Here is a 114,776-nt window from a genome sequence, read left to right as displayed (position 1 = left end):
GGGCCTGGGGCTCGCCCTTCAGACCCAGGTCGCGGACCGCATGGCAGGAGCTGTGCCAGGTGACCTTCACGGGCTCGCCGAGATCCTGCAGCTTCACATCGAGTACATCCACGAGGAACTGGGTCAGCTCGTAGACCCGGGCGCTGAAGGCTCTGACCTTGGCCTCGTCCGGCTGGCCGTGGAACAACTCGGGATAGTGGACTTTCATCATGCCTGCGCAGCTGCCGGAGGGCAGGATCACGGGCAGGTCCTCGGGGAAGAGGGCCACCTGGGTACGGGCCACGTCCCGGGCCTCTTCCCAGTAGCCGCAGTTGAAGGCGGGCTGGCCGCAGCAGGTCTGGCCCTCCGGGAAGACCACCTCCACGCCGGCCCGGCGCAGGAGCTGGATGCCGGCCATGCCGGCGTCGGGGAAGAACAGATCCACCAGGCAGGTGCCGTAGAAGTAGACCTTCTTGGGTTTGGTGCCGTTCACTTGGAGGCCTCCGGTCGGGTCGCGGATTCGAGCAAGTATAGGAAGCTTCGGTAGACCTGGCCCGTGGAACGGGTCATGCCGACCTCGCAGGTGCGGCTGCTGGCGTAATAGCCATCGAAAGTCCCGGCCTTCACCTCTCTGGCCTCGTGCTTGGTGGCCGAGGCGGTCAGCTCGGCGTGGGTGAAGCCCCGATCACCGGCGAAGCCGCAACAACCGGCGTCCCGCGGCACCACGACCTTGTCCGCGCAGGCCTTGGCCACTCCCTCGAGCTGGGGCAGGAGGTTCATCTTCGTGACCGAACAGACGGGATGGAGGACCACGGAGCCCACCTTGTACGTCACCTTCAGACGGGGCAGCAGCACGTCGTTGGCGAAGGCCGTACTGTCGATGATCTTCAGCTTGTCGAACTTCGCCTGGTTCTCGGGTGTGAGGTAGCCGCGGCTGGTGAGCACGCCATAGGTGCAGGGGCTGGTGTCCATGACGATGGCCAGGCGGCCCTGCTGGCTCCACTCCCAGAACTTCTCGATGGCGTGGTTCACCGTGTAGTGGTGGGCCTCGTCGTAGCCCTTGGAGGAGAAGGGCACGCCGCAGCACGTGCCTTCCACGTCGAAGGGGATGTGGACCGGGTAGCCGGCTCGCGCGGAGACCTTCACCAACGCCTCCACCAGACTCAGGTCCTCGGGCTCGCCGGGCAGGTGGCCCATCATGCGCGAGATGCAGGCCGGGAAGTAGATGGCCTGGGCGCCCTCCAGGGAGGTCGCGGGGAGCGGTGCCTTCGCCGCCTTTGGCATCTCCGGGCTCCACTGATGGGAGGCACCGAAGGCCTTCATGATCCGGGTGATGAACGGCATGGCCCTGGGGCCGAAGAGACCCTGGACGATGTGGCCGGTCCGGAGAGCCAGGCGCATGGCCGGCTCCACCGTGGCGAAGTTGCGCGCCACCGTAAGGGCGATCTTCTGCGCGCGACGGCTGTGGCTGGCACGGCGGAACCGTTTGGTGAGCTGGCCGGTATCGATGCTCACGGGGCAGGCGGTGGCGCAAAGGCCGTCTACCGCGCAGGTATCCAGCGCCATGTAGGGGAAGGCCTCACGCAGGGAGGAGAGCAGGGCGGGGTTCTCGCGATTGGATTCGAGGCGGGCCATCTCGCGGCGTACGACGATGCGCTGACGGGGCGTGAGGGTCAGCTCGCGGCTGGGGCACTTGGGCTCGCAGTAGCCGCATTCGATGCACTTATCGACCTCTTCCTCTACGCCGGGCATGGGCTTCAGGTCCGACAGATGGCACTTGGGGTCGGCGTTGAGGATCACACCGGGGTTCAGCAGCCGCTGGGGGTCGACCAGGTTCTTGAGCTGCTCCATGACGGCCTTGGCCTCGGGCCCCCACTCGGCCTCGACGAAGGGCGCCATGTTGCGGCCCGTGCCGTGCTCGGCCTTCAGGGCACCGTCGTATTTCTTGACCACCAGCTCGACCACATCGTCGATGAGCGCGGAATAGCGATCCACGGCAGCCTTGTCGTTGAAGGACTGGGTGATGACGAAGTGCAGGTTGCCGTCTTTGGCATGGCCGAAGAGGATGGCCTCGTCGTAGCGGTGCTTGGCGAAGAGCTTCGTGAGGTCCACGGCGGCATCGGCGAGCTTCTCGATGGGGAAGGCCACATCCTCGATGAGGACCGTGGTACCCCGCTGGCGGACCGCGCCCACGGAGGGGAAGGTGCCGGAGCGGATCTTCCACATGAGGGCCTGCTCTACAGGATCGTGGGTGAAGCGGGCGGGCTCCAGCAGCGTCAGGTGGGCGGCAGCGTCCAGGGCCAGGCGCTCGAGTTCGGCGCGGGCGGATTCGTCCTTGCCCTGGAACTCGACCAGGAGGGCGGCGGCGCCCTCGGGCAGGGTCTTGATGGTGGGGGGCACGCCGGCCTGGTTCTCCACGGAGCGGAGCGAGGCACGGTCCAGCAGCTCCAGAGCGGCGGCACCGGCGTCGCGCAGGGGGACGATGGCCGCGCAGGCGGCATGGAGATCGGGGAAGATCAGGAAGCCCGTCACCTTGACCGGAAGATCGGGAACGGTGTTCAGTACCGCCTCGGCGATGAAGGCCAGGGTGCCCTCGGAGCCCACCAGCACGTTCCGGAAGATATCCACGGGCCGGTCGAAGTCGATGAGGGCATTGAGCGAGTAGCCCGTGGTGTTCTTCATCCGGTACTTGGCACGGATGCGCTCAGCCAGGGGCCGGTTGGATTCGAGGTCGTTCTTGAGCCTCAACAACCCCTCTGCCAGGGCCGGCTCGGCTTCGCGGAATCGGGCGTCGGCATCCGGCGCGGCTGTGTCGATCACCGTGCCCGAGGGCAGGACGAAGGTCAGGGATTCCAGCGTGTGGTAGGCGTTCTGGGTGACGCCGCAGCACATGCCGCTGGAGTTGTTGGAAAGAATGCCGCCGACCGTGCAGGTGTTGATGGAGGCGGGATCGGGGCCCATCTTGGCGCGATAGGGGCGCAGGGCGTGGTTCACATGGGCACCGATGACGCCGGGTTGCACCTTCACCTTGGCGCCACCCTCCAGCACCTGGATGCCTCGCCAGTTGCGGGCCACTTCCACCAGGATGCCGTCGGACACGGACTGTCCCGAGAGGCTGGTGCCCGCGGCTCGGAAGGTCATGGGAACCCCGAGCTCCTGGCTGAGCCGAAACAGGGCCCGGACATCGTCCACGCTGCTCGCGAAGACCACGGCCTTGGGGATGAGCCGGTAGAAGCTCGCATCGGACGCGAAGGCGATCAGATCCACCGGCCGGTCGAGGACACGGTCGGGGCCGACGATGGACACGAGGGATTCCCTCAGGGAAGTGGCGGTGGCGGTGCTCATGAGAAACATCCTCTGGATCAGGCGATCGCGAAAAAGGTCCCGCCGGCCTGCAGAGGCGCGGCGGGACCCGGGTCTTACGTCAGGAAGCCGCCCGGCCTACTTGGCAGGGGCGGGGGCGGGCAGGGTGGCAGGAGCCGCTGGGGCTGCGGGGGCTGGAGCCGTCACAGCAGCGGGAGCCGGGGGCAGCTGCGGCATGAAGTTGGCAGGCAGGACCTTCGCATAGAGGAAGATCACGACACCGACCATGGCGGCCAGGGCCAGGCTGTGGAAGAACACATAACGGAGGATGGTGCCTTCCTCGCCTTGCTGGTTGGTGGCGACTGAGGCCACCACGAGGCTCTGGGCGTCGATCATCTTGCCCATGACGCCGCCGGTGGTGTTGGCTGCGGCGGTGAGGATCGGGTTGAGACCCAGCTGCTGGGCGGTGATCTTCTGGAGGCCGCCGAACAGCACGTTGGAGGACGTATCGCTGCCCGTGAGGGCCACGCCCAGCCAGCCCAGCATGGCGCTGAAGAAGGGGAAGAGGACGCCGGTGCTGGCGAAGGCCAGACCCATGGTGGCATCCAGGCCGGCGGACTTGGAGGTGAAGCCCAGGGCCAGCATGGCGGCGATGGTGAGCAGGGACATCTTCACGCGGTTGATGGTCTTGCCGAAGATCTTGAGCAGCTCCAGGGGGCCGAACCCGGCCAGCAGGCCGCTGCAGATGCCGGCCAGCAGCAGGCTGGTGCCCGTGAGGGAGAGCCAGTTCAGGGTCCAGGTGGCGGGTTCAGGCGAGGCCTTGGCGACCACGGGAGGAGCCTTGATGACCATCTTGTGGAGGAGCGGCATCTCGTAGGTCTTCGTGGTGTAGCCGGCGAGGAAGTTGGGCTTGTCCTTGGTGCCGCCATTCAGGAAGGTCTTGACCTGGGGGGTGCCCCAGGCGAACACGAACAGGGAGAGGAACACCCAGGGCATCCAGGCCTTCACGACCTTGCCGGTGCTGTGGTCGGGAGCGACCTCGTGCGCATCCTCACGCTCGTGCTCGTAGCGCCAGATGGTCTTGGGCTGCCAGATCTTGAGGAACAGGACCAGAGCGATCATGGAGACGATGGCGCCGATGATGTCCACCAGCCAGGGGCCGTGGAAATTGCTCACGAGGAACTGGGTGATGGCGAAACTGCCACCCGCCACGAGGCAGGCCGGCCAGACTTCCAGCATCGCCTTGCGCCCGGCCATGGTCCAAATGATCCAGAACGGCACGATCAGGGAGAAGATCGGCAGGATGCGGCCCGCGGCGGCGCTCAGCATCTCGAGAGGAAGGCCGGTCACGCCGGCGAGGGCGATGAGCGGGCTGCCCAGGGCGCCATAGGCCACGGGAGCCGTGTTGCCGATGAGGGCGATGCCGGCGGCCTGAAGAGGACGGAAGCCCAGGCCGATCAGCATGGCTGCGGAAATCGCCACAGGCGTGCCGAAACCGGCGGCGCCCTCGATGAAGGCACCGAAGCTGAAGGCGATCAGCAGGGCCTGGATGCGGCGATCCGCGGCCAGACCGGCGATGGAGTGCTTCACCACTTCAAAATCACCGGATTTCACCGTGATGTCGTAGATGAAGATGGCGTTCAGCACGATCCAGCCGATGGGAGCCAGGCCGAACAGCGCGCCATTGACGGCGGCCATGCCGGCCATGCCCGTGGGCATCTTGTAGACGAGGATGGCGACCGCCATGCAGGTGATGAGGCCCAGAATGGCTGAGTAGTGGGCCTTCACATGTTTAGCCAGAAAGCCCAGCAATACGAAAACTGGCAACGCAGCCACCAGGGCTGAGAGGAAGATATTCCCCGCGACGGGGGAATAGACTTGGGTCCAGGGGGTCATGCAGCCTCCAAGATGGGGGTAAGGGGATGAAGAGGTAGAGTTTTTGGAAAGATCCTGGTGGAAGCCTACAATGGGTCTAGTGGTCAGACCATAGGCAAGACGGCTGCTTTTGATCACATTTCGCATCTATTTACCTTTTCATCATTTAGGATGTTTGGATATGGAACTCACGCCCATCAAGTCCAGGAGGCTCTACGAGGAGATCGTGGAGCAGATCAAGCACCTCATCGCTGACGGGAAGCTGAAGCCCGGCGACAAGCTCCTCGCCGAACGCGATCTGGCCGACCGGTTCCAGGTCAGCCGGGCTTCGGTGCGGGAAGCCATCCGGACGCTGGAGATGCTCGGCATCATCGACATCCGGCCCGGCGAGGGCACGTTTGTGAGGGGCACGGAAACCGACGACATCATCCGGCCCCTGGCCATGTTCCTGGCGGTGGAGCGCAACTCGCTCCTCGACATGTTCGAGATGCGCCGGATCTTCGAGACCGCCACCGCCAGTCTGGCGGCTCAGCGGGCCACCTTCGAGGAGCTCGACCAGATTGAATCCATGCTGGCGAACATGCGGGAGCGGCTCAACCTGAATGACTCAGAGAAGGGTGAGGAGTTCGATGCCGCCTTCCACTACGCGGTCGCCGAAGCCACCCACAACAGCCTGCTGACCAAGCTCTTCAAGACCGTGTCCGAAGAGTTCGCCAAGGCCAATTCCGTGGCCCGGCGGCAGCTGTACCATGACAACGTCCAGAACCCTCAGCGGATCATCGATCAGCACTCCGAGATCCTCCAGGCCATTCGCTCGGGATCGCCCCAGCGGGCCTCCGAAGCCATGCTGGCGCACCTGAGCTTCGCGGAGGGCGAGCTGAGGAAGTGGATCGTCTAAAGCGCATCTGTTCTCGTCGCGACCGGAAACAGGGGCACCCGCACACCTTGTGCTGGTGCCCCACGGTTGGTGGCCCCGGTGGGGTTCGAACCCACGACCAAGCGGTTATGAGCCGCCAGCTCTGACCGCTGAGCTACAGGGCCGGGGCCAGTGTAGCAAACGCAGATGCGGTTCTCCGGCCTCAAGCCACAGAGTGCGTGGTCTCTCTGCAGGAAGCAGAGGCCACGATCTTCAGGAATGGCAGGGCCTGGGGCAGGGGGAGGAGATGGAGAATGGCTGGTAGCATGAATCCTTTGCTCATCACCCCATCGGAGTCGGAACCGTGACGGACGAGAACCAGGTCGCAGGGGATGCAGAAGCTGGAAAGGCCGTGCTGGACGCGGCGCTGGCCGCCCTCGGGGACCTGCGCGAAAGCTGGGATCCGGCGCAAGTAGAGGATTGGTGCGGCAGCGTTTTGTCCCGTTCCGGCCGGGTGGTGCTCACCGGCATGGGCAAGTCCGGGCTCGTCGCCCAGAAGATTGCGGCCACTCTGGCCTCCACGGGCTGCCCCAGCCTGTTTCTCCATCCGGCGGAGGCCCTGCACGGCGACCTCGGGATGGTGACTCGGGAGGATTCCGTGCTCGCCCTGTCCAACAGCGGGGAAAGCGAAGAATTGGTCCGATTGCTTCCGAGTCTGGTCCGCTTGGGGATTCCCATGGCGGCGATCACCGCCCGGCCCGACAGCAGCCTGGGGCAGGCCGCCCATTGGACTTTCACCTACCGGTTGCCCCAGGGCGAGGGTTGCCCCCTGGATCTGGCGCCCATGGCCAGCACCACGCTCCAGCTGATCTGGGGGGACCTGCTAGCCGCCAGCCTCATGTCCCGTCGAGGTTTCACCCGGGATCATTTCGCCCTCAATCACCCCGCTGGAAGTCTTGGTGCGAAGCTGATGAAGGTGAAGGCTTTGATGCACAAATCTTGGCCCGCGGTCTCGGCCGCCTCAGGACTGACTGACGTGCTGAGGAGCATGACGGGGGGGCGGCTGGGCATGACCAGCGTCATGGACGGGCCCAGACTCCTGGGTGTCATCACGGACGGCGACATCCGGCGCGCCCTGGAAACGGCCGAGCGCGAGGGACGGAATCCCCTCGATCTCCAGGCGGAGCAGATGATGACCCGCACCCCGGCGATGATCAGCGAAGACGCCTTGGCCCTGGAAGCAGCCGGCGACATGGAAGCCCGCAAGATCACCTTCCTGATGGTTGGGCAGGCGGACCATCCCAAAGGCCTCATCCACATCCACGATCTACTCACAGCAAAGGTTTTGTAAGTTCAAGGCTGAGGCATTGGCGTTGATTCAAGGTTACATAATATACATTATCGAAAATTAAATCTGGACTCCAAAGTGCCTTCCGTTCTGACCCGATACATCCTCCGTCGCTGGACGGCCCCTCTCCTCGGGGCGCTGTTCTTCTACGGCTTCCTTCTGGTCTCCTGGGAAATGGTGGCCATCTCGAAGGAGATCTTTTCGCAGGGAGCCCCCCTGCGCTGGATGTTCCCCCTCCTTCTCCTATCGCTCCCCGAAACCTTCTCCATGGTCCTGCCCATGGCCGCAGTGCTCGGAGGGCTGCTGGGCACCCAGCAGATGATGGAGGGCTCCGAGTTGGTGGCGGCCCAGGGGCTTGGCGCAGGACGTCGGACATGGTTCACGCCCTGGTCGATCATGGCTTGCGGACTGCTGCTGCTGGCTTCCGTCAATGCCCATTTCCTGGTGCCAGCTTCCGCCAACCTGCAGCAGACCCTTCGGCGCAAGATGTCTGAGGCCGCCAAGGCTCGGTTCCTCCGCCCGGGCAGCCCCCCCTGGCACCCACCAGGCTCCCCCGACACCGCCTTCTGGGTATCGGAGGGTGGGCAAATCCACCTCATGGAGTCCACCCCCCAGGGCACTCAGCACATGACCGCCTCCAAGATGACCTACGCCTTGGAGAACACGTCGTTCGGAAATTCTGAAATCCGACTCCATCTCTCAGACCTTCAAGGCGTGCTCTATCAGCCTTCCGGGGATGGCAGCGTCATCCATCTGAAGCAGGAACAGCAGATCCTGCGATTTGCCATTCCAGCTGGCCCACGCCTGCTCACCCCTGTCCCACTAAGGTACGAGTCCTCCAGGGCCTTGTTTCAAACCTATGGAGATGTCCGGCTTCCCATCCCTCAGCGACAGCTCTCGGCCATCGAGCTCAGCAGGAGGATCACCCTGCCCCTCGCCGGCCTCTCCCTGCTGCTCATGGGGATCGCGCTGGGCTTCGGGCACCCACGGTTCTACCGGGGAGGGGCTGTCCTCAAGAGCCTGGGAGTGATCCTGGTCTACTACTTGTTGATGAAATACCTTGAAAACATGCTGTTGGGCGGAAAAGTTAAATCGATCTATCCGACACTCATACTTCCCTTCCTCTTCCTTGTCGCCGGCTGGTTCATTCTCAGCCATCGACTTTCGCCCCACCGGACGCGCCCAGGCCTTGGCGGGCTTGCTATGCGCGCACTGAGACACGCACTGCATCTCGGTCCCCTCCACGCCCGACTGGCTGCCGCCAAGGCTTCGATTCTTCAATGGGTTCACGGTCAGGGAACCCGGCATGGCATATTCCGCCACTGGTCCACGCTCGCCTGGTGGCGCAATTGGGGTCTGACCCTGGGCAGCCTCCTGGCCTTGGACCTCCTCATCGAGTTCTCCAACCTCGCCGGAGACCTGTCGAAGAACAATATTCATCTAATTGTATTCATTAGATATTGGATCTGGAATCTCCCTCCATTTCTGGAAGTGGCCTTCCCCATCTCCTTTCTTCTCGGAAGCATGCTCACCCTGTCTGAAGCCGCCCTCAACCGGGAGTGGTTGGCCATCCGTGCCGGCGGTGTCAGCCTGCTTCAGTGGGTCTGGGCCAGCCGCTTCGCCTGGGGCGCTGTGGCTCTGGCCACCTTCCTCCTCCAGGCCGGCCTGGCCCCCCTGGCCAGAACCCAGGCCCGGGTGCTGTACTATCAGATCCTTCAGCGCCCTCAGGGATCGGCCTCCACAGCGCCCTGGATGTACCTCGGCTCCACTGGCGTCCTGTGGCACCTCTCTCCCGATGTCCGCTGGGGTTTCCCACTGAAAAGCCCCGGCGAGGCTCCGATTCTGCTCCGTTGGCAACCCGGCACCGGGCGCTCAGAAGCCCTTGCCTGGGGCGGGGCCCACTTGGTGGCGGGGCCGGCCACCGAGGTGCTTTTCCCCGATCGGGCCCTTCGGGCAGCCCCCTCCGCTTCCGAAGCCAAGACCCTGGACCTGATCGAGTGGCAGCGCTGGGCTCCAGATCCTGAGCGCTCCTACCTCCTGTGGAGTCGCCTCCTGGGTTGGCTGGCTGGTCCTCTTCTCGTTCTGGCCATGCTCTCGTATGCCTTCCCGGGCCCTCGTCAGGGGAGAGGCCAGGCCATCGGGTTCGGTCTGGTCGGCGGGCTCGTGTTCCTGGGGCTCCAGACCCTGTTCGGAGGAGCGGCCCGAGCCTCTGAGATTCCAGCCTATTGGGGCATCCTCGCCCCCTTTCTTCTCCTGGGCGGGAGTGCCCTGGTTCGCGTATCGAAGCTGCGGACCTAAGATCGCCTTTCCCGGTGTGCCGAACCCCTGGACCCGCCTGCCGGAGATGAGACAATGGACATGCAGGGTTCCCGTCCTTTTCCCAGGGCGGGACTTCTTTTTGTCTTTTGAAAGGACGTTCTTGGCCATTTCCCGGAATTCTGACCAGACCATTCCCTCCCCGACTCCCCAGGTCCTGGTGGACCGGTATCGCCCCATCCTGCAGTTCACTGCGGGGTACCTCGTCCTCGGCCTGCTGCTTCGATTGGTGTTGTGGGTGGGGTTCGGCCGGGAAGCGCATGTAGCGATCACGTCACTGCTCTGGGTCCTCCCGGCCGGCATGATCTCCGATACCGTGCAGTCTCTCTACTTCCTGCTGCCCTTGGCTCTTTACCTGTGGTTGAAAGGTTCCAGCAAGGGAGCTTTGGTTCCTCCCGCCTTCACCTTCCTGTACGCCCTCGGGTGGCTCTTCCTGGCGGCTTGCGAGTTCTTCTTCTTCGAGGAATTCAACTCCAGGTTCAATCTGGTGTCAGTGAATTACCTCATCTATCCCACAGAAGTTGCAGGAGATATCTGGTCCGAGTACCCCGTGGTCAAGATCCTGCTTGCCTGCGTCGTGGTCGCCGGCCTTGCCACCTGGAAACTCCGCACCCAATGGACGAAGGCCCTGACCTCGCCCGTGAGCTTCAAGATGCGCAGTCTGGTCATGGCCGTCTATTGCGGGCTGCTGGCCTTGGCCATTGTCTGGGTTCCCACCAACCTCTTCGGGGTTTCGGCCAACCGGGTCACCAACGAACTTGAGGCCAATGGCCCTTCCAGCTTCTTCCGGGCCCTTCGCACGAGCGAAATCGACTACCACGCCTACTTCGCATCCCGCGCTCCCGCCGAGAACCTGAAGCGCCTGACGACCCAGCTATCCACCGGAACCGGGACCTTCACCCGGCTATCGGAAGGTCGCCTGGATCGCCAATTCCCGGCCCGACCCGATGGGTTGGGCAAGATGAATGTCGTTCTCATTTCGAGCGAGTCTTTCGGGGCTGAGTTCAGTCAGCTCTATGGTTCGACACGGAATTGGACCCCCGAATTTGACCACTTTGCCCAGCAGGGGCTTTGGTTCAGGCATGTGTACGCCACGGGAACCCGCACAGTCCGGGGCCTGGAAGCCATTACCGCCTCCATCCCTCCGGTTCCCACCGAAGCGATCCTGAGGCGGCCCGGGCATGAGTCGCTGGCCACCCTCGGCTCAGTCCTCCGAAGCCAGGGCTACCAGACGGCTTTCCTCTATGGTGGCTATGGTTATTTCGACAATATGAATGAATTCTTCCAGAGCAATGGCTATGAGGTGCTCGACCGGACCAACCTGAAGACCAAACCCCGCTTCGAGAACATCTGGGGGGTTTCGGACGAGGATCTCTTCGACATGGCCCTGTCTTACGCGGATCAACAATCGGCCAAAGGCGGGCCTTTCTTCATCCACATCATGAACACCTCGAATCACAAGCCCTACACCTTCCGACCCGGCCTGGAATCCATCGGGGTGAAATCCAAGGGCGGAGGCCGGGAATCCGGCGTGCGCTACGCCGATTTCGCCCAGGGGCGCTTTTTGCGGGATGCCGAACACCGTGCCTGGTTCAAGAACACCCTCTTCATCGTGGTGGCGGACCATGGCGCCAGAGTCTACGGACGGCAGGAAATCCCCCTGAAGACTTACGAGATCCCCTTGATGTTCTATGCCCCTGGCCGCCTGGCTCCCCGGCGATCAGATGGCCTCATGTCCCAGATCGATCTGGCCCCTACCCTCATGGGTCTCCTCGGCCTGCCCTACACCGCGCCGTGGTTCGGTCAGGATGCGCTAAACACACCGGAATCCGGGCGGGTCCTGCTGTTCAATCACAACGATCATGTGGCTCTGATGAAAGATGGAGTCCTCACCATCCTTGGCCTCCATGGCACTCGGGTATCCAAGGTGTATGACGCTGAAAAGGATGCATATCACCTGCTTCCGGAAGGCACCGTTCACGATGATCTGGCCATAGCCTATTACCAGACGGCCTATGAACTCTTCAAAGCAAAGAGATACAACTGACCGCCTTCCCCTGCCTCCTCAGGAAAGTTGAATCGTGAGTTCATTACTCTCCCGCGCTCAAAAGGCCCTGTCGGAGCATCCGCTGCTCAAGCCAGGAGACAGGGTTCTGGCCGCCATGTCTGGGGGGGTGGACAGCTCCGTGATGGCCGCCCTGCTCCACCGGGCCGGATACGAGGTCATCGGCATTTCCATGCAGCTCTTCGACAAGAAGACGACCCGAACTTCAGATGGGAAGTGCTGCACCCTTGATGACTTCCAGGACGCCCGAAGGGTGGCGCATGAGATGGGGTTCGCCCATTACGTGATGGATTTTGAGACCCGCTTCCGTGACACCGTCATCGAAGGCTTCATCCAGGGATACTTGGCCGGTGAAACTCCCAGTCCATGCATTCGTTGCAATCAACACCTCAAGTTCTCGGCACTGATGGAGCGGGCCGAATCCCTGGGGGCCCCCTTCCTGGCCACAGGCCACTACGCAACCATCACGCAGGAGGGCGGACGCTGGCACCTCCGGAAGGCCTCCGATCCGGCCAAGGACCAGAGCTACTTCCTCTTCCACCACACGCAGGCCACCTTGGCGCGAACCTTGTTCCCTCTGGCTGAGTTCACCAAGCCCGAGGTCCGGTGTCTGGGCGCCGAACTGGGCCTGCATCTGGCCGAGAAGCCCGAGAGTCAGGAAATCTGCTTCGTCACCCAGGACCGCTACGACGCCTTCCTGGAGGCCGAGGGCCGCGACCCTGGTCAAGGAGATGGGGACATCCGCCACCTGGATGGTCGGATCCTGGGCCGGCACCATGGCTACTGGCGACATACGGTGGGCCAGCGCCGGGGTTTGGGCGTGGCCTATGCCGAACCCCTGTACGTGGTGCGGGTCGAACCCGCCACCAACACGGTCTGGGTCGGCGGCGAGACCGAACTCCTGGGCCACGACCTGGTGGCCCGGGAACTGAGCTGGGTGGACGTCCCTCCCCGGGGACCTCTGGCCTGTCAGGCTCGCATCCGCAGCCGCTCCCCAGAGGCCGAGGCCCTGGTGATCCCCCTGCCCGATGGCCGGTTCAAGGTCGCTTTCGCGGAGCCCCAGCGGGCCATCGCGGCAGGTCAGGCCGTGGTCTTCTACCGGGACGGCGAGGTGCTGGGTGGGGGCTGGATCGACACCCGGCCCGCATGAAGCCGGAGGGTCATTTCCCGCCCGGAGCGAAAGCGACTCCCGGGTAGCTCACGAAATGGTACAGGTTGGCCTCTGCAGTCGCACCCAGGCCCAGGTCCCGGACCGGGAGCTGGGGGAAGCTGATGGAGGTGCCGAAAGCCACCGGGTACCCGACCGGGGTGGGCCGTCCCAGGTTCCGAGCGGTTTCCTCGAGGAGCAGGAGACCGAAGGGAATGGAGAACCGGCCGCACCAGGGCATGCGGTACTGGTCGGGATCCTGCGGGTTCACCACCGCTGTGTAGAAAGCCTGCGCCTTCGCCGGGGCCAGGGGCCCAGCCAGAGGCCCCTTCAGCAGCTGGCGGTCCTGCTCAATGGCCGCAGTGTAGGCGGTCACGCCCCCGCTTCCGTATGGCGTGTATTTGAAGTCCTCGCCGTAATGGATGCCATCGGAGGAGATGACGATGGCCACCTCCGGGCCGAGTGCCCAGCCACGCACCTTCAGGCTTTCCGCCAGGGCCTTCCCCAAGTGGGCCGCCAGCTCCTGGAACCGTTCGAACGAGGCGGAAGGGACAAGGATGGGCACGATCTCGACCTGTGGATCCTGGTGCTTCAGCCAGTAGGCGATGGCCTCGACGGAATGTTCGCTGTCCTGCATGGCTGCATCCCGGATGACGTCCGCGGCCGGGATCCGGGCCAGAAGGTCCTCGCGCAGGCTGGAGACCTTGATCTCCCCGTCCGGAGAGCGCCACGCGCGATAGGAATCGAACACCAGGGCGTTCTTGGCGCCGAAGCGGCGGTACTTGTGGAAGACCCCCGCCAGCACGATGGTCTTTGCCTTTACCAGTGGCAGCAGCTGGCGATAGACGCGCCCCGCGTAGAGGTAGTCGTCATGGGGGCAGATGAGACCGGCTACACCGGGGGCAGGCATGGATCCGAAGGCTTCAGGGGTCGGTGGAAGGGCGGACTGCTCCCACACTTTCGCCATCTGCTCCGGCCTCGAAGCGAAACCCACGGCATCTTGCTGGCCGCGAAGGTCCCCCTGGGACGGGATGCCCATGGTCTTTCGGACCTCTTCCAATGTGGGTCGCTGGGGTGGCACGGGAAGCGTGGAAAGCGAGGCCTGGGCGAATCCCGGAAGACTGGTCAGGAGGCAGGAGCAGATGGCCGTCGCGCTTCTTCTCATGGCGGGATCTCCGGAATCACCGTAGCAGACCACCTGCGCACCATCCGCGATTTCGATTCCCATCGGCGCATGAAAAGCCCCCTTGCGGGGGCTGATTGGAGGCGCCGATCGGAATCCGGTTCCCGCCGCGCGGCTGGCTGCGCACGGCCCTGATCGTCGGAGACGCCACATCAAGTGGCGTCTCCGACGGGGCCCACCTTCGCACCATCCGCGATTTCGATTCCCATCGGCGCATGAAAAAGCCCCCTTGCGGGGGCTGATTGGAGGCGCCGATCGGAATCGAACCGATGGATACAGGATTTGCAGTCCCGGGCCTTACCACTTGGCTACGGCGCCTTGCGTTGGTGCAGTGTGGCTTTCATATGATACGGGCCGCTTGCGCGGCCCGGGAAGTGGAGCGGGTGATGGGATTTGAACCCACGACTTCAACCTTGGCAAGGTTGCACTCTACCACTGAGTTACACCCGCGTGAGACATCAAGACTAGCAATGGCGCGCGATACGGTCAACGGTCTTTTTCGGACCGGCAGGTGGGGCAGAGACCGAAGAGCATCAGCTGGTGCCGGGTGATGCGGAATCCCGAAAGGGTCTCGAGTTCGATGAGCGATTCGTCGAGTCCGCAGGCATCCACTTCCACGGTGCGGCCACAGCGCTCGCACTGGAGGTGGTGGTGATGCCGGCGCGAATCACAGCGGACGAAGCGCATCACCTGGTCCGGCCCCATGATGCTTTCCGCCCAACCCTCCTGCACGAAGCGCTCAAGATTGCGATAGACCGTGGGCAGGCCCGAGCGCCGCTCCGGCATGCGCTCCCAGATCTCCTCCACGGTCAGCGGGCGGTCTGAGTCCTTGAGCACCTGGAGGATCCCTTCACGCTGCGGTGTCTGCCGCATGCCTGCGGCGCGCAGGGAGGGCGAGGAGGCGGGGACAGGGTCGGGCATGGTCCTAGAATGCCAGATTCGGGCATGCTGGATCCTATGCTCCAGCGCACATTGGGCCGGCTCGGCGCACGGGATGCCAGCCAGCCGTTCCTTCCCCTCGCCTTCCGGCTCTACGCCAGCTTCGGTTTGCTGGTGCTGCACCTCGCGCTGCCGGCCGAGGGCCGGGTCGTGGGGCCGGGCGAGGACCTGTACCTGGTCGTCCTGGGGCTCCTCCTCGTCGAGGCGGTATGGGAGGCGGGTCTGGGCCTCCGGGGCCGGGACCAGATCTTCCCCACCCCGCCCTTGCCCTGGATCTGGTGGAACCTCGGGCTGGATTTGGCCCTGGTCACCGTGGTCATCGCCTACCAGGGCGTGGTTCAGGAGCGCTTCTCCACCCTCTACATCTTTCCCGTGCTGGCCTCCGCCTTCTATCTGGGAACCACTGAGATCGTCTGGGTGGGGGTGGCCTGTTCCATTTCGCACATCCTGCTGGTGCTGGGCTTCACGCTCGAAGTGATCCCGCCTTTCGGACTCTCCGGCGAAGGCCTGGATCTGGGAGGCAGTCGCCTGCCCTTCCTCCTGGGCATCGCCTCGCTCCAGATCTTCGCCACCACCCTGGTGGTGGTGCTCATCCGCCGGAACCTTGAGCGGCTGAGCACAGATTTGAGCGCCAGCGAAGCCACCGTGGACGAGTTGTCGGCCCTGCACCGCCGAGTGGTGGATTCCATGTCTTCGGGTCTCATCACCCTGGATCTTGCCGGTCGGATCACCTCCGCCAACCCGGCGGCGGTGGCGATTCTCGGGCGGCCCGTGCCCATGGGAGTCCCCATCCAGGACCTCCTCCCCCTGAGCCACCCCCTTCCCGCCCAGCATCGGTTCGAGTTCGCGCTCCCCCTGGAGGGCCGGAACACCCAGATCCTGGGTGGGCACTTGGCTTCGCTTCGGGGTGCCGGCGGCCAGGAGACCGGTCAATTGCTGCTCTTCCAGGATCTGACCGAGCTCAAGGCACTGGAGGAACGCACCCGGATCAGCGAGCGGTTGGCCGCCATCGGGCAGCTGGCGGCGGGCCTTGCCCACGAACTTCGGAACCCCCTGGCCTCCATCAGCGGATGTGTGCAGCTGCTGAGCCGCCAGACGGCCCCCGAGGAGGTCAAGACCCGCGTGCTGGGCATCCTGGAGCGCGAAACCCAGCGAGTGGGTGCCATCGTTTCCGATTTTCTCGATTTCGCGCGACCGGAGGCCGCGCCGGGGCAGGTGCTGCCCCTCGCCCGCGTCCTGGAGGAGGCCCGCGCGAGCTGGGAGATGGACCCGCGGACCGAGGGCCTTTCCCTCCGCCTGTGGGAGCCGCCCCGTGCCTTCCTCCATGCGGATCCAGTCGGCCTGCACCGGATGCTGATGAATCTCCTGAGCAACGCCCGGAAAGCCGTGAAGGGCACTCCCGCCCCGATGGTCAGTCTGTCCGCCAGTGTGTCGGGAGGGCAGATCCGATTGGTGGTGGAGGACAACGGCTGCGGCATGGCCCCCAGCCAGTTGGATCGCCTGTTCGTGCCGTTCTCGGGCAGTTTCGAGGAGGGTTCGGGCCTGGGCATGAGCCTGGTCTACAAGTTCACCGAAGCCATGGGATGGCGCATCGAGGTCCAGAGCCGCCTCGGAGCGGGTACCCGCGTCCAGATTTTCCTACCTGAATATCTGCAGGAAGAGCTATTGGCGCGGCCTAACGAACCGGCGTAAACTTCCGGCAGCTTTCCGTCATCTAAATCAGGACACACCCTTGCAGGGTCCACTTGGCACCTGCCACAGTGGTTCATCCCTTCCACTGCTTCCGGCCCCTGCCCACCCAGCAGGCCCCGCCCAGGCATGAAAGGGGGTGGCCACCCGCCAATGCCTTTGACATTCTCCGCACTGCCCGCCGGGCCAGGATCTGCCATGAACCGCAAGCTCATCCGACCGAACCTCACCGAACTCAAGGATAAGCTGGGTATTTCCGCCAAGGGTGGCGGCGGTGAAGCCATGACTCCGGTCCCTCCGGCCCTGACAGCAGCTGGAGAACCCAACCCGGCGGTCAATCCTTCAGCGGCCACTGCGCCACAGGGACTCGGAAGTCCCCGGCGCAAGATCGCTCCGCCCGAGCAGACCAACGCCGAAAGCTTCTACTACCTCAAACAGATGCAGTCCAAGACGCCGATGGTGATCGTGCTCCAGGACGACGAGAAAGTGCGCGGTGTCATCGAGTGGTACGACAAACACTGCCTGAAGATCAACCGGGTGAAGGAACCCAACGTCCTCGTGCCCAAGCACAACATCAAGTACATCTATAAGCAGGAGGAGGAGCCCCGGATCCGCCGCAGCCGCCCGACCAAGAAGGAGGAAGCGCTGTCCGCGGAAGTGGAGATCGCCGCCTACGACTGAACGAGAGCGCCCTCCGGGATCACCATGAGCCGCCCACCGCGCATCGCCATCACCCTGGGGGACCCCTGCGGCATCGGGCCCGAGCTGTTGCTGCGGTCTCTGCCCACGCTCCGATCCTGGGCGGATGTGATCGTGATCGGTTCCCGGGCGGGTGTGGATCTGCTTGGAAACACGGAGGGAAGGCTCTCCAACTGGCGCTGGACGGATGCCCCGGCGCCGGCGCCGGAGGGTTTCCACGGAACGGCCTGCGGTCTCCAGGTGGAAAGCCCGGGCCGGTCCGCCATCGCCCTCTGGCTGGATCCCACGCCCGAGATCCACACCGATCGTCTGACGCTGGGCCATGGTTCGGCCGCCTCGGGCCGAGCCACGGTGGAGGCCATCCGGCTGGCCGCCAGCCTCGCCCTGTCTGGCGCCGTGGACGCGCTCACCACCCTGCCCATGGCCAAGTCCGCGGCCCACCTCGCCGGGTACCCCATCCCGGGCCACACCGAGTATCTCCAAACCCTCGCGGGCGCACCGCTCACCCGCATGGCCTTCGTGAGCCCCCGTCTGTCCGTGGTGCTGCACACGGTCCACCAGAGCCTGCGCTCGGTGGTGGAGGATCTGGATGCGGCAGCCGTGGCCGAAACCCTGGCCTTTTCCGCCAGCCGGTTCATCCAGCTCACGGGGAATCCGGATCTCCGGGTGGCGCTCTGTGCCCTCAACCCTCACGCTGGCGAGGCTGGCGCCTTCGGGGACGAGGAGAGGCTACTGGTCGAGGCCCGCGACCAGGCTGAAGCCCTGTACCGTGACTCCGGCGCCGCAGGGCCCTATGCGGCCCTGCCCTCCCCCTTTCCGCCGGAACCCGCACCGGCCGGGTGGGCCCTCCATCCTGGCGGGGTCCAGCCTCCCAGGAGCAGCTCCGGACCCCACGGACCGCGTTTCTCGGGCCCCCTTCCCTCGGACAGCCTGTTCCATCGCGCCGTGTCTGGCGAGTTCGACCTGGTGGTTGCCCTCTACCATGACCAGGGGCTCATCCCCATCAAGCTGCTGGAACCTCATCGGGCCGTGAACCTCACGTTGGGCCTGCCCTTCATCCGCACCAGCCCGGACCATGGCACCGCCTTCGACAAGGCCGGCCAGTGGATCGCGGATCCCCGGAACTTCCTGGAAGCCGCGGCACTGGCCGTACGGCTCGCAGGGCGAGCCCACCAGGAACCCTGGACCGCCCAGGTGGCCGCGCCTTGACCCCGGCCCTCCGAGCCGCCTTCGGGCCAGGCGCCACGCTGCCTGCGGTGGACCCCCGGGCCGGCGCAATTCCCCGCACCGCCCTTCCCGTGCGCCAGGGCGTGCCCCGGCACCTGGAGGCCCACCTGGAGCGCCTTCATGCCGGTGCCAGCGCGCTGGGGCGCTCCCCCACCTGGCTGACCGAGGCCGCCGATGAGCTGCGCTATTGGCTGGGGCGGCATGCCACCCTGGATGCTGCGTTGCGCCTGGAACTCCACCTGGATCTCAAGCTCCTGGATGCGCGGCTGGAGCCCCTCCCCCAGGCCGCCACGCCCTACCGCCTGACCCCCTTGCCTCACCCCATGGGCGACCTGCGTCCGGACCCCCTGGCCCCCCACAAGGGCCTCTCGGGCCCCTGGCGGCCCCAGGTCCTTTCGGATGCCTGGCGGAACGGCGCCGAGGATGCGCTGCTGCTGTGGCCGGACGGCACCCTCGCGGAGTGCGCCATCGCCACAGTAGGCCTAGAGCGGAAGGGCTCGCTGACTTTGCCTCCGGCCGAAGGCCGCGTGGCCAGTGTGGCGGAGCGGCTGGATCTCCCTGCCTGGGCCGAGGCTCGGGGGTGGGTCCTGCGCCGCACCCCCCTCACGCTGGAGGATTGCGCCGGTGGACAGCTCTGGTGCCTGAACGCCCTTCGCGGCCTCTGGCCGGCCGCCCTTCTGTGAGAGGCTAGGACCCAGGATCCCCACCATGGCTTTCGCAGACCTGATCTCGGCCCTGCTGCTGCCCCTCCCGCCTTGGCTGGGGTTCTGGATCTTCCGCCGCAAAGGCCGTGTGGGGCTCAGCTACGGCTACTTCCTGGGAGGGATCCTCGCGGTGCTGGCCCTGCCCTGGGGGCATCTCACGGGGCTCCCCCTGCCAGCCGCCCAGCTCGGCGGCGCCCTGCTCGGGTTCACGATCTTCCTCCAGGCCCAGCGGGAGGGCGTCCAGGGCGTGCGCAGGCTGATCGTGGGGGTCGGCGGCGCCAGCCTCTTCCTGGCGCTGCTGCTGGTCCGCCTTCGCCTGCCCTGGGAGGCGTTGCTGCACTTCTGGGTCGGCGCGGCGCTCGAGGCCATGCTCTGGCTGGTCCTCTCGGACCTGGCCTACCGGTGGACCCACGGGCGTCAGCTGGAGTTGCGGATGCCCCTCGTGGGCGCCGTCACCCTCGGCGCAGGGGCCCTGGCCCAGCAGCTGCTGCCGCCCGGTGCACCCCACCTATCCTGGCTTGCCGCCATTCTCGCGGGCCTGCTTCTGGGCCTGGTGGCCCTCCAGCAGCTGAAGTGGCTGCGGGAGCAGGGTGCCTGGGTGGAAGGTCGCGGCCAGGGCCTCCGCATGGCCCTGGCCTTGTTGGAGAAGGCGGCGCCGGCAGAACTCCCGGGGCTGGCCTTGGGCCTTGATCCCCGCCAGCCCATGTGGCTGGTGGATGACCAGGGCCGCGTCCTCGAATCCAACGGCCCCTTCAGCCAGCTCGTGGGTCTGCCACGGTCCGGACTGAGGGGCTACCCGATGGATGCCCTCTTCCAGGGCGGCGAATTGCCAGTCTGGCAGGCCATCAGAAGCCAACTCCTCCAGTTCGGCAGCGCCTCTGTGGCGGCCACCCAGGTCAGCGAGGACGGAACCTTCAGCGAAGTCGTGCTCGAGGCCTCGGCCTTCGACCGCGGCATGGGCCTGGTGTGGATCGCCAACACCGCGGCTGGCGCCCTGACTCTGCAGGCTGGTGCTTCGCCCCATTCCGGCGGCGATGAGGAGCGGCGCCGGCTCGGTGCCAACGCGCTGTTGACCCTCGCCGCCGCGTCGGACCGGCTGCTGTCGGATGCCCCTGCCGGGCCCCTCCGGCGGGCCGCCGAGCGCGTGAGGGAGGCCGCCACCAGGTTGTCGCCGCCTGCTCCGGACCGCGGACCTGTGGAGGGCCGGAGTGCGCTGGAGGCGCTGCTTCCCGGCCTGCGGAGGATCCTGCCACCGGGCCGGACCCTGGACCTTCAGGCGGTGGCTCTGTCCCTGGCCGTCCAACCGGAGGCCCTGAAGCGCATCGCCACCCAGCTGCTGCTCCATGCCCGGGAACGCACGGGCCGGGAAGATCTGATCCTGACCTTGGAGGCCGCGGATCTGGGCGGCCATGGCTTCGGGCTGCTCCACGCGAAAACGACGGGAGGGCCCGGCGGCTGGACCCGGGAGTTGTTCGGCCTCGGGTGGCTGCGGCAGTCCGTGCTGGAGGCCGGAGGCATGCTGGAGTTGGAGCAGGATCCCCTGACCGGGGTGCGGCCTCGGGTCTACCTCCCCACCGCGGCCCCGGCCCGCCCGCTCGATGGGCCGCTGCTGTCCGGACGGACCGTCTGGATCGTAGATCGCGATCTGCTGGCGCGGGCCGCCCTGGCGGATCTTGTGCAGCAACTGGGCGGCCAGTCTGAAACCTTCGAGGATCTGCCCCAGCTCCTGCGGACCAGCCGAGGGCAAGCCCAGCCGGACGTGCTGGTGCTGGAGCGGACGCCGAAGCTGGAGCGCTTCCACCGCGCCCTCCGGGCCTTCCAGAAGGAGCCCATCCCCACCCTGGTGATCGGCATGGGCCAGCCCCTGCCGCTGGACACGGGTTTCCTAGGCCTGCGCCGGATCAGCTTCCTGGAAAAGCCCTTCGAGTCGGCGACCTTTGCCAAGTCCGTGCTGGCCCTGCTGCGGGGCCAGGCGGAGTGACCCAAGGGGCTGTTGTAGGCTGGAGGCCTGGAGGCAGCATGTCGACGGTGGCGGTGATCCTGGCGGCGGGGCTTGGCACCCGCATGAAATCGCGGCTTCCCAAGGTTCTGCACCCGATCCTGGGCGATCCCTCGTTGCTCTGGGCCTTGAGGGCCCTTCCTCCGGACCTCGGCGGTGCCGTGGTGGTGGTGCACCACGGCAAGGATCTGGTCATGGCTGCCCTGGAGAGCTGGCAGAAGGCCGGGCTGCTGCCCTGTCCTGTCACCGCGGTGGACCAGGGCGAACCCCTGGGAACCGGCCACGCCCTCCAGGTCTGCATCCCCGAACTGGACCGCCTGGGCACCACGCAGGTGGCCATCCTCTGCGGCGATGTGCCCCTTACCTCGCCGGCCACCGTGGTGAGGCTCTGCTCTGCGAAAGCCCTGCTTCTGGCCATGGACCTGCAGGCGCCCGGATCGTACGGCCGGGTGATCCAGCGCGCGGACGGACACCTCGCGGGCCTGGTGGAGGCCAAGGATGCCACCCCGGAACAACTCGCCGTCCAGCGTGTGAATGGAGGCGCCTACGCGTTGCCCTGGCCTGCCCTGCGCCGCGCCCTGCAGAATCTGAAGAACGACAACGCACAGAAGGAGTATTACCTCACAGATGCGGTGGCGGCCGTGGCCCAGGAGGTTCCCGTGGCCGTGGAGGTCTGTGACCCCGAGGAGCTGGCCGGCATGAACTCCAGGCACGACCAAGCCACCCTCCAGGCCGCGGCCCAGCGACGGATCCAGCGCCACTGGATGGCCGAGGGTGTGACCTTCCTCCATCCCGACAGCACGCTGGTCGGTCCGCGGGTCGTCCTCGCGCGAGATGTGCTTCTGGAACCTGGCGTTCGGCTGGAGGGTTCAGTCCGAGTCGGGGAAGGCAGTCGCATCGGGCAGGGGACGATCATCTCGGATTCCACGCTGGGCGAGGCTGTGGAGGTCCGCCCCTATTGCGTCATCGGGCAGGCCGTGGTGGGCGCGGGCGCCAAAGTCGGTCCCTTCGCGCGGCTCCGCGAGGGCACGGAACTGGCCGAAGGCGTCCACATCGGAAACTTCGTGGAGACCAAGAAGGCTAGGCTCCACCGCGGCGCCAAGGCCAATCACCTCGCCTATCTCGGCGACACGGAGATCGGCGAGGGCACCAACATCGGTGCCGGGGTCATCACCTGCAACTACGACGGGGTGAACAAGCACCGCACGATCATCGGGCGCCAGGTCTTCGTGGGCTCGGATACCCAACTGGTCGCTCCTGTATCCATCGGCGATGGCGCGCTCATCGGCGCGGGAAGCACCATCACCCAGGATGTCCCGGCTGATGCCTTGGCCCTGAGCCGGACCTCCCAGACCCTGCGGGAAGGCGGAGCTTCTCGACTGCGAAACCGGCAGAAGAATCAGACTCGGTTAAGCTAGTCTTTTGCCTCCGGAGCCCCATGGTTCTGACCTTCATCGACAAGACCGGCGCCAGTGTGCTCTCGGCCCTCGACACCGCGGGTGACTTCGCCACGCTGGCAGGTCGGACCTTCGCCGCCATCTTCAAGCGGCCCTTCGACGGTAAGAACCTCCTGAACCAGTTCCAGGCCGTGGGTGTCCATTCCCTGCCGGTGGTGATCCTCACGAGTGTCGCCGTCAGCATGGTGTTCGCCGTGCAGCTGGCCTTCGGCTTCCGCCAGTTCCAGGCGGAGGGACTGGCCTCCCAGGTGGAGGGCCTGGCCATCGTCCGCGAGCTGGGGCCGGTGATCACGGGCCTCATGCTTTCGGGCCGCATCGGTTCGGCCATGGCCGCAGAGCTGGGCACCATGCAGGTGACCGAGCAGATCGATGCGCTGGAATGCCTGGCCACGGACCCCATCCACTACCTCTTCGTGCCACGCTTCCTGGCCGCCATCGTAGTGGTTCCACTCCTCACAGTGGTGTCCATCTACGTGGGCTTCTGGGGCGGCTACATGATCCTGGTGGGCGTGGAAGGTCAGAGCGCCTACGTCTACGGCCACGAGTTCTACAAGCTGCTGGCCTTCCGCGACCTCCGCATCGCGCTCTACAAGGCCTTCGTCTTCGGGATGATCATCTCCCTGGTGGGCTGCTGGAGGGGCTACCGCACCCAGGGCGGCGCCGAGGGCGTGGGCAATGCCCCCACCAGCAGCGTGGTAACCAGCTCGCTGTGGATCCTCATCTCCGACTTCTTCCTCACCAAGCTCCTGCTGGTGTGACGGCATGGCGCTGATCGATGTCGTCAACCTCTCCAAGGCCTTCGGTCCGAAGGTCGTGCTGTCCAACGTGAACCTTCAGGTCCAGGAGGGCGAGAGCCTGGTGGTGCTGGGAGGTTCCGGCACCGGCAAGACCGTGCTTCTCCGCAACATCATGGGTCTGCTCACGCCCGACTCGGGACACGTGGCCATCGAGGGCAAGATCATCGCCCAGCTGAGCCGGAAGGAACTGTTCAAGGTCCGGCAGAGCATCGGCATGTGCTTCCAGATGGCGGCGCTCTTCGACTCCATGACCGTCTTCGAGAACGTGGCCTTCGGACTCCGTCGGCACCTTGAGATCACCGAAGATGAGGTCCAGGCCCGGGTGGAGGAATGCCTCTCCCTGGTGGGCATGAAGGGGACCGATAAGCTGAAGCCCGCGGAGCTCTCCGGCGGCATGAAACGGCGCGTGGGCTTCGCCCGGGCCATCGCCCTCAAGCCCAAGATCCTCCTCTTCGACGAGCCCACGACGGGCCTGGATCCCGTGATGACCGACGTCATCGGCCGCGTGATCCTGGACCTCAAGCACGAGCTGGGCGTCACAACCATCACCATCACCCATGATCTCAAGTCCGCCTTCGAGATCGCCGACCGCATCGCCCTGCTCTTCCGCGGCGAGTGCATCGCCTGTGAACCGCCTGCGGCCTTCAAGGTCAATCCCCATCCCGTCATCCAGCAGTTCCTGAGGGGTGACGCGGATGGTCCCTTCCTTCAGGATCCGCCCCCGCCCAAGCGAAGAACCCAGGAGGCCCACCCATGAAGCCCGAAACCAAGGTAGGTCTCTTCTTCACCGGAGCCATCCTGTTGCTGGCCGTGCTGGTTTTCCGCTCCGAGAAGCTGGAGATCGGCGGCAAGAAGAACCAGTCTGAAAAGTTCACCTACTTCGACTCAGTGGCGGGCCTCAACGTCCAGAGCGCCGTGCGCATCGCCGGTGTGAAGGTGGGCGACGTCCGCACCATCACCCTTGAGAACGGGAAGGCCCGCGTGGTGGTGGGACTGAGCCAGGAGGTGCCCGTCTACGCGGATGCCTTCGTGTCGCTGGGCTCTATCGGCATTCTGGGCGAGAAGTTCATCGACCTGGATGCGGGTCACAGCGCCAAGGGCCCCTTCCCCGAGGGCCAGCCTCTGCCCAGCAAGGCCGGCGTCAGCCTCGACAACCTCATGGAGACCCTGGCCGACATCGGCAAGAACGTGAAGGGCGTCACCCAGGCCCTCAACGAGTCCATCGGCGGCGAGCAGGGCCGCCAGAAGCTCGACGAGATTGTGGACAACATCCGCGTGCTGACCGCCGAGTTCAGGTCCATGGCCCAGGAGAACCACAGCGCCATCAACAACACCATGGGCAACGTCGAGGCCATCACGGCCGATCTGCGGGACAAGCTGCCCAAGCTGGCCCAGCAGTTCGAATCCGTGGGCAAGAACCTCAACGCCATGCTGGAGGAGAACCGGCCCGAGCTGAAGGGCGTCGTGAGCGATGTCAGGAAGCTGGCTCAGAGCTTCCAGGGCACGGCGGACAACCTGAAGGTGCTCACCACCCGGATCAACAATGGCGAAGGCACCATCGGCAAGCTGCTCAACGACGAGACCACCATCAAGAAGATCAACGAAGCCGTGGACAACGTGAACAACATGCTGGGCGGCTTCAACAAGATGGACTTCCGTCTCGACATGGACGCGGCCCAGTGGGACAAGCGCAAGGACAGCCGCGTGGGCCTCGGCCTCGAAATCGCCCCCCGACCGGACTACTGGTACGCGCTGGGCTTCGCCTCGACGCCGGACGGCAAGCTGAGCGAAAGCACCCGCACCGTCACCCAGCTCGATCCTGTGACTGGCCAGCCCATCACCGTGCTGGAGAAGAACCAGTTCGTCACCACGGACCGGAGCTTCACGGCGTCCGCCCAGTTCGCCAAGCGTATCGGCGCCGCGGTCTTCTCCGCGGGCATCGTCGAGGGCAAGGGCGGCGGCGGCGTGGAGCTGCGCACCCTGGAGAACGATCGCCTGCGCCTCGGCCTGCTGGCCTACGATTTCACGAAGCGCGCTGACAAGCCGAACCCCCGCTACCGCTTCACCAGCAGCTACCAGTTCTGGAAGGGCGCGTATGTCCAGGCTGGCGTCCAGGACATCGGCAACAAGGACCTCCGCACGATCTTCTTCGGCGGCGGCCTGCGCTGGAAGGACGATGACCTCAAGAAGATCATCGGCCTGGCTGGGGCCTCCAAGTGACGCCGCGCTGCCTGGTGGCGGCCGTACGCCGACCCATGCGGCCTTCGCCTGCCCTGCTGGCGAAGAAGAAGATCATCGGCCTGGCCGGAGCCTCCAAGTGAAGGAAACCCGCGCCCTGCCCCTGCCCGGCTCCTTGCCGGACGAGCGGGGCGCTCTCTTCCTGTGGGTCCGCCGGGGCCTGCCCTTGGCGGCGGCGATTTTCGGCTTTGCGGGAGCGGCTCTCCACACCGCCGGGCGCGGGTGGTGGCTGCTGGGCGGCGTAGGCGCCCTCGCTGCCGTCTGGCCCAGCTTCCTGCGGGGGGAGGCCTTCCTCCGAAATCGGACCGCGGTCCGACGGCAGGACAGCATCTGGGCGCATGCCTTCCGACCCCTCGCCCGCTGGCTGGGCCACGAGGACACCTGGATCCTCTCCTACTGCGGCGACAACAATCGGCGCATCCGCGAAGCCTTCAGCGGCCGCCGCGCCAAGCGGGCCCTGATCCTATTGCCCCACTGCATCCAGATGGCCCGCTGCAAGGCCGGAGTCCTCGACGACCTCCAGGCTTGCTATGACTGCGGCCTTTGTCCCGTGGGCGACTACATGAACCTGGTGCTGACGAACCGCTGGGAGGGCCGCATCACCAACCGCAGCCACAAGGCCTACCGCGAAGCCCGGGAATACCGCCCCGACCTGGTGGTGGCCGTGAGCTGCTCGGATCGACTGCTCAAGGGGCTCACCAAGATGCCGGAAATCCCTTGTTACGTGATTCCGCTGGGCCTGCCCCATGGCATGTGCGTGGATACTGATTTCAGCGTGCCCCATCTGCTGGCCGCCATGGAGGCCCTGGTGGAACCCCGCCGGCCTTCCGGCGAGGTCCAGGCCCTGCGGCATGAAGGCATCGCGTGACCGGGGAAATCCCGAGCTACCCCATCCGGGCTTTCTTCCAGCGCCTCCTCGGGCCCAGAGTCCTGGCCTACCTGCTCCACCTGCGCCCGTTGGAGTGGCCCATCATGACGGCCCACTTCCTCCTGGGCACGCTCCTGGCCACCGGATGGGCCCTGCGGACCCGGCCCACGCTGCTGGGGTGGCTGGTCTTCGTCGTCCTGCTCAATGGCGGAACCCTCGCCATCAACAGCGCCTTCGACAAGGATGAGGGGGACATCGGCTACCTGAAGGCGCCGCCCAGGCCGCCCGATCATCTGGCGGCCTTCTCCTCCGTGCTGTTGGTCGCCTCCGCGCTCCTGGGTTTCCTGCTGCCCCGGCCGTTCGGGCTGCTCAACCTCGCCTGCGTGGTCATGAGCGTGCTGTATTCCGTGCCTCCGGTGCGCCTCAAGGCCCGGGCCGGCTGGGACCTGCTCATCAACTGCCTCGGCTTCGGCCTGTTCACCCCCCTGGCGGGCTGGGCCCTCACCGGCCGACCCTTCGACGGGGGCATCCTGTGGGCTTCGTGGGGCTTCGCCTTCCTCTTCGCCGCCCTCTACCCCATGACCCAGATCTACCAGGTGGCCGAGGATAGCCGCCGGGGCGATCGCACCCTGGTGATCAGGGTGGGCGTGGGTCGCAGTCTGGCCCTGGCCTTGATGGCCGCCCTGGTGGCCCATCTGCTGTTCGGCGTAGCGGTTCTGACCCTGCGTCGGAATCCACTGTTCCTGGGCCCCTCCCTGGCAGCCTGGTTGGGCGTTTTGTTGCCGTGGATGGCGGGTTGGCATAACTGGACCGACCGGCGGCACGAAACTGGCATGTATTGGGGCCTGGGTGCTTGGGCCGTCACCGACCTTAGCCTGTTGGTTCTACTCTGGCCGCCAACATTTTGAATGAACGCATCGACCATCCGATCCAGTAGACTAGGAACGGGTGACGACAATCGTTATCTTCATGGAGCAGGCATGGGGTTCAACCGGGGAATCCGAAGGCTGGGATTTTTGTGCTGCGTGGGCATCACCGTCCTGCAGGCGGCACCCCGCCCCCCGGCGAAGCTCCTGCTCAAATCGGCCTCCGCCCTGGTGCTGGACCAGGCCACTGGCCAGGCCCTGCTCGAAAAGCAGGCCGGAGCCGTCCAACCCATTGCCTCGCTCACCAAGCTCATGACGGCCATGGTCCTGCTGGATGCCCACCTGGATCCCCAGGAAATTCTCACCATCACCAATGATGACAAGGACATACTGCGGCACAGCAAGTCCCGCCTCCCCGTCGGCACCCGCCTGCCCCGGGAGCAGGCCCTCCTGCTGGCCCTGCTGGCCTCGGAGAACCGTGCCGCCCATGCCCTGGGCCGCACCTTCCCAGGCGGGCTGGCCACCTTCGTCCAGGCCATGAACGCCAAGGCCAGAGAACTTGGCCTGGAGGAGACCAAGTTCGAAGATCCCTCCGGCCTTTCCGCCGGCAACGTGGCCTCCGCCCACGACCTGGCCCGCATCATGGAAGCCGCCTATCGCTACCCCGAGATCCGGGACTTCACCACCCGGCCCGAGACCAGCATCCAGGCCGGCCGACGCAGCATCCAGTTCCCCAACACCAACGCCCTGGTACGCAGCCCCCGGTGGACCATCGGCCTCTCCAAGACCGGCTACATCGAGGAGGCCGGCCGGTGTCTGGTCATGCAGGCCATGCTGGCCAACCGGCCCGTGCTCATCATCTTGCTGGATTCCTGGGGCAAGTACTCGCGGCTGGGCGACGCCAACCGCATCAAGCAATGGCTGGAAGCCCGCGTCGGACCCAAGGGCTGAGAATCCCCCATTGCTCACCCCTGAGGTTCAGCCCCCCTTCCCCCTGAAGTGGGGGTTCTCCACCCGGCTGGACTCACCGGAGCACCTGCCTGAGCGGCGCCTGAACCAGGTGCATCGCTGCGGTATCGTCGAGGCCTCAGAGGCGGTGGTGGAGGGCGATGGCCTCTGGACCTCGCGCCCGGGCGCCCGCATCGGCGTGCGTGTGGCCGATTGCGTGCCCATCCTGCTCGCCGGCCCGCTGGCGAACGGCAGGCCCTGGGTTGCGGCCCTGCACGCCGGCTGGCGCGGTGCGACTGGGCACGGCGATGACAGCCCCTTCGCAGGGCCGGGCCGCGGCATCCTGCGCCGTGGCGTGGCCCGCTTCCGCGCCCTGGGTGGAAACCCGGCAGAGCTGGTCTGGGCCTTCGGTCCCGCCATCCTGGCCTGCCACTTCGAAGTGGGTGAGGAAGTCATCGCCGCCGCCAGGCACGATCCTGCCTGGCGTCAGGAACTGCGTAGCGAAGGCCCCTCCGGGAAGGCCCATCTCGATCTGCACGGCTTCCTGCGGGCCCAGGCCCTGGACCTGGGGCTGGATCCCACCAAGGACGGCAGCGTGGCGCTCTGCACCCTGTGCCGCCCCGACCTGCTCTTCTCCTATCGCCGCGGCGAAACCACCGACCGCCAGTGGGGCTGGATCGAGATCGGCTAGTCTTGAAGATAGGCGCTGTCCCTGAAGCCTGAGGACTGAAGCCGGAAGACCGAGGATTGCCATGCTCAACATCACCGACATCCGCATCACCAAGGTGGAAGGTGACGACAAACTGCGGGCCTTCGCGGCCCTGGTCATCGACGACTGCTTCCTGGTGGGCGACCTCCGGGTGGTCGAGGGCGAGGATGGCTACTTCGTCGCCATGCCCAGCCGCCGCAAGCGCGACGGCAGCTTCAAGGACATCGCGTACCCCCTCAACAACAACCTCCGCGAGGAGATCGAGGAGAAGGTGCTGCTGGCCTACGAGACCGCCACCGGCCACCGCGCCCTCAGCCGCATCGAACGCGGCGAGGCCGCCCAGGTGCGCCCCGACCTGCTGGGCGTCGAGGAGTTCGGCTTCACCCCCAAGATCAATCCCTGAACGGGGCCCTGAAGCCGGGTCCGGAGTCGGAACCTCGGGCTTGGGCAAGACGCGAACCCGCGCTATGCTTGCCTTTCCGCCTGGGGAGTAGCCAAGTGGTAAGGCAGCAGGTTTTGATCCTGCGTACCGAGGGTTCGAATCCTTCCTCCCCAACCAAGGCTGTCCGGGGGTTCCGTGCTTCGCGCATACCCCCGGGCCCCCGCGCGAAAGGCCCGGCGAAGCCGGGCTTTCGCTTATACCTCTACCAAAGCCACCTGAGGCGGTCGGTTTCGTTAGGGCGCCTGAAAGATACGAAATCAGGAATGACCGGCGCAACCGGAGGCTCGTGCGCAGCCAGCCCTGCGGCCGGAGCGTCACCCGCAGGGTGCTGCGGAGGGAATCCATCTAATCAGGCTGTCCGGAATACCACGCTTCGCGCGTACGACACCACAGGTCGGCCGAACTGGTCAGGCGGCACCGATGGAGCCGGCGGGACGACTCGGTGATCGGCCAGCCTTCCAGACTTGGATGAGATGGGGCTTGGCGTGCTGGTACCAGTAGCGGATCAGATCGATCCGGCGTCGATCGGCTTCGCCGGCCAGGAAAGACCCGTCGGCGAATGCGAAAGAGGCGTCGACGCCCGGTCCCAGGATGTGGAAGCGTGCAGGAACTTGAGCTTCCGGGCCGAGCACGATGCGCAGGCCGCTCAAGATGCCGTCCGGCGCCCTCCCGGACAGCAACAGTGCCTCGGCCTCATCGAAATACACGCAAACCCCGCTGTTCAACGCGGCGGCGAGGTGTTCTTCGAAAGCTTCGATGCGGGAGAAGCCCGGCAGCAGATCCAATCGAAGAGCCTGCTGGGGGCCGCGGGCCATGGGTTTGGCCTCTGGGGCCGGCCGGGCCGGGCCCCTCCGCCTGGTCCACGTGGACAGGGCTGACAGATAGGCCGGTGCGGCTTGATGCTGGAGGTCACTGGAGGGGAGTGGCATACAGGATGAAGTCCTCGAGGGAATCACCCATGAAACGCACCCTCAGGCACCCAAGGGCAGCAGAACCAGCCGAACGGTCATTTTTCAGGTCCCAACGGTAGGGATCACCCCGTTCCCGATCAGGTTCGCCTTGCCGAACGGAATCCGGCCGAAGTCAGGCAAGCAGTCCAGGCGCGTGTGCCAGGGCCCGCTTGAACGAAGGGTCAAGCCGGAATAGAAGCAATGGCAAGATCCTTCATGAGTCGGATATGCAGGATCTTTTCTCTGAAGTCTTGTTTCACCGCTTCTTGCCGCTCGGGAGTATTGGTAGCCGTGTAGCCACCCACAAAGTTGTCAAAAATATTGGCAACCGTAGAGATATAACTTTGTTCGATCGCAGCCTTTTCCATTTCCTGACTGGTCATGGAACCTCCGGAAAATATTGTTGATCTAGTGAATGAAACAGACTGGCACTGCCAGGCCGTGGCGATGTGAAACCGAGGAAGCGCGCAGCTGAGAGAGCACGGAAGGTCATACAGGCGCCGTGGGAGCTGGGCGGAGGGCTTGGCTGCTCATGGCTCTCGCCGATATACACCTGTGCCATTGCAAGTTTTACAGCTCGCTACAACCTTAAGACTTCCGTGGCATTTCTTGCATGGAAGATGTACGGAACCACTGCCGGAGCACTTGGCGCAGGCGGAGGAGAATGCCTTCTGGGTTTTGATGCCCTTGCAGCGGGGGCAGTTGGTTCCATCACGGAGTACCCCTTTCGCTTCGCAACGAGAGCACGGTCCTGCTTCCTGTGAATAGGTACCAGTCCCAGAACATTTTCGACAACTAAGGACCACTACGCCTTTCCCACTGCAAAGATCGCAATCAATGGACAGGCGGCCGGTACCTTCGCATCTCAGGCATTGGACGCCAAGGCCGGCAGGAGAAAAGCTCTTGGGAGAACGTTTGGGATTATTCGTTCCTGATGAATGGTTCAATTCCTCTCCCGGCGGAAGGTCTTATGGATTTGAAGTGAGGCCTGACAAGGGAAGCTGACCAGCTTCATCTGCCCCGAGGCGCGGAGCGAAGTCGAGGAAACGAGAAGCGGAGAGAGAGAAAGACAATCCAGGCGGGGGCCGAGTTGAGCCGAGGGCCAGGCAGCAGTTTACGGCTGTACCTGCCAGAGCCCATGCTGGATGCCGCCGAATTCATAGGTTGAGATCTTGCCCCAACCTGCCAGGTCCATTGACTCGAGAAGGATTGTTGCTCCAATGCGATTCGCCTCTTTCTCGGCCGCATTCGGGTCGGGCACCCGGATGTAGGTACGCACCACCGGCACTTCCCCGGCATGAAGCGGAGCACGAATGCCAACCAATGAACCGCCCGGGATGGTGGCTACGGACGCATTCCCGAGTTCAGACACAGACGTCCGGAAGGTCCAGCCAAACGCCGTGGAGTAAAGCTGACGCGCAGCCTCAACATCAGGGGTGACAATCTCCAGGTAATGGATCGCGTGGATGGTTGTTTCCATGCGATGGACTCCTTCGATCTTGCCCTGGCGATTCTCGAACCATTCACCGCTGTTTGACCGTATTTGGGCGGTCCATCCAGCCAATGTGCAAGCCGCCTGGGTTGGTTCGCGAAGAAATGCAAATGTTGAGCTATCAGTGAAGGCAGGCAACAGGTTTGATGACGCAGGCAGGCTCGATCACCTGAATGGGCGCGGATTGCTGCGAGTAGGAATGACGACAACGGTTGAAGAAACCCGCGAAGCGCCGAAACCCACCCTCTGGACCTCGGCTCACAACGGGAACTTCAAGCCCTTGTCCCCCTTCACCTCCACGGTCTCGTTCCGGCTGCCCTTGGGGCCGCGGACGGTGATGGTGTGGCGGCCTTCGGCGACTTTGACGCTGCTGCCGTCGCTTTCGATGCCGGTATCCTGGCCATCCACGAGGACTTTGCCGGTGCCGGGGAAGGTCTCGACGGTGAGGGTGGCGAGGGCAGGCAGGTTCAGAGGTGCGGTCTGGCCTGCGGTCACGCTCAGGTTCCGGCTGTCCTTGTAGTAATGCTTCCCGCTGGCCAGGTCGACCTTGTGGGGCCCAGGGGGCAGCGACAACTTGGCGCCGGGGGCCAAGTCGCCCATGTCCTTCCCGTCCACCTTCACGCGCACGCCGAAGGCACCGGCCAGCTTGAGGGTTCCGGGGGCGTTGGGATCCAGCGGCGGTTCCTGCCGTGACTCCGCAGTGGTGGCCTCCTTCAGCTCGAAGGCACGCCCGCCTGGGATCTCGCCGGGGGCGAAGTCCGAGGCGTATCCCAGCTTCTCCTTGGTGAGGGTGAGACGGTGGGCCTGGCCTTGGTTCCAGCGCACCTTGAGCGGCGTCTCGCCCTCCAGGAGCTTCTCGTCCAGCACCACGGCGGCGCCAGGTGGAACGGAGTCAATGGTCTCCTCGGTGATGATGGGGTCCAGCGGGAAGATCGGCGGTGCTTCGCCGGGTTTGAAGGCGTAGACCAGGGGCCGGAACCCCTTGAGTTCCAAGCGCAGGGCATCCCCCGCCTGCAGGGGCTGGTTCATGGGGGTGGTGCCCACGGCCAGATCGTTCACGAACACCTTCGCGCCCGCCGGCTGGGAATCAATCTGGAGGCGGGCGGCCTTCGGGCCGCGCAACAGGAACCAGCCGCCCACTGCCAGGGCCGCAACGACGGCTGCGGCGACCCAGATCCGGCCGGACCCACGGGGCTCGGGACGGGCCACCACCATGGTTTCATCGAAGGAAGTCGAACGGATCTCCGGGATGGGAGAGTCGCCATTCGCCTTCAAGAGGCCGAGCAGCTCGCGGCGATCGTCCTTGCTGAGATCCACCACGACATCCAGCAGCTCGCGCACGAAGGCGGTGCAAGTGGCGTGGCGATCCTCCGGGCGCTTGGCCAGCACCTTGTCGAAGACCCGCCGCCAACCTTCAGGGAGCATGCCGAGCACCGGCGGCTGCACTTCGATGGGCGGCTCATTGACGATGCGGTAGAGGATGGTGTTGATGGAGGTGCCCGGGAACGGCGACTGGCTGCTCATCAGCTCGAAGACCAGGACGCCGAAGCTGAAGATGTCCGAGCGGCTGTCCACCGTGCCTTCCCGGATCTGCTCGGGGCTGGCATAGCTGGGCGTGCCCAGGAAGGTGCCGGTCTGCGTGAGGCTGGCGTCCTCGCGCTTGGCGATGCCGAAATCCATGAGCTTGGTGCGGCCGTCCTCGCCCACCATCGCGTTCCCGGGCTTCACGTCCCGGTGGACGATGCCCTTGGCGTGGGCGTGGTCCAGCGCCTCGGCCAGGCCCGCGGCGATGCGCAGCTTCTCCTTGTTGGGGAGGACCGCACCTTCTTTCATCAGGCCGTCCAGGGGCTTACCCGGCACGTACTCCATGGCCAGGAAGGGCCCGTAGCCCTCCTCCTCGCCCACATCGTAGATGGCAACGATGCCCGGGTGGTTCAGCAGACCCGAGACTTCGGCCTCCCGCTGGAAGCGCATCAGGTGTTCGTGCCGATCCGCGTCAGTCGTGACTGTATCCAGCTTCATCAGCTTGATGGCCACCTTGCGCTTGATCCGAGGATCCTCGGCCAGCACGACGCTGCCCATGGCCCCGGAGCCCAGGAGGCGAAGCACCTGGTACCGGCCGATGGTCTTGGGGAGATTCAAGTTGTCGAGATCAGCCATGCCAGCATCCTACCGGACGCATCGGAGATGGAGTGGTAGATTGTCATGTTTTTCGTGGTTTTTACGAGCACCCGTGGCACAATTACGGCAGGCCCGCTGACCCGGGCTGTGGGAGGTTTATTCCGTGATGGAAGTCGTCAAGACCATCGTGCTCGGCACCTACTTCACGCTGCTCACCATCCTGAGCATCTACGGGGCCCATCGCCTCTGGATGCTGCTGCTCTACTACCGTCACAAGAAGGATGTGCCGCAGCCCATGGGCGACGCGACCTACCTGCCGGTGGTCACGGTGCAGCTGGCGGTGTTCAACGAGATGAACGTCATCGAGCGCCTCATGGACCACGTCGTGAAGATGGACTGGCCCAAGGAGAAGCTCGAGATCCAGGTGCTGGACGACTCCACGGATGAGACGGTCAAGGTGGCCAGTGCCGTCGTGGACCGGTACAAGGCCCTGGGCTTCGACATCCACTACCTGCACCGGACGGACCGCACCGGTTTCAAGGCCGGCGCGCTGGCCGAGGGCCTGAAGGTCGCCAAGGGCGAGCTGGTGGCCATGTTCGACGCGGACTTCCTGCCCACCGAAGACTTCCTCCGCAAGGCTGTGCCCCACTTCGCCGACAAGAAGGTGGCTTTCGTGCAGGGCTGCTGGGCCCACCTGAACCGTGAATTCTCCCTGCTGACCCAGGTGCAGGCCATCCTGCTCGACGGCCACTTCGTCTTCGAACACACGGCCCGCCACCGGTCCCACGCCTTCTTCAACTTCAGCGGCACTGCCGGCATGTGGCGCGTGGCCGCCATCGCCGATGCGGGCGGCTGGGAGCACGACACCATCACCGAGGACGCGGACCTGTCCTACCGCGCCCAGCTCAAGGGCTGGACGGGTGTCTACCTCAAGGATCTGGTCGTTCCCGCCGAGCTGCCCGTGGAGGTCAACGCCTTCAAGAGCCAGCAGCACCGCTGGGCCAAGGGCAATGCCCAGGTCATCCGCAAGCTCATGAAGATCATCTGGAAGTCCGACGAGAGCCTGCACACCAAGCTGGAGTGCTGGTTCCACCTCACGGCCAACTGCAACTATGTCCTCATGGTGATCCTCAGCATCATCATGGTGCCGAGCATGATCTTCCGGGCCGGCACCCCCATGCACGTCCTCCTGCTCACGGACGGCCCCTTCTTCCTGCTGAACGCGGTGAGCGTGGGCCTCTACTTCGGCCTCTCCCAGAAAGAGCTGACCGACAACACCGGCTGGCAGAAGCGTCTGAAGTACATTCCCGGCCTCATGGGCCTGGGCATCGGCCTCGCCCTGAACCAGGCCAAGGCCGTGCTGGAGGGCTTCTTCACCGACGACAAGGAGTTTAAGCGCACTCCCAAGTACGGCGTGGATGCCAACGGCCAGTCCGCCACCAAGCGGGCCTACAAGGTGCCCAAGAGCCTGCTGACGTTCCTGGAGCTGGGTTTCGCGATCTACTACTTCGCCGCCCTGTTCGTGGCCATCTACATCCGCAAGTGGGCCTCCGTGCCCTTCCTCTGGCTCTTCTTCAGCGGGTTCGCCTACATGAGCCTCCTCTCCCTGGCCGACGTGAAGCTCTTCCGCCGCCTGGCCATGGATGAACCCGTCGACGAGGCCCAGAGCGCCTCGAACTTCGTCCAGTAGCACGACCTTCCCGGCAAGGGCCTCTGGCCCGCCCTGGTCCTTCTACAGCAACCCGGGTGTCGGTCGCCAGGGATTCCGACCTGCTGGTCGCTCTCCTGCAGGCCAATCCTCCCTTCGCTCTGCTACGGTCGGATTGTGATAGACCTGCACTGCCATACCCTGCACTCGGACGGCACCGATACGCCGGAACGCCTGGCCCTGCTCGGAGAAGAAGCGGGGCTGGCAGCCCTCTGCCTCACGGACCACGACACCCTGGGCGGCATCCCTGCCTTCCTAGCCATGCAGCCGCAAGTGAAGGTCCGCCTCCTGGTGGGCACGGAGCTGAGTTGCCGCTTCCTGGGCCGATCCCTGCACGTGCTCGGCCTCCTGGTGGATCCTGCCGACGTCCGCTTCCAAACCCGTCTGGACGAATTGCGCCCGCGCCGGGAGGATCGGAACCTCCGCATGATCAAACGCCTGGCGGAACTGGGCTGCCCGGTCACCTACGAGGATGTGCGGGCCCAGGCGGAAACCCCGCTGATCTCCCGCGTCCACTTCGCCAAGGCCCTCGCGGCCCGCGGGTTCGTGCGGCGGGCGCCGGAGGCCTTCGAACGGCTCATTGGAGATGACTGCCCAGGCTTCGTGCCGCGGGAAGAGCTGAGCCCTGCCGAAGCCACCCGTTGGATCCGCGAGGCCGGGGGCGTGCCGGTCGTGGCCCACCCGGGCCGCTTTGCAGGGGGCTCCTTCCGCTGGGATGAGGCCATGAAGGACCTCCAGCGCGAGGGGATGGAGGGCCTGGAGGGTTACTACGGCGAGTACCGGGCCGCGGAACAGAAATACTTCGTGGCCCTGGGCGCGCGCCTCGGCATGGTCGTCACCGGCGGCAGCGATTATCACGGCGCCAACAAGCCCGGCCTGTGCCTGGGTACCGGGCGGGGCGGCCTCAAGGTGCCAGACGACCTCCTGGCAGACCTCGAAAGGCAGCAAAAGGGCGGCACTTACTGTTGATTGCCGATAGGCTGGTACCAAAGAGGCGGCTATGACAGACCGAATTCTCCTGGTGGAGGACGACCCCATCAATGTGAAGTTCATCCAGACCGTGCTGGTAAAAAAGGGCGGCTACGAGGTGCTGGTTTCGGAGGAAGTCGATGAGATCCTCCGTCTGGCGCGCGAAGCCGGCCTGAAGGCCATCATCATGGACGTGAGCCTGTCCCGGTCGAGCTACCAGGGCCAGAAGGTGGACGGCATCTTCATCACCAAGCTGCTCAAGCAGGACGAGGCCACCCGCCGCATCCCGGTGCTGCTGGCCACCGCGCACGCCATGTTCGGGGACCGGGAGAAGTACCTGGAACTGACCGGCGCGGAGGGCTACATCTCCAAGCCGATCCACGACCCCGCGGCGCTCATCGATGCGGTGAAATCCGTTACTGGGGGTTGAAGGTGGCCGCGAAACCCGTGCCCTACGCCGCGTTCCGCCTGCTGGTGGAGTACGACGGCAGCCGCTTCCAGGGTTGGCAGAAACAAGGCCCGAAGCAGTCCCGCGAAGGCGTCCGCACGGTGGCGGGCAGCCTGGAGCACGCCATCCACGAGGCCGGCCTGCACCTTGTCTACCTGGGCGGCGCCGGCCGCACGGATGCCGGGGTGCACGCCCTGGGCCAGGTCGCCCACCTGCACCTCGAGGCCAAGGGCGCGCCGCGGCCCGGCGAGCTGCGTCGCATCCTCGACGCCACCCTCCCCCAGGACATCGCCATCCGCGATGTGCGGGCCTGCGCGCCACGCTTCCATGCCCGCCATGATGCCGTGGACCGCACCTACCTGTACCAGATCAGCCGCCGGCGCAGCGCCTTCGGCAAACCCTGGATCTGGTGGGTGAAGCGCAGCCTGGATCTCAACCGGTTGCAGAAAGCCTGGACCGCCTTCGAGGGCAACCAGGACCTGGGCTCCTTCGCAGACCTGGACGCCGAGGAGGATGGACTGAGCCGGATCATCCAGTGCGAGGTCGTCGAGGCCGGCTCGCTGGTGCTGCTGCGGGTCCGCGCCTCCCATTTCTTCCGCCGCCTGGTCCGGCGCATGGTCGGAGCTTCCGTGGCCTGCGCTCTGGGTGAGGAAGAACCTCGCCGCATCGTGGAGGACCTGCACGCCCCCACCGAGGCCGCGAACCTGTACTGGGCCGCCAAGGCCGCCCCCGCTTCCGGCTTGTTCCTGGAGGCCGTGCGCTATCCCGGCGACCCTGAGCCCGGGCCGCCGCGTTCCACCATCATCATCCCCTGAGGACATGCGATGCTCGCCCGTGCTGAAGCCTGGACCCTGCTCTGCCAGTGGACGCCCTCCGAGAAGCTGCGGACGCATGCCCGGGCCGTGGAACTGGTCATGCGCGACCTCGCAGCCAAACTGCAGGAGGATGTGGAGCTGTTCGGCCTGGCTGGGTTGCTGCACGACGCGGACTACGACTCCTGGCCCGAGGAACACCCGAAGCGCATCGTGGCCTGGCTCCGTGAGCGTGGCGAGGCGGACCTCGCCCATGCCATCAGCGCCCACTACACCCGCTGGAACGTGCCCTACGACCACCTGCTGGACAAGGCCCTGCTGGCTTCGGATGAGATCACGGGGTTCATCATGGCGTGCGCCCTGGTGCGCCCCACCCGAACCGAGGGCCTGGAACCGAAGAGCGTGAAGAAGAAGCTCAAGGACAAGGCCTTCGCCGCCGGCGTGGACCGCTTCGAGGTGGCCGAGGGTTTCCGCATGCTCCTCGAGGCCGCGGGCGGCACCGAGGACGAGCACCTCGCCCGCATCATCGCCGTGCTGCATGAGAACCGCGCGGACCTGGGCCTGGCCTAGCTCCTAGCGGACAAACGGCTCGCCCAGGGTCTCTGCGATGCGCCGCCGCCGGAGGATGAGCGTGCGGAGGTACTCCTGCTTCGCGAGGAGCGCGGTCCGATGGCCTGGGGCCCTCTGCCCTTCCTGGGAGGCCGACAGGGCCTCCACCTCCGCCCGCACCCTGGCTTCGGCGGCGGCCACGCGGATGACGCGGATCTCCCGTTGCGCGGCGGGGGATCCCCAGTTGTTCTCGGTCCACAGCGGCTCGAAGGAGGTCTCCGTCAGCGCCAGGTGCGGCCGTCCGTCTGTGCCCTGTCGCTGTTCGAAGACGGCCTGGAGGGCTGCTCCATCGCGGCTGTCGCCCCCCGCCACCGGAAAGAGGTCCGCCCGGTACATGCGGTCCTGGTTGCTGATGAAGTTGCCGAGGGAATAGGCCACCAGGGCCTTCCGTCCTCCCGCCTCCACGATCTCAGCGGGTTGCAGGACATGGGGATGGTGCCCCAGCAGCAGGTCGCAGCCCGCTTCCACCATCTTCCGGGCGATGTCCCGCTGGCGTTTCGTGGGCTGGCGCTGGTACTCATTGCCCCAGTGGACACTGACCACCACCAGGTCGGCGCGGGAGCGCGCCTCCCGCACGGCGGCCAACGCGGGTTCCAGATCCAGTGGCCGTACCCAGGGCTCGGTGGCCTTGCGGTTGAGATCCACATTGAAGAGATCCGTGAAGCCCAGGAAAGCGACCTTGAGGCCCTGCCGCTCCACGACCTGGAGGGCTTCCGCCCGGGGACGGTCCTCGCCGCTGCCCACGGCCACCAGGTGTTCCGCCCGCAGGCGGTCGAGGGTCTCCCGCACGCCCTTCGGCCCCTGATCGAAGGCGTGGTTGTTGGCCGTGGCCAACACGGTGAAGCCGCTGGCACGCAGGGCGGCCGGAAGGGTGACCGGCGCGTTGAACTGGAAGGGGATTCCGGGTCGTCCGGTCGTCGGCGCCACAGGTGTCTCCAGGTTGCCGAAGGCCAGGTCCGCCCCCTGGAAGAGCGGGACGAGGTCAGCCCAAAGGGATGGAAAGCCCTGCGCGGCATGCTCCGCGGCTGCCTTCACGTCCTGGTGCATGAGGATGTCCCCGACCGCCACCAGGCGGAGACGCGGAGGTGGAGGCGGCGCCGGGACACGGCGAGGCCGACAGCCCCACGCAGCACCCAGCGTGGCGCCCAAACCCGCCGCCAGGGCTGTGGCGGTGAATCCGGTCCGACGGCGCATCAGCCCCAGACCTCCGGCCCGTAGTAGACCTCCACCGGCAGGCCTGGAAGGCGGGCGCCCACCTGCGCCGCGAGGATATCCATCTCCCGGCGGGAAAGGGGCCGCGCTTCGGGTTCCGGCGTGGGACGGGCAACTGTATAGAGTTGAAGCGCCTGCAAGTGGCCGCCCTGGGCCAGGATGGCTTCCAGGCGTCCGCAGTAGGCTTCCACTTCCTCGGCCGAGGGCCCCTGCCCCTTCCAGCTGAGGAAGAGGGTCTGGATGAGGATGGGCCAGCGCCGGGCGGTGGCGAGGAGGTTGTCGAGGATCCGCTGGAAGGGCACCTGGCTGCGGCAGATTTCGCGGTAGAAGGCCTCGGTGCCGGCGTCGAGCTTGGCCCAGATTTCACCCTGGTTCACCATGAGCGTTTCGAGGCCCTTCACCACCTCCGGCGCCTGGAGGCGGCTGGAGTCCGTGATGAGCACGAGCTTCACCAGGTCCAAGCCGCGCTGAGCCTTGAGGCGGGCCACGCGCGCGACTACCTCGGCGAATTCGCGGGCCGTCGTGGGTTCGCCGTCGCCGCTGAAGGCGATGTCGTTCAAGCGGCGCTGCTCGGGCCGGGCCGAGTCGAAGGGCGGAATCTCATAGATCTCGCCGCTGGTGGCCAGGTCCAGCAGCAGGCCCAGTTCCTTGTCCAGCAGATCCAGGTCCAGATCCTTCCGCTTTGGAGGCGTGAGGCGATCCACCTCGCAATAGACGCAATCGAAATTGCAGACTTTGTCCGGGTTCAGATTCACGCCCAGACTCACACCACGGCTGCGGCGCGAGATGACTGGGTAGCAATAGTCAAAATCCCGCCAGACGCGGCGGTGATCCAGATGAGCCCTGATGAGGTCCGTCATGCCACCAGGATACGCGGGTCAGGCGGGATTTGCCCCGGATCCCCCCCGGGCGCGGTGGGCTTCCATGGCCGCCTGGACCGCCTCAGGCTTCCAGAGGATCGGCTCGGGGTGCTGCGCTTCGTCCACGGCCACCATGACGAACTCGCCGCTGGTGACCGCGCGCCGTGCGTCGGAGATCGGTTCGTAGACCTGCACCTCGATCTGGAGGGTCATGCTGGTGCGCCCCTGGCGGGTGATGGCCGCGAAGAACTCGATGATCTCCCCGGCCCGCACGGGGCTGTGGAAGACCAGCTCCGAGACCTTGAGGGTGAGGAACCGGCGGTTCCGGGACATGAGCGAGGCCGTGATCCCAGCCACCATGTCCATGCGGGCCATCATGTCACCGCCGAACAGCGTGGCGTTCAGGCCGATGTCCTGATCCAGGACCATCACTCGGGATATCAGCATGAGCCCTCCGACCTCAGCATACCGGCGCTACCAGGCTCTGGCGGCGATGAGAACGGCCACGGCGAAGCCACCCAGGGCCAGGGTCGCCGAGAGGAGGCGCGGCCCCGCCAGCCGGGTCCAGAGCAAGGTGCCGCTCAGGGCGAGGAAGACCAGGGCTCCGGCAAAACAGTCCGTGAGCAGGATCCAGCCGGCCTGCCCGGCCTCGGCCTTGTGCAGCCGCTGGAGGGTCTCGACGACATTCGCATCGCTCCGTTCCACTTCCACCGTCCGGTTGCCCGGCAGGTAAGTGGCCCGGGCGAAGTGGGCATGGCCCGTGACCTGGACCAGCCACTGCATCGGGGCCTTCACCTCCTGGCCGCCGAACCGGGCCGGTTTGGGGGGCAGCACCCGCGATCGGATGCGGCTCATGGGAACCCCGAAGCGGGTGGCCAGGGTGCCCGCCAGTTCTTCGATGGTCGCTGGCGGCTGATCCAGCTCCAGCTGCACCTTGTGGGCCTCCACCTGCCCCGCGTCGATCTTCATGACGGCGCGGTGGTTCTGGAGAAACCCAGTCAATCCGAACAGCAGACCGAAGGCGGCTCCGCTCAGCCCCACCCAGGCATGGAGGCGCCGAAGATGGCGCAGGAATGCGCCCCGGCGGGAGTCGGATCGGGAACCTGAATTGGGCATCATGACACTCATCATGAAGCCCCCGGCCCCGCCCCGTGAAGGTGCAAAACAAGGCGGCCCCCGGAGGGGCCGCCCTGATCCAGTCCGGAACGAACCGCTACTTCAGCCGCTCGGCCAGGGCCTTGCCCATGTCGGCGGGGCTCTGCACGACGGTAATGCCGGCGGCGGTGAGGGCCTTCATCTTCTCGGCGGCGGTGCCCTTGCCCCCGGAGATGATGGCGCCGGCGTGGCCCATGCGGCGCCCCGGAGGGGCCGTCTGGCCGGCGATGAACGCCACCACGGGCTTCTTCATGTTCGCCTTCACCCAGGCGGCGGCGTCCTCCTCGGCGCTGCCACCGATCTCGCCGATCATGATGACGGCGTGGGTGTCTGGGTCGTTGTTGAACATCTCCAGCGCGTCGATGTGGCTGGTGCCGCTGACCGGGTCGCCGCCGATGCCGATGCAGGTGCTCTGACCGATGCCCAGGGCGGTGAGCTGGCCCACGGCCTCATAGGTGAGGGTGCCGGAGCGGCTGACCACGCCCACGTGGCCCTGCTTGTGGATGCGGCCGGGCATGATGCCGATCTTGGCCAGGCCGGGGCTGATGATGCCGGGGCAGTTGGGGCCGATGAGGCGGCTCTTGGGGTAGTTGGGGAGCACCCGCTTGACCTTGACCATGTCGAGGACGGGGATGCCCTCGGTGATGCAGACGACCAGCTCGATGCCCGCGTCGAGGGCTTCAAGGATCGCGTCTGCCGCGGCCACGGGGGGGACGAAAATCATGGTGGCGTTGGCGCCGGTCTTGGCCACAGCCTCCTGGACGGTGTTGAAGACGGGGAAGCCTTCGATCTCCGTGCCGCCCTTGCCGGGGGTCACGCCGCCGACCACGTTCGTGCCGTAGTCGCGGCAGCCCTTGGCATGGAAGAGGCCTTCGCGGCCGGTGATGCCCTGGACGATGAGCTTGGTGTGGTTGCCCACGAGAACTGCCATGTCATACCTCTCGAAAATGTGGTTCCGGGTTCCGTGGATGGACTACTTGATCGAAGCCACGACCTTCTCGGCTGCATCCTTCAGGTCAGCTCCGACGATGAGGTTCAGGCCGCTCGCTGCGAGGATCTGCTTGCCTTCCTCGACGTTGGTGCCTTCCAGGCGGACGACCACGGGCACCTTGATGCCGATCTCCTTCGCCGCGTTCACGATGCCCGAGGCCACGATGTCGCAGCGCATGATGCCGCCGAAGATGTTCACCAGCACGGCCTTCACGGACTTGTCCTGCAGGATGATGCGGAAGGCGTTCTTCACCGCATCCTCGGTGGCGCTGCCGCCCACGTCCAGGAAGTTGGCCGGGGAGCTGCCGCAGTATTTGATGATGTCCATGGTGGCCATGGCCAGGCCTGCGCCGTTCACCATGCAGCCGATACTGCCATCCAGCTTGATGAAGTTGAGGTTGTACTTGCTGGCTTCCACTTCCTCTTCGGCTTCCTCGTTGAGGTCGCGGTAGGCCAGCACATCCGGGTGGCGGACCAACCCGTTGTCATCGAAGCCGATCTTGGCATCCAGGGCGGTGACATCACCCTGCTTGGTCACCACCAGCGGGTTGATCTCCACCATGGAGCAGTCCTTCTCCACGAAGAGCTTGTAGAGGTTCTGGAGGAAGACGACGCCCTGCTTGAAGGCATTGCCTTCGAGACCCAGGGCGAAGGCCACCTGGCGCGCCTGGAAACCATTGAGGCCCAAGGCAGGATCCACAGCCACCCGGACGATCTTCTCGGGAGTCTTGGCGGCAACCTCCTCGATCTCCACGCCACCCTCGGTGGACGCCAGGATGGTCACCCGACTGGTGACGCGGTCCACCAGGAAGCTCAGGTAGAGCTCGCGCTCGATATCCACCGGCTTGGAGAGGAACACCGTGCGGACCTTGCGCCCTTCGGCGCCGGTCTGCTTGGTGACCAGCTGCATGCCAATCATGGCCTTGAAGAGCTCCGCGGCCTTGTCGGGATCCGTCGCGAACTTCACGCCACCGCCCTTGCCACGGCCACCGGCGTGGATCTGCGCCTTGACGACACTGGCGCCGCCGAATTCCTTGGTGATCATGCGGGCTTCTTCGGCGTCCTGGGCGACCTTCCCGTCGGGCGTGGCCACCTTGTACTGCCTCAGCAGCTCTTTGGCTTGGTATTCGTGAATATTCATGCTCACTCCCGAAAAGGTCACCTTCCAGTCTAGCGCCCGGGCCGCTGGCGCCGAACCCCCAAGGCTGTGACTCGTGGCATCCTTTGATGGCCAGGAGACGTCCATGCCCCAGCTCGACCGGCTGCTTTCCCATGTCATCGCCCGCGGCGGAACCCGCCTCCACCTGGAAGCCGACCGGAAACCCCGCCTGGAACTCAAGAACGGCGAAGCCATGGATCTCCTACCCAATCCCCTGCCCGCGTTGATGGTCGACGTGCTGGCCGGAGAAGTCGTCCCGGGGAACCTGAAAGCGGCCTGGCAGAAGGAAGGCAAGGCCGAGTTCGAGCACGAACTGACCGGCCAGATCTTCCGGATCCGCCTGGATCGCAAGGGTGAGCTCCCGGACCTCATCGCGGACCTGCTGGGACCCACCCGCCCCCAGCCGGCGGCCGCACCCATCCCTGCCCCCAGGGTGATTCCGGCCCCTGGCACCAGCGGCTCGCCAGCTTCGCGGCCCGGCGCAACCCACGGCCACCCTCTGGCCGAGCGACTGTTCTCCGCCTTGCTCGCCCAGCAGGGCTCGGATCTCCATTGCACCTCCATGGAACCACCGCTGGTTCGCGTCCACGGCGACATGAAGGAGTTGGAAGGTTTCGAACCACTCGAACCCGCCACCATGCTGGAAATGATGGAGGCCGTGGCCACGCCGACCGCCTGGCATCATTTCCAGGAACGCCACGATGCGGATTTCGCTTACGCCTACGAGGCCGGCAACTGCCGTCTCCGCGTGAACTATTTCATGGATCGGGTCGGGCCTGGGCTGGTCTGCCGCGTCATCCCCAATCAGATTCCCGATCCCGACAAGCTGGGCCTGCCCGACCCCATCCGGCGTCTCTGTGACCTCTCCAAGGGCCTTGTGCTGGTGACGGGTCCCACGGGCAGTGGGAAGTCCACCACCCTGGCCGCCATCATCGACCTGGCCAACCAGAAGCGCCATGACCACATCCTCACCATCGAGGATCCCATCGAGTTCGTGCATCCCCGCAAGGGCTGCCTGGTGAACCAGCGCGAGGTGGGCACCCACACGGACAGCTTCAAGAACGGCCTCCGCGCCGCCCTGCGCGAGGATCCCGACATCGTGATGGTGGGCGAGATGCGCGATCTCGAGACCATCGCCATCGCCTTGGAGACGGCCATCACCGGTCATCTGGTCTTCGGAACTCTGCACACCAGCAGCGCCATCGGCACCATCGACCGCATCGTGGACCAGTTCCCCGCGGATCGGCAGCAGCAGATCCGCGTGATGCTGGCGGATGCCCTGAAGTGTGTGGTGAGCCAGACCCTGCTCAAGAAGATCGGCGGCGGTCGCATCGCCGCCCTGGAGACCCTCTTCATCAGCCCCGCCATCGCCAACCTCATCCGTGAAGGCAAGAATTTCCAGATCACGAGCGCCATGCAGACCGGCCGGAGCTACGGCCAGAAGCTCATGAACGACGCCCTCGTGGAGTTCATCAAGGACAAGAAGGTGGAGCCGCTGGAGGCCTATCTCAAATGCCCCGACAAGGAAAGCTTCATCGCAGCCTGCAAGCGGGCGGGGATTCCCTTTGATTTGAGGCTGGGCGAGGTCGAGAGCTAGGGAGGCGCCAGCCGCGAGAGCTGAAGGCCGTCCCGGCTGCCCCTTGCGCGGAGAACCGTCCATCCCATGCTGGATACCACCTGCGGGCCAGGATGCGGCTATCTATTCACCTGATGGTCCTTTTCCGGGGAGTCCGACCCAGGTGAGGCATCCCCGCCCGCCAGGATCGATGTCGCAGTGAGATCTGTCCTGGAGGTGGAACATGGCCCTGCAGCTGGGGAAGTCACCTCGACCGCCTGGAATGACGGCCCAGAAAAGGGGTCCGGTCCATCCGAAAGCGCGGAGAGGCCGGGCCGTGGTGGCCGTCCTGCCCTTCCTGGACCAGCGGCCTGACGGAGGGGACGCGCACGTCGGCGAGGGCCTGGCCGAAGAGGTGCTTCAGGCCCTCAACCACTTGGAAGAACTCCAGGTGGTCTCCAGAACCACGTCCTTCCGCTATGGGGGCACAGCCATTTCCCCAGCGGCGGTGGGGCGGCACCTGCATGCGACCGCCATCCTGGTGGGCACGCTCCGGAAACGCGAACATCTCCTGACCCTGAAAGCCGAACTGGTGGATGTGAAATCGGGCCGCGAGGCCTGGTCCAAGGCCTATGCCTTCGATCGCCAGGATCTCTTTGCGACGCTCGATGACATCACCCGCTGCGTGGCTTCCGCGCTCCACGTGACCGCGTCCATCCGGCCCAGATACCCGGTGGATCTGGAGGCCTACGAGTACTACCTGAGAGGACGGCAGCACTATTTCCGGTTCAATCGCCACGGCATGCGCGCCGCGGCCGAGATGTTCCGGCACTCCCTGGACCTCGACCCCAACTTCCCTTCCGCCTGGGCGAGCCTGGCCAACTGCGCGGCCTACACCTATATCTACATCGACCGCACGGAGTCGCAGAGGGAACTGGCCGAATCCTGCAGCCGCAAGGCCCTGGAGTTGGATCCTGATCTGGCCGAGGCTCATGCCTCCCGGGGGGTCGCCCTGTCTGCCGCAGGCGTGGCCGATGAAGCGGAGGAAGCCTTCGAGACGGCCCTCTGCCTGGATCCCAATCTCTACGAAGCCGCTTATTTCTACGCCCGCCATTGCTTTGCCGCAGGCAAGCCAGAGCGGGCCATCGAGTACTTCGAGTGGGCGGCGGCCCTCCGGCCAGAGGATTTCCAGGCGATTCTACTGGTGGCCCAGGTCTACCACAGCCTCGGCCTCGAGGACGAGGCCTTGCGCGCCCGGAGAGCCGGGCTGGCGCTCGTGGAGAACCGCCTGGAACGCGTACCCGACGACGTGCGCGCCCGTTATCTGGGAGCCAACGCCCTTGTGGCTCTGGGAGAGCACCAGAAGGGCCTGGCCTGGGCCCGGATGGCCCGGAACATGGACCCTGATGATCCGATGCTCCTCTACAACCTGGGCTGCATCCATGCCCTGGCTGGCGATGCCGAGGAGAGCCTGGACTGCCTGGAACGGGCCGCAGCCGGAGGGCTCACCCAGAAGGATTGGTTCATCCACGACGGCGACCTGGATGCCGTCCGCTCCCATCCCCGCTTCCAGGACCTGCTGGCACGGCTCGGAAGCTGATTCTGCGGCCTCACATGCTCCGCGACAGCAGGGCCTCGGGGATCTCCCGCAGCAGGCTCCCGGTGGCGGCATCGCCCTTCACTGCGAAGAGCTGGGCCACGGCATTCTTCGAAGCCTTGAGGGCCAGATCGCGGGTTTCCGAGAGGGCGTCATGCCGGGTGATGAGCGCGCGAAGCTGCGCCTCCTCGTCCTCAGGGATGGGCACCTCCTCGCCCCGATCCCAGATGGTGCGGATCAGAGATCGAACCTCGTCCGGAGCCTTCTCCAGCAGGGTGAGCATGGGCAAGGTGAGCTTCCCCTCGCGGAGGTCGCTGAAGGCCGGCTTGCCCAGCTGCTCGCTGGTGGCGGTGTAATCCAGCAGGTCGTCCACCAGCTGGAAGGCGCGCCCCACCTCCAGGCCGTATTCGCGCATGGCGACGCACTCATCCAGGCTCCGGCCGGTGAGGACGGCGCCGGTCTCGGTGCAACCGCTGAACAGGAGCGCGGTCTTTCGCTCCTGGATGTCGAAGTAGTCTTTGCGGCTGGTGTCGAGCTTGAAGAGCACGTCGTTCTGGATGAGTTCGCCCTCGATCATGCGGGTGGTGACTTCCGCGAAGATCTCCATCATCCGCCAGCTGCGGCCGGCGATGGCCTCGTTCATGGCCACCAGGTAGAGCAGGTCGCCGAATAGCACGGTCAGGGTGTTGCCCCAGAGCCGGTTGAGGGTGGGCATGCCCCGGCGCAGCTGGGCATGGTCGATGACATCGTCATGGACCAGGGTGGCCGTGTGGATCAGCTCGAAGACCGCGCCGAAGCGCACGTCCTCTTCGTTGGGCACGCCGCAGAACCGCGACGACAGCATCACCAGGGCCGGCCGCAGCCGCTTGCCCTGCCCACCGCGGACATGGTCTGCCAGCTTCTGGACCACCTCCACGTCGCTCTGCAGGATGCGCTGCAGTTCCGCCTCCACGCCCGCCAGCTTAGGGGCGATGGGGAGGAAATAGCGGGAGAGGTCGAGTCGCGACACGTCAGCCCCGGTAGTTCGTGAACTGGAGGTCGAGGCCCTGATCGTCCTTCTTGAACAGGGCGATGACTTCCTGCAGATCGTCCCGGCTCTTTCCGCTGACGCGAAGCTGGTCGCCCTGGATGCTGGCCTGCACCTTGATCTTGGCGTCCTTGACGGCCTTGATGAGCCCCTTGGCCTTCTCCACGGGAATGCCCTGATGGATGGTGACTTCCTGGCGGACAGTGCCCTTGGTGGCGGGTTCGATCTTGCCGTATTCCATGCTGCGGATGCTGACACCGCGCTTGTGGAGCTTGGTCTGGAGCACATCGATGACGGCTTTGAGCTTCACTTCGTCATCGCTGTTGAGCACCAGCACCTTGTCGTCCTTGAGCTCGATCTTGGACACGGAGCCCTTGAAATCGTACCGCTGGCCGATCTCCTTCATGGCCTGAGAGACGGCGTTCTTCACCTCATCCAGGTCCACTTTGCAGACGACATCGAAAGAACATTCGGTGGCCATGGGCACTCCTCATCGGGATCCAGCCTCCAGACTAGCGCTTCGCCTTGGCTTAGGAAAAGGCCGAGACAGGATTAACAGGACGAAAAGCCGGATGAACAGGATGGTGCGGTGTTGTGCTGCTTTTGGATCCTGTTAATCCTGTCTCCCCTTTTCGCCCGAGCCCTCCAGGCGCTCCCGCAGCGCGGGCCAGCCCTCCCATAGGCTCAGGAGCTGGAAGGCGGACAACACCAGGGCGTGGTGGACTTCGCCATGGCGCATGCGGTCCTGCCACTCGGACCAGGAGCAGGCCCAGACCTGCAACTCCTCGGCGGGATCCAGCTCCAGCGATCCGTCCGGATCGCAATCCAGGGCCAGGAAGCTGTGGCAGCGGTTGTTCTGGGTGGCCGGATTCGGGGTGCAGGAGCCCAGGGACACCCAATGGCCGGAAACGAACCCCGTCTCCTCTCGAAGTTCCCGCCGGGCGGATGTTTCCGGAGCCTCGCCGGCATCGCAGCCTCCACCCGGGATCTCCAAGGTGGAAGCATCGATGCCGTGCCGGAACTGTTCCACCACCAGCAGGTCGCCCTCCCGCGTGAAGGCCACCACATTCACCCAATCCGGGCCCTGGAGGCGGTAGAAGGCGTGCTGGCGTCCTGTGTGGGGGCTGCGGCGCTGGGCCACGATCTGCCGGAAGAGGCGGGAATCCTGCCGTACGCTCTCGGATTCCTGCGTCCAGGCCGCGTTCGGATCGAAGCCTTCCGGATGGCGGTGCAGCAGCCGCATCAATACCTCGGAATGGAAGGATCCAGGCGGCTGTAGGCATCGATGCCGCCGGCCAGGTGCGCGATATCCGTGAAGCCTGCCCCCTGCAGGATCCGCAGAGCGTGGAGGCTGCGGGAGCCATGGTGGCAGTAGGCCGCGAGAGGCCGGGAGGGATCCAATTCAGCCACCCGGTCCGCCAGCTCACCCAAGGGGATGAGGAGGGCGCCGGGAATCCGTGCGAGGTCGTATTCCCAGCGCTCCCGCACATCAAGGCGCTGGACGGTTTCCGGCAGGTCCCGGTAGGTTTCGGCGGAAAGGTGGAGGCCGTTCTCAAACACGCTGGGGTTCTCCCTGATCAAGCACGCGGCTGCAGATGTGGTGGGTGATGACATCCATGGCCGTGCGGTTCTCCACACCCGTGGGCACGATGAGGTCCGCCCAGCGCTTGCTCGGCTCCACGAACTCCAGGTGCATGGGCCGGACGCTCTGTTCGTACTGCTCCATGACACTCTCGAGGCTGCGGCCCCGTTCCCGGGTGTCCCGCCGGATGCGGCGCAGGATGCGGATATCGGCATCCGTGTCCACGAACACCTTCATGTCCAGCTGGTCGCGCAGTTCTGGCAGGGCGAAGAGCAGCAGGCCTTCCAGGATGACCACCTGCCCCGGCGGGAGTGGGTCGCCCCAGCCGGTCCGGTCGGAGATCGTGAAGTCATAGGTCGGCTTGCGGATGCTCTCCCCGCGGCGCAGGGCGGCCAGGTGCGCGGCCATGAGCTCCAGGTCGAAGGCGTGGGGGTGGTCCCAGTTCACGGGCAGGCCGTCGAAGCGGGATTTCACCAGCTCCAGCGGGGCGTAGTAGGCATCCATGTCCAACAGGAGGGTGGCCATCGCCCGGCGTTCCAGGCGCTTCACCAGTTCCGCCGCCACGGACGTCTTCCCGCTGCCCGAGCCTCCTACGATGCCAACCAGCATCGGCCTGTCGATCATGTGCCCCCCAATCCCTCCATCCTACCGTCCCGCCGTTCTGCTAAGGTTCATGCCATGAGCACGAAGCAGAAGCGAAGGGCCACTTTGGCGAAGCCGAAGCCCGCAGGGCGCGGTACCGGAGGTGCCGCGTGAGCCGTGCGTGTTTCGTCCCTGCCCTGGCCCTTCTCGCCCTTCTCGCCGGATGCAGTTCCGAGGACCCCAGGCTTCCCACAAGGCTCTATGAGGACGCCCTGAAACTGAACCAGGAGGGCCGGAGCCTCGAGGCCCAGGCCATGATGAAGCAGCTGGTGGCCCGCTACCCGGACTCCGAGGCAGCCCACCAGGCCACCCGGGACCTCTTCCTCATCGAGGCCTTCGTGAACCGGGATCTGGAAGACCGCCGGAAGCAGGTCCGGGCGGCTCTCAAACGGCTCACGGATGCCCTGATCCGCTACAAGGCCAAGACTGGCGAGTACCCCGAAACCCTGCAGGGCCTGGTGCCCGAATACCTCGAACAGGTGCCCGAAGCGCCCTGGGGCCATCCGTTCCTTTACCGGCCCTATGTCGCCCGGCCCGTCGAGGACGTACAGGTGAAGCGGGGCCCCGTGCGGCAGAAATTCAACACCAAGCTGGACGGCTACTACCTGGCCTGCCTGGGCACCGACGGCCTGCCCGGGGGCGAGGGGCTTGCGGGCGACATCCTCATCAAGGACGGCGCCCCGTGGACCGACGGCCCCTACCCGCCGGTGCCGCAGCCGCAACCCGTACGCTGAGGCGGTTGCGCGCTTCGCGCGCAAGTACGCGAAATGCGGCCATTCGGCCGCATTTCGCCCATATCTGGCCGGAAGCAGCTACTTCACGCCCCAGTCCAGGATCACCTTCCCGCTCTGCCCGCTCCGCATCGCATCGAAGCCCTTCTGGAAGTCGTCGATGTCGAAGCGGTGGGTGATGATGGGAGTGATGTCCAGACCGCTCTGCACCATGGCGGCCATCTTGTACCAGGTCTCGAACATCTCGCGACCGTAGATCCCCTTCAACACCAGCCCCTTGAAGATGACCTGGCTCCAGTCGATGGCGCAGTCGCCGGGGAGGATGCCCAGCAGCGCCACGCGGCCCCCATGGTGCATGGCCTCCAGCAGGGATTCGAAGGCGTTGCGATTGCCGCTCATCTCCAATCCCACGTCAAAGCCTTCGGTCATTCCCAGATCCTTCATCACTTCGGGGAGACCCTTCTTCATGGGATTCACGGCGACCGTGGCGCCCATCTTCCGCGCCAGCTCGAGCCGGTACTCGTTCACGTCCGTGATGACCACATTCCGTGCCCCCACGTGCTTCGCGATGGCCACGGCCATGATGCCGATGGGACCCGCGCCCGTAATCAGCACATCCTCGCCCACCATGTCGAAGCTGAGGGCCGTGTGGGTGGCGTTGCCGTAAGGATCGAAGATGGAGGCCACTTCGTCAGGGATGTTGTCCGGCACCTTGAACACGTTGAAGGCCGGAATGGACAGGTACTCCGCGAAGGAGCCGGTGCGGTTCACACCCACGCCCACGGTGTTCCGACAGAGGTGGCGCTTGCCGGCCCGGCAATTCCGGCAGTGTCCACAGGTGATGTGTCCCTCGCCACTCACCCGGTCGCCGGGTTTGTAGCCTTCAACCTCCGCGCCCACCTGCTCGATGATGCCGAAGTACTCATGCCCCACCACCATGGGGACGGGGATGGTCTTCTGGGCCCAGTCGTCCCAGTTGTAGATGTGCACATCCGTGCCGCAGATGGCGCTCTTGTGGACGCGGATCAGGACATCGTTGGGGCCCATCTCGGGCATGGGCACCTCGCCCATCCAGATGCCTTCCTCGCGCTTGGTCTTCAACAGGGCTTTCATGCGGCCTCCAACCGCACCATTTCATCATCAAGAGCAAGCCTGGCCAACTTCCGCTTCTGTTCTTGACGTTCTGCGAAGGCAACCGATAAGGTTCTTGCAGGCAACCTATGACCTTCCCCTCACTGCGGCCCAACCGCCATTTCAATAATCGGCTCCCTCGCGCGAATCGCGCGTGGGCCGGAGAGGGTCTCACCTAGACACCTGATTTCCCGGACCACCCCCGATTCGCGACAGCGGATCGGGGGTTTTTCTTTTGGAGTCCCCATGTGCGGCATCCTCACCATCCTCGACATCGACTCTTCGCGCTCGAACCCGACGGAACTCCGGCGCCAGGCCCTGGCCATGGCCCGGAAGATCCGCCACCGGGGTCCTGACTGGAGCGGCATCTACAGTGACGAGCGGGCCATCCTCGTCCACGAGCGCCTCTCCATCGTGGATGTCGAGCATGGCGCCCAACCCCTGGTCGACACGCTCCAGGGCACCGTGCTGGCCGTCAACGGTGAGATCTACAACCACCGGGAGCTTCGGCATGGCTTGCGGGAAGCCCACAACTTCCAGACCCTCTCGGATTGCGAGGTGATCCTCTACCTCTACGACGAGCTCTCGCCCCGGGACTTCCTCAACCGCATGAACGGGATCTTCGCGTTCGTCCTCTACGACCCAAAGCGGGAGACCTACCTCATCGCCCGGGATCCCATGGGCGTCATCCCCCTCTACCTGGGCTGGGATCGGGAGGACCGGCTCTACGTCGCCTCCGAGATGAAGGCCCTGGTGGGCCACTGTGAACGGATCCGCGAGTTCCCCCCGGGACATTTCTACCTCGGTCACGAGGCGGACAAGGGGTTCCAGCGCTACTACGAACCCGACTGGGCGGAACCCGGCCATGTCCCCGATGCCCCCTACGATCCCGCGGCCCTGCGCGCGGCCCTCGAAGCAGCGGTGCGGCGGCAGCTCATGTGCGACGTGCCCTATGGCGTCCTGATCTCCGGGGGCGTGGACTCCTCCCTGATCGCAGCCATTGCCGCCCAGTTCCGGGAGGGCCGCGTGGAGGAGGGCGGCACGGCGCCGGCGTGGTGGCCGAGGATCCACAGCTTCGCCGTGGGGCTGGAGGGTGCGCCGGATCTGGCCCCTGCCCGCCTGGTGGCCGACCACATCGGTGCCATCCACCATGAGATCCACTTCACCGTGCAGGAGGGGCTGGACGCCCTCTCGGACGTGATCTACCACCTGGAGACCTTCGACATCACGACGATCCGGGCCTCCACGCCCATGTACCTCATGATGCGGAAGATCCGGGCCATGGGCATCAAGATGGTGCTCTCCGGGGAAGGTGCGGACGAGATCTTCGGCGGCTACCTCTACTTCCACAAGGCGCCAGACGGCCCGGAACTGCATGCCGAGACGGTGCGCAAGCTCCAGAAGCTGCACCTCTACGACTGCGCCCGCGCCAACAAGTCCAGCGCGGCCTGGGGTGTGGAAGCCCGGGTGCCCTTCCTGGACCGGGAATTCCTGGATGTGGCCATGCGTCTTGATCCGACGGTGAAGCTGCCACGAAACGCCCACCGCCCGCGGCCCATCGAGAAGTACCCCCTCCGGAAGGCCTTCGAGGGTCTCATCCCCGACGAAGTGCTCTGGCGACAGAAGGAGCAGTTCTCGGATGGCGTGGGCTACGGCTGGATTGATGCCCTCAAGGCCACAGCCGAGCGGGAGGTCAGCGACAGCATGATGCGAGGCGCCGCGGAACGCTTCCCGGTCAAGACCCCCGAAACCAAGGAGGCCTATTTCTACCGTCAGATCTTCGAGCACCACTTCCCCAGCGCGACCGCGGTGAACTGTGTGCCCTACGAGCGTAGCGTCGCGTGCAGCACGGAAACCGCCCTGCTCTGGGATGCGACCTTCGCAAAGATGGCCGACCCCTCCGGCCGGGCGGTGATGGACATCCACGACCAGGGGTACCAGCAGGCCGAGAGCACGTGACCCCAGTCCCCCGGGCCGCGCTATCATGCCGGGTCCGGGGAGCCCCATGAGCACATCCCCTGAAAGGCGGCAGCATCGCCGCATCCCAACCACCTACCAGGTGAAACTGGTCGTCGAGGACCAGATCATCGCCTACCCTTCGGCCCTCGACCTCAGCATGGGTGGCATCCTGGTGGACAGCCATAAACTCCTGCCTCTCGGAAGTCCGTGCGGTGTGGCCATCCTGCTGGCGGACCGGGAGATCGGGCAGAGGGTCGTGGCCCGGGGAACCGTGGTGCGGTCCGACGCCCGGGGCCTGGCCATCGGCTTTTCCAAGGCCCTCGACGCCGGCAGCGAGGCCTCGCTAAGGGCTCTCATCCATTCCCTGACCCCCAGCACGAAGGATAGGGACCGGGCCCTTGCCCGGGTCGGCAGTCGGACCCGCCGCCCCACTGCCTCCTCGCCGCAGGAAGAAGGCTGACAGCTCATGACCACACCCGGAACTTTGGAGCGGACGATGCAGGACCCTGAAACCTCGCTGGCACGCCTGATGGAGTACCTGAAGCCCGGCTCGGCGGCCCGGGGGGCTGCGGGCGGCGCCTGGGAGCCCCCCAGGTTCGAGCGCTACGAGGACATCCGGGACTGGCTGAAGGAATCGGTCATGAGCGCCACGATGTACGAGCGCTATCCGGATCGCCGCTGGACCATCCAACTCCTGTTGAAAGAGCAGGATCCCGGGACCTATCGGTACATCGTGTTGTGATCGATGCCGAAACCGTCTCCTCAGGTTGACCGGCCCGTGAGGTCCGCCCCCATCCTCATCCGCCCCCTGGCCCTGGCCGGGTTGGCGGTGGCGGCGGCACTGCTCTCCAACTTTCTGGCTTCCCCGGCGCGCCGCCTGGGGTGGGCCGGGTCCGGCGTGCCGCTTTCCCCCTCCGTGTCTCCGCAGACTTTGCCTCGGGAGCCCAGCCTCGTCGAACCCGCCGTCCCGGAACCCAGGTTCGACCGCCCGATCAGCCCCAGCCGAACCACCTCGCCGAAGGTGGCACCCTCCGCGATTCCAGCCGCCAGGCAAGAACCGGAGACACCAGCCTTCAGCCCCATCCGGGAAATCAGCACTGAGGAAGCCTGGCAGGCCTTCCAGTCCGGCACGCCGTTCCTGGACGCCCGCCGCAGTGCCGACTTCCTCGAAGGCCACATCGCCGGGGCCTGGAGCACCCCGGTGTGGGAATCGGATCTGGACGACCGCCTGCTCTCCTTCAAGGCCGCGCGCCGACCGGGCTCGGAAGATCCCATCGTCATCTACTGCACCGGCGGTGACTGCCGGGATTCCCACCTGCTCGCCGAGAAGCTGCTCGGGGAGGGCTACTTTCACCTGCTCCTTTTCCACGACGGCTTCCCCGCCTGGGTGGCGCAGGGCCATCCCGTCGAGAAGGGAAGGCCATGAGCCCCCGACCGCAGCATTGGCTGCTCCATCCCAAGCTCAGTGTGGCCGTGAGAATCGCCCTGGGCCTGGTCTTCATCATGGCGGCCCTGCCCAAGATCGCCGACCCACCCGGCTTCGCCAAGGCCATCTGGGCCTATCAGCTGGTGCCCGCCAACATGCTGAATCCCATGGCCCTGGTCCTGCCATGGCTGGAGTTGTTCTGCGGTTTGGCGCTCTGCTTCGGCGTCTGGATCCGCGCCGCCGCCTCGTGGATCACGCTGCTGCTCCTGGCCTTCAGCCTGGCCCTCTCCATCAACCTGGCCCGCCACAATCCGGTGGACTGCGGGTGCTTCGGAGCCACCGCGCACCTGACGGACTCCGAACGCCTGACAGACATGCGGTGGTCGCTGCTGCGCGACGTTGCTTTGCTGCTCCTGGCCGCCCAGATCTTCCTGGCGACCGCTCCCAGAAAGAATTGACGCCCCAAACCAGCACGGTTTGGGGCGCGATTCCACTCGGCGGGCGCGGTCGATCCGCTTACTGGATGACTCCGAGTTCCCGGCCCACCTTGGTGAAGGCTCCGATGGCCTTGTCCAGGTCTCCGCGGGTGTGGGCGGCGCTCATCTGCGTGCGGATGCGGGCCTGGCCCTTGGGCACCACCGGGAAGAAGAAGCCGATGACGTAGACCCCCTCGTCCAGCAGGCGCTTGGCGAACTCCTGGGCCAGGGGCGCCTCGTAGAGCATGACGGGCACGATGGGGTGTTCGCCAGGCAGCAGCTTGAACCCGGCCTTCTCCATGCCGGCGCGGAAGTAGCGGGCGTTCTCGTGCACCTGCTTGATGAGGCCCTGGCTGTTCTTGAGCAGCTCCAGCACCTTGAGCGTGGCGGCCACGATGGTGGGGGCCACGGAATTTGAGAACAGGTAGGGGCGGGCCTTCTGGCGCAGCCAGTCGATGGCCACCTGCCTGCCGGCGATGTAGCCGCCAGAGGCGCCGCCCAGGGCCTTGCCGAAAGTGCCGGTCATGAAGTCCACCCGGCCCATGACTCCGCAGTGTTCGTGCGTTCCCCGCCCATTCGTGCCCATGAAGCCCACGGCATGGCTGTCGTCCACCATGACCATGGCACCATGCTTCTCCGCCAGGTCGCAGATCTCCGCGAGCTTCGCAATGTAGCCGTCCATGCTGAACACGCCATCAGTCACCACCAGCTTGAAGCGGGCGCCCTCCGCGTCGGCGGCCTTGAGCTGGGCTTCCAGGTCGGCCATGTCCGAGTTGGCATAGCGGAAGCGCTTGGCCTTGCAGAGGCGGATGCCGTCGATGATGGAAGCGTGGTTCAGCGCGTCGCTGATGATCGCGTCTTCCTCACCCAGCAACCCCTCGAAGATGGCGCCGTTGGCATCGAAGCAGGAGGAATACAGCTGGGTGTCCTCGAAGCCTAGGAAGGCCGCCAGCTTCACTTCCAACTCCCGGTGGATGTCCTGAGTCCCGCAGATGAAACGCACCGAGGCCATGCCGAAGCCATGGCCCTCCATCACCGACCTCGCGGCCTGGATGACCTCCGGGTTGTTCGCCAGGCCAAGATAGTTGTTCGCGCAGAGGCACACCACATCCTTGCCATTGGCCGTCATCTGCGGCTGCTGGGGCGAGGTGATGACCCGTTCGGTCTTGTAGAGCCCGGCCTCCTTCAGTTGCTCGATCTCGTGGGTCAGGTGGGCCAGGTAGGCAGGATTCACGGCGGTCTCCTAAGCGTCAGAGCTCCATAGGATACTGCGAGGTTGCGTGACGGGCGTCTGGTTGTGTCACCATCCTTGCGAACTGGAAAGGATCCGACCATGCGCCCTGCCCTGCTCCTGCCCGTCCTCCTCCTGGCGCTGGCCTGCAGCTCGAAGCTGGAACGGACCAAGGCCGAGAGCCTGATCCGCAAGGACTATCCGGTGGTGGTGCCCGTCACCGTGCCTGAGAAGGCCTCGGCAGAGAAAGGCAGTCCTGAGCACCTACGCCTGGTGACGCTGAAGGAGAGCCTGGACAAGAGTGGCTGGTTCGATAGCACCATCCAGTCTGACGGCGGACGGGAAACGTTCGCCTTCCGCCTGAAGCCCGACGCCCCCAAGGCCATCAAGGCCGCGCCCAAGGGCTTCTCCATGCCCGCGGCCGAGGCCGTGTTCGTGCGCCTCGCCCGCATGGAGCCCACCCGCGAAGGGGCCCGCGTCACCTACGAGATCCGCCTGGAGCAGCCCACGGCCCAGTTCCCGATCTTCCAGGCCCTGCATCCGGACGTGAAGATCGGCCAGACCAAGCCACGCCACGCCACTTTCGAGCGCCGCCGGGGCAGCTGGGGATTGACCGGGACCGACGAGGTCTTCCGCAAGGCGGAGTGACCGGCGTTACACGCTCGTTCCTTGGGGGATGGTCAAGCCCCCAGTACCATTGAAGGCATCGAGGTTCCCTTGGATCACAGCCCTGCCTTCCGCCTGCGCCGGTTTCTGAACTGGTTTCCCCTAGGGCTGACCTACGCGGCCATGTACATGGGCCGCTACAACTTCAACATCGTGAAGAACGACATCGGCGCCTGGTACCACCTGGACAAGGCGCAGATGGGGCTCATCGCCTCCGCCGGTTTCTGGACCTATGGATTGGCCGTGATTTTCAACGGGCCGCTGGCCGACCGCATCGGAGGCCGCAAGGCCATCCTCATCGGCGCCATCGGCGCGGCAGCGGTCAACCTGCTTATCGGGTTCATGTTCCTGAATGGCGATGCCTCCAAGGTGCTCGTGAGCATGAGCCTGCTCTGGAGCGCGAACATGTACTTCCAGAGCTTCGGGGCCCTGTCCGTGGTCAAGGTGAACAGCACCTGGTTCCACGTGAAGGAGCGGGGCGTCTTCGGCGGCATCTTCGGCATCATGATCAGCTCGGGCTACTTCCTGGCCACCACCATCGGCGCCTGGCTGCTGGCCAGCTTCCGCAGCTGGACCGTCATCTGGTTCGTGCCTGCCGCGGCCATGACCTTCATGTTTGCCGTGGACTGGTTCCTGGTGCGCAACCGGCCCAGCCACGCCGGGTACGACGATTTCGACACCGGGGACGGCTCCAATGCCGCCTCCGCAGACGAGACCCCCCTGCCCCTGGGCGATCTCATGCGGAAGGTCTTCCACAACCCGATCGTCGTCTCGCTCATCTTCGCGGAATTCTGCACGGGCTTCGTGCGCCAGGGCGTGATGCTCTACTTCACGGAGTACCTGCAGGAGATCTACCACCTGGGCAAGAAGGAGCACCTCTTCTGGTGGACCGGCATCGCCTTCATGGGCGGCGGCATCCTCGGTGGCCTGCTCTGCGGCTGGATGAGCGACAAGCTATTCCAGTCCCGCCGCCCGCCCGTTGCCTTCCTCTTCTACCTGGTGCAGGTGGTGATGCTCGGCCTGCTCGGGATGACCTTCGGTCAGGGCACCCATGGCGGCCAGGTCTGGGCGGTGCTCCTGCTGGGCCTCACGGCCATGTTCATCTTCGGCGTCCACGGCATGCTCAGCGGCACCGCGAGCATGGACTTCGGAGGTCGCAAGGCCGCGGCCACGGTCACGGGGGCCCTGGATGGCATCCAGTACATCGGCTCGGGGCTCACCGGCTTCGGCCTGGGTTGGATCCTCAAGACCTACGGCTGGGACGGCGTGGCCGCCCATGGCCACCAGCCCAGCCATGCCTGGGTGTGGGTGGGCTCCATTATTCCCTTCAGCCTCATCGGCGCCTTCATCATGACCCGCATCTGGAGTGCCAGAGCGGGTGCGGGGGCGCACTGATTTCGAGGCGGTCGGCTATCGGTCGGCAGAGGCAAGCTGATCGAAAGCAGCCTTCAACCCACTATGGATGGCCTGCACATCGGCGGGCTTCCAGAGCTTCTGGTCCTCGCGGACGAAGGTGGTGAGGTCGCTGCGGTTGTCGAAGCGGGCCACGGGCAGATGGTAGACCTTGGTCTCGTAGCGGTCGCCGACCTGGATGGTACGCTCCACGCGGATAGTGCCGGGGCGGTCGCTCTGTTCCATGAGCCAGGCCATGTCATCCGTGCCGTACTGGCCGAGCATGACCTCCATGGGCACGCTGTGGTGGAGGATGCTGCCCTGGCCATCAGGCCGGCCTCGTTCGATGTTCTTGCGGCGGCTTTCGACCGGATCGACCCAGACATACAGCACCGAGGCCGTTTCAAGAATGGCGGGAGCCAAAGTCTGGAAGGCCGTGTCGTAGCCGTGGGGCGGACACAAGGGGAAGGCCGAGCCGTGGGCCCCGCCGCGGGCGGCCTCGATCACCAGCGTCCGGCCCGTCTTGTCCAGGGCGTTCTGGCGGTTGAGGACGTCCAGCTCAGCCCGGCACTCGGCCTCCAGGGCCTCGGCCATGCGCACCCGAAGGCGGTGGGGGATGTCACCCAGGTACTCAGGCAGGCCCACCTTGGCGTGGGCCGCGTCGAGGCGGTCGAAGAGGTGCTGGGCGGCTCCGGGGACTTCAGTCTGGCGGCTGGCCATGAGGTTGGCGTAGTCCTCGTTCAGCAACTCGATGAGGACCGCCCAGGTCCAGTTGTCGCGGAACGGACGGCTGGGCCCGTGGTAGTAGGCATAACCCAGGCCGCAGGCCTTCAGTTCGTCGTCGATGCGGTGCATGAGGTGGACGTACGGATAGTCGTCCAGCTGGAGGGTGGGGCCCATGTGGAAATCATTCCGGCACTGATCCGGTGTGAGACTGGCCAGGTAGCGGCGCACCTCCGACTTGCCCGAAGCGGGCAGGCTGAACAAGAGGATTGTGTCGAGAAGGTGGGGCATGGGGGCCATCCAACAGAAACCCCTAAGAATGCCATGACCGCTCCTCCCTGGCCCGTGATATGCCTGATACATGCGTGACCGCGAAATCGTCGAGCGCGTCCGGGACGCCACGGACCTGCTGGCCCTGGTGGGCCAGGCGGTGAAGCTGCGGAAGCAGGGCTCAGCCCATGTGGGCCTCTGCCCCTTCCATGCCGAGCGCAGCCCCAGCTTCCAGGTGGTGGCCAACCGGGGTTTCTACCACTGCTTCGGCTGCGGCAAGCACGGCGACGCTTTCGCCTGGCTCATGGAGCGCGAGGGCATGACCTTCCCCGAGGCCCTGGAGCAGTTGGCCCGGGCCGCGGGCATCGACCTGCCCCAGCGCCGGGAGCGCCCGGCAGCCGAACTGGACCTGGAAACCCGCCTGCGCAGTGCGCTGGAGGCGGCCCAGGCCTTCTATGAACGGCAACTGGAGCGCCACGAGGAGGCCCGTGCCTACCTGCGCCGTCGTGGCTACGAAGGGCCTTTCGTGGCAGAGGCCGGTTTTGGCGTGGCACCGGATGGTTGGGACCCCCTGGTGACCCACCTGCGCGGCCTGGACTTCTCCGGCGAGTTGCTGGAACAAGCCGGGCTGGCCAGCCGGAGTGAGCGCGGCACCCAGATCGACTTTCTCCGCAACCGCCTCACCATCCCCATCCACGACGGCCGCGGCCGCCTGGTGGCCTTTGGCGGTCGGATCATGGGCGAAGGTCAGCCGAAGTACCTCAACACTCGGGACACGGTCCTCTTTCACAAGGGCGAGACCCTCTTCGGCTTCCATCGCGCCAAGGGCGCCATGAAGGATGGAGCCCTGGTGGTGGAGGGCTACTTCGATGTGCTGCAACTCCATCAGCACGGCCTCCATCAGGCCGTGGCCCCTCTGGGCACCGCCCTCACCGAGGAACACCTGAAGCAGCTGGGGCGGTTCACCCGGCGCGTCATCCTCTGCTTCGACGGCGACGCCGCAGGCCGCCGGGCCATGGAAAAGAGCCTGCGGATGGCCCTGCCCCTGGGCTTCGAGGTGCGGTTGCTGGAGCTGCCCCAGGGCGAGGACCCCGATACCTGGTGCCTCAAGCTGGGCGGCGAGGCCTTTCGCGACCTGCTGCGGGCCGCACCGGACTGGACGGCCTTCATGATCGACCGGGCCATGGAGGGCAAGGACCTGCGGCGCATCTCCGACCGGATGGGGGCTTTCAAGGACCTCCTGGACTTCCTGCCTTACCTGCCCCGCACCACCGAAAGCCGTGATCTCTTCGCCAGCCTGGCCCACCAGCTCCAGGTCCCCCTGCAGGAACTCGATCGCGCGGTGCGGGGCCGGCAGGCTCCGGTTCCTGAATCCCAGCCACCCCTTCCAGCCGCCCCACCCCAGGACGTGGACGACTTGATCCGCAGCCTGCTGCTCCTGAGCACCGCCGGAGAGTGGCGCCGGGTCCAGGACACGCCAGCCGCCTGGTGGGAGGGCCTGGCCGGTGCCCCCCTCCTCCAGGCCCTGCTGGATGCGGAGGGCGACACGACCCGACTGCCCGAAGGGGCCCTGGCCGAGATCCGCCACATGGGTGCGCAGGCCAGCCGTCAGGACGAAGCCGGCCGGGACACAGAAGCGCTCTTCCTGAAACTCGAGGCCCGGTACGTGGACCGGGAGCTCCAGGCCAACAACCGGCTGCTGATGGACCCCAGCACCCAGGTGGATCCTGCCCTCCAGCGGCGGGTGGAGGCCCGCCAGGATGAGCTCCTGCGCCGCAAAAAGAAGCTTTCAAGCCAGCGTCGGGAGTCCCGTTGAGGGTGGCTCCGAAGATCCGGCCCTTGCCTGGGCCCGCAGATCCCCTATACTGAAAAGTTCCGGACTCGGCCCGGTACTATTGGCCGTGTTCTGTTTTCCTCTCGGCCTCCGGGTCCTCCCACCCCCATGGCCCGATGCCTGCAGCGCTCTTTGAGGTCCGAATGGTTCCGACGCCGCCACGCGATACCTACTACTCCCTGACCAAAGCCCTGATCTCCATCGGAAGGAAAAACGGATTCCTGCTGGTCGACCAGCTCAACGACTTCCTCCCCAATACCGCCTCAAGCCCCGATGACCTCGAAGTGGTCATGGGTCTGTTCGCGCGTCTGGGTGTGGGCATCGGTGCCACGGAAGAGGAGGCCCAGGCCGCCCGCGAAGCCATCGAGCCCGAATTCATCATGGTGGAAGGTGGCGGCAAGGGTGACAAGGATCTCGAGGTCGAGATCGACAGCCCCGACAGCGACAAGTTCAACGATCCGGTCCGCATGTATCTCAAGGAGATGGGCACGGTGCCCCTCCTCAAGCGCGAGGACGAGGTCGAGATCGCCAAGCGCATCGAAGTCGGCGTCCGTAGCGTTATGCGAGCCCTCTCCCGGTCTCGCCTGGCCGCCAGCCTGCTCATCGACATCGGCAAGATGCTGAAGGAGAACCCCGGCAAGATCCGCGAGGTCGTGGGCCTCTCCGATGAGGTGGACGACGACGAGGATGCCGAGAGCACCTCTGCCACCCAGCACGTGCACCACCAGTTCGAGAAGCTGCTGGTCTACGACCAGGCCCTCCAGGATCTGCTGGAAGTGAAGCTCCAGGTGGACGCCGGCACCAAGACTTTGCCCAAGAAGCGCAAGCTGGATCGCGAGATCCTCCACGCCCGGGCCCGGCTCTCACGCCAGATCCGCAAGCTGGGCCTCAACAGCCTCGCCGTCACCCGCCTGATCGACCGCATCACCCACCAGCACAGCCAGGTGATGGCGGGCGAGCGCAAATGCCGTGAGCTGCGGGATCGCCTCAAGAACCCCGCCTTCGCCAAGCTCAAGGACCGCTACAAGGACGAGCTGGCCCATATCGAGAAGACGCTGGCCGATTTCTTCGAGAAGTACGAGACCACCAGCGACTACTTCCACAAGGATTTCAACGGCCTCAAGGCCGCGGAGAGCATCAGCCGCGGCGCCAAGGCCGAGCTCATCGAAGCCAACCTGCGCCTCGTGGTCAGCATCGCCAAGCGCTACACCAACCGCGGCCTGCAGTTCCTGGACCTCATCCAGGAGGGCAACATCGGCCTCATGAAGGCGGTGGACAAGTTCGAATACAGCCGCGGCTTCAAGTTCTCCACTTACGCCACCTGGTGGATCCGGCAGGCCATCACCCGCGCCATCGCGGACCAGGCCCGCACCATCCGCATTCCCGTGCACATGATCGAGACCATCAACAAGCTCATCCGCACACAGCGCGAGCTGGTGCAGAAGCTGGGTCGCGAACCCTCCAGCGAGGAGATCGCCCACGCCATGGACATGCCCGTGGGCAAGGTCCGCAAGGTGATGAAGATCGCCCAGGAGCCCATCTCCCTCGAAACCCCCATCGGCGAGGAGGAGGATTCCCACCTGGGGGACTTCATCGAGGACAAGACCGTGGTCTCCCCCGTGGAGCAGGTCGTGCAGCAGCGCCTCAAGGAGACCGTCCGCAACGTGCTCAACACCCTCAGTGAGCGGGAGGAGCGGGTGCTCCGCATGCGCTTCGGCGTGGGCGATGACGGCTCCGAACACACGCTGGAGGAGGTCGGCAGCGAGTTCGCGGTTACCCGCGAGCGCATCCGCCAGATCGAGTCCAAGGCCCTGAGGAAAATTCGCCATCCGCGCTATTCCAAGACGCTCAAGGCGTTCTTGGGGTAAATGCACTCGCGGAGGATGCCGAGAATGCGGAGGGTCGCAGAGGAGAAAAGCCTTTTCCTTCTCTGCGACCCTCCGCTGTCTTCGCACTCTCTGCGAGTGTTTTCCGCTTTCCCTGGGTAGCCTGAGCCCGTGACTGAATCAAAAAGCCCCTTTGCTCCGCTCCGCAGCCACATGTTCCTCGCGATCTGGATCGCGGCCATGGCTTCGAACGTGGGCACCTGGGTTCAGAGTGTGGGCGAGAAATGGCTCATGGCGGAGATCACCCGATCCCCGCTGCTCATGAGCCTCATCGAGACGGGCGCCACTCTGCCCATGCTGGCGCTGTCCATGCCTGGCGGCGCCATCGCCGACATCGTGGACCGGCGGCGGATGCTCCTGGTCACCCAGACCTGGATGCTGCTGGCCGCCGCGGCCATGGCCATCCTGTCGGCCCTCCATCTCGTGACACCCGGCGTGCTGATCGGCATGTCCATGCTGCTTGGCGTGGGGGCGGCTCTGAACTCCCCGGCCTGGCAGGCCTCGGTGCCCGATCTGGTCCCCAAGGACCAGATCGCGGCCGGAGTGGTCCTCAACAGTGCCGGCTTCAACGTGAGCCGAGCCGTGGGTCCAGCTCTGGGCGGCCTCGTGGTGGGCCTGTTCGGCGCCACCTGGGCCTTCGCCCTCAATGCGGTCTCTTTTGTGGGTGTGCTCATTGTCCTGAAGGGTTGGAAGCGACGGCCCGTCACCACGGACCTGCCTGCGGAACGGTTCAGCGCGGCCATGAAGGTGGGCTTGCGGTACACCTGGCACAGCAAGGAACTGCAGGTCATTCTGCTGCGCGGCGGCAGTTTCGTCTTCTTCGGGGGGCCGATCTTTTCGCTGCTGCCCACCCTGGCGATCCATCGACTCCAGCTCGGTTCCACGGCCTTCGGCCTCCTGCTGGGGTGCATCGGAGCCGGCGCGGTGGGTGCCACGCTGGTGCTGCCCACCCTCCGACGGAAACACAATCCCAACGTCCTGATGGCTGGGGCCACGGCCACGTTCGCGGTTGGTCTGCTGGTGCTGGCCTTCGTGGCCCACACCCTGTCGGTCGGATTGGCCCTCCTAGTGTGCGGGGCCGGCTGGCTGACCGTGCTGAGCACCTGCAACACCGGTGTCCAGCTGTCCGTGCCCTCCTGGGTCCGGGCCCGGGCCCTGGGCGTCTACATCACGGTCTGGGGCGGCGCCATGGCGGGCGGAGCGGCATTCTGGGGCGTGGTGGGCGAGCGCTGGGGCATCCATGTCGCCTATGCTGCCGCGGGCCTCGGCATGCTGCTGCTGCTGGCCGCCACGGCCCGCCTGAAGATCCGGGCACTCCACCAGCCGCCGGACCTGAGTCCCCATCACCTCGAACCCCACTCGCCTGGCCCCATCCATCCCGACCAGGGCCCGATCCTCACGGTGCTCGAGTACCGGATACCCGAGGAGCGCAAAACCGCCTTCCAGGAGGCCATGCGGGAAGTCCGTCGCATCCGCATCCGGGACGGGGCCGTGCGGTGGTCGCTCTTCCAGGACCTGGTCCCCCCCGATCCAGGCCAGCTCCGGTTCGTGGAGAGTTTCCTCAGCTCCAGCTGGGGAGAGCACCTCCGCCAGCACCATCGCGCCACCGTGGAGGATCGTGCGTTCCTCCGGGAGGCTTATGCGCTCGGGGTGGAACCGCGACCGCGCATCCGCCACCTGGCGGCGGCCTGGGAGGACCAGAGCTCCATCCTGGACCGCATCCTGGAATAGGCCACCGGGACGCTAGGAGCCGCGAGCGGTTTCGGTCATGCTGATTCCATCGCTTCGGAGCCCGTGCCCGTGCTTTCCAAGGACCAGACCCTGGGGAAATACCAGATCCTGGACCGCCTCGGCTCTGGCGGTTTCGGAGCCGTGTACCTCGCCATGGACACCTGGGTCAACCGCAAGGTGGCCCTGAAAGTGCCGCACCAGCAGCAGGATGAGATCGTGGACCTGCTGAAGGAACCCCGCATCATGGCGGGCCTGAAGCACCCGAACATCGTCGAACTCATCACCGTCGAGCGGAAGAACGGGATCTTCTTCATGGTGCTGGAGTACATCGAAGGCGAGAGCCTCGATCGGCTCATCCGCCGCGAACGCACCCTGCCCCCGGCCCGATCCCTGGAGATCGGCCTGGACATCTGCAGCGCGATCGCCTTCGCCCACGGCCACCAGATCCTCCACCGGGACCTGCGTCCCGCCAACATCCTCGTGAATCGCGAGGGTGTGGCCAAGGTCACGGATTTCGGCACCTCCCGGGTGCTGGAGATGCAGCACGTCCCCTACGCGCCCACGCGCATCGGCTCACCGCCCTACATGGCCCCCGAGCATTTCCGGGGCCGGGCCGTCTTCCAGTCGGATCTCTGGTCCCTGGGCATCACCCTCTACGAAATGCTCACCGGCACCGTGCCCTTCTACGACGCGGATCCGCTCAAGATCGCCCAGGCCTTCACCAGCCAGCAGATCCTGGCACCCCACCTCCGCAATCCCATCGTTCCCAAGGCCTTCTCGGAAGTGGTCATGAAGGCCCTGGCCGTCAACCTCGGTGAGCGGTACCTGTCGGCCCAGGCCTTCCTGGAGGCTCTGCGCCGCCTCAAGGAGAGCGTGGCCCGCGAGACCCGCCCCCTCGGCACCGCCGTACTCTCCTCCAACAGCTCAGGCCCCCATCCCACCCTGCGCGCCGCCACCCAGGCCAGGCTCTGCCGCTTCTGCTACCGCCAGTTGCCTCGCATGGCCATGATCTGTCCCAGCTGCGGCGAAAAGAACTGATGATCTGGCACCCCACGAAGGACGCGGTGCAGCGACTCTGGAGCCGCCGCTGGGTGCGGCGCGTCTCCTACCTCCTGGTGGCCGGCACAGCCACCCTGACCATCGTCCCCTGGGTGGCGACGCGGCCGGCGGTGCTCCGCTGGACCGTCTCCAAGCTGGACGCCCTGGTCCGGGACGAGACCGGCCTCTCCCTGGAGGTCGGCCAGCTGGAAATTCATCCGCTCTTCGGCTCCGCCGCCCTGAAGGATGTGCGGTTGGGCGGCGATCTCCTCACGGTGCGGAAGGTGGAGGTCCAGGCGGACCTCCGTTCTCTGCTCGGCGCCACGCCCCGCATCTTCTCCATCCGGGTGGAGCACCCCCACCTCCGCCTCACGGAAGCGGGACTGTCCGCCATCCACCTGAAGGAGCACCCGCCTCGCAAGGGCCCCCTCCCCCAGGTGCGCCTGGATCTGCTCAGCATCACCGGTGGTGAGGTCGAGATCCCGGAACCCCTGCGCGGTCTGCCGCCCATGCGCTATCAGTTCGAGGTGAAGGCGACGGGGCCGCACCCCAACCAGCTGCGCGTGGACGTGGCGGGGCCCCAGCTGATGGTCAAGGGCCCGAAGGGCTGGGAGAAGGGCCGCCTGGACTTGAATGGCGAGGTTTCCGAGAAGCTCGTGGTCCTCAAGGAGGGCTACCTCCGGCTCGGTGAAAGCCAGATCCGCCTGCATGGTCGTTTCGATGCGAAGACGCCTCAGAATGCCGAGCGGCTCGAGGCCCAGCTCACGGGGGTCCTGGCCCTGGCCCAGGCTGCCCATTGGGGCGGCATGGCCCGGTCTCCCCTCACGGGCGACCTGGACCTCACCGCCTCGGTGCACGGAGCCCTGGCGAACCCCCAGTGGACCGTCAGTGCCGAGGGAGCCGGGCTCAAGCCCTCGGAGAGCGGTTTGACGCCCGGCAGCCTCGATCTTCGCGGCAGCGGCAACCTGGAGGGATTCCAACTGAGCCACCTCCGGTGGCATTCCTCCCAGGGGGATCTTTCCCTGGAGGGGGGGTGGTCCCGCAAGACGCCGGCCAAGGGCACCTTGTCAGGCCAGGCCCTGGATCTCGAAGCCCTGGGCAGGATCCTCCGGCTATCGGAACTCCAAGGTCTCCGGGGTGATCTGCGGGCCGACTTGGAAGGTCCCAAGGATCCCGCGGCCCTCGGCCGGCCGGACCGCTGGCAGGGGACCCTCCAACTCGGGCTGACCCAGCATGGCCTCGATGCTGGCAACCTGCGCGCCACGCTCCGGAACGGCCGGGCCACCCTGGATCAGCTCCGCCTGAACCTGGAGGCTCTCAAGGCCGAAGGCACGGGATGGGCCGACCTGGGCCCCCGGGGGCTGCTGCGTCTGGAGGCCGAAGGAAAGGCGGAGGTAGGCGCGGGCCAGGTGTCCGACGCCCTCCGGGCCTGGAAGGTGGTGGATCTCGATATGGATGGGCAGGCCCAAGCCCAGGCCAAGGTCCGGTGGGGCCAGGGTCCTGGTTTGGAACTGGATGGCTCAGTCGAGGTGACCCATCCCCGCTGGCACGGCGCCCTGGCCGACGACCTCCAGGCGAAGGTCCAGATCCAGGGCACCGAACTGCGGGTCACGGATATCGGCCTGAAGAAGGAGGAAGGTCGCGGCGGCGGCGACCTCTGGCTCACCTGGGGGCGCACGGCTCCAGGCCAGAAGCAGATGGACATGTGTTTCACCGCCTTCCGCTTGCCCGTGGCCGAGGGACTCAAGGCCGCCGACCTCGGAGACCTGCCCATCTCAGGCACTGGCGGGGGGTGGGTGCGCCTTCTGGGGCCCTTCGACCACATCGCCCTGAACGGTGCAGCTCAAGTCGAGTCTGGCGAAGTTTACGGCATCAAAGTTCCAGCAGCTTCCTCAGATTTCACCCTGGACCTGGATACCCTCCGTATGCGGCTCGACGATGTCCGGATCGGCGAACGGCTGGATCTGCTGGGCGGTCCCGAGGCCGAACCCGACGGGGCCCTGGCCCTGAAGGGGAAGGCCGACATGGACTTCCAGCGCTGGACCTGGCGGGTGGACCTCGCCGGCCATCTGGATTCCCAGCTCCTGGCCCTGCCCGGTCCCCGCATCCAGTCCCAGTTGGACGTTCGGCTGCTGGGGCCCATCACCAGCCCCTTCGGAGCCCTGGACCTGCCTGAGGGCCAGGCCACTCTGAGCCGGGGCCGCGTCTTTTTCGAAGGTCGCAGCGTGGAGGGCCTCGAAGCCTTCGTGAAACGGGAGCGGGGCCAGATGGAGGCCCGCCTGGGGATCGAAGGCATGGCCCACCCCCTCGTGGAGGCCCAGGTCCGGCAGGATGGCTCGGAGTTGGCAGGGCGCATGTCCCTGGCCATATCTCCGGACAGCGCGCCCACGGACGTCCTCGCCCGGAGTCTCACGGAGGACCTGCTGGAGGACCTGACCCTGGAGGCCGTCGCCCAGGGTCGGTGGAATGGCCGGACGCTGGACTGGACCGGCACATTGAACCGATTGGCCGCTCAGTTCAGTGCCTTCGAGTTGCATCAGGTGACGCCCTCCGCCCTCCGGGGCGATGCCGCCGGGGCGGAAGTGGATATCGCCCTGGAGGGCGGCGCCCGGAACGTGACGGATGCCGCACTGGCCCAGGCGGCGGGGCTGCGGCTATCTGGCAAGCTGCCCTTCTCGGCCTCTGCCCCCCTGGCCCTCCGGCTGCAGGGCACCGCCAACCTGGCCCACCTCAAGTCCATCTTCGACCGTGTGATGGAGGTGGATGAATACAACCTGCTTTCGGAAGTCAGGGTCCAGGGGACGAGCACCTTCAACCTCCTTGCCCACGGAACCTATGGCGACCCCCTGCTGGATGGCACCCTCTCCCTGGAGAAGGGCCAGCTGAACCTGCGGGGCTATCAGGGTGTGGAGGACCTCCAGGCCGAGGTGATGTTCAAGGACCGCGCCATCTCCATCCCGGTGGACAAGCCGCTGAGGGGCACCCTCGCTCATGGCGATCTGGTGGTATCCGGCGGCATCACCTGGCGGCTGGGCGGTCTGGACACCTACTCGCTGAAAGCCTCCTTGGCCAACTTCCAGCTGCGCGACGTGCCGGAGGGCCTCGATCTCCAGGGCACCTTGCGCGCCACCCTGGAGGGCAATGAGGAAGCCGGCCTGCTCAAGGGCCGGCTCCGCGCCGACCGGTTGAACTACCAGACCGAGGTGAAACTGGCGGACCTGATCCTCCGCAGCGCCCTCAGCGACAGCGGCGGACTGGTGGGTCTGGATCTGGACGATCCCCTGGAGCGCATCCGGCTGGATCTGGACCTCGACCTCCGCAGCCCCTGGAGCTTCGACACCAACCTCCTCAAGCTCGAGGGCCGCACCGAAGGGCCGTTCCAGGTACTGGGCACTCTGGCCCACCCCGCCCTCAAGGGCACCCTGATCTTCCAGCCCGGCGGCCGCGTCACCAACATCTTCCCGGCGGGCGACATGGTGGTGACCCAAGGTTCGCTCCGCTTCTCCGAATCCCGCGGCCTGGACCCGAACATCAACCTCCAGGGCAGTGTCAGCTCCATCCCGGGCTACACGGTGAACCTGGACATCCGGGGCACCCTGAGCAACCTGACCATCGTGCCCAGCTCCACACCGAGCCTGCGCCAGGATGAGATCGTGGCCATTCTCATCAACCCGGGCAACGTGACCAACGTCGGCACCGCGGGCGCTTCCTCCGGCGTCACCCAGGGCGCCATCACCTCGGGCATCGCCAGCGCCGGCTCCGGCCTCATCTCCACGCTGGCCTTCGCACCCTTCCAGGAGCAGCTGCGGCGGACCCTGGGCCTGGACCGCGTGAACGTGGCGGTGCGCACCACCAGCGTGGGCACCACGGAAACGGAGGTCACCTTCGGCAAGAGCCTCAGCCTGTTCGGGCAACGCAGCGCCTTCGTGGTATCGCACCGGAAGAGCGGCGAACTGAGCATCACCTCCGGTCAGGTGGAATGGCGCTTCGGCGGCTTCATCCTCCAGCTGGGCGCCAGCAAGGGCGGCGGGACCGGGCTCAACCCGTCGGGGGAGATCCGGCATTCCTGGAGCCCCAAATAGGGGAAGGCTGGAGGCGGAGGGCGAGAGGCGCTAGCGTGGAAGCGGAGGCTGCATGATCAAGGTGAAGTGCTTCGCCCGCTATCGCCCCCTGCTGGGCTTCAGCGATCTCGCCATGCCCGCGGTCCCCACCCTGGGGGACCTGCTGGCGGACCCACGCTTCGCCGCGCTGCCCAAGGACGCCCTGCTGGCCGTGAACCAGAGCTTCGCCGAGCGGAGCACTCCCCTGGCCGACGGGGACGAGGTGGCCCTCATGCCGCCGGTATCGGGCGGCTGAGCACCTTCCGGAACCGCGCCTAGCCCTCGCGCCGGATCTCCAACACCTCGCCGCCGCTCAGACGCAGCAATTCCTGGAAACCCGGCTCCTGCCGCAGACGGTCCTCCGGGCGATCGGTCTGGGCTCCCGCCGGTCCCTCATCGAAATGGAGCTCCAGTCGCTTCAGGCCGGGGAGCACCGCGGCCAGGGCGGCCAGCACGTGGGGATTGGCCTGCTCCCGTTCCAGGTCCTGGAGGGTCTGCCGCACGTTGCCTGGAAAGCGGAACCGCAGGACCGGCGGTTCCCAGCGCAGGTCCGTGGCCATCTGGGGGGCGGTGCCGAGGGTGCGCAACCCGGGTACGGCCCGGAGCGCTTCGCTGCACGCCATGCGCAGCTGGGGCGGAGGGGGCGGTCCCGCTGGCAGGGACGCCTGGGCGCGGGTTTGGGCAGGGGCTGGGGCCTGCGGGGCGGCCGGCGTGGGCCTGCGGGGCCCCTCAGGCGCCGGCGCGGCCTGGGGACCCTTGGAAGGGACCGGTGGCGGCCCGGCCGCCGGGCTCGATCCCCGGCCCGGGGCGCCCGACACGAGGGCATCCAGGGGTGCCAGGTGCGGCAGTTGGGCCGCGGTCACCAGGGCCAGCTCCACCACCACCCGGGGCAGGCTGCTGTCGCGCAGGTCCCGCTCCCGGCTCAAGAGCAGCTGGAGCATGCGGGCCCAGCGCAACAGGTCCTGCGGGCCACGGGCGGCCCGGGCCTCCTGCTCCAGCCGGTCACGGAAGGCCAGCACCAGCTCGCGCCAGAAGGTGGCCCAGTCCGCGCCCTGCTCGTTCAATTCGCGGCAGGCCTCCACCAGGGCGGCCGTGTCGCCGATGGCCAGGGCGGACATCACACCCTGCACCAGGTGGGCGCTGACGATGCCCAGCTGCTCGCGGACGGCCTCTTCCAGCACCTTGCCATCCCCGGCGGCGATGACCCGGTCGAGGATGGTGAGCGCGTCGCGCATGGAGCCCTGCCCCGCCTCGGCCACCAGCCGCAGGCTGCCGCTCTCGGCCTCGACCCCCTCCTGCTCGCAGACGTGCTTGAGGCGGCCTTCGATCAGGCCCACGGGGATCAGGCGGAAGGGGAAGATCTGGACGCGGCTCTTGATGGTGTCCGGCACATCCTGGAGCTCGGTGGTCGCCAGCACGAAGATGGCGTGGGGCGGCGGCTCCTCGATGACCTTCAGCAGCGCGTTGAAGGCCTCGGTGCTGAGCATGTGCACTTCGTCGATGATGTAGACCCGGTAGCGGCAGAAGGCGGGGCGGGTCTGCACCTGTTCCCGCAGGGCCCGCGCGTCGGCCACGGAGGCCCGGCTGGCGGCGTCGATCTCGACGATGTCCAGGTTCTGGTCCGGCTGCTCCGCGGCCCGGCAGGGGTCGCAGACGCCACAGGGGGTGGCCGTGGGGCCCTCCACGCAATTCAGGGCCCGGGCCAGGATGCGGGCCGTGCTGGTCTTGCCTGTGCCCCGGACGCCGGCGAAGAGGTAGGCCTGATGGATGCGTCCGCTCTCCTTCGCCCGCCTGAGGGCATTGGCGAGGGCCTTCACGCTCCCCTCCTGCCCCACCAAGTCGGAGAGCAGGCGCGGACGGTACTTGAGGGCGAGGGTCGTCATGGGAAGTCCAGTCTCCCACAAGCTCCAGGGGACCGTCAGGGGCTATAAGCGCGCCTGATGACCCCATACGGCGTTTCAAAGGTACAGGCAGGTCGATTCTCGATAGGATGGCTTGATCCCGAAAGGAAAAGACGATGCTTGAGGGATCGGGTTCTGAGCACAGCGCTTGCGGGGTCGGCTTCATAGCGAGTCGGACTGGTGTGGCCAGCCGGGACATCCTGGAGGACGCCCTCCACGCGCTCAAATGCGTCGAGCACAGGGGCGGCTGCGCGGCGGACCAGATCAGCAGCGACGGCGCCGGCGTCATGGCCGACATCCCCTTCGAGATGCTCGGCTACCGGTCGGGCGATATCGCCGTGGCCAGCCTCTTCATGCCCCAGGATCCCGATCGCCTGCGCCGCTCCCTGGAGATCTTCGAGACCACCTTCGCCTTCTTCGACCTGAACGTACTGGCCTACCGCGAGCTTCCCGTGGATCCTGCCGTGCTGGGCGAGGAGGCGCGACGCTCCCTGCCCACCATGCGTCAGGCCATCCTGCGGCGGCCCGTCCAGTGCCGGACGGATGCCTCCTTCGACAAGCTGCTGTACTCGGCCAAGCAGGTGCTGCGCACCAAGTTGGTCGAAGAGGGCATCCAGAACGAGTTCTTCTTCGCCTCCCTGTCGGCGCGCACGGTCGTCTACAAAGCCCTCACCCGCGCCGCCGATCTCGACCGCTTCTACCTGGATCTGCGTGATCCGCGGTTCAGCACGCGGTTCGCCATGATCCACCGGCGCTTCAGCACCAACACCCGCACCTCCTGGGACAAGGCCCAGCCCTTCCGGCTCATCGCGCACAACGGTGAGATCAACACCATCGCCGGCAACCGGTCCCGGGCCATCTCGCGGGAGATGTCCATCGGGCTCAAGGCCGACCAGCTGGTGACCCACGGCTCCATCAGCGATTCCGGCAGCCTGAACGAGATCGCGGAGGCCCTGCACTACCGCAGCAGCATTCCCCACATGGAGGACATCCTGGCGATCATGATGCCCCCGGCCGAGGGGCAGAACGCCTTCTATACCTTCTGGAGCCGCGCCATGGAGCCCTGGGATGGGCCCGCCTTCCTGGTGTATTCCGACGGCAGCAGCGTCGGGGCCCGGCTGGATCGCAATGGCTTCCGTCCGGCCCGGTGGGCCATGACGGACGAGCGCTTCTACCTGGCGTCCGAAGCCGGCTCCTTCCCGCTGGACGAGGCCGCGGTGCGTCGCAAGGGCATCCTTTACGCGGGCACGGGCGTCACCCTGGATCTGGGTACGGGCCGGGTCCATTTCCGCGATCCGGGCCGCTCCCGGGAGCATCGGGATGCCACCTTCGATGCCCGGACCCGGCCCATCGGCACCCTCCCCGGGGCCGAATCCACCGGGCCGGTGAGCGTGTTCAAGAAGACGCTCTTCACCTGCTCCCGCGAGGAGCTGGAGAAGATCCTGTACCCCATGGCCGCCACCGGCAAGGAGGCCATCGGTTCCATGGGCGACACCGCCCGGCCCAACGTCTTCTCCTCCGAGCCCCGCCCCTTCTTCGACTACTTCTACCAGCACTTCGCCCAGGTCACGAACCCGCCCCTGGACTACCTCCGCGAAGGCAACATCACGGACCTGCGGGTATTCCTCGGCCGGGCGCCGAACATCTTCTTTCCCAAGGACCTGCTGCCCCTGAACGAGGCGCTGGAGCTGCCCCGCCCCATCCTGGACCTGGGCCAGATGCGCTTCCTCGAGCGGATGCAGAGCCTGCGCCCGTCTGAATCCCACATCATCCCCCGCACCTTCCCGATGGTCTTCCGGCGGGACGATGGCGTGACCGGGTTCCATGCCGCCATCGAGCAGCTGGCCTCCGACGTGCGGGAAGCGGTCGAGCAGGGCACCAGCGTCATCATCCTCAGCGACCGGGAGGCCAGCGTGGAGCGGCCGCCCATCCCCGGCCTCATCGCCCTGCGCGCCGTGGTGCACACCCTCAACGAATCGGGGCTGCGCCTGAACGCCGCCATCGTTATGCACACCGGGGAGGCCCGCACCTCCCATCACCTGGCCGCCCTCATCAGCTTCGGCGCCTCGGCGGTCTGTCCCTACCTGGCCCTGGAGATCGCCCGCCAGGACGAACATCCCAGCTTCGGAAGCCTGACGCCCGATCAGCGCGAGAAGAATTTCGTCAGCGCGCTGGAATCGGGCCTCCTCAAGATCATGGCCAAGTGCGGCATCTCGGTGGTGCAGAGCTACATGAGCGCCAAGCTCTTCACGGCCGTGGGCCTCGGACCCGAGCTGATGGAGACCTTCTTCCCGGGCCATGCCAGCCCCCTGGGCGGCATCGGCTATGAGGAACTGGCCGGCGACGTGCTGCGCAAGACCGGCCTCGCGTCCCAGGCGGGCTTCATGGACCGCCTGCTGCACACGCATCAGTTCCGGGAATCGCCACGGACGGGCGAAGGGGAGCACCACGGGCTCACCTCCGCGCGGGCCAGGCTGCTCCACCGCCTGGTGGAGTTGGACCCCCATACACCCGAGGCCCAGAGCCTGTACCAGGAGTACCTTGCCTCACTGAAGGTGGACGAACCAATCAACCCACGGCACCTGCTGGCGTTCCGGACAGCCGCGACGCCGCTGCCCCTGGATCGTGTGGAAGCCGGGACGGCCATCCTGAGCCGCTTCGGCGCCGGCGCCATGTCCTTCGGGGCCGTGAGTGCGGAGAGCCAGCGCGATCTGATCCTGGCCATGGAGGGCGTGGGCGGCCGCAGCAACAGCGGCGAGGGCGGCGAGAATCCCTTCTACTGGACGGACGGGATCACCGCCTCCACCAAGCAGGTGGCCTCCGCGCGCTTCGGCGTGACGGCCGAGTACCTGATCTCGGGCGAGGAGATCCAGATCAAGGTGGCCCAGGGCGCCAAGCCCGGCGAAGGCGGCCAGCTCATGCGCGTGAAGGTGGATGCCACCATCGCGAAAGCCCGGTTCTCGCTACCGGACGTGGACCTTATCTCGCCCCCGCCTCTGCACGACATCTACAGCATCGAGGATCTCAAGGAGCTCATCCACGAGCTGCGGCAGGTGCATCCCGGCGTGAAGATCAGCGTAAAGCTGGTCTCCGGCACGGGCATCGGCACCATCGCCGTGGGCGTGGCCAAGGCCGGGGCGGACATCATCTACATCGCCGGCGGCGATGGCGGCACCGGCGCCGCCACGCTGGGATCCATGAAACATGCGGGCCTGCCCTGGGAGTTCGGCCTCATCGACGCCCACCAGGCCCTGCGCGAGAACCAGCTCCGCGGCCAGGTGGAACTGCGCGTGGATGGCGGCCTCCTCACGGGCAAGGACCTTGTGACCGCGGCCATCCTGGGCGCCGAGGGCTTCGAGTTCGGCAAGCTTCTCCTGGTGGCCGAGGGCTGCATGATGGCGAGGATCTGCGAGAAGAACACCTGCCCGGCGGGCATCGCCACCCACGACCCGAAATTCAAGGCCCGCTACTCGGGAAGCCCCGAGGCCGTCCAGCGCATGCTCGTCCACCTATCCGAGGATGTGCGCCGCCACCTCGCCTCCCTGGGCGTGGCCTCCCTCTCGGACTTGCAGGATCGGGTGGATCTGCTCCAGGTGGCGCCGGATCACGCGGTCTTCGTACGGGAGCGCAAGCTGGACCTGGCGAGCTTCCTCGACCCGCGCCCCCAGGGGGCCGGAGCGAACCCCGTGCCCTTCAACCAGGAGGGCGTCGCCCCCCTGAACCAGCAGATCCTGGCAGACGCCGAGCCGTTCCTGGCGGAGGGCGGCACGCACCATCGGGCCTACGCCATCACCACTGGCGACCGGGGGATCCTGGCCACCCTGTCCGGGGCCATCGCCCGCCGGGTGCGCGAGCGCCGCCTGAGGAACGAGGACCCAGCTGTGCGCGGCACCCTGCGTCTCGACTTCACCGGCAGTGCGGGCCAGGGCTTCGGCGCCTTCCTCACCGAAGGGCTCGACGTGCGCCTCCTGGGTGAGGCCAATGACTCCGTCTGCAAATCCATGTCCGGCGGACGGACCGTCCTCGTGCCGTACCCCGAGGCTTCCTACACCCCCGAGACGAACGCCATCCTCGGGAACGGAGCCCTCTACGGCGCCACGGGCGGAACCCTGCTGGTCCTCGGCCTGGCCGGGGACCGCTTCGCCGTCCGCAACAGCGGCGCCTCGGCCGTGGTCGAGGGTGCGGGCCACCACGCCTGCGAGTACATGACTCGTGGGACCGTGGCCATCCTCGGCCCCGTGCTCACCAACGCCGGCGCGGGCATGACCGGCGGCTGCCTCTTCCTCCGCCGGGAACGCGGGGACCAGGTGAACCGCGACTACCTGGCCACCATCCCCTGGCGGGCCGAGGAGGAGTCCCAGTTCCGCAGCCTCCTTGAAGCCCACGCCACCGAAACCGGAAGCCGCACCGCCCAGGCTCTGCTTGAAGACTGGTCCGCGACCCTCGCCGCCTTCGCACCCTTCGTACCTGTGGCGGTCGCCCGGCGGCTGACTCAGGCAGGTTGATCCACCGAGCCTTCTTCTATCCAACCCGGTCGAACAGGCCGGGTTGGCGGATGGGGGGTGGTGGAAGCGGCGCGGGTTTCGCCTGGCGTTCCCGTACCCGGCGACGCACGGGAAAGGCCTCCCGGAAGGCCTGGCGGATGCCTTCGGCATAGACAGGGTCCAGCACCTTCAGCCAGCCGTGATCTGCCAGCACCTTGTAGAAGGGATCCTGCTTCAGGAGGCGCAGGCCGCCCACCCAGGCCCCTGAGGCGCCGCTGGCCTTGGCCCGCCGGGCGAAGGCCTGGGCATCATGCACCGCCATCAGTGGCGTCACGGCCACCGTCACCCCGATGCCAGCCGCCGCCAGTCGCTCCACCGCGGCCCAGCGGCTGGGGATGGCCGGGGCGTGGGGTTCCACGGTCTGGCGCACGGTGTCGTCGTCCGTGGGAATCGAAAGGCCCACCGTCAGCCGGTCCCCGAAGGCCCGCAGCAGGTCGAGATCCTGGAGCACCATCGGTGATCTCGTATGGACGATCACTTCAGTGGTGGGGCAGAGCAGCAGCACTTCCAGGCAGCGCCGGCTCAGGCGGTACTGCCGCTCCAGGGGCTGGTAGGGATCCGTGGCCGAGGCCATGAAGACCCGCTCCCCGTGGAGCCGGTGCCGCTGGGACCAGAGCAGCTCCGGCGCGTTCAGCTTGGGGGTCACCCAGTTGCCCCAGTCTTCAGGCCGGTGCAGCGCATTGGGGTACTCGCGGACGTAGCAGTAGCGGCATCCATGGCTGCAGCCGCGGTAGGGGCTGAGGGCGAAGCCGAACCCATAGCGCTCATCCTTCTGGGGCCGCAGGATGGACCGCGCCTCCTCGGGCTCCACAAGAAGGCCCTGGAAGAGGGGTGGAGGAGGATCCGAAGGCAGTGGCAGGGGCGTCATGCCTTCAGTTTTCGCCTTTTATTCGCCAAGTCAAGGGGCCGGAGGCTTGGCAATCACATTAATGCGGCCATTGGTCTCCAGGATGGCCACCCGGACATCCGCCACATCGGACACGCCGGCCTGCCGCACCGCCGCCATCAGTTCATGGCGCGTGATCCGCTCCGAGGCCAACATGGCCTCGTCCAGCTGACCGTTGTGCACCAGGATCTGGGGGCGTCCATCCAGCAGGATCTCGGCCCGCTTGCTGCGCCAGGTGAGCCAGGACATGAAGCCGTTCACCGCCAGCAGAGTGGCCACGAGGATGAAGCCCGCGCCCACGGTGTTGTCGCCGGCGTTCATGCTGTTCTGCACAGCGTTGCTCAGCACCAGGAGCAGCACGAAATCAAAGGGTGACAACTGCCCCACCTGCCGTTTCCCCGTGAGGCGCAGTGTCACCAGCAGGAAGCCGTACACCAGAAGCGCCCGGAGGATGAACTCCCACCAGGGCTGGGCGAGTTTCCACATGGAGACGCCCACAGGCAGAGTGCCGTCGAGCAAGGCGGCGATGGACATGGCCCCTCCGGGCAAAGAATGGGAGCGCCGCCTCGCGAGGCACCGCTCCCACTGAAAACTGGAAATGGAAGGCTGGAGACTGCGCGCCTCTATTCGAACTCGACCGTGAACGCGGCCGTGCCGAGTTCCGCGCCATCCGCGGCCAGGACCTTCACGGTCCAGCTGCCCTCGTCGCCCTTGCGGAAGGTGCGGTAAGCGTTGGTGCGATAGGGGGAGCGGGGGACCTTCAGTTCCTGCTTCGAGGTGCGCTCGCCCTTGCTGAACACCACCGTGACCGTGCTGTCGGCGGCGCCTGCGACCTTCGTCCAGGCGTAGATCTTCGTGCCGGCGGCCACTTTGAACGAGGTGGACTCGCCCTGGATTTCCATCTTCTCCACACCGGTGCCGACCTTGACCTCGGCGCTGGCCTTGGCTTCGGCTTCAGCCTTCACCGCGGGCTTGGGCTCGGCCTTGGGCGCCGGAGCCTGCGCCATGAGCGCGGCGGCGGCGAGGAAAGGTAGGAACAGGCTGGTGCGCATGGCGGGCTCCTGAAAAGGTGGCCCCATTCTGCACTCGCCGTGGGCAAATGTCACCGGGTTAGCGACCTCGAGATCAGAATTATCCGATCCAGGTCTCCAGACCCTCCAGGATGTCGCGCACGCCGGGTCCGAAGCGGGCGTTGCTGAGCCAGTCCACCCCAACGGGCAGGCCCTCCAGGGCGGTCTTCACCCGGGCCCGGTGCCCCAGCTCGGGGCGCGGGATGGCCCGCTCCGCGCGCTCATGCCGCACGGCGGCGGGAGCGCCGAGCGTGGGGACCCAGTGCTTCAGGCGGGCGTAGACACCCTCCCAGGCCTCCAGATCGGCCGGCTTGCCGAAGGCCCCGCCGATGAAGCTGCGGAGCTGCATGAGGCCGTCCGGTGCGCTCTGGGGATCCATCCAGGAAGGGACCAGGGAGCCGAGGTAACCACGGCCTTCCGGTGGATGGATGAGGAAGCCGAAGCTGTCCTTGAGGGCCGGCAGCGGCGCATGGCGACTGTGCCAGAGGTCCACGGAGGTGTAGGGGATGGCCGCCAGGGCCTCGGCGCTCTGCTGCGCCACGGGTCCGAGCAGGGTCGCGGCTTCGTAGGCGGGCAGCGCCAGCACCACGCGGTCCGCCTCGCGCACTTCGCCGCCGCCGCTCACGCGCCAGCGACCATCCGGAAGCAGCTCCATCCGCTCCGCCCGCAGGCCCGCGCGCACCGCGCCGAGCTTCGAGGCCAGGCGGATGGGCAGCTGCCCCATGCCACCTTCGGGCACCACCATGTGGCTCACGCCGCTCTTGCGGATGCCATTCACCAGGCTGCCGGTGGCTTCCCACTGACGCAGCTTGGGGATGGCGTCCACAGACAGGATCTCCGCGGGTGCGGCCAGTACGCCCGCGATCATCGACGGCAGCAGCTCCGTCGCCACGCCCTTGCCCAGACGCCGCGTGATGAAGGCGCTGAGGCCCTCCTCCGGCTCGGCCGGGCGCACAGGTTGGAAGGGTTCCAGCATCATCCGGAGCTTGGCGCCCACGGACATCAGTGGCGAGAACATCAGGGCCGGGGGCGAGGCTGGCACAGGGATGAGACTGCCACCCTTCCCCACCCAGCGGGCGCCGGTGCCCGGGGACTTGAACGGCAGGTCGATGGCGCTGAACAGGCGGTCCACCGCCGTGCCCTTCTGCCACAGCACGCCCTGGGGGCCGGTCTCGAAGTGGCCCCCCTCCCAGGGCAGCGTCTTCATCCAGCCGCCCACGGAAGCGCCGGCCTCCCACACTTCGACGGCTTCACCGCGCTGCTGCAGGTGCCAGGCAGCCGCCAGGCCCGTCACGCCTCCGCCGAGGATCAGGGTGCTCATGGGAGGATCTCCAGAACGCGCCGCACGAGGCAGCGGATGTAAGCGGGACTGGTCCCGGGCGCGGCCACCCGGCGATAGGTGCGGATGCCGGCCTTGTCGGCCACGTGCCGGTACTCGATGTCCAGCTCGTGGAGGGTTTCGATGTGCTCGCTCACGAAACTCATGGGCACGACGATCACATCCTTGCCGCCCATGGACTCCAGCACCGACTTCAGGGGCGGTTCCAGCCAGCGCACGGGACCCGTGCGGCTCTGGTAGGCCTGGATGTATCCGCCCGGAATGGCGCCGATGCGGGCGATCAGGGCCTCCCGGGTGGCGTGGATCTCCTGCTCGTAGGGATCTCCCGCCTCGATCTGCCGCACCGGCAGGCTATGGGCGCTGAAGATCACGGTGGCTCCGGGCAGGTCTTCCAATGCGGCGCGGAGCGGTGCTTCCAGCGCGTCGAGGTAATCAGGATCCGTGGCGTAGTGGTCCACGCCCGGCAGGATCTCCATCCCGGCCTTCGCGGCCTCCACCGCCAGCTCCCGCAGGCTGGAGCCTGTGGTGGCACGGCAGTCGTGGGGATAGAGCGTCACGGGTACCAGCTTCGTAATGCCCTGGCGCTTCAGGGCCTTCAACAGCCCCTCGGCTCTGGGGGCGGCATAGCGAAAGCACAGCTTCACGGGTTCGGTGCGTCCGGCGGCGCGCAGGGCCTTCCGCAGCGCGGCAGCCTGGAAGGCGCTTTCCCGCAGCAGCGGCGACCCACCACCGATCTGGGCGTAGCGGCCCTTCGCGTCGGGCGCCCGCAACCTCGCGATGAGGCGGGCGAAAGGGGATTGCAGCCAGGCCGGGCCCGGTAGCCGGATGAGGTCCCGATCCCCGAACAGGGCTGCGAGGAAGGGTTCAACCTGGTCCAGGTTCACCGGACCGCCGAGGTTCAGGAGCAGGATCGCTGTATCTCGCATCACTCTCCACCTTACGCGACACTCGACGGAACTTTCGTCACGGAAACCCGAACATGACCTGGGGACGGATCGGCGGGCATCCCATAGACTGTCCTGACACCGGAGTTTCTCATGTCCCTGCCCGCATCCCTGTCTGCCTTCGCCACCCTGCCCGATGACGCCCGGCTGTGGCTGGTGGCCTTCGACCGGCCCGTCGAGGCGACGCAGTTCGCCCCCGAGGTGGAGGCCCTCCTGGGCCGGTGGCGTCATAAGGGCGTGGCGTATCACGGGGCCTGGACCCTCCTGGAGGATCGGATCCTGGCCATCGCGGAACCCACCCTGGCGGTCCAGCCCTCGGGTTGCGCCATCGATGGCATGCTGCGCGGCGTGCGCCAGATCGCCGAGCGCCTCGGCTTGGGACTGCTGGATTCCCAGGAGGTGCTCGCACGCCTGCCCGAGGGCCTGCGGGCCTTCCTCCGCCCGGATCTGGAAGCCCGCCTGGGCGATGGCACCCTCGGCGCCAGCACCCCGATCCTCGACCTGGCCCTCCTCACCGTGGGTGATCTCCGGAGCGGCCGCATGGAGCGCCCCCTGGCTGGCACCTGGATCGGCCGGAAGTACAAGATTCAGGCCCCAGCTTCCACTGGGGCCTGAATCGGGCAATCCGTTGACTGGTTTAGAAGATGGATTCGCCGGGCTTGCGGCGCCAGGCCTCGGAACGCTTCTGCCCCTCGACCTTGGGCTTGGCATCCTTGGCGGCGGCCAGGGTCTGCAGCAGGGAGCCGCCCACCTTGGAGGCCACGCTCTTGGCCAGGGCCGGGGCGGCAGGCACCACGGGGGCGCTCACGGGACCGGAGGCGGAGTTTTCGGAGGCCGCGGCCTTGGCCGTGATCTCCTTCAGGCGCTTCTCGTACCAGACTTTCCGCTTGGGATCGATGGTCCGGGTGTTCCCGGCCTTCTCACCCTTCTTGAGAACCTTGGGCTTGGGCTTCTCGCGGTCTTCACGCAACACGGAGTCGGGCTTTGCAGCTTCTTCCAGGATCTTCGCCAGGTTTCCAAGGCCACGCAGGGTCATCATGTGCGGTTGCTACTCCCAATGGGGCCACGGGCCACCGCTGACAAGAATAACGGCAACACCTTTGCTTACATAGTGATTTTCGACACGAGGTGCGTTTTTTTGCCGCCATCGGCTGATTCCGCCCTGGGACACTGGGCTTCATGAGGACCTCGACCGCCTCCCTGAAGGCCCGGCTGGACGGCCTTTGCGTCCGGTACGACACGGCCGGGGCGCTGGTGAAGGACCCCCTCTCCGTGGCGCTGGCCTACGGGCCGCCTCTGGACCGGGAGGTGGCCGCCTTCGTGGCGGCCCACCTCGCCTACGGTCGGGTGGATCCCATGATCCGGGCCGTGCGCGGCGCCCTCGCCCCCCTCGGGGCCAGCCCCACGACCTGGCTCCGGGAGCGCTCCCAGGCAGAAATCCGGCGGGAGCTGGCCCGTGCCCTGGCGAGCTGGGCCTGGCGGTTCCACACGGCCGAGGATCTGGCGGTCTGGCTGCTGGCCTGGAAGCGCCTGGACGGCGAAAGCGGAGCGGGCCTCGAAGCCCACCTCCTGCCCGGCTCCGACGGGGATACCGACGCCGCGCTCTCCCGGCTGGTCCAGCGCCTCCGGACTGAGCTTCCAGCCTCATACGGCTCCCGGTTCTCCCTGCCCGACCCGCAGGAAGGCGCCGCCTGCAAGCGCTGGCGCATGTTCCTGCGGTGGATGGCACGCCCGGGCTGGCCTGACCTGGGCCTCTGGACCCGCTACCCCGTGGATCAGCTCATCATCCCCCTCGACACCCACGTGGCCCGCGTCTCCCGCTTCATCGGCCTCAGCCGCCGGGCCACCCCCGACGGGAAGATGGCCCGCGAGATCACCGAAGCCTTGCGTCGCCTGGACCCTGCCGATCCCCTCCGCTACGACTTCGCCCTCAGCCATCTGGGCATCCTGGGGGATTGCCCCGGCATACGGAAACGCAGCACTTGTGCGGGGTGTCCGCTGTACACGGTGTGTCGCGCCGGCTCGGAATCCGCCGCGCGGATTCCGAGATAGGAAAAGCAAATCAAGTCCAGGTTCCGTATTCCAATCATCTTGCGATCGTCGGAACCAAGGGCCGGGCTGGCCATGTGCGCGACCCAAGTGGGTCGCGGAGCAGAGCCTGGGGGGCTCTGCGGAGCGGGGACCCACTGGGAGCGCAGGCCAGTGCCGACCCGTGAGCGCAAGCCGCAGGCGCCGCGCGAGCGGATGGCAAGTCCGGCCCTTTGGCGCCCCTTGGGCGCAAAAGGGCCGGGCTTGCCACGGCACTCGGGGGAACGACTTAGGGCTGCTTCTTCCGACCTGACCCGGTTCATCGCACCCCGATGCATGGGGCCCGGCTTGGGTACAGGGTAGTCCGGAAGAGGTAGGTCGCGCCAGCGGAAGGGGGTCGCGTGGAGGCGCGCCGGCCCTCGAAGTGACGGATTTCATGGGGGTTTTTAATTGCTGGAAAAATCCGGTGCTGGGGCCTTGACACCCCTACATGTTGGGGCCATCCTTTTCTCCCGGCACAACCCCTAGAGGTTTCCCCCAAAGTCCCCTTCCAGTAAGGGAGAGCTTTGTGCGCCTTGCTGGAAGCGCCTTATCTGTTTGAACGCCCTTCTTCACCCCCCTCCCCAGGACAGCACCCATGAAGATCTCCCGCCACTTCACGAAGGCTGGTCACGACCCCCTGGAAGGATTCCATTTCGTCCCCAGGACCAGCCGGATTTCCAAGCTCGACGGCACGGTTGTCTTCGAGGCCAAGGACGTGATGGTTCCCGAAGCCTGGTCCCAGGTCGCGGTGGACATCCTGGCCCAGAAGTACTTCCGCCGGAAGGGCATCGACGCGCAGAACGGCGGGGAGAAGGACGCGCGGCAGGTGTTCAATCGCCTGGCGGGCTGCTGGCGCCACTGGGGCGAGACCCACGGCTACTTCGACACCACGGACGATGCCCAGGCCTTCTACGACGAGCTCACCTACATGCTCGCGGACCAGATGTGCGCGCCCAACTCGCCGCAGTGGTTCAACACGGGCCTGCACTTCGCCTACGGCATCTCCGGGCCGGCCCAGGGCCACAGCTACGTGGATCCGAAGACCGGCGAGATGATGAAGTCCACCTCCGCCTACGAGCGCCCCCAGCCCCATGCCTGCTTCATCCAGAGCGTGGCCGACGACCTCGTGAACGAGGGCGGCATCATGGACCTGTGGACCCGCGAGGCCCGCATCTTCAAGTACGGCTCCGGCACCGGCACCAACTTCTCCAAGGTGCGCGGTTCCGAGGAACCCCTGTCCGGCGGTGGCCGCAGCTCGGGCCTCATGAGCTTCCTGGCCGTGGGCGACCGCGCCGCCGGGGCCATCAAGAGCGGCGGCACCACCCGCCGCGCCGCCAAAATGGTCTGCCTCGACCTCGACCACCCCGACATCGAAGCCTTCATCGACTGGAAGGTGACGGAGGAGCGCAAGGTCGCCATGCTGGCCGCCGGCAGCGCCATGCTGCGCCGCCACTGGGATGCCGTCTGCCAGACGGTCGAAGGCTCCACCAGCAAGGACGCCGACCCCAAGACCAACGAGGCCCTCCGCAAGGCCCTGGCACGCGCCAAGCGGGAGGGCGTGCCCACGGCCTTCCTCACCCAGTGCCTGGGCCGCCTGGCCGAGGGCGACTTCGCCCGGGATCTCGCGGGTTACGACACATCCTGGGACGGCGAGGGCTACCTCACCGTGGGCGGCATGAACTCCAACAACTCCGTCCGCGTGCCGGATGCCTTCATGCGCGCCATGGAGGTCGACGGCGACTGGGAGCTGAAGCGCCGCATCGACGGCAAGACCAGCAAGAAGCTGCGCGCCAAGGATCTCTGGGAGAAGGTGAACCGCGCCGCCTGGGCCTGCGCCGACCCCGGCATCCAGTTCAACACCACCATCAACGACTGGCACACCTGCCCCGAGGATGGCCTCATCAACGCGAGCAACCCCTGCTCCGAGTACATGTTCCTGGACGACACGGCCTGCAACCTGGCGTCGCTGAACCTGTGCACCTTCCTCACCGATGACGGTGGCTTCGACCTGGTGGGCTACCGCCACGCCATCCGCCTCTGGACCGTGGTCCTCGAGATCAGCGTGCTCATGGCGCAGTTCCCCAGCGAAGCCATCGCGCAGCGCAGCTACGACTTCCGCACCCTCGGCCTCGGCTACGCCAACCTGGGCGCCATGCTCATGCGCATGGGCATCCCCTACGACAGCGCCGAGGGCACGCAGTGGTGCGCGGCCCTGACCGCCATCCTCACCGGCGACGCCTACGCCGCCAGCGCCGAGATGGCCCGCGAGCTCGGGCCCTTCCCCGGCTACCAGAAGAACGCCGCCCACATGCTGCGCGTCATCCGCAACCACCGCCGCGCCGCCTACCACGCGCCGGGCTCCGAGTACGAGCAGCTCTCCATCCGCCCCCAGGGCCTCACCGGCACGGGCGTGCCCAAGCGCATCGTCGAGGCCGCCCGCGAGAGCTGGGACACCGCTCTCACCTATGGCGAGCAGTGGGGCTACCGCAACGCCCAGGTGACGGTGCTGGCGCCCACGGGCACCATCGGCCTCCTCATGGATTGCGACACCACCGGCGTCGAGCCCGACTTTGCCCTGGTGAAGTTCAAGAAGCTGGCGGGCGGCGGCTACTTCAAGCTGGTGAACCGCGCCATCCCAGAGGCCCTGGCCCGCCTGGGCTACGCTCCCACGCAGATCCAGGAGATCGAGCGCCACGTCGTCGGCTGGCTCCAGATCACCGACGAGACCCCCGGCATCACGCGCAGCATGCTGAAGGGCGCGGGCTGGGCGGAGGAGGAGATCGCCGCCGTCGAGCAGAAGCTCCCCACGGCCTTCGATCCGGCCTACGCCATGGATGTCGAGCGCCTGAAGAAGGACTTCAGCGCCGAGCAGGTGGAGACCTTCCTCCTGGCCCTGAGCGGCACCATGACCGTGGAGGGCGCGCCGCACCTCAAGGATGAGCACCTGCCCATCTTCGACTGCGCCAACCGCTGCGGCCGCACCGGCCGGCGCTACATCGCCCCTCTGGGCCACCTGCGCATGATGGGCGCGGCCCAGCCCTTCCTCAGCGGCGCCATCAGCAAGACCATCAACCTGCCCGCGGAAGCCACCGTGGAGGAGATCGGCCGCATCTACGAGGCCAGCTGGCAGCTCATGCTCAAGGCCGTGGCCCTCTACCGCGACGGCTCCAAGATGAGCCAGGCCATGTCCACCAGCCTCGACCTGCTGGATGGCGCCGATACGCTGATGGACGACCAGGCCACCCATGCCGAGAAGACCCCCGTGCTGGCCAATGCCCTCACGCAGCAGCTCGTGCGCACCTACCGCCGGCGCCTGCCCAACCGCCGCGGCGGCTACACCCAGGCGGCCACCATCGGCGGCACCAAGCTCTACCTGCGCACCGGCGAATACGAGGACGGCAGCCTCGGCGAGATCTTCCTCGACATCCACAAGGAAGGCGCCGCCTTCCGCGCCGTGCTCAACTGCTTCGCCATCGCCGTGAGCATGGGCCTCCAGCACGGCGTGCCCCTGGAAGAGTTTTGCGATGCTTTCCTGTTCACCCGCTTCGAGCCCGGCGGCATGGTCTCCGGCAGCGACACCATCAAGCTGAGCACCAGCCTCATCGACTTCGTGTTCCGCGAACTGGCCATCAGCTACCTGGGCCGCTATGACCTGGCCCACGTGGAACCCGAACAAATCGTGAGCGCCACCACAGGCCTGCGTCCCGGCAGCCAGGCCCCCGGCCTCGCCAACCTGCCCAGCCTGCCCACGGGGACGCCCCTGCCCTTCCCCGAGGCCGGTGCCGCCACCGGCGCTGCCGCCCACGAGCACGAGCTCCAGCCCGTGCTGCAACCCGTCACCGTCGGCGCCCGGACCACCGTCAGCGCCGCCCAGGCCGCCCGTGAAAAGGGCTACACCGGCGACCCCTGCCCAGAGTGCGGCCACCTCACCCTCGTCCGCAACGGCGCCTGCATGAAGTGCCAGACCTGCGGCGCGACCACGGGATGCAGCTAGCAGAGACTATGTATTCGCTCTACGTGGATGACTCGTCGCAAGACCATCCCACTAGGGTGGGTTTGGGGCCTATGTTCTCCCTAGGTGGAGTAATCGTTTCTAACGAAATCAAAGCCACCTTAGAGCATCAACTTGATGCTATTTGCGAACAATTCGGGTTCCCCATCGGGGAAGAATTTAAATGGTCTCCAAGCCGCAAACATTGGATGAGATCACACCTAACTGGACCCGTACGGGATGCATTCTTTAGACGAGTACTACTTTTGGCCACTATGCACGGCGTAAAGGCGGTTGTAGTAGCGGAAGATTGCACCGCCAATTACTCCCGTGCTAATTGCCAAACAAGCCCACAAGATGATGCTGTAGATCTTCTCCTAGAGCGAGCAGACCTCTATTGCCGTAGAAATAACCATTCATGTCAAATTATTATCGACAATCCAAGTGGCAATGGAAGAAATGCTCGAATCTTGACAAAACGCATTAAACTATTATTAAGAGATGGAACAAAAGTTCTGAAATTCAAAAAATTATCTAACGACGTTATGACAAGGGACTCGAAAACTTCAAGACTGCTTCAATTAGCTGATATTATTACAAGTTGCTCATGTGCTCGAATTTGTGGAGAATCCAGATTCTCTCCTCAATTATTCAAATTCATAGTTCCAATGCTACTCCGCCACCCAATTCATGATCAAATTGGCGGAGTTGGCCTTAAAATTCATCCTTCAAAATATACCAATCTATATCATTGGCTATGCGGCGACTCCTTTTATGTCGCCAATAAAACACAAATGCAACTACCCTCACCATTTCAGCTTTATTATGCAAATCCAAATCAACCACCAGCTGAAATTGCCTAATTACAGCTTTTAGATGAGAGCGAAGAGCGGGATGAATTCCGCCCTTCGCTTTCATCCGTGTGAATCCGTGTTCATCTGTGGCTGATCCGCCTTCCCCGCCACAGCCGCATCCAGCATCCACCTGGCGATGCTGAGGGCGCTGGGCAGCTGCGGCAGGGCGTCGAGACGGAACCAGCGGGCGTCTTCGATCTCCCCGGGATCCGGCTGCAGGTCGCCGTCGAGATGGTCGGCCACGAAGGCCACCATGAGGCCATTGGGGAAGGGCCTGGGTTGGCTGCCGAAGTAGCGCAGGCGATGGACGCGGATGCCCAGCTCCTCGGCCACCTCCCGATGCACGGCCTGCTCCAGGGATTCCCCGGGCTCCGTGAAACCCGCGATGGCGCTGTACACGCCGGGCTTGAAGTGGGGCGAGCGGGCCAGGGCCAGCTCCCGGTCCGGCCCTTCCCCGCGCTGGATGAGCACGATGATGGCCGTGGCGTTCGAGGGGAACACCGTCCGGCCGCAGGCGGGGCAGCAGCGGCCATGGCCGGCCTCGGGCCCCTCGCAGGGCTCCAGGGCCGTGGCGCAGCTGCCGCAGAAGCGGTGCGCCGCCGCCCACTCCAGCCATTGGTAGGCGCGGCCCGCCTGGGCCCAGTCCCCCGGGTCCATGCGGGGGAAGGCCTCGCGCAGGCCCAGCGCCTCCACCCCTTCGGGCAGCGGGTGATCCTCGGCCACCTTCAGCGCCAGGTGTCCCTCGGGCAGGCGCAGCCGCAACTCCGCCTCGACCTCGGGCAGCGCCGGCCCTGAAGGGAGCCACAAGCGATCTCCCTGAAAGACGATCCGCAACGAGTTCACCCCTCCTCCCCTGGAAGTGGCCGGGTCCCGATCCGTTCCTGCGATTCCGTCCCAACAAGCCTTAGATGCATCTTTCCCCATTCCCGAAGTCTGGAGGCCAGCCGTTTCTTCGCCTGGCTCTCGAAGGTGCAGGAATAGAATAGCGATGCCCATCCCGGAACCTTGGTCCAGCAGGAGTGGCTGGCCGATCCCGGGATAGGACCTCTTGCGGAGGTGCGCCATGGGCTGGGCGGTTACGCGGATGGGAGTCGGAGGGCTCATCCTGGGCCTTGCCTGCGCCTGCGGAGGGGGGAAAGCGACGCCTCAGCCGACCCCCTCGGTCTCGACCGGTGCGGCCGATGGCCTCACACCCCATGCGGCGGTGCTGCATGGCCAGGCCGCGGGCAATGGGACCTCCGGGAACGCGAGCTTCCGATTCGGCGGAGACCCGGCGCTGGGCATCGTCTACGACAGGGGGCCCTACCTGAACCTGCCCGGCGTGGGCGTGGAGCCTTCCGTAAGCTACCCTTCGGGCGGCCCGGCCATGGATTACCAGGCCAGCCTGACGGGTCTGGTGCCCGGCTGGACCTACAGCTACCAGGCGGTGGCTCGAACCAGCGATTACTCCGAGGTCCTGGGGGCGATCCGCACCTTCACCACCCCGACGGCCGCCGAACCCAGCTGGATCCGGATCTTCCTGCCCGGGAGCCAGCCAGCCCTGGTGAGCCTGGGCACGGGCTTCGCGGTACGGGGCGGATTCTGGGGCTCCCCGACTTGGACGATGGCCTTTGACGGGGCGGGCAACCGCCAGTGGCAGCGCCTGGGCGCCGCAGGAGATGAGGCCCTCCCCCTGGCCCGGTCGCTCGGGACCTCCTTCCTCGCCGTCTCCCGCGCCCGCAAGGTGGCGACTCCCACACCGGTGGACTGGAACTCGGAGGTGCTGCGGGTGGACGGTTCCGGAGCCGCGCTTTGGCAGCACAGCCTCTCGGGCTGGCTCGGCCTGGGCGCCCCCACCGCCGACGGCGGCGCGCAGCTGATGGGGGACCTGGGCCAGGGGCCGGTGTGGGTGCGCCTCGCCGCCTCGGGTTCGGTCGCCTGGGCCGCGTCGAATGATGCAGGCTTCGATCCTCTGGCCCTCCTGGAACTGGAGGGGGGAACCGTGGCGTTTGTGGGCCGGTCCGTCATGCTCCCCGGGTGGCACTCCGGCATTCCCGTGGAAGTGCGGAAGGCGGATGGCGCCCTGGCCTGGCGGCGGGTGATCTGGGGCGGGGGTGAGCACGCAGAAGCCGCGGAGCCGGCCCCAGGCGGTGGGCTCGTGCTGGCCGGGCAAACCTGGGCCGGAGCGCAGGCGGGCCCTCTGGTGGCGCGGCTGGCCTCGGATGGCACCCTCCTCTGGAGCGTGATGCTCACGGGTGAGGTGGGCCCCGCCTCAGGCCTCGCACCGGCGGGGGATGGCGGCTGGCTCGTGTCGGGCGCAGGGGATCTCGGCACGCCGGACACCCGCTATGCCTGGGTGGCCAAGCTGGACACGGCCGGCCAGTGGCTATGGGCCACCCGATTCTTCGGGAAGTTCCAGACCCCGGTGCCCGTGCTGGCTCGCACCGGCGGCGGCTTCGTCCTCGCCGCCCAGGTGGAGGTGGGCTACAACACCTTTGGCGTGGGAGTGATCCTCGCCGACGCGGCGCGCCGCGCCGGGGGCGCCGGCACCGACGTCACCCTCGCCGCCACGCCCGTGACCTCCACGGTGGACCTGCCCACGTGGGCTGACCGTGCCGTGGTTTTCCCGCCTTTCACGGCCGGGGGCACCCCCCTGAGGACCACGAACCTCACGGCCGTGCAGCCGGCGCCCTGAGCGGCGCTCTGGGCCCGGGCTGATACTGAATCACGCCCCGATCTGGCGGTTGCAGATCGGGGCGTGAGCCTGGGCCGGTTCCCCGCTAGTGCTTGCCATGCCCCTTACGGTCACCGCGCTCGCCACCCTCGCGCTTGTCCTGGCCCTTGTGCTTGCCGTTGTCGTGGTGCTTGCGGCTGGGCCGCTGCTCCACACGGCCGCCATCCCGGCGGGGGGCCGGTGCCGGAGCGGGCTTCTTGGAGAGGCCCAGGGGATCGGGCAGATTCAGGGGATTGGGGATCTGCGCCATCAGCAGGGTACCGCCGAACATCAACGCTGCCAGGGTGCGGGCCATACGGGTCATGAAGCCTCCGGAGACTTGGGAAGGGGCGGCGGGTCCGCCGCGCCGAACCTTCATCCTACCGGGTTGCTACACGAACAGCACGGCATGCACCGGCGGCAGGTGCTCGGCGAGGGTGATCCAGTCGTCGCCGGCGTTCTCGCTGATCCACACCGACCCGGTGGTGGAACCGAAGGCCAAGCGCTCGCCGGTGGCGTCGAGATCCAGGGCGTGGCGATAGACCAGGTCGTAGGCCCAGGACTGGGGCAGCCCCCGGCCCAGCGTCTCGAAGGTGCGGCCGCCGTCGCGGGTGCGGTTCACCACCACGCGGCCTTCCACGGGGATGCGGCGCTCATCCTTGATGGCGGGCACGAACCAGGCCGTGTCGGGATCCTTCGGATGCACCACCACGGGGAAGCCGAAGACGGACGGCTTCACGTCCTTGATCTCGGTCCAGGTCATGGCGTCGTCCGTGCTGCGGAAGATGCCGTTGTGGTGCTGGATCCACCAGATGTTCGGGGCGGCGGGGCACTGCACCATGCGGTGGGGGTCCTGGGATTCCGGCGCCTCCACCAGTTCCGGAGGCGCGTAGTCGGCCCGCATGCCCTTGGTGTGGGCCGTCCAGGTCTTTCCGCAATCCTGCGTGTGCCACACGCCGCCGCTGGAGACGGCCACCACCACGCGGTTCCCATCCCGGGGATCCACGCAGACGGAGTGGATGCCGGGCACATCGGCACCACCCCCGGCCCACTTGCGGCGCTCCGGCATGTTCCAGAGGGCTTCCACCATGGTCCAGGTGGCGCCGCTGTCCTCGCTCCAGAAGAGGCCCCCGGGCAGCGTGCCCGCCCAGAGCAGGCCCGGCTGCGACGGGAGCCCGGGCGTGAGGCACCAGAAGCGCATCAGGCGCCAGGGGATCTCGCGGCCGAGGAAGTCCTTCTCCACATGCCCCTCGGGCGGCGTGGGATAGGCGGGCACGCCGATCTCCTCCCAGGTGGCCCCGCGATCCTTCGAGCGGTGCAGCTTGGCGCCGAAGTGACCGTGGTCCAGGGCCGCGTACCAGGCGCCGTCGCGGGGATCCTGCATGGCCAGGGAGACGTTGTCCCCCAGGAAGGACACCGAGTCGAGGTCCCAGACGCCGCGGGCCGTGCGGTGGGCGGAGAAGAGCCCCTTGCGGGTGGAGACGAGCAGCTGGTCGGACATCCTCAACCTCCGGACAGGGCCTGCATGACGTAGATCTCGCTGGCGGCGGACACCGGATCGCTGAGCCCCCGGCGATCGGCGATGGGGGTGCCGTCCACGAAGACGGCCATGTGGAACCTCAGGGCGCCATGCTCGTCCAGCACGTAGCCCCGCAGCTTCGGGTACAGGGCGAAGGCCGCCTCCAGGCTCTCCTGCACGGTGGCGCCCGCCACGGTGCAGGGCGGGCAGGCCACGTGGCGCTGGAGGTTAGTTGTGAATGCGACTCGGGACATGCAGGAGCCTCAGGGCCCCGCCACTATCCTCCACCGCCTCCCCACCTGTCAAGACATGCAAGCGCTAGTCAAAGCGCTCGGGATCATCCCACCGGTTCAGGTGCTCCCGGGCCTTCTTCCTGGCCGCCTCCATTTCCGCCTGTGCCGCGACGAATTCCTCGTCCTCCAGCTTCGTCGGATCAGGGAGTGGATGTCCGGCCAGATCGTGCAGGGGCGCGGCTCGGCGTTCCACCCCGACAATCCGGCTCCAGGCCTTCTTGCGCCGTTCGACCTGTTCGATCATGGTCCACCTCCGGCTCAAGCCAAGCATAGGTTCCGGGTATGGCCCTGCCATTGTAAAAAAGCGCAGGGGGATCGCTCCCCCTGCGCTTGCCCGATGGGCGGGTGCCCTACTTGACCAGGCCCAGATCCTTCACCGCCTGGCGCTCCTCTTCGAGCTCCTTGGCGGTGGCGTCCATCTTGGCGCGGCTGAAGGCGTTGATCTCCAGACCCTTCACGATCTCCACCTGGCCGTTCTTGACGGTGACGGGGAAGCCGTAGACCAGGCCCTCCGGCACGCCGTAGCTGCCGTCAGACGGGAAGGCCATGCTGGTCCAGTCGCCCTCGGGAGTGCCCAGCGCCCAGGAGCGCATGTGGGCGATGGCGGCGTTGGCGGCGCTGGCGGCGCTGCTGAGGCCCCGGGCTTCGATGATGGCGGCGCCACGCTTGGCCACGGTGGGGATGAAGGTGGTTTCGTACCAGGCGTGGTCATTCACCAGGTCGTAGGCGTTCTTGCCGTCCACGGTGGCGTGGTAGAGGTCGGGGAACTGGGTGGTGCTGTGGTTGCCCCAGATGGTCATCTTCTGGATGGCGGTGACAGGCTTGCCCGTCTTCTCCGCCAGCTGGGAGATGGCGCGGTTGTGGTCCAGGCGCACCATGGCGTGGAACTGGCTGGGCTTCAGCTTGGGCGCGTTGGAGAGCGCGATCAGGGCGTTGGTGTTGGCGGGGTTGCCCACCACCAGCACCTTCACGTTGCGGCTGGCCACTTCGCTCAGGGCCTCGCCCTGGGGCTTGAAGATGCCGCCATTGGCGTTCAGCAGGTCGCTGCGCTCCATGCCGGCCTTGCGCGGCAGGGCACCCACCAGCAGGACATAGTCGGCGTCCTTGAAGGCGACCTTGGGATCGTCGGAGGTGACGACACCCGCCAGCAGGGGGAAGGCGCAATCCTTGAGTTCCATCACCACGCCGTTCAGCGCTTTCAGAGCCGGCGTGATCTCCAGCAGCTGGAGGATCACAGGCTGGTCTTCGCCCAGCATCGCGCCGCTGGCAATGCGGAAGAGAATGCTGTATCCGATCTGACCGGCGGCGCCGGTGACTGCCACGCGAACGGGGGGCTTCATGGGGATCCTCCTGAGGTTTGGCCCATTCTATACCGCGCGCTGGTTCAGAAAACCGGCGGGTCGGGAATCCGTGATCTAGGTCCCTCCTCCCGTCAGCCCCCTGGAAGGATCCAGCCTCATCACATCAATAGGAAAGATCCGTGGTCTATCATCCGATAGGATGGAATCTGACCTGTCTATGCGCCCCCTTCTCCGCCTCACCCGCATCCTCCTGATGGCCAGCCTCGCGCTGGTGGCCATGGCTGCGGGAATCCCCAACTCAGGACGCATGATCTTCCGCAGCTACGGCCCCTCCGAGGGGCTGGAGCACACCAGCATCACCACCCTGGCGCAGGATGCGGAGGGCTTCCTGTGGGTGGGCACCGAGGGCGGCGCCTACCGCTTCGACGGCACCGGCTTCCGCCTGTGGAGCCTGCCCGAGGGCTTGCCCTCCGCCTGGGTCCGCGCCTTCGAACCCAACCCGGACGGCAGCCTCTGGATCGGCACCCGCGCCGGTCTCTGTCTGCTCCGCGAGGGCCGGGTGCAGCCGCTGCCAGCCGGCGACCCGCTGGCCTCCGCCCAGATCTACCGGATTCTCCGAGATGCCCACGGCGGAGTTTGGGTCGCGACCGAAGCCGGCCTCTTCCAGAGTCCCGATGGCAGCCTCCATTTCAGCCCGGTGCAGGATTGGCCTGGGGGCCCGGCCTATTCCCTGGCCCTGGATGAGGAAACCCTCTGGGTGGGCGGCGCGTCGGTCCTCCGCCATCGCGGCGAGGATGGCGCCTGGAGCAGCTGGACCGCCCGTGAGGGGGTGCCGGCGGAACCCCTGAAGGCCCTGTTGATGACCAGATCCGGTACTCTGTGGGTGCGGACGCCGAGCCAGCTGCGCGTGCTCGCGCCCCGGGGCCGGCGCCTGACCCTTCCGGCCCTGGGCCTCCCGCCACTGGCCGTGAGCTTCTACGAGGAATCCCTCAGTTCCGATGGCGATGGCGGGGTGTTCGTCCCCACGGCCAAGGGGTTGCTCCATGTCATGGACCGGGAGTGGCGACTCCTGGATGAGACCCGCGGGCTGCCTTCGGGCTGGGCCGTCCAGGCCTTCGTCGACCGCGCCGGAAACCTCTGGGTGGCCAGCCTGGGCCTGCATCGGCTCCAGGGCAATGGCGTCTGGGAGAACTTCACGCGCCTGGATGGTCTGCCGGCGGACAACATCTGGGGTCTGCTCCGGGACCGGGCCGGTGTGCTCTGGATCGGCACCAGCGGGGGCCTCGCCCGCATGACGGCCAAGGGGCCCGTGCCCTTCGCCCCCGCCGCCGGGCTCGTGCTCTACACCCTCGAGGAAGGCCCGGACGGCGCCATCTGGGGCGGGGGTGAGCATCCCTTCCTCATCCGCATCAGTCCCGACCGCTCCAGGCTGACCCGGGTTCCGCTGCCGCCGTCGCAAAACATGGCGGTGCCCCTGGTCCTGGCCTTCGCCCACGACGGCAGCCTGTGGGTGGGCACCTCCCACGACGGGCTGTGGCACGTCTCCGAGCCCGCGGGACACCCCGAGTTCCACCGGGCCCAACTTCCCGGAGCCGCGGCCACGGAGGCCATCACGGCCCTGCACGAAGACGCCCAGGGCCGCCTCTGGGCCGCCACGGGCCGGGGCTTGGCCCGCCTGGACCCGACCGGCTGGCGGCTCTGGGGCCGCGAGATCGGCCTCCTGCCCGCCCCCCTCGCGGCCCTGGCCCCCCTGCCCGACGGCACCGCCTGGGTGGCCTACCGCGAACCTCTGGGCTTGACGCTCTTGGATCTGCGGGGCGCGGCGCCCAAGGTGGTCCGCCATTGGACCCGCCGGGATGGCCTTGCCAGTGATTCGGTCTACAGCCTCGCGGCGGATGCCACCGGCCGCCTCTGGGTGGGCGGGCCCCGGGGGGTCCAGTGGGTGGAGGGGCAGGAGCACCGCCTCTTCCGTCGGGAGGATGGCCTGACCAGCACGGACTGCAACCCCTACTCCACCTGGGTGGACGCGGATGGCGGCGTGTGGTTCGGTTCCACCGCGGGACTCCTCCATCACCTCCCCGAACAGGGGTTCCGGACCCAGACCCTCCCGGGGACCCTCTTCGTCTCCTTCCGTCTGGGCTCCCGCCAGTGGGACCACCCCTTCGCCGGCCCCGTGGACCTGGGGGCCGTGCCCTATGGGGATCGAACCTTGGCGGCTCGGTTCACGTCCCTGACCTTCGAGCACGAAGGGCGGCTCCGCTTCCAGTCCCGCCTGACCGGCCTCGACGACGGCTGGGTGGACCTCCCCACGCACGATCTCCGCTACCCCGCCCTGCCCCCGGGTCCCTACCGCCTGGAGGTCCGCGCCCTCATCGAGGATGGCGGCGCAGGGCCCGTGGCCTCCGTGGCCTTCCGAGTGCTGCACCCGTGGTGGCTGCGCTGGTGGGCCTGGCCCGTCTGGGGTGGACTGGCGGTCTGCGCCGGGCTGGCCGCCTTCCGCTGGCGGGTCCGCCGGCTGGAGAAGCGCAATGAAGAGCTGATGGTGCTCGTCTATCAGCGCACCGAGGCGCTGGAGCTGAGCAACCTCGCCTTGGCGACCATCTCCACCACGGATCCCCTCACGGGCCTGCGGAACCGGCGCTACCTCGAGGAGGAGCTCCCGCCCGTCCTCGCCCTGGTCCTGCGCGCCCAACGGGATCACCTGGACACGGACCACCACCCCAACGAGAGCTGCCTCGTCTTCGCCATGCTGGACCTCGACCACTTCAAGCGCGTGAACGATACCTGGAGCCATGCGGCAGGGGACCTCGCCCTGAAACAGGTGGCGGATGTCCTGCGGCGGGAGGCCCGCGAGTCCGACTTCCTCATCCGATGGGGCGGCGAGGAGATCCTCTTCGTGGGGCACACCTCCGACCTCGACGGCGCGGCCACGGTGGTGGCGCGCCTTCATCAGGCCCTCCGGGAGCACCCCTTCGACCTGGGCCTCGGGCATCCCGTGACCATCACCTGCTCCATCGGCTTCTCGCTCTTCCCCTTCCAGTCGGATCACCTGGAGGCGGCCTCCTGGGAGGACCAGGTGCGCGTGGCGGATCGCTGCCTCTATGCCGCCAAGCGTTCCGGCCGCGACGGCTGGGTGGGCGTGGCGGCCCGGTCCGGCCTGCCGGAGGGGCTGGCCCAGCGCTTCGACCAGGGCCCGGCCCTCAGCGTCCAGGCCGGCACCGTGGAGCTGCGCCACAGCCCCCACGAGGGGGACCTGATCTGGCACTGAGGCACGGCTAGAAGGCTTTCGCCTCCATCTCCTTCACCACCTGCTCGCCGCCCAACTGGCGCATCTGGCCCAGGATCCAGGCCTGGCGGCCCCGGACGTAGTCGCTGGGGGCGTTCGCGCGGAACTTCCGGGGGTTGGGCAGCACGGCGGCCAGCAACGCCGCCTCGCCGGGCGTGAGGCGCTTGGCGGACTTCCCGAAGTAGGTGCGGGCGGCGGCCTCGGCGCCGTAGACGCCATCCCCGAACTCCACGATGTTCAGGTAGACCTCCAGGATGCGCTTCTTCGACCAGCCGACTTCGATCATCAGCGTGAACCAGGTCTCGGCGCCCTTCCGGACCCAGGAGCGAGTGTTCCAGAGGAAGAGGTTCTTGGCCGTCTGCTGGGACACCGTGGAGGCCCCGCGCTTCCGCCTGCTGTGCTCGTTGTGCTGGATGGCCTTCTCGATGGCCTGCCAGTCGAAGCCGAAGTGATCCGGGAAGTTCTGATCCTCGGCGGCGATCACCGCCGCGCCGAGGCTGGGCGAGATGTCCTCCAGGGGCACCCAGGTGTGGTGCGAGGTGTAGCGCTTGTCGCTGGACCAGGATTCCACCCGGCGCTGCACCATGAGGGCCGACACCGGCACCGGCACGAAGCGGAAGACCAGGACCAGCACCAGGCTGAGCCCCAGGAACAGGCCCACCATCCAACCCAGGACCACCAGGATCCGTCTGCCCCAGCCACGCTTCTTTTTCGCCATCTCTCCAGAATGCCAGCCCGGGCCCACTGTGGCATCCTCCCAGGCGGGGGGTCGCATGAGCGAACAGCTGACGGGTCCGGAACTGGTGGCGCTGGTGCAGCGGGTGTTCCAGCCCCAGCCAGGCGAGCGGGCCCTGGCCATCCTGGTGGATCTGCCGGACGCCAAGGTGCCGGACGATGCGAACTGGGCTGCGCGGCGCGACATGGCGGCCGCCTGGGCCGCGGAACTCACGGCCCATCGCGCCGACCTGGGCCTGGCCACGCACCTGGTGGTCTACCCCAACGTCCACACCAACAACGGCGACCTGCCTGAGCGGGCCTGGCTCCACAGCGGCGGCCCCCTGCCCTCGGTGGAGGCGCTGAATCCCGCCACCTCCATCAGCTTCACCGACCTCTACGCCGGCCACCCCATCCTCATCGCCCTCACCAAGTTCTCCGCTACGGCACCCCTCAAGCTGGCCGCGAAGACGCAGCCCATCCGCGCCGCCACCATGCCGGGTTTCCGCGCGGACATGATCCCCGCCCTGCGCCTGGACTATACGGAGGTGAACCGGCGCGTGGAGCTGTTGAAGGACCTGCTGGACCGGGCCGAAGGCGCGGCCTTCCGCTTCGGCACCCCCGCCGGCCCCTGCGACCTGCACGTGGACCTGCGCCACCGCACGGGCCACGCCTCCGGCGGCCTGCTGCCGAAACCCGGCGTGGCCGGCAACCTGCCCTCGGGCGAAGCCTACATCGTGCCCTACGAGGGCGAGATCGAGGGTGATCCCAGCCGCACGGCGGGCGTGATGCCCGTGCAGTTCGGCAGCGAGGTGGTGCGCTACCGCATCGAGGGCAACAAGGCCCTCGAAGTGATCAGCGAAGGCCCCACGTCCCGGGAGGAAGCCGCCCACCTCGCCCAAGAGCCCGCCTACGGCAATCTGGCGGAGCTGGGTCTGGGCGTGCTCGCCGCCTTCGGCGTGAAGCCCATCGGCGAGATCCTCCTGGACGAGAAGCTGGGCCTCCACCTTGCCTTCGGCCGCAGCGACCATTTCGGCGGCCAGGTGGGCCCCGCCCAGTTCTCCAGCCACGATGCCGTCATTCACATCGACCGCGTCTACGTCCCCGAGACCCAGCCCGACGTGAAGGTGGTGGCCGTGGACCTTCAGATGGGGGATGGAACCACCGTGCCGCTCATGCGGAATGGGGAGTACGCGGTCGGGTTCTGAAGGCCGGGATTGCTGCACCACATTTCCAGTATTCCGCGAACTGTGATTCAAGAACTTCGGCACTCCTTGGACACGGCCCGGAAGGACCCAAAGACTGAGGGAGAACCTCGCTCCGAACGTCTGAATCAATGCCGTTTGAACGAAGCAACTTCATGACGAGATGCGCCTCGGCAAGATGTGGTGCTACCAAAGGTCTTCTGCATGGCTCCTTCCAGGGCGGTTCGAGACGATCCCTCGCGAGAGCAGAAGGCAAGACATCTTGGAGCCAAGTGAGCGAGCGGTCAGGCGCCTGAAGGCTGGCACATCGCCTGCTTGGCTATCGAAATGGTGAAGGCGCAATCACCCACCGCCACAACGCGCGCCTTACGAGGGCCAGCAGGCTGGAAGCGCGGCGCCGGGTGGGGAATACGCCATAGACCGCAAAAGTGTGCAGGTCCATCGCGACATGCCCGCTTGTGGGTTTCCGAACAAGAGCGGCCCCGACGCTGGTCTGCGGCCAAAGCGAAGGGAGGGCAGATTCCTGATCCATAGGAAGGATATCAACCGTACCATCCGGATTGACGAGGGAGACCGAGTAAATGCGATCTTCCAAGTCTAGAAATAGCTCGAGGGTGAAGTCGATGCCTGTCGCTGAGTTGAGTGGGAAAAGTATTGAATACCGATCGCCTGCCTGCGGTGGTTTAGGTTCGCGCGTAGATTGTGGAGCACCAAGTCGTGCAACACCGTTATTCACCTTCATCGTAGCTGAGACTCGATGAAGGTCATCAGCGATATCCTGTACAGACCCTTCTCTCACGTAGACCGTCGCTGCCCAGGGCCCCAAAGCAGGCGGGGGAATGGAGGGGACTGTCCGGTAGGTCGCGACAATTCTGAGGACACTGAGCCCCTGGAAGGGAAAGGGCGAGATCGACAAAGAGACCGACACGGGGTCCTGGCCTGTTTGTGCTCCGTCAATCTCAAGGCGAAGGCCTTTGACTGGTTGAGTTATAGAGCTTAGTGTCGGTTTAAGGATCGTTACTGCCGAAATGTTCCCCGAGTCCCCGAGTTGGAGGGGGCCCATATGAAAGTGGTCAGGTGATGGGTGGAGGCCGGGGCCAGTGAAGTCCTCCTTGTACAGAAGAAATTCGCGGTCTCGATTGGCCTTGTAGGCGAAATTTGTTGCAAGGTTGACGAGCCATTGCGGCCAGGGCATTGGGTCCTCCTGGTTACGACAATTCTCTCTGTGACACCTATTCGAAGAGTGTAAGCGGACCAATGGCTTCTGCCAGCGTCCGCTTAAACCAAATGGATTAGGCACTCGAAGCTGCTGTTTGAAAGCGTCCCAAGAGACGAGACCAAGCGTTAGTGGACGTGGAAAGACTCAAAGGAATATTGTAAACAAAATTTGAAAATACTTGTTCTTAGCGCAGGTTTGAAGGTGATGGAAATAGAGTGTTGGTGTTTCTGGGCGATCACCGCGAACGATTTTGCTCTGACGGGCGAACGGTATTGATTTGGCGGGCGAACGGTTAGTTGTTCTCCACGCTGAGATCAGAGTCGACTCTGTGGATCTTCAGATGGACGATGGCAACACCGTGCCACTCATGCGAGACAGGCAGTAACCTGTCAGGTTTTGGCCCCAACGAGCGTTCATCAGAGAAAGACAGACTTAGCTCACCACCAAAACACCAGGAAAAGCCATAAAAGGTTCTGTTGCAGTTCTTGGTGCCTTGGTGGTGTTCTGTATCTATTAGGGACCAGTGGATCCACATCCATCAGTTGAGTCAGGATCTGGCCTCGGTCGGGGGCGTCTCGGCGCAGTGGCGGCAGAGGCAGACCACGTTCCGGAGGTGATCCGGCACTAGGGCCAGCGAGGCCGGGTTGAAGGTGACGGTGGTGCACCAGCAGGGCACGTCCGTGCGACTGCAGGCGGAGGGCACACACCCGTTCGGCCCGCCGCAGAGGGGGCAGGTCTGTCTCTGGGCGGCGGTCAGACTCTGGTAGTCGAGGGGCATGGCTGGCCTGGAGGTCGGGAGCGGCTTAGGGACGCAGGATGGCGATGGTGGCCTGCATGAGCGCGACCACCTTGGGGGTGGCGGTCCCGGAGAAGGCCTGGACCTCGCCCGTGCAGACGATGAGGGAGCGGCCCGCGTTCTGGACCCGCCCGATGGCCAGGAAGCGGTCGCCGAGGGCGGGTCGCAGCAGATTGATCTTGAACTCGGCGGTGACGACCTCGCACCCCGGCGGCGCCTTCGTCAGCGCCGCGTACCCGCAGGCGCTGTCAAGGATGCTGGTGATGGCCCCGGCGTGCATGTAGCCATGCTGCTGCGACAGCCGCTCCGAAAAGGGCAGCGCGATGTGCACCTCCCCTTCCGACACCAGGACCAGCTCCGCCCCGAGCGTCGCCATCAGGCCCTGGGCCTGGAAGCTGGCAGTGATGCGGTCTTGGAGGTTGGTCATCGGCATGGGATCGGTCGTGAAGGCGGTGGAGGCGATTGAGGATTGAGCGAAGGGTCAGGCATCGTGATGATGGGGCCTGCCATGCGATCGGGTTGGGTTTAGCGGCGCAAAATCTTGTCCATGGATTTGCCCTTTGCAAGTTCGTCGATGAGCTTGTCGAGGTATCTGATCTTCTGGGTGATGGGGTCCTGGATGTCCTCGACTCGAACACCGCAAACGACACCCTTGATCTGAGAACTGTTTGGGTGGATCGCCGGGGCCTGGTCAAAGAATCGTTGGAAATCAATGTTGACCGTAGTGTGATGGCTGAGCTGCTCGCGACTGTAGCCCGTCAACCAGCAGATGATGGTGTCCACCTCCTCCTTCGTCCGATTCTTGCGTTCGGCCTTTTGCACGTACAGCGGATAGACCGTCGTGAAAAGCAGCTTTGAGATTTCGCGTGGGGACATGGTGACGTCTCTTGGCCCAATCGTTTCAGGGATGCCTAGCGAAAGAAGTCAACCGGCCCCGCCTGCACCGAGGCGATGAGCTAAGCCGAGGAAGCGGGAAGATGAGAGAGAGCGGAAGGCAATGCGGGTGGAGTCCGAGCCCAGCGGAAGGTCCGGCCGAGCCTCATGGATGGGTCAGCGGAGAAGGCCGCGAACGAGAGTCACAAGGATAAGCGTGACCAGACCTCCGAGGACCGCATAGACCACCATTCGCCCCCAATGGCGGGTCGGGGGTGGGAGTGAGTCTTGGACTTCCGGCGAGGACTGGATGGTCGAGGCACCCAATCCAAAATCGACGCGTTGCCATGATTCACCGACATGCCCAGGGAGGAAGGCAGGTTCCTCACCACGCTTTTCGACGAGTTTTTCGTGATCCATGGGCACCTCGAAGGGTGGGGCCTAACGAATGAACCGAACCGACCCGCCTACGCCGAAACGCTGAGCGGAACCAGGGGAGCGAGAAGCTGAGAGAGAGCTGAAGGCAATGTAGGCGCGGTCCGAGTTGAGCGGAAGGTTAGGCCGCAGCGATGTTGGGGCATCAGAGTGGTCGAAGTTGCTCCGCGATTGAGCGCGTTTTCTCAGTCTCTACATCCCCGGTATGTAAAGTGGCTTTGCGCTCAAAGAGCATCAGGTAGCACGCTTCCTCAGCAATCGGGTTGTGGCGTACACCCTTTGGGACCACGAACAGTTCCCCTTCGCTCAGTTCGACTGAGCGGTCCTCCATTTCGATGCGCAGATGGCCTTGAAGCACATAGAACAATTCATCTTCGTTCTCATGGCTATGCCAGGCCAGCGAACCATGGACCTTGGCGACTTTTACGAACGAGTCATCGACTTCGCCAATCACACGAGGAGACCATTCCTCAGTAAGCGACAGGGCCACGGACTTTGGGGAGATGGGATTCGACACAAGGGCTCCTGCGGACTAACGAATGAGGCTGGACGGCCCCGCCTGCACCGAGGCGCAGAACGGAGCCGAGAAAGCGAGAAGTTGAGAGAGAGCGGAAGGCAAGGCAGGCGGGGTCCGAGTTGAGCGGAGGGTTATGGCGATGAGTGGCTAAGTCACCCGTTACTTGAGCCTTGGTGAACATAGAGCTCATGTGCCATGGAAAGTTGTAATGCGATTTGTCTTGTAACGCCAATTGCGGTACGGCAGTAGGGGAAACTGGTTTTCGGGAAAAAGAGTTTTTGGGATCTCTCAGGAGAATCACTTTGAAGGAAATGATAGGTTGAGAATTGACCAGGTAAGACATTTTCAAAATTTCGTAATAGGACCATTATTGCAACTCGCGAAAAGACTCCTGCTACATATATTGCGTTGTCCTTGCTGATTGAATCAATGCCCATAGGCGCATCACCAAATCCAGGATCTATGGTTTCAGCGAGAGCGATAGCAAGCGTCAGACGCGAACGAATTCCATCAATCGGTTTGAGGACTCTATCTCTGAGGTTTGAACGGTCTGTATACCTGCCGTCTGGATTGTGCAGTATCCATGCTAGACCTTCAAATTTCCACAGCCAGCGAACTAGTAATTCGGCCTCGTAGTCAGAAATTCCATTTCCAGATTCGAGATCAATGAAGATTTGGGAAACGGGTGCTTCCAATTCTCTACCAAAGTCGCTGTTGCACATTTTGCATAACGGGACCGTAAGGGTTAATGGATTCACGCTTTTGTCTTTGGATATTTTTACAGCCGTGGACGCTGTATTTGTCCTATTGATTAACCAACGTGGCCAAAAATGTTCTTTGGTTCGTTCAACCATAGGACTATCGCAACCTGCGCATATCTGTTTGTGCTTGCGCGTAACAACCATGCGAGAGCCCTAACTACCTTTAGACGGTGACGAACAAAGAGGACGGTGATGGGATCACTCTCCCACCACCGTCCATCCTCGTCCAGCAGCAGCTGGCTTTGTCTTTTCTTAGTGTCTTCTCGGCATCAGCTGCGCTGATACGCGAGACATACAGAAATCTGGTGGTGAATCTGTTTCTGTGCGAACGGCCTACCGCTTTGGATAAGCCGGCACCGCCGGGAACGCAGGCGTGGGGTTCTCCGTGAGCTGCTTGAGCAGGGTGTCGATGCCCACTTCGAGTTGCCGGTCGTGGCCTTGCAGGAGGCTGGCGGGATCGTTCTCCACGGTGAGGTCTGGGTCGGCGCCGTGGTTCTCCACCCACCACTTCCCTTCCCGGCCGTAGAAGCCGTTGTTGCTCTGCTCGACGCGGCCGCCATCCAGGGTGAACTGGGTGTTGATGATGCCCACCAGGCCGCCCCAGCTGGGCACGCCCACGATGGGGCCCAGCTTGCGGGCCTTCACGTGTTCGAGGAAGGCCTCGCCGTCGCTGCCATTCTGTTCGTTGGTGAGGAAGACGTAGCGGCCGTCGCTGGCGGTGCCGGGGTAGCGGAAGGGGCCCATGCCGCGCAGCACGTTGAAGCCCACCTGCTTGCGCTCCAGCTTGTCGATCATGAAGAACTCGGTCCAGCCGCCACCGTTGCCGCGCACATCGACCACGATGCCCTTCTTGTAGCGGAAGGCGCGCCAGTACTTGTCGAACTGGCCGATGTTCTGATCGCCCATGGCGGTGATGTGCATGTAGCCCAGCTGGCCGTTGGAGGCCTTGTCCACGGCGGCGATGTTGTCGGCAACCCAGCGCTCGTAGCGCAGGCTCCAGTCATTGGTGACCGGCTCCACCTCGATGGTGCGGGCACCTTCCAGCGTGGGCTTGGCGTTCACCGTGAGCGTCACCTTCTGGCCCTTGCTGACCTGGAGGCGCGCTGCGATGGCTTCCGGTGCCTTCAGGGGCTTGCCGTCAATGGCCAGGAGGTACTCACCCTCCTTCACCTTGGGCGCGGGATCGGCGAGCGGCGCCTTGAGGTCACGGGCATAGGGCGTGGGGCCATAGACCTTGGCGAAGCGGTAGAGACCGTTCTCGGCGCGGAAGTCCGCGCCCAGGAGGCCCGGGGTGACGGGGCTCGGCTGCAGCCGGGCGGGGCCGAGGTCGCCGCCGCTCACGTAAGTGTGGCTCACATTCAGCTCACCCACCATCTGGCTCAGCAGCCAGTTCAACTCCTGGCGGGAGTTCAGCTCGGGCAGCCAGGCGCGGAATTTGGCGCCGATGGCCGTCCAGTCGTTGCCGTTCATGTTCGCGTCGTAGAAGAAGTCCCGGTACCAGCGCCAGGTGTCCTCGAAGATCTGCTTCCACTCGGCCCGGGGGTCGGCGGTCATGCTCATGCGGTCGAGGTCGAGCTTCTCCGGCAGGGCCTTGGAGGTGAACACCGCCGAGGCCTCACCCACATGGTAGTTGGGCCCTTTGCGGAGCAGCAGGCGCTTCCCTTCGGTATCGAAGGTCCAGTCGCTGATCGCGTCCGTCAGCACCACTTCCTTGTCCTTCTTGGCGGTAGCGTCGTAGAGGTGCAGCTTCCACTTGTCGGCCCCGCGGGGTGCGTAGAACTCCTCCACCACGTTGTCGTCCCAGCCCTCGACCTCGTCCCAGCCCACGAGGCCGCGACCGGCCTTGAGGTGGAACAGGTTGCCGGGCTTCACGGGCAGCGGCGCGATGCGGTCGGACAAGCCCGCCACATCAATGCGGAAGGAACTGGTGGAGGAGGATGATGCGGACGACGCCTTCTCCTCACCGGCCTTCAGCTTCACGGCCATGACCTGCACGGGCGCGGACTGGATGTGGTTGTCCTGGCTGGGGTCGAGCTTCGTGTGGAAGTTGCTGTAGCTCAGGAAGTACAGGGTGCTGCCATCCAGATCGAAGGTGGGGTTCACGCAGTCGTAGAACCCATCCGTGAGGGCCACCTTCTGCTTCGTGGCCAGGTTGAACAGGGTGATGCGGCCGTTGCGGCTGGGTTCCACCACCGAGTAGGCCACCCACTGGGAATCCGGCGCCCAGGCGTAGTCGCTGACTTCCCAAGTGAACTGGTCGTTCTTCAGGTCGTGGAATTCGTCCACCTTGGTGAGTTTCTTCGCGGCCACGTCCATGACATAGAGGGCGAAGCTCTTGTCGCCGAACAGGATCTTCGTGCCGTCGGGGCTCCACTCCAGGTGGTAGAGGGCCGTCTTCAGACCCGTGGGGATGCGCTCTGCCGCGCCGCCATCAGCCGGCTGCACATAGAGGTCGTAGTCGCCGCTGGCGTCGCTGTAGTAGGCCACGCGCTTGCCATCGGGCGACAGGCGCGGCATGCGCTCGCGCACACCAGGCGTCTGCGTGAGGTTCTTCGCGGGCTTCGTGGCGTCCGTGGGCAGCAAGAACACCTCGCCCCGGGCCTCGAAGACTGCGGTCTGACCCGTCAGGCCCATGGAGAGGATCCAGTCCTTGGGGTTCACGGGGCGCGGCGCGGCCTTCCAGCCGTCGCTGGCCGCGGTGACGAGCACCGGGCGCACCGCCTTGGTGGCTAGATCGAGGGCCTGCAGGTGGCCGCCCTGCACGAACACGACCGTCCGGCCGTCGGTGCTGGGCTGCTGCACGTCGAAGTCCTTGAGGTCGGTCAACTGCTCCACGGCCTTGGTGGCGGGATCCACGGCGTACAGGTTCGTGATGCCGCTGCCGCCACGGTCGGATTCGAAGAGCACCTTGCCGCCCGCCCAGATGGGCGCGCCATTGCGTCCCACGTAGTCCGTCAGCTTCTCGAAGCGCTGGGCCTTGAGGTCCGCCAGCCACAGATCCTGGTGGCGACCGCCCTTGTAGCGCTTCCAGTAGTACTCCACCACGCCCTTGGTGCTGTAGGCGAGGCGCTGGCCATCCGGCGCCAGGGTGCCCTGGACGCCGCGCGGCACGGCTAGGGCCTCGGGCTCGTGGCCGTCGAGGTCCACGGTGAACAGGCGCTCGATGGGACGGAAATCATGGCCGCCGAGGCCCTTGAAGACCACCTTCGCACTGTCCGGCGTCCAGCCCTGCACCGAGACGAAGCCGGTCCAAGTGAGCCGCTTCGGCACGCCGCCCTCGGCGGGCATGACATAGGCCTCGGTCGTGCCGCTGTACTGGGCGTTGAAGGCGATCCACTTGCCGTCGGGGCTGAAGCGGGCCGCGGTCTCCAGACCCGGATGGGTGGTCAGGCGGCGAGCCGGCCCACCCTTGAGGGAGCCGAGCCAAAGGTCGTCCTCCCAGGTGAACACTACGCGATCACCGTTCACATCCGGCGAGCTCACGAAACGGGGGGCGCGATCCTGAGCCACGAGGGCACAGGCCACGAAGAGTACGGCGGAAGCACGGAAGCGCGACATCAAAGACTCCGGTGAGGGGTGGATCAATATACCTCGCCTAGTGATGAATGTGAGCCCCGATCCTGGCGAATCCAGCGAATCGCCTTGTGGCGCAAGGGAACTGGTGATAGTTTGAGCTTCCAACAGGCTTTCCATGTCCCATACCGGTTTCGCCAGCATTCCCGCCGCCATCGCGATCATTCCGTCGCGCGAGGGGGCATAGGCCGGATCCGATCCACGATTCCAAGCCCCCCGCACCGCAAGGTCGGGGGGTTCTTCTTTATCCCCAGGAGCACCCATGAGCCCCACTCCGGTCCAGCCCCCGCAGGATCTCCTCGAGCGCATCCTCACGGCCCTGGTCTACGACGTGGCCATCGAGTCGCCCCTGGAGGCGGCGCCGCGCCTGTCGGGCCGGGTGGGCTGCCCCGTGTGGCTGAAGCGCGAGGACCTCCAGCCTGTGTTCTCCTTCAAGCTGCGGGGCGCCTACAACAAGATCGCCCAGCTCGATCCGGCGGAGCGGGCCCGGGGCGTCATCGCCGCCTCCGCCGGCAACCATGCGCAGGGCGTGGCCCTGGCGGCCCGGAGGCTGGACCTCCAGGCGACCATCGTCATGCCGGTGACCACGCCCCGCATCAAGGTGGACGCCGTGCGCGCCCTGGGGGCCCAGGTCGTGCTCCACGGGGACTCCTTCGACGAGGCCTTTGCCCACTCCCAGGCCCTGATGGCCGCCGAGGGGAAGGTCTACATCCACCCCTACGACGACCCCGACGTGATCGCGGGCCAGGGCACCATCGGCCTGGAGCTGCTGCGCCAGATGCCCCGGGGCCTGCGGGCGGTCTTCGTGCCGGTGGGCGGCGGGGGCCTCATCGCAGGCATCGCCGCCTACCTCAAGCGGCTCCGGCCGGAGATCCGGGTCATCGGCGTGGAGCCCGTGGATGCCGACGCCATGACCCGCTCGCTGGCAGCCGGCCACCGGGTGCGGCTGGAGCGGGTGGGCCTCTTCGCGGACGGCGTGGCCGTCAGCCAGGTGGGCGCCCTGCCCTTCGAGCTCTGCCGGCAGTACGTGGACGAGATGGTGCTGGTGAACACGGATGAGATCTGTGCCGCCATCAAGGACGTCTTCGAGGAGACCCGGTCCATCCTGGAACCCGCGGGCGCCCTGGCCCTGGCGGGGCTCAAGGCCTGGGCGGCCCGCCAGGACGACGCGCCGGCCGCCGGCAACCTGGTGGCCATCCTGTCCGGGGCCAACGCCAACTTCGACAACCTCCGCTTCGTGGCGGAGCAGGCCGAGCTGGGCGAGAAGCGGGAGGCCATCCTCGCCGTCACCATCCCCGAGCGCCCTGGCAGCTTCAAGGCCTTCTGCGAACTGATCGGGGCCCGGTCCATCACCGAGTTCAACTACCGGCTGGCGGATCCCGAGCGCGCCCACATCTTCGTGGGCCTGCAGATGGCCGACCGCTCCGAGCTCGAGCCCCTGCTGGGGCGCCTGCGGGCCGAAGGGCTGGAGGCCCAGGACCTGAGCGAGAACGAGATGGCCAAGCTCCACGTCCGCCATCTGGTGGGCGGCCGGGCCCCGACAGCGACCCACGAGCGCGTCTACCGCTTCGAGTTCCCCGAGCGCCCCGGAGCCCTGCTCCGCTTCCTGGAGCACATGAGCCGCGGCTGGAACATCTCCCTCTTCCACTACCGCAACCACGGCGCCGACTACGGCCGCGTCCTGGCCGGCATCCAGGTCCCCCCCGAGGACCAGGCCGCCTTCCAGGCCTTCCTGGATGGCCTGGGCTACCGCTTCGTGGATGAAGGCGACAACCCGGCGTACCGGCTGTTCCTGGGCTGAAAGCCTGAAACCGCGAAACGCGCGAAAGAACGCGAAAAGGCCGGAAGCCGATCCGCAACCTTTTCGCGCGCCCAAGGGGTGATTCGCGTCGTTCGCGGTTCCACAGCTTTTCTAGAACAGCTTCCCCACCAGGGCCGCCAGGGCGGTCTCGGTGCGGAGGATGCGGGGACCGAGGTCGAGCGGCTGCAGCCCGGCTTTCTGCAGGCTCTGCACCTCGGCCTCGACCCAGCCGCCTTCGGGGCCGATGGCGAGAGTGACGGGGGCCGCCAGGACCTTCGGCGCCCCGGCGCCTGTGCCGGGATGGGCCATGAGGCCCGTGCCACCCGCCAGCAGGCCCGGCAGCTCGTCTTCCACGAAGGGACGGAAGAGCCGCGCCAGGCGCAGCTCCGGCAGCACCGTGTCCTTGGCCTGCTCCAGGCCCAGGATCAACTGTTCGCGCAAGTTCTCAGCCTTCATCCGGGGGCTGGCCCAGTAGGCCTTCTCTACTTTCCAGGCGTTCAGCAGCACCAGGCGGGAGGCCCCCAGGCTGGCGGCGGCGGCCACCACGCGGTTCAGCACCTTGGGCCGCGGCAGGGCGATCAGCAGAGTCAGTGGCAGCTTGGGCGGCGGCGCCTGGTCCAGCGTCAGCTCCAACTCGAGGGCTTCCCCGTCCAGGCGCAGCACCCTGCCCCGGCCCATGTTCCCATCCAGCAGGCCCACGGCCAGCTCATCGCCCACGACGGCACGATGAACCTCGCGGACATGGGCCAGGCGCCGCCCCGTGAGGCAGGCCCGATCCGGAGTCGTCAGATCCTCCGGCAGCAGCAGCACCAGGTTCAAGGCAGGTCCCGGCGCAGGTTCAGGGCCAGGATCAGGTCGCGGTCGACCTGGCCCCCGATCTGGAAGACGTGGTCGCCCACCTCGCGGAAGCCGCTGCGGGTGTAGAAGGCCACGGCCTTGTGGTTGTTCTCCCAGACGCCCAGCCAGAGGACATCCGCCCCCCAGGCTCGCGCCATCTCCACCGCCTCTGCCATCAGGGCCGCGCCACGGCCGCCGCCCTGGGCAGTGCGCAGCAGGTAGATGCGCTGCAGCTCGACCGGGCGTTCGCCGGGGACGCCCAGCTCCCGGTGGCCCAGGCGCAGCTGGAGGAAGCCCACGGGCACCCCATCGACCTCCAGGATCCGAGCGGGTCGAGTGGGATCCGCCAGCTCAGCGCGCTGGATGGCCTCGCCGTAGGCGGCCGCCAGGAAGGCTCCCAGGTCCGGGCCGGAGGTGTACTGCTCGAAGGTCTCGCGGAAGGTGCGGGCGCCAAGATCCGCAAGGATGGCGGCGTCCTCCAGAGTGGCGGGTCGGATGGTGACCGTGGGCATGGGCGCTACTTTCGTCTGGGGTTGGAGCGGGCTTTCGTTTTGGCGCGGGCGGCCACGGCGATGGCCTTGGCCATCCAGACCGCGAGCTGATCCGGGTCCTCCAGCACCTCGGCGGGCAGCTCGTAGTACTGCATGGGCCGCGCGGGATCGCCGAAGGGCATGAAGGGCCCCATGCCCTCAGCCTCGAAGTCGGGACGGTTCGTGTCGTCCGTCTTGAAGTAGAGCGTGTCGTCCGCGGCCAGGGCGAAGGCGCGGCCGTCGGCGAAGAAGCAGAGACCGCCGAACATTCGCCGGGAGTCCACGGGGCGGATCTGTCCCATCTGCTCCAGGAGGTATGTGCGGAAGCTCACGGAAACGGCCATGGAGACATGCTACCTTCCTCGCGAACCCGCCGGAGGCCCGGCGTCCTTTGTCAGGATCCCCCATGCGGATCAACACCCTCGACGACCTGCTCCGTGCTGTGAAGGATCGCCCCCACAAGCGGCTGGTGGTGGCCTGGGCCAACGACGCCCATACCCTCGAGGCCGTGAACGCGGCCGTGGAGGCGGGCCTGGTGGAGGCCATCCTGGTGGGTGACGAAGCCGTCATGACGAAGGTGCTCCAGGAGCTCAAACTCCCCAAGGAGCGCTTCCGCATGGTCCATTCACCCACGGCCACCGAGGCGGCCGACAAGGCCGTGGCCATGATCCGCTTCGGCGAGGCCGACCTGCTCATGAAGGGCCTGCTGAGCACCGAACTGTACATGAAGGCCATCCTCAACAAGGAGCAGGGCCTGCTCGAGCCCGGGGCCATCCTCAGCCACGTGACCGTGATGGAGCATCCCGGCCATCCCAAGCTGCTCATCGCGGGCGATGTGGCCGTGATCCCCGAGCCGGAATTCAAGGAGAAGGTGGCCATCCTCGGCTACCTGGTGAAGACCGCGAAAGCGCTGGGTATCGAGACGCCCAAGGTCGCCGTACTGGCAGCCTCGGAGCAGGTGCAGCCGAAGATGCGCGCCAGCGCCGAGGCCGCCCTGCTCTCGAAGATGGCGGACCGCGGCCAGATCAAGGGCGCCCTGGTGGACGGTCCCATGGCGCTGGATGGCGCCATCGATCCCGAGTCCGCGCGCATCAAGGGCATGGGCGGCCTTGTGGCCGGGTACGCGGACTGCCTGCTCTTCCCCAATCTCGAAGCGGGCAACACCTTCTACAAGGCCGGCACCAAGCTCGGTGGCGCCGAGATCGCCGCCGTCGTGGCCGGCGCCCGGGTCCCCTGCGTCCTCAGCAGCCGCGGCGACAGCACCAAGACCAAGCTCAGTTCCATCGCATTGGCTGCGCTGCTCGCCTGAGTGGCTACTTCTTCTCCAGAGTCATTTCGGAGAAGGCCATGGTGATCTGCTGCTTATTCCCGCCGTTCCAGACACTGAGATCCAGGGCCGCGGGCAACGGCAGGCCTTGCAGAGACTGGTTCTTGATCAGGACCTTCAGGCGCATCGAGGAGGCATTGGCCTTGACTTGGTACTCGGCGTAGTAGCCGGTGAGCACCAACCCGTCGGGCTTCCGATCGAAGGTGGGACGGATGGTGGAATCGAAGGCCGGGCTTTGCACTTTCATGTCGGTGATGATGAAGGTCTTGTCCATCAGGAGCTCGACTTTCGTGTTCCCCTCCTCATCCCAATTCACCCGATAGTGGGTGCCCGCGTCCTCGACCTTCACGGCGTGGCCCACGGGGGGAAATGGCGTCTGGAGCATGAAGGGTGTCCAGGTCTGGAAGAACCCCGTGAGGATCTGCTCCATGCCGCCATAGACCTGATTCAGCCCCGCCGTCGATTGCTGATTCGGGGTATCCACGATGTTGTGGGAGACCTGCGCATCGCCCTGGGCACCAACCAGGACCTCGAACCGCACCTTCGAGAAGATCTTCATCGCCGCGTCGTAGCCGGCCGGGTTTTCCTTCGCCTGCTCGGCGAGCAGGGCGGACCAGTCCGGCGTGGCGAAGAAGTGGTAGCGCTGGAAGCCCTTCTCCGCGAGGCCCACGTAGGCGGCACGCGCCCGACGGAGAACGACCTCGGGATCGGGCGCGGTCTTGGGGGCCGCCGCAAGGAGCGACGGCCCAAAGCTGACTGGGCCAAGGCCCGCCAGCAGGGCGAAAGCGAGTTGGACAAGGCGTCGGCGATGGCTCAAGGGGCCCTCCGGAATCACGAAGCTCGGGAACGGATGACCCCAGTCTAATGGCAATCGCGGCTTCAGGCCGGCGGGTAATCCTTGGCGCTTTCCCGGCCGGAGAGCACGCGCAGGGCGCCCTTGGCGAGGGCGGCCATTTCGTTCTCGCCGGGGTAGACCTTCACGGGACAGCCCAGGGCGGCGGTGAGGCGCGTCAGTTCTGCCACCAGTGTCGAGGAGCGGGCCATGCCGCCGGTGAGCAGGATGGCGTCGATGGTGGCGCCCTCGAAGGCGGGCACCAGGGCCGTGATCGCCTTGGCGATCTGGTAGGTCATGGCGTCATAAACCAGCGTGGCCTCGGCGTCCCCGGCCTCGACGCGGCGCTCCACCTCGCGCATGTCGGAGGTGCCCAGCAGATCGATGATGCCGCCCCTGCCCTTGTTCTTGAGCTTCAGTTCGGCCTTGGTGTACTTGCCGGAAAAGCAGAGGTCGATGAGCTGCCCCGCCGGCAGGGTGCCCGTCCGCTGGGGCGAGAATGGCCCTTCGCCGTCGAGCCCGTTGTTCACGTCGATGTAGCGGCCCTTGCGGTGGGCGCCCACGGTGATGCCGCCCCCCATGTGGGCCACGATGACATTCACGCGCTCGTAGAAGGTCTCGTGCTCCTCGGCGTAGCGCCGGGCCGTGGCGATCTGGTTGAGGGCGTGGCTGATGACCCGGCGGGGCAGTTCCTTCAGCCCGGAGATCTTGACCTTGGGATCGGCCTCGTCCACCACCACGGGATCCACGATGTAGGCCGGCTTGTCCGTCCCCGCCACCAGCTCGGCGGCGATGAGGGCGCCGAGGTTCGAGGCGTGCTCGCCGCGCCCCCCAGTCCTCAGGTCCTCCAGCATGGTTGGCCCCACCCGCCAGGTGCCATGGGGGATGGGTCGCAGCAGTCCGCCGCGCCCGGCCACGGCGTCGAGGTCAGCCAACGAGAGGCCTTTGCCCGCCAGGAAGCGCAGCACGGCGTCTTTGCGGAAGCTGAATTGTTCGGTGATGGGCTGGCCCTCGAAGCCCTTCAGTTCCTCGGCGGAATGCTGGAGCTCTTCAGTGAAGCGCTCCTCATCGCCCTCGAAGATCGAGGTCTTGGTGGAGGTCGACCCAGGATTCAGCACCAGCACGCGGTGGCGCCGGAAGAACGTGTCCTTGGGCGTGCGTTTCCATTCGCCATAGGCGTGGAGCCGCATCAGCGAGGCCTTCAGGGCAAGCCGGATGTCCTCGGGCGTGCAGTCCATGGGCAGGTCCACACCCTGGAACCAGAGGCCGAACATCACGGGGAACTTCTTCGCCTCGGGGAAGCGGGTGGCATAGAGGTGGTAGAGCAGGTTCCCCATGTCCAGGTTCGGGCACACGATCACATTGGGCACGCCCTCCCAGGGCAGGCCATCCGAGTGGTAGAGCCCCGCTGAACGGCGCGAGAGGGCCACGCTGACCTTCACCTCGCCCCGGATCTGGATGCTGGCGTAGCGGGGGCTGTGGGCGACGCGCTCCGCCAGGATGTCCGGCACCAGGTCTGCCGCCTGCCGC

At 66.1% G+C, this 114,776-nt stretch carries 98 protein-coding genes, 4 tRNA genes, 1 other RNA gene and 1 pseudogene (2 of these 104 cut by a window edge); 51 read left to right on the top strand and 53 right to left on the bottom strand.

Annotated features, from left to right (window positions below):
* The 3 genes from NOV65_RS02680 to NOV65_RS02670 all read right to left on the bottom strand — a co-directional run.
* Positions 1-472 carry the 5' portion of a (Fe-S)-binding protein gene (locus NOV65_RS02680; protein WP_257304035.1) on the bottom strand. 275 nt of this gene lie to the left of the window's left edge, so 472 of the gene's 747 nt are visible here — the first part of the coding sequence; the start codon lies at positions 470-472; its stop codon lies off the left edge, out of view.
* On the bottom strand, positions 469-3,324 hold the full coding sequence (locus tag NOV65_RS02675; protein ID WP_257304033.1) for an FAD-binding and (Fe-S)-binding domain-containing protein: 2,856 nt from the start codon (positions 3,322-3,324) through the stop codon (positions 469-471). Before NOV65_RS02675 ends, NOV65_RS02680 begins: the two co-directional genes overlap by 4 nt.
* A 96-nt stretch (positions 3,325-3,420) precedes the next feature.
* Positions 3,421-5,178, bottom strand: a complete 1,758-nt coding sequence (locus tag NOV65_RS02670) for an L-lactate permease (RefSeq protein ID WP_257304031.1) — start codon at positions 5,176-5,178, stop codon at positions 3,421-3,423.
* Between the two features lie 160 nt (positions 5,179-5,338).
* Here NOV65_RS02670 and NOV65_RS02665 point away from each other — a divergent pair, with 160 nt between their 5' ends.
* Positions 5,339-6,055, top strand: a complete 717-nt coding sequence (locus NOV65_RS02665) for a FadR/GntR family transcriptional regulator (RefSeq protein ID WP_257304030.1) — start codon at positions 5,339-5,341, stop codon at positions 6,053-6,055.
* A 67-nt stretch (positions 6,056-6,122) separates the two neighbouring features.
* Here NOV65_RS02665 and NOV65_RS02660 read toward each other — a convergent pair.
* Positions 6,123-6,198, bottom strand: a tRNA-Ile gene (locus tag NOV65_RS02660).
* 179 nt (positions 6,199-6,377) lie between these two features.
* Here NOV65_RS02660 and NOV65_RS02655 point away from each other — a divergent pair.
* The 4 genes from NOV65_RS02655 (at position 6,378) to mnmA (ending at position 12,892) form a co-directional block, all read left to right on the top strand.
* Positions 6,378-7,364 carry a KpsF/GutQ family sugar-phosphate isomerase gene (locus NOV65_RS02655; protein ID WP_257304026.1) on the top strand — a complete coding sequence of 329 codons (987 nt, stop codon included), beginning with the start codon at positions 6,378-6,380 and terminating at the stop codon, positions 7,362-7,364.
* Positions 7,365-7,439: 75 nt separating this feature from the next.
* Positions 7,440-9,659, top strand: a complete 2,220-nt coding sequence (locus NOV65_RS02650; RefSeq protein ID WP_257304024.1) for an LptF/LptG family permease — start codon at positions 7,440-7,442, stop codon at positions 9,657-9,659.
* Positions 9,660-9,837: 178 nt separating this feature from the next.
* Positions 9,838-11,724, top strand: a complete 1,887-nt coding sequence (locus tag NOV65_RS02645; protein ID WP_257304023.1) for an LTA synthase family protein — start codon at positions 9,838-9,840, stop codon at positions 11,722-11,724.
* An 82-nt stretch (positions 11,725-11,806) separates the two neighbouring features.
* On the top strand, positions 11,807-12,892 hold the full coding sequence (gene mnmA / locus NOV65_RS02640) for a tRNA 2-thiouridine(34) synthase MnmA (RefSeq protein ID WP_425250834.1): 1,086 nt from the start codon (positions 11,807-11,809) through the stop codon (positions 12,890-12,892).
* A 10-nt stretch (positions 12,893-12,902) separates the two neighbouring features.
* On the opposite strand, the gene amrB is transcribed toward mnmA, so the two are convergent.
* From amrB to NOV65_RS02620, 4 genes are all read right to left on the bottom strand, one after another.
* Complete coding sequence (gene amrB, locus NOV65_RS02635) at positions 12,903-14,054, bottom strand: AmmeMemoRadiSam system protein B (protein ID WP_257304019.1); 1,152 nt, start codon at positions 14,052-14,054, stop codon at positions 12,903-12,905.
* A 261-nt stretch (positions 14,055-14,315) separates the two neighbouring features.
* Positions 14,316-14,390, bottom strand: a tRNA-Cys gene (locus tag NOV65_RS02630).
* 57 nt (positions 14,391-14,447) lie between these two features.
* Positions 14,448-14,522: transfer RNA gene (locus NOV65_RS02625), tRNA-Gly, on the bottom strand.
* A 36-nt stretch (positions 14,523-14,558) separates the two neighbouring features.
* Positions 14,559-14,993: a Fur family transcriptional regulator gene (locus tag NOV65_RS02620; protein WP_257304017.1), complete on the bottom strand. Its 435-nt coding sequence runs from the start codon at positions 14,991-14,993 to the stop codon at positions 14,559-14,561.
* Between the two features lie 24 nt (positions 14,994-15,017).
* On the opposite strand from NOV65_RS02620, the gene NOV65_RS02615 reads away from it, so the two are divergent.
* From NOV65_RS02615 to NOV65_RS02545, 15 genes are all read left to right on the top strand, one after another.
* The gene (locus NOV65_RS02615; protein ID WP_257304016.1) at positions 15,018-16,703 is read left to right on the top strand and encodes a two-component system sensor histidine kinase NtrB; all 1,686 of its coding nucleotides are present in this window, start codon (positions 15,018-15,020) and stop codon (positions 16,701-16,703) included.
* Between the two features lie 195 nt (positions 16,704-16,898).
* The gene (locus NOV65_RS02610) at positions 16,899-17,381 is read left to right on the top strand and encodes an LSm family protein (RefSeq protein WP_257304013.1); all 483 of its coding nucleotides are present in this window, start codon (positions 16,899-16,901) and stop codon (positions 17,379-17,381) included.
* 24 nt (positions 17,382-17,405) lie between these two features.
* Positions 17,406-18,608 (top strand): PdxA family dehydrogenase, encoded by a 1,203-nt coding sequence (locus NOV65_RS02605; RefSeq protein ID WP_257304012.1) that lies wholly within the window; start codon positions 17,406-17,408, stop codon positions 18,606-18,608.
* Positions 18,605-19,309, top strand: a complete 705-nt coding sequence (locus NOV65_RS02600) for an aminotransferase class IV (RefSeq protein ID WP_257304010.1) — start codon at positions 18,605-18,607, stop codon at positions 19,307-19,309. The genes NOV65_RS02605 and NOV65_RS02600 overlap by 4 nt, the downstream gene beginning before the upstream one ends.
* Before the next feature lie 25 nt (positions 19,310-19,334).
* Positions 19,335-21,311 (top strand): PAS domain-containing protein, encoded by a 1,977-nt coding sequence (locus NOV65_RS02595; protein WP_257304008.1) that lies wholly within the window; start codon positions 19,335-19,337, stop codon positions 21,309-21,311.
* A 38-nt stretch (positions 21,312-21,349) separates the two neighbouring features.
* Positions 21,350-22,747, top strand: coding sequence for a bifunctional UDP-N-acetylglucosamine diphosphorylase/glucosamine-1-phosphate N-acetyltransferase GlmU (glmU, locus tag NOV65_RS02590; protein ID WP_257304006.1), 1,398 nt, complete (start codon positions 21,350-21,352; stop codon positions 22,745-22,747).
* 20 nt (positions 22,748-22,767) lie between these two features.
* Positions 22,768-23,544, top strand: coding sequence for an MlaE family ABC transporter permease (locus NOV65_RS02585; protein WP_257304004.1), 777 nt, complete (start codon positions 22,768-22,770; stop codon positions 23,542-23,544).
* A gap of 4 nt (positions 23,545-23,548) precedes the next feature.
* Positions 23,549-24,340, top strand: coding sequence for an ABC transporter ATP-binding protein (locus tag NOV65_RS02580; protein WP_257304003.1), 792 nt, complete (start codon positions 23,549-23,551; stop codon positions 24,338-24,340).
* A complete protein-coding gene (locus NOV65_RS02575) occupies positions 24,337-25,803 on the top strand; it encodes an MlaD family protein (RefSeq protein ID WP_257304001.1) in 1,467 nt (488 codons plus the stop codon). Before NOV65_RS02580 ends, NOV65_RS02575 begins: the two co-directional genes overlap by 4 nt.
* Positions 25,804-25,900: 97 nt before the next feature.
* Positions 25,901-26,689, top strand: coding sequence for a DUF116 domain-containing protein (locus NOV65_RS02570; RefSeq protein WP_257303999.1), 789 nt, complete (start codon positions 25,901-25,903; stop codon positions 26,687-26,689).
* Positions 26,686-27,597, top strand: a complete 912-nt coding sequence (locus tag NOV65_RS02565) for a UbiA family prenyltransferase (RefSeq protein WP_257303996.1) — start codon at positions 26,686-26,688, stop codon at positions 27,595-27,597. The genes NOV65_RS02570 and NOV65_RS02565 overlap by 4 nt, the downstream gene beginning before the upstream one ends.
* Before the next feature lie 117 nt (positions 27,598-27,714).
* Entirely contained in the window at positions 27,715-28,506 is a 792-nt protein-coding gene (locus tag NOV65_RS02560) for a D-alanyl-D-alanine carboxypeptidase family protein (protein ID WP_257303994.1), read from the top strand.
* Between the two features lie 10 nt (positions 28,507-28,516).
* Positions 28,517-29,194, top strand: coding sequence for a purine nucleoside phosphorylase YfiH/LACC1 family protein (locus tag NOV65_RS02555; protein WP_257303992.1), 678 nt, complete (start codon positions 28,517-28,519; stop codon positions 29,192-29,194).
* A gap of 61 nt (positions 29,195-29,255) precedes the next feature.
* Positions 29,256-29,615: a SpoVG family protein gene (locus NOV65_RS02550; RefSeq protein ID WP_257303990.1), complete on the top strand. Its 360-nt coding sequence runs from the start codon at positions 29,256-29,258 to the stop codon at positions 29,613-29,615.
* An 81-nt stretch (positions 29,616-29,696) separates the two neighbouring features.
* Positions 29,697-29,771 (top strand) — tRNA-Gln (locus NOV65_RS02545).
* 290 nt (positions 29,772-30,061) lie between these two features.
* On the opposite strand, the gene NOV65_RS02540 is transcribed toward NOV65_RS02545, so the two are convergent.
* From NOV65_RS02540 to NOV65_RS02525, 4 genes are all read right to left on the bottom strand, one after another.
* Complete coding sequence (locus NOV65_RS02540) at positions 30,062-30,469, bottom strand: hypothetical protein (RefSeq protein ID WP_257303988.1); 408 nt, start codon at positions 30,467-30,469, stop codon at positions 30,062-30,064.
* A 317-nt stretch (positions 30,470-30,786) separates the two neighbouring features.
* Positions 30,787-30,987: a hypothetical protein gene (locus tag NOV65_RS02535; protein ID WP_257303986.1), complete on the bottom strand. Its 201-nt coding sequence runs from the start codon at positions 30,985-30,987 to the stop codon at positions 30,787-30,789.
* Positions 30,988-31,718: 731 nt separating this feature from the next.
* Positions 31,719-32,084, bottom strand: a complete 366-nt coding sequence (locus NOV65_RS02530; protein ID WP_257303984.1) for a VOC family protein — start codon at positions 32,082-32,084, stop codon at positions 31,719-31,721.
* A 270-nt stretch (positions 32,085-32,354) separates the two neighbouring features.
* Positions 32,355-34,256, bottom strand: coding sequence for a serine/threonine-protein kinase (locus NOV65_RS02525; RefSeq protein ID WP_257303983.1), 1,902 nt, complete (start codon positions 34,254-34,256; stop codon positions 32,355-32,357).
* A 127-nt stretch (positions 34,257-34,383) separates the two neighbouring features.
* Between NOV65_RS02525 and NOV65_RS02520 the strand changes: the two genes are divergently transcribed.
* The 5 genes from NOV65_RS02520 (at position 34,384) to NOV65_RS02500 (ending at position 38,724) form a co-directional block, all read left to right on the top strand.
* A complete protein-coding gene (locus tag NOV65_RS02520) occupies positions 34,384-35,907 on the top strand; it encodes a cellulose synthase family protein (RefSeq protein WP_257303980.1) in 1,524 nt (507 codons plus the stop codon).
* Positions 35,908-36,042: 135 nt separating this feature from the next.
* Positions 36,043-36,894, top strand: a complete 852-nt coding sequence (locus tag NOV65_RS02515) for a PHP domain-containing protein (protein WP_257303979.1) — start codon at positions 36,043-36,045, stop codon at positions 36,892-36,894.
* Positions 36,895-36,925: 31 nt separating this feature from the next.
* Positions 36,926-37,324, top strand: coding sequence for a response regulator (locus tag NOV65_RS02510; RefSeq protein WP_257303977.1), 399 nt, complete (start codon positions 36,926-36,928; stop codon positions 37,322-37,324).
* A 2-nt stretch (positions 37,325-37,326) separates the two neighbouring features.
* The gene (locus tag NOV65_RS02505; RefSeq protein ID WP_257303975.1) at positions 37,327-38,157 is read left to right on the top strand and encodes a tRNA pseudouridine synthase A; all 831 of its coding nucleotides are present in this window, start codon (positions 37,327-37,329) and stop codon (positions 38,155-38,157) included.
* A 9-nt stretch (positions 38,158-38,166) separates the two neighbouring features.
* Positions 38,167-38,724 (top strand): HD domain-containing protein, encoded by a 558-nt coding sequence (locus NOV65_RS02500; protein WP_257303973.1) that lies wholly within the window; start codon positions 38,167-38,169, stop codon positions 38,722-38,724.
* Between the two features lie 3 nt (positions 38,725-38,727).
* Here NOV65_RS02500 and NOV65_RS02495 read toward each other — a convergent pair whose 3' ends face one another.
* The 6 genes from NOV65_RS02495 to sucC form a co-directional block, all read right to left on the bottom strand.
* A complete protein-coding gene (locus tag NOV65_RS02495; RefSeq protein ID WP_257303971.1) occupies positions 38,728-39,957 on the bottom strand; it encodes a CapA family protein in 1,230 nt (409 codons plus the stop codon).
* Positions 39,957-40,835: a radical SAM protein gene (locus tag NOV65_RS02490; RefSeq protein WP_257303969.1), complete on the bottom strand. Its 879-nt coding sequence runs from the start codon at positions 40,833-40,835 to the stop codon at positions 39,957-39,959. The genes NOV65_RS02495 and NOV65_RS02490 overlap by 1 nt, the downstream gene beginning before the upstream one ends.
* 18 nt (positions 40,836-40,853) lie before the next feature.
* Positions 40,854-41,282: an acyl-CoA thioesterase gene (locus tag NOV65_RS02485; protein WP_257303967.1), complete on the bottom strand. Its 429-nt coding sequence runs from the start codon at positions 41,280-41,282 to the stop codon at positions 40,854-40,856.
* 27 nt (positions 41,283-41,309) lie between these two features.
* Positions 41,310-41,966, bottom strand: coding sequence for a PepSY-associated TM helix domain-containing protein (locus NOV65_RS02480; RefSeq protein ID WP_257303965.1), 657 nt, complete (start codon positions 41,964-41,966; stop codon positions 41,310-41,312).
* 82 nt (positions 41,967-42,048) lie between these two features.
* Positions 42,049-42,921 carry a succinate--CoA ligase subunit alpha gene (sucD, locus tag NOV65_RS02475; RefSeq protein WP_243301309.1) on the bottom strand — a complete coding sequence of 291 codons (873 nt, stop codon included), beginning with the start codon at positions 42,919-42,921 and terminating at the stop codon, positions 42,049-42,051.
* A 42-nt stretch (positions 42,922-42,963) separates the two neighbouring features.
* Entirely contained in the window at positions 42,964-44,121 is a 1,158-nt protein-coding gene (sucC, locus tag NOV65_RS02470; RefSeq protein ID WP_257303963.1) for an ADP-forming succinate--CoA ligase subunit beta, read from the bottom strand.
* 103 nt (positions 44,122-44,224) lie between these two features.
* Between sucC and NOV65_RS02465 the strand changes: the two genes are divergently transcribed.
* Entirely contained in the window at positions 44,225-45,736 is a 1,512-nt protein-coding gene (locus tag NOV65_RS02465) for a type IV pilus twitching motility protein PilT (RefSeq protein ID WP_257303961.1), read from the top strand.
* Positions 45,737-45,938: 202 nt separating this feature from the next.
* Positions 45,939-47,294, top strand: a complete 1,356-nt coding sequence (locus tag NOV65_RS02460; RefSeq protein WP_257303960.1) for a TPR end-of-group domain-containing protein — start codon at positions 45,939-45,941, stop codon at positions 47,292-47,294.
* A 10-nt stretch (positions 47,295-47,304) separates the two neighbouring features.
* Here the strand turns inward: NOV65_RS02460 and NOV65_RS02455 are convergent, their stop codons facing one another.
* The 5 genes from NOV65_RS02455 to udk all read right to left on the bottom strand — a co-directional run bounded on the left by NOV65_RS02455 (position 47,305) and on the right by udk (position 50,524).
* Positions 47,305-48,300 carry a polyprenyl synthetase family protein gene (locus NOV65_RS02455; protein ID WP_257303958.1) on the bottom strand — a complete coding sequence of 332 codons (996 nt, stop codon included), beginning with the start codon at positions 48,298-48,300 and terminating at the stop codon, positions 47,305-47,307.
* Position 48,301: 1 nt separating this feature from the next.
* Entirely contained in the window at positions 48,302-48,799 is a 498-nt protein-coding gene (locus NOV65_RS02450) for a YajQ family cyclic di-GMP-binding protein (RefSeq protein ID WP_257303957.1), read from the bottom strand.
* 132 nt (positions 48,800-48,931) lie between these two features.
* Positions 48,932-49,561, bottom strand: a complete 630-nt coding sequence (locus tag NOV65_RS02445; protein ID WP_257303954.1) for an NUDIX hydrolase — start codon at positions 49,559-49,561, stop codon at positions 48,932-48,934.
* A complete protein-coding gene (locus NOV65_RS02440; protein WP_257303952.1) occupies positions 49,561-49,878 on the bottom strand; it encodes a rhodanese-like domain-containing protein in 318 nt (105 codons plus the stop codon). The genes NOV65_RS02445 and NOV65_RS02440 overlap by 1 nt, the downstream gene beginning before the upstream one ends.
* Positions 49,871-50,524, bottom strand: a complete 654-nt coding sequence (gene udk / locus NOV65_RS02435) for a uridine kinase (protein ID WP_257303950.1) — start codon at positions 50,522-50,524, stop codon at positions 49,871-49,873. The genes NOV65_RS02440 and udk overlap by 8 nt, the downstream gene beginning before the upstream one ends.
* Before the next feature lie 128 nt (positions 50,525-50,652).
* Here udk and NOV65_RS02430 point away from each other — a divergent pair, with 128 nt between their 5' ends.
* On the top strand, positions 50,653-51,276 hold the full coding sequence (locus NOV65_RS02430) for a type II secretion system protein GspG (RefSeq protein ID WP_257303947.1): 624 nt from the start codon (positions 50,653-50,655) through the stop codon (positions 51,274-51,276).
* Between the two features lie 78 nt (positions 51,277-51,354).
* Here the strand turns inward: NOV65_RS02430 and tdh are convergent, their stop codons facing one another.
* Entirely contained in the window at positions 51,355-52,386 is a 1,032-nt protein-coding gene (tdh, locus tag NOV65_RS02425; RefSeq protein WP_257303945.1) for an L-threonine 3-dehydrogenase, read from the bottom strand.
* 264 nt (positions 52,387-52,650) lie between these two features.
* On the opposite strand from tdh, the gene asnB reads away from it, so the two are divergent.
* The 5 genes from asnB to NOV65_RS02400 are packed head-to-tail and all read left to right on the top strand — an operon-like array spanning position 52,651 to position 56,247.
* Positions 52,651-54,363 (top strand): asparagine synthase B, encoded by a 1,713-nt coding sequence (gene asnB, locus NOV65_RS02420; protein ID WP_257303943.1) that lies wholly within the window; start codon positions 52,651-52,653, stop codon positions 54,361-54,363.
* A gap of 46 nt (positions 54,364-54,409) precedes the next feature.
* Positions 54,410-54,823, top strand: a complete 414-nt coding sequence (locus NOV65_RS02415; RefSeq protein WP_257303941.1) for a PilZ domain-containing protein — start codon at positions 54,410-54,412, stop codon at positions 54,821-54,823.
* Between the two features lie 36 nt (positions 54,824-54,859).
* Entirely contained in the window at positions 54,860-55,105 is a 246-nt protein-coding gene (locus NOV65_RS02410; protein ID WP_257303940.1) for a hypothetical protein, read from the top strand.
* A 36-nt stretch (positions 55,106-55,141) separates the two neighbouring features.
* Positions 55,142-55,789, top strand: a complete 648-nt coding sequence (locus NOV65_RS02405; RefSeq protein ID WP_257303938.1) for a rhodanese-like domain-containing protein — start codon at positions 55,142-55,144, stop codon at positions 55,787-55,789.
* Entirely contained in the window at positions 55,786-56,247 is a 462-nt protein-coding gene (locus NOV65_RS02400; protein WP_257303935.1) for a MauE/DoxX family redox-associated membrane protein, read from the top strand. The genes NOV65_RS02405 and NOV65_RS02400 overlap by 4 nt, the downstream gene beginning before the upstream one ends.
* A gap of 58 nt (positions 56,248-56,305) precedes the next feature.
* On the opposite strand, the gene NOV65_RS02395 is transcribed toward NOV65_RS02400, so the two are convergent.
* A complete protein-coding gene (locus tag NOV65_RS02395) occupies positions 56,306-57,499 on the bottom strand; it encodes a glycine C-acetyltransferase (protein ID WP_257303933.1) in 1,194 nt (397 codons plus the stop codon).
* Between the two features lie 99 nt (positions 57,500-57,598).
* Between NOV65_RS02395 and NOV65_RS02390 the strand changes: the two genes are divergently transcribed.
* Together NOV65_RS02390 and NOV65_RS02385 are read left to right on the top strand one after the other, a co-directional pair.
* Positions 57,599-58,144, top strand: coding sequence for a hypothetical protein (locus NOV65_RS02390; protein WP_257303932.1), 546 nt, complete (start codon positions 57,599-57,601; stop codon positions 58,142-58,144).
* A gap of 69 nt (positions 58,145-58,213) precedes the next feature.
* Positions 58,214-59,557 (top strand): MFS transporter, encoded by a 1,344-nt coding sequence (locus tag NOV65_RS02385; RefSeq protein WP_257303930.1) that lies wholly within the window; start codon positions 58,214-58,216, stop codon positions 59,555-59,557.
* 15 nt (positions 59,558-59,572) lie between these two features.
* Here the strand turns inward: NOV65_RS02385 and NOV65_RS02380 are convergent, their stop codons facing one another.
* Positions 59,573-60,568: a hypothetical protein gene (locus NOV65_RS02380; protein ID WP_257303928.1), complete on the bottom strand. Its 996-nt coding sequence runs from the start codon at positions 60,566-60,568 to the stop codon at positions 59,573-59,575.
* Positions 60,569-60,638: 70 nt separating this feature from the next.
* On the opposite strand from NOV65_RS02380, the gene dnaG reads away from it, so the two are divergent.
* The 6 genes from dnaG (at position 60,639) to NOV65_RS02345 (ending at position 71,392) form a co-directional block, all read left to right on the top strand.
* Positions 60,639-62,363, top strand: a complete 1,725-nt coding sequence (gene dnaG / locus NOV65_RS02375; protein ID WP_257303926.1) for a DNA primase — start codon at positions 60,639-60,641, stop codon at positions 62,361-62,363.
* A 161-nt stretch (positions 62,364-62,524) separates the two neighbouring features.
* Positions 62,525-64,249, top strand: coding sequence for an RNA polymerase sigma factor RpoD (gene rpoD / locus NOV65_RS15365; RefSeq protein WP_306671918.1), 1,725 nt, complete (start codon positions 62,525-62,527; stop codon positions 64,247-64,249).
* A 129-nt stretch (positions 64,250-64,378) separates the two neighbouring features.
* Positions 64,379-65,998, top strand: a complete 1,620-nt coding sequence (locus tag NOV65_RS02360) for an MFS transporter (protein WP_257303924.1) — start codon at positions 64,379-64,381, stop codon at positions 65,996-65,998.
* 63 nt (positions 65,999-66,061) lie between these two features.
* Positions 66,062-67,036, top strand: a complete 975-nt coding sequence (locus NOV65_RS02355; RefSeq protein WP_257303922.1) for a serine/threonine protein kinase — start codon at positions 66,062-66,064, stop codon at positions 67,034-67,036.
* Positions 67,036-71,118: a translocation/assembly module TamB domain-containing protein gene (locus NOV65_RS02350; protein ID WP_257303920.1), complete on the top strand. Its 4,083-nt coding sequence runs from the start codon at positions 67,036-67,038 to the stop codon at positions 71,116-71,118. The genes NOV65_RS02355 and NOV65_RS02350 overlap by 1 nt, the downstream gene beginning before the upstream one ends.
* Before the next feature lie 52 nt (positions 71,119-71,170).
* Positions 71,171-71,392: a MoaD/ThiS family protein gene (locus NOV65_RS02345; protein ID WP_257303918.1), complete on the top strand. Its 222-nt coding sequence runs from the start codon at positions 71,171-71,173 to the stop codon at positions 71,390-71,392.
* A gap of 19 nt (positions 71,393-71,411) precedes the next feature.
* On the opposite strand, the gene dnaX is transcribed toward NOV65_RS02345, so the two are convergent.
* Entirely contained in the window at positions 71,412-73,019 is a 1,608-nt protein-coding gene (gene dnaX, locus NOV65_RS02340; RefSeq protein ID WP_257303916.1) for a DNA polymerase III subunit gamma/tau, read from the bottom strand.
* A gap of 134 nt (positions 73,020-73,153) precedes the next feature.
* On the opposite strand from dnaX, the gene gltB reads away from it, so the two are divergent.
* Positions 73,154-77,542, top strand: a complete 4,389-nt coding sequence (gene gltB / locus NOV65_RS02335) for a glutamate synthase large subunit (RefSeq protein WP_257303914.1) — start codon at positions 73,154-73,156, stop codon at positions 77,540-77,542.
* Positions 77,543-77,558: 16 nt separating this feature from the next.
* On the opposite strand, the gene NOV65_RS02330 is transcribed toward gltB, so the two are convergent.
* From NOV65_RS02330 to hemH, 5 genes are all read right to left on the bottom strand, one after another.
* A complete protein-coding gene (locus NOV65_RS02330) occupies positions 77,559-78,449 on the bottom strand; it encodes an SPL family radical SAM protein (RefSeq protein ID WP_257303912.1) in 891 nt (296 codons plus the stop codon).
* A 30-nt stretch (positions 78,450-78,479) separates the two neighbouring features.
* Positions 78,480-78,953: a DUF421 domain-containing protein gene (locus tag NOV65_RS02325; protein WP_425250833.1), complete on the bottom strand. Its 474-nt coding sequence runs from the start codon at positions 78,951-78,953 to the stop codon at positions 78,480-78,482.
* A 137-nt stretch (positions 78,954-79,090) separates the two neighbouring features.
* The gene (locus NOV65_RS02320) at positions 79,091-79,519 is read right to left on the bottom strand and encodes a DUF2914 domain-containing protein (RefSeq protein WP_257303909.1); all 429 of its coding nucleotides are present in this window, start codon (positions 79,517-79,519) and stop codon (positions 79,091-79,093) included.
* 79 nt (positions 79,520-79,598) lie between these two features.
* The gene (locus NOV65_RS02315; protein WP_257303908.1) at positions 79,599-80,858 is read right to left on the bottom strand and encodes a protoporphyrinogen/coproporphyrinogen oxidase; all 1,260 of its coding nucleotides are present in this window, start codon (positions 80,856-80,858) and stop codon (positions 79,599-79,601) included.
* Positions 80,855-81,802 (bottom strand): ferrochelatase, encoded by a 948-nt coding sequence (hemH, locus tag NOV65_RS02310; RefSeq protein WP_257303906.1) that lies wholly within the window; start codon positions 81,800-81,802, stop codon positions 80,855-80,857. Before hemH ends, NOV65_RS02315 begins: the two co-directional genes overlap by 4 nt.
* 111 nt (positions 81,803-81,913) lie before the next feature.
* Here hemH and NOV65_RS02305 point away from each other — a divergent pair, with 111 nt between their 5' ends.
* Positions 81,914-82,435 carry a hypothetical protein gene (locus NOV65_RS02305; RefSeq protein WP_257303905.1) on the top strand — a complete coding sequence of 174 codons (522 nt, stop codon included), beginning with the start codon at positions 81,914-81,916 and terminating at the stop codon, positions 82,433-82,435.
* Between the two features lie 22 nt (positions 82,436-82,457).
* Here NOV65_RS02305 and NOV65_RS02300 read toward each other — a convergent pair whose 3' ends face one another.
* On the bottom strand, positions 82,458-82,859 hold the full coding sequence (locus NOV65_RS02300; RefSeq protein WP_257303904.1) for a hypothetical protein: 402 nt from the start codon (positions 82,857-82,859) through the stop codon (positions 82,458-82,460).
* 140 nt (positions 82,860-82,999) lie between these two features.
* Here NOV65_RS02300 and NOV65_RS02295 point away from each other — a divergent pair, with 140 nt between their 5' ends.
* Positions 83,000-83,872, top strand: coding sequence for a TIGR02757 family protein (locus NOV65_RS02295; protein WP_257303902.1), 873 nt, complete (start codon positions 83,000-83,002; stop codon positions 83,870-83,872).
* A gap of 229 nt (positions 83,873-84,101) precedes the next feature.
* On the opposite strand, the gene ffs is transcribed toward NOV65_RS02295, so the two are convergent.
* Positions 84,102-84,197, bottom strand: an RNA gene (ffs, locus tag NOV65_RS02290) — signal recognition particle sRNA small type.
* 288 nt (positions 84,198-84,485) lie between these two features.
* On the opposite strand from ffs, the gene NOV65_RS02285 reads away from it, so the two are divergent.
* Together NOV65_RS02285 and NOV65_RS02280 are read left to right on the top strand one after the other, a co-directional pair.
* Positions 84,486-87,884 (top strand): adenosylcobalamin-dependent ribonucleoside-diphosphate reductase, encoded by a 3,399-nt coding sequence (locus tag NOV65_RS02285; protein ID WP_257303900.1) that lies wholly within the window; start codon positions 84,486-84,488, stop codon positions 87,882-87,884.
* 8 nt (positions 87,885-87,892) lie between these two features.
* Entirely contained in the window at positions 87,893-88,744 is an 852-nt protein-coding gene (locus NOV65_RS02280) for a DUF3800 domain-containing protein (RefSeq protein WP_257303898.1), read from the top strand.
* A gap of 51 nt (positions 88,745-88,795) precedes the next feature.
* Here NOV65_RS02280 and nudC read toward each other — a convergent pair whose 3' ends face one another.
* Positions 88,796-89,542: an NAD(+) diphosphatase gene (nudC, locus tag NOV65_RS02275; RefSeq protein ID WP_257303896.1), complete on the bottom strand. Its 747-nt coding sequence runs from the start codon at positions 89,540-89,542 to the stop codon at positions 88,796-88,798.
* Positions 89,543-89,798: 256 nt separating this feature from the next.
* On the opposite strand from nudC, the gene NOV65_RS02270 reads away from it, so the two are divergent.
* Complete coding sequence (locus tag NOV65_RS02270) at positions 89,799-91,409, top strand: PQQ-like beta-propeller repeat protein (RefSeq protein ID WP_257303894.1); 1,611 nt, start codon at positions 89,799-89,801, stop codon at positions 91,407-91,409.
* An 85-nt stretch (positions 91,410-91,494) separates the two neighbouring features.
* On the opposite strand, the gene NOV65_RS02265 is transcribed toward NOV65_RS02270, so the two are convergent.
* The 5 genes from NOV65_RS02265 to NOV65_RS02245 all read right to left on the bottom strand — a co-directional run bounded on the left by NOV65_RS02265 (position 91,495) and on the right by NOV65_RS02245 (position 94,579).
* The gene (locus NOV65_RS02265; protein ID WP_257303892.1) at positions 91,495-91,752 is read right to left on the bottom strand and encodes a hypothetical protein; all 258 of its coding nucleotides are present in this window, start codon (positions 91,750-91,752) and stop codon (positions 91,495-91,497) included.
* Positions 91,753-91,818: 66 nt separating this feature from the next.
* Complete coding sequence (locus NOV65_RS02260; protein WP_257303890.1) at positions 91,819-92,928, bottom strand: sialidase family protein; 1,110 nt, start codon at positions 92,926-92,928, stop codon at positions 91,819-91,821.
* A gap of 2 nt (positions 92,929-92,930) precedes the next feature.
* Positions 92,931-93,200, bottom strand: a complete 270-nt coding sequence (locus NOV65_RS02255; RefSeq protein ID WP_257303889.1) for a MoaD/ThiS family protein — start codon at positions 93,198-93,200, stop codon at positions 92,931-92,933.
* A gap of 64 nt (positions 93,201-93,264) precedes the next feature.
* Positions 93,265-93,483 carry a hypothetical protein gene (locus NOV65_RS02250; protein WP_257303887.1) on the bottom strand — a complete coding sequence of 73 codons (219 nt, stop codon included), beginning with the start codon at positions 93,481-93,483 and terminating at the stop codon, positions 93,265-93,267.
* 106 nt (positions 93,484-93,589) lie between these two features.
* A complete protein-coding gene (locus tag NOV65_RS02245) occupies positions 93,590-94,579 on the bottom strand; it encodes a malate dehydrogenase (RefSeq protein WP_257303885.1) in 990 nt (329 codons plus the stop codon).
* Between the two features lie 178 nt (positions 94,580-94,757).
* Here NOV65_RS02245 and NOV65_RS02240 point away from each other — a divergent pair, with 178 nt between their 5' ends.
* A complete protein-coding gene (locus NOV65_RS02240) occupies positions 94,758-97,808 on the top strand; it encodes a ligand-binding sensor domain-containing diguanylate cyclase (protein WP_257303883.1) in 3,051 nt (1,016 codons plus the stop codon).
* Between the two features lie 7 nt (positions 97,809-97,815).
* On the opposite strand, the gene mtgA is transcribed toward NOV65_RS02240, so the two are convergent.
* On the bottom strand, positions 97,816-98,544 hold the full coding sequence (mtgA, locus tag NOV65_RS02235; RefSeq protein ID WP_257303882.1) for a monofunctional biosynthetic peptidoglycan transglycosylase: 729 nt from the start codon (positions 98,542-98,544) through the stop codon (positions 97,816-97,818).
* A 55-nt stretch (positions 98,545-98,599) separates the two neighbouring features.
* On the opposite strand from mtgA, the gene NOV65_RS02230 reads away from it, so the two are divergent.
* Positions 98,600-99,748, top strand: a complete 1,149-nt coding sequence (locus NOV65_RS02230; RefSeq protein WP_257303880.1) for a M29 family metallopeptidase — start codon at positions 98,600-98,602, stop codon at positions 99,746-99,748.
* A 1,763-nt stretch (positions 99,749-101,511) separates the two neighbouring features.
* On the opposite strand, the gene NOV65_RS02225 is transcribed toward NOV65_RS02230, so the two are convergent.
* From NOV65_RS02225 to NOV65_RS02200, 6 genes are all read right to left on the bottom strand, one after another.
* Positions 101,512-101,742 carry a cysteine-rich CWC family protein gene (locus NOV65_RS02225; RefSeq protein ID WP_257303878.1) on the bottom strand — a complete coding sequence of 77 codons (231 nt, stop codon included), beginning with the start codon at positions 101,740-101,742 and terminating at the stop codon, positions 101,512-101,514.
* A 25-nt stretch (positions 101,743-101,767) separates the two neighbouring features.
* Entirely contained in the window at positions 101,768-102,187 is a 420-nt protein-coding gene (locus tag NOV65_RS02220; RefSeq protein WP_257303877.1) for a PaaI family thioesterase, read from the bottom strand.
* Between the two features lie 98 nt (positions 102,188-102,285).
* Positions 102,286-102,636, bottom strand: coding sequence for a DUF2200 domain-containing protein (locus NOV65_RS02215; RefSeq protein ID WP_257303875.1), 351 nt, complete (start codon positions 102,634-102,636; stop codon positions 102,286-102,288).
* Between the two features lie 577 nt (positions 102,637-103,213).
* A complete protein-coding gene (locus NOV65_RS02210) occupies positions 103,214-103,585 on the bottom strand; it encodes a cupin domain-containing protein (protein WP_257303873.1) in 372 nt (123 codons plus the stop codon).
* Between the two features lie 152 nt (positions 103,586-103,737).
* The gene (locus tag NOV65_RS02205) at positions 103,738-104,439 is read right to left on the bottom strand and encodes a hypothetical protein (protein WP_257303871.1); all 702 of its coding nucleotides are present in this window, start codon (positions 104,437-104,439) and stop codon (positions 103,738-103,740) included.
* 240 nt (positions 104,440-104,679) lie between these two features.
* On the bottom strand, positions 104,680-107,904 hold the full coding sequence (locus tag NOV65_RS02200; RefSeq protein WP_257303870.1) for a S41 family peptidase: 3,225 nt from the start codon (positions 107,902-107,904) through the stop codon (positions 104,680-104,682).
* A gap of 277 nt (positions 107,905-108,181) precedes the next feature.
* On the opposite strand from NOV65_RS02200, the gene ilvA reads away from it, so the two are divergent.
* Positions 108,182-109,720 carry a threonine ammonia-lyase, biosynthetic gene (ilvA, locus tag NOV65_RS02195; protein WP_257303868.1) on the top strand — a complete coding sequence of 513 codons (1,539 nt, stop codon included), beginning with the start codon at positions 108,182-108,184 and terminating at the stop codon, positions 109,718-109,720.
* A gap of 111 nt (positions 109,721-109,831) precedes the next feature.
* On the opposite strand, the gene NOV65_RS02190 is transcribed toward ilvA, so the two are convergent.
* Genes NOV65_RS02190 through NOV65_RS02180 form a run of 3 tightly spaced genes read right to left on the bottom strand, consistent with a single transcriptional unit; the run spans position 109,832 to position 111,431 of the window.
* Positions 109,832-110,539 carry a 16S rRNA (uracil(1498)-N(3))-methyltransferase gene (locus tag NOV65_RS02190; protein ID WP_306671917.1) on the bottom strand — a complete coding sequence of 236 codons (708 nt, stop codon included), beginning with the start codon at positions 110,537-110,539 and terminating at the stop codon, positions 109,832-109,834.
* On the bottom strand, positions 110,536-111,069 hold the full coding sequence (locus NOV65_RS02185) for a GNAT family N-acetyltransferase (protein WP_257303861.1): 534 nt from the start codon (positions 111,067-111,069) through the stop codon (positions 110,536-110,538). Before NOV65_RS02185 ends, NOV65_RS02190 begins: the two co-directional genes overlap by 4 nt.
* 5 nt (positions 111,070-111,074) lie before the next feature.
* The gene (locus NOV65_RS02180) at positions 111,075-111,431 is read right to left on the bottom strand and encodes a TfoX/Sxy family protein (RefSeq protein ID WP_257303859.1); all 357 of its coding nucleotides are present in this window, start codon (positions 111,429-111,431) and stop codon (positions 111,075-111,077) included.
* A 62-nt stretch (positions 111,432-111,493) separates the two neighbouring features.
* On the opposite strand from NOV65_RS02180, the gene NOV65_RS02175 reads away from it, so the two are divergent.
* A complete protein-coding gene (locus NOV65_RS02175; RefSeq protein WP_257303857.1) occupies positions 111,494-112,396 on the top strand; it encodes a phosphate acyltransferase in 903 nt (300 codons plus the stop codon).
* 4 nt (positions 112,397-112,400) lie between these two features.
* On the opposite strand, the gene NOV65_RS02170 is transcribed toward NOV65_RS02175, so the two are convergent.
* The 3 genes and pseudogenes from NOV65_RS02170 to NOV65_RS15575 all read right to left on the bottom strand — a co-directional run.
* Positions 112,401-113,231, bottom strand: coding sequence for a hypothetical protein (locus NOV65_RS02170; protein ID WP_257303856.1), 831 nt, complete (start codon positions 113,229-113,231; stop codon positions 112,401-112,403).
* Between the two features lie 62 nt (positions 113,232-113,293).
* Positions 113,294-114,436, bottom strand: a complete 1,143-nt coding sequence (gene buk / locus NOV65_RS15580; RefSeq protein ID WP_425250832.1) for a butyrate kinase — start codon at positions 114,434-114,436, stop codon at positions 113,294-113,296.
* 36 nt (positions 114,437-114,472) lie between these two features.
* A pseudogene (locus NOV65_RS15575) lies at positions 114,473-114,776 on the bottom strand (phosphate acyltransferase); its annotated part runs 725 nt beyond the window's last position; the annotation flags it as partial.

This window comes from Geothrix campi (genome assembly GCF_024609265.1).
Classification (GTDB): domain Bacteria; phylum Acidobacteriota; class Holophagae; order Holophagales; family Holophagaceae; genus Geothrix; species Geothrix campi.
Note: the sequence above shows the minus strand (reverse complement) of the source record. Positions and strands in the feature narration are given on the sequence as shown.

Coding starts and splice junctions, on each gene's coding strand:
- NOV65_RS02240 (WP_257303883.1), top strand. CDS start 94,758: ATGCGCCCCCTTCTCCGCCTCACCCGCATCCTCCTGATGGCCAGCCTC.
- NOV65_RS02350 (WP_257303920.1), top strand. CDS start 67,036: ATGATCTGGCACCCCACGAAGGACGCGGTGCAGCGACTCTGGAGCCGC.
- NOV65_RS02605 (WP_257304012.1), top strand. CDS start 17,406: ATGAGCCGCCCACCGCGCATCGCCATCACCCTGGGGGACCCCTGCGGC.
- NOV65_RS02490 (WP_257303969.1), bottom strand. CDS start 40,835: ATGACGGACCTCATCAGGGCTCATCTGGATCACCGCCGCGTCTGGCGG.
- NOV65_RS02535 (WP_257303986.1), bottom strand. CDS start 30,987: ATGACCAGTCAGGAAATGGAAAAGGCTGCGATCGAACAAAGTTATATC.
- sucC (WP_257303963.1), bottom strand. CDS start 44,121: ATGAATATTCACGAATACCAAGCCAAAGAGCTGCTGAGGCAGTACAAG.
- NOV65_RS02180 (WP_257303859.1), bottom strand. CDS start 111,431: ATGGCCGTTTCCGTGAGCTTCCGCACATACCTCCTGGAGCAGATGGGA.
- NOV65_RS02255 (WP_257303889.1), bottom strand. CDS start 93,200: ATGTCCCGAGTCGCATTCACAACTAACCTCCAGCGCCACGTGGCCTGC.
- NOV65_RS02245 (WP_257303885.1), bottom strand. CDS start 94,579: ATGAAGCCCCCCGTTCGCGTGGCAGTCACCGGCGCCGCCGGTCAGATC.
- gltB (WP_257303914.1), top strand. CDS start 73,154: ATGCTTGAGGGATCGGGTTCTGAGCACAGCGCTTGCGGGGTCGGCTTC.
- NOV65_RS02225 (WP_257303878.1), bottom strand. CDS start 101,742: ATGCCCCTCGACTACCAGAGTCTGACCGCCGCCCAGAGACAGACCTGC.
- NOV65_RS02230 (WP_257303880.1), top strand. CDS start 98,600: ATGAGCGAACAGCTGACGGGTCCGGAACTGGTGGCGCTGGTGCAGCGG.
- NOV65_RS02670 (WP_257304031.1), bottom strand. CDS start 5,178: ATGACCCCCTGGACCCAAGTCTATTCCCCCGTCGCGGGGAATATCTTC.
- NOV65_RS02460 (WP_257303960.1), top strand. CDS start 45,939: ATGGCCCTGCAGCTGGGGAAGTCACCTCGACCGCCTGGAATGACGGCC.
- NOV65_RS02595 (WP_257304008.1), top strand. CDS start 19,335: ATGGCTTTCGCAGACCTGATCTCGGCCCTGCTGCTGCCCCTCCCGCCT.
- NOV65_RS02665 (WP_257304030.1), top strand. CDS start 5,339: ATGGAACTCACGCCCATCAAGTCCAGGAGGCTCTACGAGGAGATCGTG.
- NOV65_RS02215 (WP_257303875.1), bottom strand. CDS start 102,636: ATGTCCCCACGCGAAATCTCAAAGCTGCTTTTCACGACGGTCTATCCG.
- NOV65_RS02220 (WP_257303877.1), bottom strand. CDS start 102,187: ATGACCAACCTCCAAGACCGCATCACTGCCAGCTTCCAGGCCCAGGGC.
- NOV65_RS02200 (WP_257303870.1), bottom strand. CDS start 107,904: ATGTCGCGCTTCCGTGCTTCCGCCGTACTCTTCGTGGCCTGTGCCCTC.
- NOV65_RS02520 (WP_257303980.1), top strand. CDS start 34,384: ATGGAAGTCGTCAAGACCATCGTGCTCGGCACCTACTTCACGCTGCTC.
- NOV65_RS02465 (WP_257303961.1), top strand. CDS start 44,225: ATGCCCCAGCTCGACCGGCTGCTTTCCCATGTCATCGCCCGCGGCGGA.
- NOV65_RS02315 (WP_257303908.1), bottom strand. CDS start 80,858: ATGAGCACCCTGATCCTCGGCGGAGGCGTGACGGGCCTGGCGGCTGCC.
- NOV65_RS02415 (WP_257303941.1), top strand. CDS start 54,410: ATGAGCACATCCCCTGAAAGGCGGCAGCATCGCCGCATCCCAACCACC.
- NOV65_RS02260 (WP_257303890.1), bottom strand. CDS start 92,928: ATGTCCGACCAGCTGCTCGTCTCCACCCGCAAGGGGCTCTTCTCCGCC.
- dnaX (WP_257303916.1), bottom strand. CDS start 73,019: ATGACGACCCTCGCCCTCAAGTACCGTCCGCGCCTGCTCTCCGACTTG.
- NOV65_RS02530 (WP_257303984.1), bottom strand. CDS start 32,084: ATGGAAACAACCATCCACGCGATCCATTACCTGGAGATTGTCACCCCT.
- NOV65_RS02540 (WP_257303988.1), bottom strand. CDS start 30,469: ATGGCCCGCGGCCCCCAGCAGGCTCTTCGATTGGATCTGCTGCCGGGC.
- NOV65_RS02615 (WP_257304016.1), top strand. CDS start 15,018: ATGCTGGATCCTATGCTCCAGCGCACATTGGGCCGGCTCGGCGCACGG.
- NOV65_RS02185 (WP_257303861.1), bottom strand. CDS start 111,069: ATGCCCACGGTCACCATCCGACCCGCCACTCTGGAGGACGCCGCCATC.
- hemH (WP_257303906.1), bottom strand. CDS start 81,802: ATGCGAGATACAGCGATCCTGCTCCTGAACCTCGGCGGTCCGGTGAAC.
- amrB (WP_257304019.1), bottom strand. CDS start 14,054: ATGAGAAGAAGCGCGACGGCCATCTGCTCCTGCCTCCTGACCAGTCTT.
- NOV65_RS02175 (WP_257303857.1), top strand. CDS start 111,494: ATGCGGATCAACACCCTCGACGACCTGCTCCGTGCTGTGAAGGATCGC.
- rpoD (WP_306671918.1), top strand. CDS start 62,525: ATGGTTCCGACGCCGCCACGCGATACCTACTACTCCCTGACCAAAGCC.
- NOV65_RS02345 (WP_257303918.1), top strand. CDS start 71,171: ATGATCAAGGTGAAGTGCTTCGCCCGCTATCGCCCCCTGCTGGGCTTC.
- NOV65_RS02205 (WP_257303871.1), bottom strand. CDS start 104,439: ATGGTTGAACGAACCAAAGAACATTTTTGGCCACGTTGGTTAATCAAT.
- NOV65_RS02285 (WP_257303900.1), top strand. CDS start 84,486: ATGAAGATCTCCCGCCACTTCACGAAGGCTGGTCACGACCCCCTGGAA.
- buk (WP_425250832.1), bottom strand. CDS start 114,436: ATGCGGCTCCACGCCTATGGCGAATGGAAACGCACGCCCAAGGACACG.
- NOV65_RS02445 (WP_257303954.1), bottom strand. CDS start 49,561: ATGCGGCTGCTGCACCGCCATCCGGAAGGCTTCGATCCGAACGCGGCC.
- NOV65_RS02305 (WP_257303905.1), top strand. CDS start 81,914: ATGTCCCTGCCCGCATCCCTGTCTGCCTTCGCCACCCTGCCCGATGAC.
- NOV65_RS02250 (WP_257303887.1), bottom strand. CDS start 93,483: ATGATCGAACAGGTCGAACGGCGCAAGAAGGCCTGGAGCCGGATTGTC.
- NOV65_RS02295 (WP_257303902.1), top strand. CDS start 83,000: ATGAGGACCTCGACCGCCTCCCTGAAGGCCCGGCTGGACGGCCTTTGC.
- NOV65_RS02280 (WP_257303898.1), top strand. CDS start 87,893: ATGTATTCGCTCTACGTGGATGACTCGTCGCAAGACCATCCCACTAGG.
- NOV65_RS02410 (WP_257303940.1), top strand. CDS start 54,860: ATGCAGGACCCTGAAACCTCGCTGGCACGCCTGATGGAGTACCTGAAG.
- ilvA (WP_257303868.1), top strand. CDS start 108,182: ATGAGCCCCACTCCGGTCCAGCCCCCGCAGGATCTCCTCGAGCGCATC.
- mtgA (WP_257303882.1), bottom strand. CDS start 98,544: ATGGCGAAAAAGAAGCGTGGCTGGGGCAGACGGATCCTGGTGGTCCTG.
- NOV65_RS02485 (WP_257303967.1), bottom strand. CDS start 41,282: ATGCTGATATCCCGAGTGATGGTCCTGGATCAGGACATCGGCCTGAAC.
- NOV65_RS02325 (WP_425250833.1), bottom strand. CDS start 78,953: ATGTGGAAACTCGCCCAGCCCTGGTGGGAGTTCATCCTCCGGGCGCTT.
- glmU (WP_257304006.1), top strand. CDS start 21,350: ATGTCGACGGTGGCGGTGATCCTGGCGGCGGGGCTTGGCACCCGCATG.
- NOV65_RS02610 (WP_257304013.1), top strand. CDS start 16,899: ATGAACCGCAAGCTCATCCGACCGAACCTCACCGAACTCAAGGATAAG.
- NOV65_RS02585 (WP_257304004.1), top strand. CDS start 22,768: ATGGTTCTGACCTTCATCGACAAGACCGGCGCCAGTGTGCTCTCGGCC.
- asnB (WP_257303943.1), top strand. CDS start 52,651: ATGTGCGGCATCCTCACCATCCTCGACATCGACTCTTCGCGCTCGAAC.
- NOV65_RS02330 (WP_257303912.1), bottom strand. CDS start 78,449: ATGACGCCCCTGCCACTGCCTTCGGATCCTCCTCCACCCCTCTTCCAG.
- NOV65_RS02620 (WP_257304017.1), bottom strand. CDS start 14,993: ATGCCCGACCCTGTCCCCGCCTCCTCGCCCTCCCTGCGCGCCGCAGGC.
- sucD (WP_243301309.1), bottom strand. CDS start 42,921: ATGGCAGTTCTCGTGGGCAACCACACCAAGCTCATCGTCCAGGGCATC.
- udk (WP_257303950.1), bottom strand. CDS start 50,524: ATGATCGACAGGCCGATGCTGGTTGGCATCGTAGGAGGCTCGGGCAGC.
- NOV65_RS02270 (WP_257303894.1), top strand. CDS start 89,799: ATGGGCTGGGCGGTTACGCGGATGGGAGTCGGAGGGCTCATCCTGGGC.
- NOV65_RS02575 (WP_257304001.1), top strand. CDS start 24,337: ATGAAGCCCGAAACCAAGGTAGGTCTCTTCTTCACCGGAGCCATCCTG.
- NOV65_RS02450 (WP_257303957.1), bottom strand. CDS start 48,799: ATGGCCACCGAATGTTCTTTCGATGTCGTCTGCAAAGTGGACCTGGAT.
- NOV65_RS02265 (WP_257303892.1), bottom strand. CDS start 91,752: ATGACCCGTATGGCCCGCACCCTGGCAGCGTTGATGTTCGGCGGTACC.
- NOV65_RS02525 (WP_257303983.1), bottom strand. CDS start 34,256: ATGGCTGATCTCGACAACTTGAATCTCCCCAAGACCATCGGCCGGTAC.
- NOV65_RS02480 (WP_257303965.1), bottom strand. CDS start 41,966: ATGATGAGTGTCATGATGCCCAATTCAGGTTCCCGATCCGACTCCCGC.
- NOV65_RS02300 (WP_257303904.1), bottom strand. CDS start 82,859: ATGATGACCCTGCGTGGCCTTGGAAACCTGGCGAAGATCCTGGAAGAA.
- NOV65_RS02400 (WP_257303935.1), top strand. CDS start 55,786: ATGAGCCCCCGACCGCAGCATTGGCTGCTCCATCCCAAGCTCAGTGTG.
- NOV65_RS02550 (WP_257303990.1), top strand. CDS start 29,256: ATGCTCAACATCACCGACATCCGCATCACCAAGGTGGAAGGTGACGAC.
- NOV65_RS02580 (WP_257304003.1), top strand. CDS start 23,549: ATGGCGCTGATCGATGTCGTCAACCTCTCCAAGGCCTTCGGTCCGAAG.
- NOV65_RS02380 (WP_257303928.1), bottom strand. CDS start 60,568: ATGCCCCACCTTCTCGACACAATCCTCTTGTTCAGCCTGCCCGCTTCG.
- NOV65_RS02390 (WP_257303932.1), top strand. CDS start 57,599: ATGCGCCCTGCCCTGCTCCTGCCCGTCCTCCTCCTGGCGCTGGCCTGC.
- NOV65_RS02495 (WP_257303971.1), bottom strand. CDS start 39,957: ATGCGCCGTCGGACCGGATTCACCGCCACAGCCCTGGCGGCGGGTTTG.
- tdh (WP_257303945.1), bottom strand. CDS start 52,386: ATGAAAGCCCTGTTGAAGACCAAGCGCGAGGAAGGCATCTGGATGGGC.
- dnaG (WP_257303926.1), top strand. CDS start 60,639: ATGCGTGACCGCGAAATCGTCGAGCGCGTCCGGGACGCCACGGACCTG.
- NOV65_RS02675 (WP_257304033.1), bottom strand. CDS start 3,324: ATGAGCACCGCCACCGCCACTTCCCTGAGGGAATCCCTCGTGTCCATC.
- NOV65_RS02320 (WP_257303909.1), bottom strand. CDS start 79,519: ATGCGCACCAGCCTGTTCCTACCTTTCCTCGCCGCCGCCGCGCTCATG.
- NOV65_RS02500 (WP_257303973.1), top strand. CDS start 38,167: ATGCTCGCCCGTGCTGAAGCCTGGACCCTGCTCTGCCAGTGGACGCCC.
- NOV65_RS02510 (WP_257303977.1), top strand. CDS start 36,926: ATGACAGACCGAATTCTCCTGGTGGAGGACGACCCCATCAATGTGAAG.